Annotated in this window: 107 protein-coding genes, 1 pseudogene and 1 riboswitch (1 of these 109 running past the window's edge); of the genes and pseudogenes, 56 read left to right on the top strand and 52 right to left on the bottom strand. The window is 45.2% G+C overall.

What is annotated here, in order from left to right; translation table 11 throughout:
* Positions 1-129, top strand: a pseudogene (locus tag H6G17_RS10715) (photosystem II protein D2); the annotation flags it as partial.
* Positions 130-276: 147 nt separating this feature from the next.
* Here the strand turns inward: H6G17_RS10715 and H6G17_RS10720 are convergent.
* Entirely contained in the window at positions 277-540 is a 264-nt protein-coding gene (locus H6G17_RS10720; RefSeq protein ID WP_192156932.1) for a hypothetical protein, read from the bottom strand.
* A gap of 741 nt (positions 541-1281) precedes the next feature.
* Between H6G17_RS10720 and H6G17_RS10725 the strand changes: the two genes are divergently transcribed.
* Both H6G17_RS10725 and H6G17_RS10730 read left to right on the top strand, forming a co-directional pair.
* Positions 1282-1953: a HEAT repeat domain-containing protein gene (locus tag H6G17_RS10725; RefSeq protein ID WP_192156934.1), complete on the top strand. Its 672-nt coding sequence runs from the start codon at positions 1282-1284 to the stop codon at positions 1951-1953.
* A gap of 261 nt (positions 1954-2214) precedes the next feature.
* Complete coding sequence (locus H6G17_RS10730) at positions 2215-2775, top strand: phycobiliprotein lyase (protein WP_192156936.1); 561 nt, start codon at positions 2215-2217, stop codon at positions 2773-2775.
* Positions 2776-2900: 125 nt separating this feature from the next.
* On the opposite strand, the gene H6G17_RS10735 is transcribed toward H6G17_RS10730, so the two are convergent.
* Complete coding sequence (locus tag H6G17_RS10735) at positions 2901-3638, bottom strand: hypothetical protein (protein WP_192156938.1); 738 nt, start codon at positions 3636-3638, stop codon at positions 2901-2903.
* A gap of 203 nt (positions 3639-3841) precedes the next feature.
* Between H6G17_RS10735 and H6G17_RS34025 the strand changes: the two genes are divergently transcribed.
* The gene (locus H6G17_RS34025) at positions 3842-3970 is read left to right on the top strand and encodes a hypothetical protein (RefSeq protein ID WP_277875974.1); all 129 of its coding nucleotides are present in this window, start codon (positions 3842-3844) and stop codon (positions 3968-3970) included.
* A 35-nt stretch (positions 3971-4005) separates the two neighbouring features.
* Here the strand turns inward: H6G17_RS34025 and H6G17_RS10745 are convergent, their stop codons facing one another.
* The gene (locus tag H6G17_RS10745) at positions 4006-4374 is read right to left on the bottom strand and encodes an EamA family transporter (RefSeq protein ID WP_192156940.1); all 369 of its coding nucleotides are present in this window, start codon (positions 4372-4374) and stop codon (positions 4006-4008) included.
* Between the two features lie 111 nt (positions 4375-4485).
* Here H6G17_RS10745 and H6G17_RS10750 point away from each other — a divergent pair, with 111 nt between their 5' ends.
* From H6G17_RS10750 to H6G17_RS10770, 5 genes are all read left to right on the top strand, one after another.
* A complete protein-coding gene (locus H6G17_RS10750; protein WP_192156942.1) occupies positions 4486-5154 on the top strand; it encodes a Mo-dependent nitrogenase C-terminal domain-containing protein in 669 nt (222 codons plus the stop codon).
* A 57-nt stretch (positions 5155-5211) separates the two neighbouring features.
* Positions 5212-6216 (top strand): GTPase ObgE, encoded by a 1005-nt coding sequence (obgE, locus tag H6G17_RS10755; protein WP_192156944.1) that lies wholly within the window; start codon positions 5212-5214, stop codon positions 6214-6216.
* Between the two features lie 345 nt (positions 6217-6561).
* Entirely contained in the window at positions 6562-6996 is a 435-nt protein-coding gene (locus H6G17_RS10760) for a Fur family transcriptional regulator (protein ID WP_192156946.1), read from the top strand.
* 50 nt (positions 6997-7046) lie between these two features.
* Positions 7047-8819 carry a DUF3685 domain-containing protein gene (locus tag H6G17_RS10765; protein WP_199316643.1) on the top strand — a complete coding sequence of 591 codons (1773 nt, stop codon included), beginning with the start codon at positions 7047-7049 and terminating at the stop codon, positions 8817-8819.
* Positions 8820-8834: 15 nt separating this feature from the next.
* The gene (locus H6G17_RS10770; RefSeq protein ID WP_192156948.1) at positions 8835-9413 is read left to right on the top strand and encodes a Uma2 family endonuclease; all 579 of its coding nucleotides are present in this window, start codon (positions 8835-8837) and stop codon (positions 9411-9413) included.
* Between the two features lie 114 nt (positions 9414-9527).
* Here the strand turns inward: H6G17_RS10770 and H6G17_RS10775 are convergent, their stop codons facing one another.
* Complete coding sequence (locus H6G17_RS10775) at positions 9528-10415, bottom strand: 4-hydroxybenzoate solanesyltransferase (protein WP_192156950.1); 888 nt, start codon at positions 10413-10415, stop codon at positions 9528-9530.
* Positions 10416-10559: 144 nt separating this feature from the next.
* Here H6G17_RS10775 and H6G17_RS10780 point away from each other — a divergent pair, with 144 nt between their 5' ends.
* The 7 genes from H6G17_RS10780 (at position 10560) to H6G17_RS10810 (ending at position 20299) form a co-directional block, all read left to right on the top strand.
* Positions 10560-12209 (top strand): Ppx/GppA phosphatase family protein, encoded by a 1650-nt coding sequence (locus H6G17_RS10780; RefSeq protein ID WP_192156952.1) that lies wholly within the window; start codon positions 10560-10562, stop codon positions 12207-12209.
* A 455-nt stretch (positions 12210-12664) separates the two neighbouring features.
* Positions 12665-13627: an undecaprenyl-diphosphate phosphatase gene (locus H6G17_RS10785; RefSeq protein WP_192156954.1), complete on the top strand. Its 963-nt coding sequence runs from the start codon at positions 12665-12667 to the stop codon at positions 13625-13627.
* 198 nt (positions 13628-13825) lie between these two features.
* Positions 13826-15163 (top strand): TIGR03279 family radical SAM protein, encoded by a 1338-nt coding sequence (locus H6G17_RS10790; RefSeq protein ID WP_192156955.1) that lies wholly within the window; start codon positions 13826-13828, stop codon positions 15161-15163.
* Entirely contained in the window at positions 15163-17925 is a 2763-nt protein-coding gene (locus H6G17_RS10795) for a family 10 glycosylhydrolase (protein ID WP_192156956.1), read from the top strand. Before H6G17_RS10790 ends, H6G17_RS10795 begins: the two co-directional genes overlap by 1 nt.
* A gap of 45 nt (positions 17926-17970) precedes the next feature.
* Positions 17971-18120 (top strand): hypothetical protein, encoded by a 150-nt coding sequence (locus H6G17_RS10800; protein WP_192156957.1) that lies wholly within the window; start codon positions 17971-17973, stop codon positions 18118-18120.
* Positions 18121-18124: 4 nt separating this feature from the next.
* The gene (locus H6G17_RS10805; RefSeq protein WP_192156958.1) at positions 18125-20026 is read left to right on the top strand and encodes a cellulase family glycosylhydrolase; all 1902 of its coding nucleotides are present in this window, start codon (positions 18125-18127) and stop codon (positions 20024-20026) included.
* A gap of 87 nt (positions 20027-20113) precedes the next feature.
* Positions 20114-20299: a hypothetical protein gene (locus tag H6G17_RS10810; protein WP_039715908.1), complete on the top strand. Its 186-nt coding sequence runs from the start codon at positions 20114-20116 to the stop codon at positions 20297-20299.
* Positions 20300-20344: 45 nt separating this feature from the next.
* Here the strand turns inward: H6G17_RS10810 and H6G17_RS10815 are convergent, their stop codons facing one another.
* Positions 20345-20884: a YIP1 family protein gene (locus tag H6G17_RS10815; protein ID WP_192156959.1), complete on the bottom strand. Its 540-nt coding sequence runs from the start codon at positions 20882-20884 to the stop codon at positions 20345-20347.
* Between the two features lie 28 nt (positions 20885-20912).
* Between H6G17_RS10815 and H6G17_RS10820 the strand changes: the two genes are divergently transcribed.
* From H6G17_RS10820 to H6G17_RS10835, 4 genes are all read left to right on the top strand, one after another.
* Positions 20913-21983 carry a hypothetical protein gene (locus tag H6G17_RS10820; protein ID WP_192156961.1) on the top strand — a complete coding sequence of 357 codons (1071 nt, stop codon included), beginning with the start codon at positions 20913-20915 and terminating at the stop codon, positions 21981-21983.
* Entirely contained in the window at positions 21984-22418 is a 435-nt protein-coding gene (locus H6G17_RS10825; protein WP_192156963.1) for a DUF202 domain-containing protein, read from the top strand.
* A gap of 170 nt (positions 22419-22588) precedes the next feature.
* Complete coding sequence (locus tag H6G17_RS10830; protein WP_192156965.1) at positions 22589-23245, top strand: AzlC family ABC transporter permease; 657 nt, start codon at positions 22589-22591, stop codon at positions 23243-23245.
* Between the two features lie 104 nt (positions 23246-23349).
* Positions 23350-23640 (top strand): AzlD domain-containing protein, encoded by a 291-nt coding sequence (locus H6G17_RS10835; RefSeq protein ID WP_192156967.1) that lies wholly within the window; start codon positions 23350-23352, stop codon positions 23638-23640.
* Between the two features lie 114 nt (positions 23641-23754).
* Here the strand turns inward: H6G17_RS10835 and H6G17_RS10840 are convergent, their stop codons facing one another.
* Together H6G17_RS10840 and H6G17_RS10845 are read right to left on the bottom strand one after the other, a co-directional pair.
* Positions 23755-25407, bottom strand: coding sequence for an ABC transporter substrate-binding protein (locus tag H6G17_RS10840; RefSeq protein ID WP_192156969.1), 1653 nt, complete (start codon positions 25405-25407; stop codon positions 23755-23757).
* A gap of 89 nt (positions 25408-25496) precedes the next feature.
* Complete coding sequence (locus tag H6G17_RS10845) at positions 25497-26513, bottom strand: TOBE-like domain-containing protein (protein WP_192156971.1); 1017 nt, start codon at positions 26511-26513, stop codon at positions 25497-25499.
* 325 nt (positions 26514-26838) lie between these two features.
* Here H6G17_RS10845 and H6G17_RS10850 point away from each other — a divergent pair, with 325 nt between their 5' ends.
* The 4 genes from H6G17_RS10850 (at position 26839) to H6G17_RS10865 (ending at position 29333) form a co-directional block, all read left to right on the top strand.
* Positions 26839-27009, top strand: coding sequence for a ssl1498 family light-harvesting-like protein (locus H6G17_RS10850; RefSeq protein ID WP_192156973.1), 171 nt, complete (start codon positions 26839-26841; stop codon positions 27007-27009).
* Between the two features lie 111 nt (positions 27010-27120).
* Positions 27121-27267 carry a hypothetical protein gene (locus H6G17_RS10855; RefSeq protein WP_158265977.1) on the top strand — a complete coding sequence of 49 codons (147 nt, stop codon included), beginning with the start codon at positions 27121-27123 and terminating at the stop codon, positions 27265-27267.
* 9 nt (positions 27268-27276) lie between these two features.
* Positions 27277-28782 carry a thymidylate synthase gene (locus tag H6G17_RS34610; protein ID WP_192156975.1) on the top strand — a complete coding sequence of 502 codons (1506 nt, stop codon included), beginning with the start codon at positions 27277-27279 and terminating at the stop codon, positions 28780-28782.
* The gene (locus H6G17_RS10865) at positions 28779-29333 is read left to right on the top strand and encodes a dCMP deaminase family protein (protein WP_192156977.1); all 555 of its coding nucleotides are present in this window, start codon (positions 28779-28781) and stop codon (positions 29331-29333) included. The genes H6G17_RS34610 and H6G17_RS10865 overlap by 4 nt, the downstream gene beginning before the upstream one ends.
* 580 nt (positions 29334-29913) lie before the next feature.
* On the opposite strand, the gene H6G17_RS10870 is transcribed toward H6G17_RS10865, so the two are convergent.
* The gene (locus H6G17_RS10870) at positions 29914-31002 is read right to left on the bottom strand and encodes a tocopherol cyclase family protein (RefSeq protein WP_192156979.1); all 1089 of its coding nucleotides are present in this window, start codon (positions 31000-31002) and stop codon (positions 29914-29916) included.
* Between the two features lie 76 nt (positions 31003-31078).
* Between H6G17_RS10870 and H6G17_RS10875 the strand changes: the two genes are divergently transcribed.
* The gene (locus tag H6G17_RS10875) at positions 31079-32446 is read left to right on the top strand and encodes a DnaJ domain-containing protein (protein ID WP_192156981.1); all 1368 of its coding nucleotides are present in this window, start codon (positions 31079-31081) and stop codon (positions 32444-32446) included.
* A gap of 104 nt (positions 32447-32550) precedes the next feature.
* On the opposite strand, the gene H6G17_RS10880 is transcribed toward H6G17_RS10875, so the two are convergent.
* Positions 32551-33126 (bottom strand): Uma2 family endonuclease, encoded by a 576-nt coding sequence (locus H6G17_RS10880; RefSeq protein WP_192156983.1) that lies wholly within the window; start codon positions 33124-33126, stop codon positions 32551-32553.
* A 53-nt stretch (positions 33127-33179) separates the two neighbouring features.
* Complete coding sequence (locus H6G17_RS10885) at positions 33180-37169, bottom strand: magnesium chelatase subunit H (protein WP_192156985.1); 3990 nt, start codon at positions 37167-37169, stop codon at positions 33180-33182.
* 456 nt (positions 37170-37625) lie between these two features.
* Between H6G17_RS10885 and H6G17_RS10890 the strand changes: the two genes are divergently transcribed.
* On the top strand, positions 37626-38966 hold the full coding sequence (locus H6G17_RS10890; RefSeq protein WP_192156987.1) for a lipid-A-disaccharide synthase: 1341 nt from the start codon (positions 37626-37628) through the stop codon (positions 38964-38966).
* Between the two features lie 63 nt (positions 38967-39029).
* On the opposite strand, the gene H6G17_RS10895 is transcribed toward H6G17_RS10890, so the two are convergent.
* The gene (locus H6G17_RS10895; RefSeq protein ID WP_192156989.1) at positions 39030-39413 is read right to left on the bottom strand and encodes a hypothetical protein; all 384 of its coding nucleotides are present in this window, start codon (positions 39411-39413) and stop codon (positions 39030-39032) included.
* 445 nt (positions 39414-39858) lie between these two features.
* On the opposite strand from H6G17_RS10895, the gene H6G17_RS10900 reads away from it, so the two are divergent.
* Both H6G17_RS10900 and rpsF read left to right on the top strand, forming a co-directional pair.
* The gene (locus H6G17_RS10900; RefSeq protein ID WP_106168537.1) at positions 39859-40503 is read left to right on the top strand and encodes a M23 family metallopeptidase; all 645 of its coding nucleotides are present in this window, start codon (positions 39859-39861) and stop codon (positions 40501-40503) included.
* Positions 40504-40633: 130 nt separating this feature from the next.
* Positions 40634-40957: a 30S ribosomal protein S6 gene (gene rpsF, locus H6G17_RS10905; protein WP_015153705.1), complete on the top strand. Its 324-nt coding sequence runs from the start codon at positions 40634-40636 to the stop codon at positions 40955-40957.
* A gap of 85 nt (positions 40958-41042) precedes the next feature.
* On the opposite strand, the gene H6G17_RS10910 is transcribed toward rpsF, so the two are convergent.
* Positions 41043-41390 carry an STAS domain-containing protein gene (locus tag H6G17_RS10910; protein WP_192156991.1) on the bottom strand — a complete coding sequence of 116 codons (348 nt, stop codon included), beginning with the start codon at positions 41388-41390 and terminating at the stop codon, positions 41043-41045.
* A 685-nt stretch (positions 41391-42075) separates the two neighbouring features.
* Between H6G17_RS10910 and H6G17_RS10915 the strand changes: the two genes are divergently transcribed.
* The 8 genes from H6G17_RS10915 (at position 42076) to H6G17_RS10950 (ending at position 53943) form a co-directional block, all read left to right on the top strand.
* Entirely contained in the window at positions 42076-42708 is a 633-nt protein-coding gene (locus tag H6G17_RS10915) for a DedA family protein (protein WP_015153703.1), read from the top strand.
* An 85-nt stretch (positions 42709-42793) separates the two neighbouring features.
* Entirely contained in the window at positions 42794-43756 is a 963-nt protein-coding gene (locus H6G17_RS10920; RefSeq protein ID WP_192156993.1) for a glycosyltransferase family 2 protein, read from the top strand.
* Between the two features lie 179 nt (positions 43757-43935).
* Positions 43936-44739, top strand: a complete 804-nt coding sequence (gene rpsB / locus H6G17_RS10925) for a 30S ribosomal protein S2 (RefSeq protein ID WP_192156995.1) — start codon at positions 43936-43938, stop codon at positions 44737-44739.
* 92 nt (positions 44740-44831) lie between these two features.
* Positions 44832-45455: a translation elongation factor Ts gene (tsf, locus tag H6G17_RS10930; protein WP_192156997.1), complete on the top strand. Its 624-nt coding sequence runs from the start codon at positions 44832-44834 to the stop codon at positions 45453-45455.
* A gap of 225 nt (positions 45456-45680) precedes the next feature.
* Complete coding sequence (locus tag H6G17_RS10935; RefSeq protein ID WP_192156999.1) at positions 45681-46586, top strand: hypothetical protein; 906 nt, start codon at positions 45681-45683, stop codon at positions 46584-46586.
* 62 nt (positions 46587-46648) lie between these two features.
* Positions 46649-49222, top strand: a complete 2574-nt coding sequence (gene recG / locus H6G17_RS10940) for an ATP-dependent DNA helicase RecG (RefSeq protein ID WP_192157001.1) — start codon at positions 46649-46651, stop codon at positions 49220-49222.
* 433 nt (positions 49223-49655) lie between these two features.
* Entirely contained in the window at positions 49656-52109 is a 2454-nt protein-coding gene (ppsA, locus tag H6G17_RS10945; protein ID WP_192157003.1) for a phosphoenolpyruvate synthase, read from the top strand.
* Between the two features lie 667 nt (positions 52110-52776).
* A complete protein-coding gene (locus H6G17_RS10950; protein WP_192157005.1) occupies positions 52777-53943 on the top strand; it encodes a hypothetical protein in 1167 nt (388 codons plus the stop codon).
* A gap of 378 nt (positions 53944-54321) precedes the next feature.
* Here H6G17_RS10950 and H6G17_RS10955 read toward each other — a convergent pair whose 3' ends face one another.
* The 4 genes from H6G17_RS10955 to H6G17_RS34030 all read right to left on the bottom strand — a co-directional run bounded on the left by H6G17_RS10955 (position 54322) and on the right by H6G17_RS34030 (position 57074).
* On the bottom strand, positions 54322-54984 hold the full coding sequence (locus H6G17_RS10955; RefSeq protein ID WP_192157007.1) for an NAD(P)-dependent oxidoreductase: 663 nt from the start codon (positions 54982-54984) through the stop codon (positions 54322-54324).
* An 87-nt stretch (positions 54985-55071) separates the two neighbouring features.
* Positions 55072-56031: an alpha/beta hydrolase gene (locus H6G17_RS10960; protein ID WP_192157010.1), complete on the bottom strand. Its 960-nt coding sequence runs from the start codon at positions 56029-56031 to the stop codon at positions 55072-55074.
* 218 nt (positions 56032-56249) lie between these two features.
* On the bottom strand, positions 56250-56885 hold the full coding sequence (locus H6G17_RS34615) for an AraC family transcriptional regulator (RefSeq protein WP_192157012.1): 636 nt from the start codon (positions 56883-56885) through the stop codon (positions 56250-56252).
* Between the two features lie 66 nt (positions 56886-56951).
* Positions 56952-57074 (bottom strand): hypothetical protein, encoded by a 123-nt coding sequence (locus H6G17_RS34030; RefSeq protein WP_277875975.1) that lies wholly within the window; start codon positions 57072-57074, stop codon positions 56952-56954.
* A gap of 339 nt (positions 57075-57413) precedes the next feature.
* Here H6G17_RS34030 and H6G17_RS10970 point away from each other — a divergent pair, with 339 nt between their 5' ends.
* From H6G17_RS10970 to H6G17_RS10980, 3 genes are all read left to right on the top strand, one after another.
* Entirely contained in the window at positions 57414-57659 is a 246-nt protein-coding gene (locus H6G17_RS10970) for a hypothetical protein (RefSeq protein ID WP_192157013.1), read from the top strand.
* Positions 57660-57724: 65 nt separating this feature from the next.
* Positions 57725-57925: a hypothetical protein gene (locus H6G17_RS10975; RefSeq protein ID WP_192157015.1), complete on the top strand. Its 201-nt coding sequence runs from the start codon at positions 57725-57727 to the stop codon at positions 57923-57925.
* On the top strand, positions 57925-58140 hold the full coding sequence (locus tag H6G17_RS10980) for a hypothetical protein (RefSeq protein ID WP_192157017.1): 216 nt from the start codon (positions 57925-57927) through the stop codon (positions 58138-58140). Before H6G17_RS10975 ends, H6G17_RS10980 begins: the two co-directional genes overlap by 1 nt.
* A gap of 369 nt (positions 58141-58509) precedes the next feature.
* Here H6G17_RS10980 and trxB read toward each other — a convergent pair whose 3' ends face one another.
* The 5 genes from trxB to zds form a co-directional block, all read right to left on the bottom strand.
* Complete coding sequence (gene trxB, locus H6G17_RS10985; protein ID WP_192157019.1) at positions 58510-59877, bottom strand: thioredoxin-disulfide reductase; 1368 nt, start codon at positions 59875-59877, stop codon at positions 58510-58512.
* Between the two features lie 97 nt (positions 59878-59974).
* Positions 59975-60943, bottom strand: a complete 969-nt coding sequence (locus H6G17_RS10990; RefSeq protein ID WP_192157021.1) for an alpha/beta hydrolase — start codon at positions 60941-60943, stop codon at positions 59975-59977.
* Between the two features lie 19 nt (positions 60944-60962).
* On the bottom strand, positions 60963-61463 hold the full coding sequence (locus H6G17_RS10995) for a DUF4112 domain-containing protein (RefSeq protein ID WP_192157023.1): 501 nt from the start codon (positions 61461-61463) through the stop codon (positions 60963-60965).
* Positions 61464-61737: 274 nt separating this feature from the next.
* On the bottom strand, positions 61738-62199 hold the full coding sequence (locus H6G17_RS11000) for an SRPBCC family protein (RefSeq protein ID WP_192157025.1): 462 nt from the start codon (positions 62197-62199) through the stop codon (positions 61738-61740).
* Between the two features lie 66 nt (positions 62200-62265).
* On the bottom strand, positions 62266-63732 hold the full coding sequence (gene zds / locus H6G17_RS11005; protein ID WP_192157027.1) for a 9,9'-di-cis-zeta-carotene desaturase: 1467 nt from the start codon (positions 63730-63732) through the stop codon (positions 62266-62268).
* A gap of 314 nt (positions 63733-64046) precedes the next feature.
* On the opposite strand from zds, the gene H6G17_RS11010 reads away from it, so the two are divergent.
* Positions 64047-65411, top strand: coding sequence for an NAD(P)/FAD-dependent oxidoreductase (locus H6G17_RS11010; protein ID WP_192157029.1), 1365 nt, complete (start codon positions 64047-64049; stop codon positions 65409-65411).
* Positions 65412-65586: 175 nt separating this feature from the next.
* Here the strand turns inward: H6G17_RS11010 and H6G17_RS11015 are convergent, their stop codons facing one another.
* From H6G17_RS11015 to H6G17_RS11025, 3 genes are all read right to left on the bottom strand, one after another.
* Entirely contained in the window at positions 65587-65895 is a 309-nt protein-coding gene (locus H6G17_RS11015; protein ID WP_015153687.1) for a hypothetical protein, read from the bottom strand.
* 375 nt (positions 65896-66270) lie between these two features.
* The gene (locus H6G17_RS11020; protein WP_192157031.1) at positions 66271-68751 is read right to left on the bottom strand and encodes a bifunctional diguanylate cyclase/phosphodiesterase; all 2481 of its coding nucleotides are present in this window, start codon (positions 68749-68751) and stop codon (positions 66271-66273) included.
* A gap of 109 nt (positions 68752-68860) precedes the next feature.
* Positions 68861-70420, bottom strand: a complete 1560-nt coding sequence (locus H6G17_RS11025) for an NAD(P)H-hydrate dehydratase (RefSeq protein ID WP_192157033.1) — start codon at positions 70418-70420, stop codon at positions 68861-68863.
* Between the two features lie 206 nt (positions 70421-70626).
* Here H6G17_RS11025 and H6G17_RS11030 point away from each other — a divergent pair, with 206 nt between their 5' ends.
* From H6G17_RS11030 to H6G17_RS11040, 3 genes are all read left to right on the top strand, one after another.
* A complete protein-coding gene (locus H6G17_RS11030; RefSeq protein WP_192157035.1) occupies positions 70627-71043 on the top strand; it encodes an MAPEG family protein in 417 nt (138 codons plus the stop codon).
* A 180-nt stretch (positions 71044-71223) separates the two neighbouring features.
* On the top strand, positions 71224-71448 hold the full coding sequence (locus H6G17_RS11035) for a hypothetical protein (RefSeq protein ID WP_192157036.1): 225 nt from the start codon (positions 71224-71226) through the stop codon (positions 71446-71448).
* Entirely contained in the window at positions 71441-71815 is a 375-nt protein-coding gene (locus tag H6G17_RS11040; protein WP_192157038.1) for a type II toxin-antitoxin system PemK/MazF family toxin, read from the top strand. The genes H6G17_RS11035 and H6G17_RS11040 overlap by 8 nt, the downstream gene beginning before the upstream one ends.
* A gap of 59 nt (positions 71816-71874) precedes the next feature.
* Here the strand turns inward: H6G17_RS11040 and H6G17_RS11045 are convergent, their stop codons facing one another.
* From H6G17_RS11045 to H6G17_RS11075, 7 genes are all read right to left on the bottom strand, one after another.
* On the bottom strand, positions 71875-72654 hold the full coding sequence (locus H6G17_RS11045) for a hypothetical protein (RefSeq protein ID WP_192157040.1): 780 nt from the start codon (positions 72652-72654) through the stop codon (positions 71875-71877).
* Positions 72655-72986: 332 nt separating this feature from the next.
* On the bottom strand, positions 72987-74387 hold the full coding sequence (fumC, locus tag H6G17_RS11050; RefSeq protein WP_192157042.1) for a class II fumarate hydratase: 1401 nt from the start codon (positions 74385-74387) through the stop codon (positions 72987-72989).
* Positions 74388-74511: 124 nt separating this feature from the next.
* Positions 74512-75306 (bottom strand): SDR family oxidoreductase, encoded by a 795-nt coding sequence (locus H6G17_RS11055; protein ID WP_192157044.1) that lies wholly within the window; start codon positions 75304-75306, stop codon positions 74512-74514.
* Positions 75307-75324: 18 nt separating this feature from the next.
* Positions 75325-75816, bottom strand: coding sequence for a DinB family protein (locus H6G17_RS11060; RefSeq protein ID WP_192157046.1), 492 nt, complete (start codon positions 75814-75816; stop codon positions 75325-75327).
* Positions 75817-75912: 96 nt separating this feature from the next.
* Positions 75913-76923 (bottom strand): NAD(P)-dependent alcohol dehydrogenase, encoded by a 1011-nt coding sequence (locus tag H6G17_RS11065; protein WP_192157048.1) that lies wholly within the window; start codon positions 76921-76923, stop codon positions 75913-75915.
* Positions 76924-77221: 298 nt separating this feature from the next.
* A complete protein-coding gene (locus tag H6G17_RS11070; protein ID WP_192157050.1) occupies positions 77222-77791 on the bottom strand; it encodes a DUF4126 domain-containing protein in 570 nt (189 codons plus the stop codon).
* Between the two features lie 111 nt (positions 77792-77902).
* The gene (locus tag H6G17_RS11075) at positions 77903-78103 is read right to left on the bottom strand and encodes a hypothetical protein (protein WP_192157052.1); all 201 of its coding nucleotides are present in this window, start codon (positions 78101-78103) and stop codon (positions 77903-77905) included.
* Between the two features lie 217 nt (positions 78104-78320).
* Here H6G17_RS11075 and H6G17_RS11080 point away from each other — a divergent pair, with 217 nt between their 5' ends.
* Positions 78321-79025 carry a rhomboid family intramembrane serine protease gene (locus H6G17_RS11080; RefSeq protein WP_015153676.1) on the top strand — a complete coding sequence of 235 codons (705 nt, stop codon included), beginning with the start codon at positions 78321-78323 and terminating at the stop codon, positions 79023-79025.
* 37 nt (positions 79026-79062) lie between these two features.
* Here the strand turns inward: H6G17_RS11080 and H6G17_RS11085 are convergent, their stop codons facing one another.
* The 8 genes from H6G17_RS11085 to H6G17_RS11115 all read right to left on the bottom strand — a co-directional run bounded on the left by H6G17_RS11085 (position 79063) and on the right by H6G17_RS11115 (position 88540).
* A complete protein-coding gene (locus H6G17_RS11085) occupies positions 79063-80502 on the bottom strand; it encodes a cation:proton antiporter (protein ID WP_199316644.1) in 1440 nt (479 codons plus the stop codon).
* A gap of 127 nt (positions 80503-80629) precedes the next feature.
* Positions 80630-82477 carry a signal peptide peptidase SppA gene (gene sppA / locus H6G17_RS11090; RefSeq protein WP_192157054.1) on the bottom strand — a complete coding sequence of 616 codons (1848 nt, stop codon included), beginning with the start codon at positions 82475-82477 and terminating at the stop codon, positions 80630-80632.
* 198 nt (positions 82478-82675) lie between these two features.
* Positions 82676-83725, bottom strand: coding sequence for a type 2 isopentenyl-diphosphate Delta-isomerase (gene fni / locus H6G17_RS11095; protein WP_192157057.1), 1050 nt, complete (start codon positions 83723-83725; stop codon positions 82676-82678).
* Between the two features lie 70 nt (positions 83726-83795).
* Positions 83796-85124: a GGDEF domain-containing protein gene (locus H6G17_RS11100; protein WP_192157059.1), complete on the bottom strand. Its 1329-nt coding sequence runs from the start codon at positions 85122-85124 to the stop codon at positions 83796-83798.
* A 169-nt stretch (positions 85125-85293) separates the two neighbouring features.
* Positions 85294-85416 (bottom strand): hypothetical protein, encoded by a 123-nt coding sequence (locus H6G17_RS34035; RefSeq protein WP_277875976.1) that lies wholly within the window; start codon positions 85414-85416, stop codon positions 85294-85296.
* A gap of 4 nt (positions 85417-85420) precedes the next feature.
* The gene (locus H6G17_RS11105) at positions 85421-86947 is read right to left on the bottom strand and encodes an FAD-dependent oxidoreductase (RefSeq protein WP_192157061.1); all 1527 of its coding nucleotides are present in this window, start codon (positions 86945-86947) and stop codon (positions 85421-85423) included.
* Between the two features lie 52 nt (positions 86948-86999).
* Positions 87000-87221 carry a hypothetical protein gene (locus H6G17_RS11110; RefSeq protein WP_192157063.1) on the bottom strand — a complete coding sequence of 74 codons (222 nt, stop codon included), beginning with the start codon at positions 87219-87221 and terminating at the stop codon, positions 87000-87002.
* A 209-nt stretch (positions 87222-87430) separates the two neighbouring features.
* A complete protein-coding gene (locus H6G17_RS11115; protein ID WP_192157065.1) occupies positions 87431-88540 on the bottom strand; it encodes an S-(hydroxymethyl)glutathione dehydrogenase/class III alcohol dehydrogenase in 1110 nt (369 codons plus the stop codon).
* 306 nt (positions 88541-88846) lie between these two features.
* On the opposite strand from H6G17_RS11115, the gene H6G17_RS11120 reads away from it, so the two are divergent.
* The 9 genes from H6G17_RS11120 to H6G17_RS11160 all read left to right on the top strand — a co-directional run bounded on the left by H6G17_RS11120 (position 88847) and on the right by H6G17_RS11160 (position 97366).
* A complete protein-coding gene (locus H6G17_RS11120) occupies positions 88847-89059 on the top strand; it encodes a hypothetical protein (protein WP_015153668.1) in 213 nt (70 codons plus the stop codon).
* 318 nt (positions 89060-89377) lie between these two features.
* Positions 89378-90583 carry a formamidase gene (gene fmdA / locus H6G17_RS11125; protein ID WP_192157067.1) on the top strand — a complete coding sequence of 402 codons (1206 nt, stop codon included), beginning with the start codon at positions 89378-89380 and terminating at the stop codon, positions 90581-90583.
* Positions 90584-90676: 93 nt separating this feature from the next.
* Entirely contained in the window at positions 90677-90937 is a 261-nt protein-coding gene (locus H6G17_RS11130) for a zinc ribbon domain-containing protein (RefSeq protein WP_192157069.1), read from the top strand.
* Positions 90938-91000: 63 nt separating this feature from the next.
* Positions 91001-91315 carry a nucleotidyltransferase domain-containing protein gene (locus H6G17_RS11135; protein WP_192157184.1) on the top strand — a complete coding sequence of 105 codons (315 nt, stop codon included), beginning with the start codon at positions 91001-91003 and terminating at the stop codon, positions 91313-91315.
* 80 nt (positions 91316-91395) lie between these two features.
* Positions 91396-91635, top strand: coding sequence for a HepT-like ribonuclease domain-containing protein (locus H6G17_RS11140; protein WP_199316647.1), 240 nt, complete (start codon positions 91396-91398; stop codon positions 91633-91635).
* Between the two features lie 71 nt (positions 91636-91706).
* A complete protein-coding gene (locus H6G17_RS11145) occupies positions 91707-92339 on the top strand; it encodes a TenA family transcriptional regulator (RefSeq protein ID WP_192157071.1) in 633 nt (210 codons plus the stop codon).
* Between the two features lie 233 nt (positions 92340-92572).
* The gene (locus tag H6G17_RS11150; protein WP_192157073.1) at positions 92573-94999 is read left to right on the top strand and encodes a response regulator; all 2427 of its coding nucleotides are present in this window, start codon (positions 92573-92575) and stop codon (positions 94997-94999) included.
* A complete protein-coding gene (locus H6G17_RS11155; RefSeq protein WP_192157075.1) occupies positions 94996-95469 on the top strand; it encodes a response regulator in 474 nt (157 codons plus the stop codon). The genes H6G17_RS11150 and H6G17_RS11155 overlap by 4 nt, the downstream gene beginning before the upstream one ends.
* Entirely contained in the window at positions 95459-97366 is a 1908-nt protein-coding gene (locus H6G17_RS11160; RefSeq protein WP_192157077.1) for a response regulator, read from the top strand. Before H6G17_RS11155 ends, H6G17_RS11160 begins: the two co-directional genes overlap by 11 nt.
* A 39-nt stretch (positions 97367-97405) precedes the next feature.
* On the opposite strand, the gene H6G17_RS11165 is transcribed toward H6G17_RS11160, so the two are convergent.
* From H6G17_RS11165 to H6G17_RS11190, 6 genes are all read right to left on the bottom strand, one after another.
* Positions 97406-98179 (bottom strand): ABC transporter permease, encoded by a 774-nt coding sequence (locus H6G17_RS11165; RefSeq protein WP_192157079.1) that lies wholly within the window; start codon positions 98177-98179, stop codon positions 97406-97408.
* A complete protein-coding gene (locus tag H6G17_RS11170) occupies positions 98172-99101 on the bottom strand; it encodes an ABC transporter ATP-binding protein (protein ID WP_192157081.1) in 930 nt (309 codons plus the stop codon). Before H6G17_RS11170 ends, H6G17_RS11165 begins: the two co-directional genes overlap by 8 nt.
* Before the next feature lie 46 nt (positions 99102-99147).
* Positions 99148-100176, bottom strand: a complete 1029-nt coding sequence (locus tag H6G17_RS11175; protein ID WP_192157083.1) for an NAD-dependent epimerase/dehydratase family protein — start codon at positions 100174-100176, stop codon at positions 99148-99150.
* Positions 100177-100256: 80 nt separating this feature from the next.
* Positions 100257-100859, bottom strand: a complete 603-nt coding sequence (locus H6G17_RS11180; RefSeq protein ID WP_192157085.1) for an ATP-dependent Clp protease proteolytic subunit — start codon at positions 100857-100859, stop codon at positions 100257-100259.
* Between the two features lie 107 nt (positions 100860-100966).
* Complete coding sequence (locus H6G17_RS11185) at positions 100967-101587, bottom strand: SRPBCC domain-containing protein (RefSeq protein WP_192157087.1); 621 nt, start codon at positions 101585-101587, stop codon at positions 100967-100969.
* The gene (locus H6G17_RS11190; RefSeq protein WP_192157089.1) at positions 101572-101907 is read right to left on the bottom strand and encodes a metalloregulator ArsR/SmtB family transcription factor; all 336 of its coding nucleotides are present in this window, start codon (positions 101905-101907) and stop codon (positions 101572-101574) included. The genes H6G17_RS11185 and H6G17_RS11190 overlap by 16 nt, the downstream gene beginning before the upstream one ends.
* 442 nt (positions 101908-102349) lie before the next feature.
* On the opposite strand from H6G17_RS11190, the gene H6G17_RS11195 reads away from it, so the two are divergent.
* On the top strand, positions 102350-103594 hold the full coding sequence (locus tag H6G17_RS11195) for a sulfite oxidase (protein WP_192157091.1): 1245 nt from the start codon (positions 102350-102352) through the stop codon (positions 103592-103594).
* 56 nt (positions 103595-103650) lie between these two features.
* On the opposite strand, the gene H6G17_RS11200 is transcribed toward H6G17_RS11195, so the two are convergent.
* From H6G17_RS11200 to H6G17_RS11230, 7 genes are all read right to left on the bottom strand, one after another.
* Positions 103651-104832, bottom strand: coding sequence for a substrate-binding domain-containing protein (locus H6G17_RS11200; protein ID WP_192157093.1), 1182 nt, complete (start codon positions 104830-104832; stop codon positions 103651-103653).
* Positions 104833-104929: 97 nt separating this feature from the next.
* Positions 104930-105436: a hypothetical protein gene (locus H6G17_RS11205; protein ID WP_192157095.1), complete on the bottom strand. Its 507-nt coding sequence runs from the start codon at positions 105434-105436 to the stop codon at positions 104930-104932.
* A gap of 161 nt (positions 105437-105597) precedes the next feature.
* On the bottom strand, positions 105598-106755 hold the full coding sequence (locus tag H6G17_RS11210; RefSeq protein WP_192157097.1) for a substrate-binding domain-containing protein: 1158 nt from the start codon (positions 106753-106755) through the stop codon (positions 105598-105600).
* A gap of 70 nt (positions 106756-106825) precedes the next feature.
* Positions 106826-108604: an Nramp family divalent metal transporter gene (locus tag H6G17_RS11215; protein WP_192157099.1), complete on the bottom strand. Its 1779-nt coding sequence runs from the start codon at positions 108602-108604 to the stop codon at positions 106826-106828.
* A gap of 235 nt (positions 108605-108839) precedes the next feature.
* Positions 108840-110957, bottom strand: coding sequence for a magnesium chelatase subunit D family protein (locus H6G17_RS11220; RefSeq protein WP_192157101.1), 2118 nt, complete (start codon positions 110955-110957; stop codon positions 108840-108842).
* A gap of 144 nt (positions 110958-111101) precedes the next feature.
* Positions 111102-111686 (bottom strand): hypothetical protein, encoded by a 585-nt coding sequence (locus H6G17_RS11225; protein WP_192157103.1) that lies wholly within the window; start codon positions 111684-111686, stop codon positions 111102-111104.
* Between the two features lie 346 nt (positions 111687-112032).
* Positions 112033-113223 carry a sensor histidine kinase gene (locus H6G17_RS11230; protein ID WP_192157105.1) on the bottom strand — a complete coding sequence of 397 codons (1191 nt, stop codon included), beginning with the start codon at positions 113221-113223 and terminating at the stop codon, positions 112033-112035.
* A 26-nt stretch (positions 113224-113249) separates the two neighbouring features.
* Here H6G17_RS11230 and H6G17_RS11235 point away from each other — a divergent pair, with 26 nt between their 5' ends.
* Complete coding sequence (locus tag H6G17_RS11235; protein ID WP_192157107.1) at positions 113250-113435, top strand: hypothetical protein; 186 nt, start codon at positions 113250-113252, stop codon at positions 113433-113435.
* A 91-nt stretch (positions 113436-113526) separates the two neighbouring features.
* Positions 113527-113740, top strand: a riboswitch (cyclic di-AMP (ydaO/yuaA leader).
* Positions 113741-114112: 372 nt separating this feature from the next.
* Positions 114113-115343, top strand: partial view of an ArsB/NhaD family transporter gene (locus tag H6G17_RS11240; RefSeq protein WP_192157109.1) — the 5' portion only. The gene runs 107 nt beyond the window's last position; only the first 1231 of its 1338 coding nucleotides appear in the window; the start codon lies at positions 114113-114115; its stop codon lies off the right edge, out of view.

Consider the following 115343-nt stretch of genomic DNA (forward strand, 5'->3'; position numbering starts at 1 on the left):
TTCGAGACTTTCTACACCAAGAACATTCTGCTTAACGAGGGCATCCGTGCTTGGATGGCTCCTCAAGACCAACCCCACGAAAACTTCGAGTTCCCTGAGGAAGTACTACCTCGCGGTAACGCACTCTAATCTTGTCAAGAGAAATTTTTGCGAACCTCTCAACTTGATGCTCAGCAATCTATGGGTTGCGATAGGATGTTAATTTTCTTCTTTTTATAAACCACAGCCTCCACAACTTAGTGGAGGCTTTTTTGTGCTTTGCATTGATGAGATCGACTACACTTTGAATCTTTTATCTCGATGCTTCTGATTCTTGTCTGCTACGACTTCGACTCCCTCTACTAAGCTTCCTAGCAAAAAGCAAAACATTGCTGGAGGAAGACAAACTTTGAGGTTAAAAAATGCTGGTACAGCCAAGCTGAAGGCAATAAAAAATAGAAGGGTAGAAAGTTTAGGCTTGGGTTTTGCTGCCAGCATAATCAATAAGTCGTGCTTCGATTCTGCTGAAAGCATTCCCCTACGGATAATGAAAAGTATCATAAATTGCTCTGCTTAATCAAATCTTGTTTTGGCGATCGCTAAATTATGAAGAAGGTGAATAGTTGACGGTAAACGCTGCGCTACACTCCATGAAGACAGTTGACGATAACTGACAACTGTACGGGCGGGTTTTGACCAAAGATTATGGCTAAAGCCCGTGGATCTGCTGGCGCGCACCCGCCCCTACGACAACTGACAACTGATAACTGGATTTCACGCAAAACGCAAATCGTGTGTTATCGTAAGTAAAGCAAACGACGGCAGGGCTAAACGCTCTGACCTCTTGAGACTAAGACCGCTTAGGCAACAAGGAGGTGATGCCCATGATAGAAAGTAGTAAATGCATGGGTCATCAGGTTGAAGCTAGCCGGCTGCGCGCCGGAGCCGTTCTCTAAAGTTAGCCTTAGTCTTTTTGAGACTGAGATAACTCAAAGACCCAGGCTGGTTTGGAGTTCCTTCCGGCAGTCAGGTTTCAATTTGAAGACCCAACTAGACCGCTCTTACTTCGATCGCAAGATCCCTAGTAAGAGCGGATAGCTTTTTATAGGGGAATTTGACTGGTTTTGGTAATTGATTTTTTTATGTCGCGCAAAGACGCAGAGGCGCAAAGACAAACCAAGGTCGAGCCAACTACCTATTACCAATTACCATTTCAATTACTTCTATTGGAAGAATTTATTTATAGGCTCAAAGAATGATAATTCTAGACTAGAGAAGATTGTAAAAGGTGGTTCTAAATTCATGGCTCATCCTAGCACAGAGGAAATTTCTGCTCAGCTAGACAGCCCCAATAGTCGCGATCGCATGGTGGCTTTAGCCCAGCTGCGTCACGTCCCAGCTGTTGAAGCCGTTCCTTTGATTAAAAAAGTCCTCGACGATGAGATTTTGCAAATTCGTTCGATGGCTGTTTTTGCCTTGGGCATTAAGCATACAGACGAATGCTATCCAATTTTAGTGCGCTTGCTAGAAACCGATGCAGATTACGGCATTCGCGCTGATGCCGCTGGCGCGTTAGGATATTTAGGCGATCCGCGTGGAGTCGAACCATTAATTCGGGCTTTCTATGAAGATACAGAATGGCTAGTCCGCTTTAGTGCAGCAGTATCGCTGGGCAACCTTAAAGATTCTCGCGCTCGGCAAGTCTTGCTTCAAGCCCTGGATAGTGATGAAATCGTCATACAACAGGCAGCGATCGCGGCAATTGGGGAAATTAGAGACTTAGAAGCGATCGAGCCAATTCTGCGCTTTGCTCAAGCGGAAGATTGGCTGGTCAGACAGCGCCTAGCAGAAGCGTTAGGCAGCCTTCCCAGTCCTAAAAGTGTTTCCGCCCTCAAATATATGGAAAAAGACAATCATTTTCAAGTCGCTGAAGCTGCCAGAATTTCACTGCAACGCTTGGGCGAGTCTGTTTGATGGGCAAGGCAGCATAAGACAAGTCACAAGTCACAAGTCACAAGTGTTTCACGCACCACGACGCGGCACGCGGCTGCACGCAGCTTTAATGCGGGGGTTCCCCCCGCGTTCGCTTGCTTGGGAATACGATTCCCGCACCGCCCGCTTTCCAATGCGGAGGAAACCTCCGCTTCCGCCCGCTTCACCACTCACTGACAACTGACTCCTGTTAGTCTAAATTAAGAGAAATTTTAAGAACTGTTGCTTTAGGATTGTAGCTGCATGAATATTCAAGAGTTTTTTGAGCTGAGTGCTGGTAAATGGTTTTCCCATCGCACCAGTCACCACCTTGCCTTTAAACAAGCTGAGGATGGCAAATCGGATATTGTAATTGAAACGCTGGCGTTGGATTGCCCAGAGGTCATTAAACTTTGCGAACAATATGGAATCGAACCTGGCTTGGCAACGTGCGGGGCGCGAGTCAGCTGGAATGGGACGATGGAATGGGATGAAGAAAAACACACTGGCTCTACCGTGCTGGTTTCTGTCCCTGATGCCAATAACCCCAGCCAAGGTAAGCTGTTACGGGAAATGGGTTATGCTGAAAAAGCCCCTGTTGCCGGACGCTACATGATGGGCGGCGATAAAGCACTGACTCTAATTACTGAGTACGAAACCATGTTTTCCGAAGAGAGGCTGTGGTTTGCTAGCCCTAATTTACGGATGCGAGTTAGCGTCTTAAAGCGGTTTGGTGGTTTCAGCATGGCTTCCTTTACCTCTGAAATTCGCATGGGCGGAGTGCAGCCCTCTGCACAAGCAGTAGAAGCTTTTAATGCAAGCTAATTTTTGAGGGAACGGGAAAGAGAGCTGAGGGAGACAAGGGAGACAAGAAGAGGGCGGAGAAGTCTCCAAGTCAGAAGTTAAGAGCCATATTTCTTTCTCTACTCTCTGCTCCCTGCTCCCTGCCATTAGTGATACTGAGAAATTGCTTTGAGTTTAGTATAAAAATCAGAAGCTTTTGTAGTTCCTGGGTTAAATTGACGAATTGGTGGCTGGTGGAAACTACCGCTCGATTTAGGTGAAGCACTACTTGGTAAGGGATGATAGCGCTTTAGATCGGACTCGTGGCGATCGCGCTGACTCTCTCGATCTGATGCCTGACGTTTTTCAGCAGTTGCAGAAGTAGCATTAGGAGCAATTTCTACGACTGCAACCGCAGCCGATCGTTTATGGCTGGCGTTAGCTCTAATTTTATGAAGGTGACGAGCAACATCATTCAGTTGCCTGGGTTGAGTAGAAGTGGTATCCGTTATCGCTCCACTGGTTCGGCGAGCGCTACGATTCAGTGGTGTAACAGGTGCGATCGCGATTGGACGATAATGAACTTCGGGTAATAGCGGGTAGCTTGGCTGGGCGCTCAAGCGCGGTTGAATGTTGCCACAGACAAGTCGCTCAAACTCGCAATTGAAATGAGGTTGAATCTGACCTCGCCGCTGCCAGATACTTAAGATTTGCTCGACGGAGACTGCCTTGTAACGACCTTGGTAAAGAGCTTCGATTGCTGCCAAGCGCACCCAGTTTGCCGGATAAAATCTCAGCCAGCGTTCGACTAATTCGCGAGCATTATGACCACCCAGGTCGAAAATATAGTGTAGTAATAATGCGACTGCGCTATCAGCAGTTGAATTCCAAGCTTGTGTCAACATTAGCTAGCCTACACTTCTACAATAAAACATGCGATCGAATTTAGCCTAATTTTATTTATACGCACAATCCCCCCGTAAGGATATTAAGTTGCTCTTGCCTAACTGCACAACGAAATTTATATTGTTTTAATTTGGCAGCAGAGATCGGTGATTCAGTTGTCAGTGTACAGACGTTACATGTAACGTCTGTACGAAGTTATCAGTTGTCAGGATTTGTAGGGACGAGTATTTTGCAGCTCTCCGTGCGATCGCCAAGAATTCTGTGGTTACAACCTTTCCGTACAGCAGAGCAATGCGCGATCGCAGACATGAAACGAAAGACAAGAGGTTAATAATTTCGAATTCTCAATTCCGAATCCCTCAGCCTCTACTTTCGCCATACCAATAGTATGACTCCAGCAACAATAAATCCTAAAGCAATGATTTGATTTAGAGGAATTGACTCTCGAAAGACAAAATAACCCAATATGACTGAGAAAACATAGGACAGGGAAGCAGCGGGACCAGCAACACTTAGGTTTACTCTCGTCAATACCAGAATGTAGAAGAATGCTCCCATACCATAGCAAGCCAATCCTACCAGCAACTCTGGAGTGCTTAAGATTCCGAGCAAATGACTAAACATATTAGTGGCATTAACTTTTCCTAACTTTAATGCCCCTGTTTTGAGTAACCATTGCCCAGCTACACTCGCTAAGATCGAAATTAAGAACAATCCGAATTCTGGTAAAGTCACGCAACAATCCTTGTGGCAATTAATTCGGTTTACTAGTTTACGCTCTTCTTGAGCCTCGCTAACGCTAATATTGTTTCGGCATGTTTTGGCAAATTTGTAGGTAGAAACTTTATGACAAATCTGGCAATTTCTCCAAACACGCAAGAGCAAATTGAAGCTTGGCTGCGCGGTTTACTAGCAGTAGCCTGGGCAGATGGTGATTTTGAGGCACACGAACGAGAACTCATTCCGACTCTGGCACTAGGAGAATTAAAACTCGCAGACAAGCTAAGTGCCATGACACCAATTACAGTAGAGGAACTTGCTGCGGCACTGGGACAAAACCAAAACATGGCAGAAAACTTTTTACGCACAGCTGTCATGGTGGCGATCGCCGATGGTACTTACTCTACCCCCGAAGACGATCTGTTACATCAGTTCTGCCACGCCCTCGGTCTACAAGATAACGTACTTGTCTCCCTGCGTCATACTTTATGCGATCGCGGCGATCGCCCGCAAGATGAGTTAGGTTCTCATCCTCATATAGATGTACTCCACCCCGTGCGCGACTGGCTCGATGGGTTAGAAATCCACGATCCCAAAGTTGCCCATTTTTTATGTAAAATGATACCTCCCCAATGTCCTTTTGAACGAGATATCAAACTCTTCGGTCATAAAGTCGTCCACATTCCCCCTTTATGCAAGCTCAACCCACTATACGAACAACTAGTAGGCTTGCGCTTCCGTGCCTTGTCCTACTTGGCAGATGACTGTGGCGAAGATGTTTCAGAATATATTTAAGAGTCATTAGTCATTAGATGCGACAAATGACCAATGACCAATGACAAATAACCAATCATGCAATTTATCGATCGCGCGGAAATTGAAGTGCTAGCTGGTAAAGGTGGCGATGGAATCGTCGCCTTCCGGCGAGAAAAGTACGTACCTGCTGGCGGACCTGCGGGTGGAAATGGTGGTAAAGGCGGTTCTGTGTTCTTAGTAGCAATGGAAAATCTGCAAACTTTGCTAGATTTTCAGTACGCCCGCAGTTTTAAAGCCAAAAATGGCGAACGTGGTGGACCGAATAACTGCACGGGAGGCGCAGGCGAAGACCTATATCTTGAGGTTCCCTGCGGTACGGTTGTCTACGATAAGGAAACTGGAGAAATTATTGGCGATCTCGTCCTTTCAGGTCAAGTTTTGTGTGTGGCTGAAGGTGGTAAGGGAGGACTGGGAAATAAATATTTCTTAAGTAACCGTAACCGCGCTCCAGAGTATGCTCTACCAGGATTGCCTGGAGAACACAAACTATTGCGCTTAGAGTTAAAACTGTTGGCAGAAGTTGGCATTATTGGACTACCTAATGCCGGAAAATCAACTCTAATTTCTGCTTTATCTGCTGCTAAACCGAAAATCGCCGACTATCCTTTCACCACCCTAGTACCGAATTTAGGAGTCGTCCGTAAGCCAACGGGTGACGGAACTGTATTTGCTGATATTCCTGGGTTAATTGAGGGAGCGCATGAAGGAGCTGGGTTAGGACACGAATTTTTACGTCACATCGAACGCACTCGGTTATTACTCCATTTAGTTGACGTTAGTAGCGAGCAACCTTTGTCTGACTACCAAATTATCCAGCAAGAATTGATTGCCTACGATCGCGGACTAGCAGAACGTCCCCAAATCTTAGCTCTCAATAAAGTCGATGCAGTAGATGAAGCCACGGTAAAGGCGATCGTCCAACAGTTAGAAGATAAGACTGGAATGCAAGTCCTAACAATCTCAGCTGTCACCCGTCAAGGATTGGACGCACTGATGCAACAAGTCTGGTCTATGCTCGACGAGCTAAATGCTGTTAGGTAATTAGTAAGTCGTAAGTCGTAAGTCGTAAGTCGTAAGTCGTAAGTAACTGACAACTAATAACCGATAGACGTTTACATCCAAAATAGATTAAACTTGTAATGAGTTCATATAAGTAACTAAGAACTCGACAGTTAATTGTTAAGTCTCGTACAGTTTTATGCGGGTTGTAATTTTTACAAACAAAAGCGAAACGTCATTAGTAACGGTATGGGATTAAACGTATTAACCTGAAGCTCTTAGCACAAATTCAAAGCAGACTCAGTGTTTGAAACTAAATAGAAGATAAAACCATCACTCATTGACATGGGTAGTTAAGCTACATAAATTTAGATCAAAGATGCGGATATGCAACAAGAAGCGGCAGCAGTAAAACCAATTCGATCTCTAGAAGATGCTTTAGAACGGTGTCAGTACTTAGGTATGCGCGTCAGCCGCCAGCGTCGTTTTATACTAGAGTTACTTTGGCAGGCTAAAGAACACTTATCGGCAAGAGAAATTTACGATCGCCTCAACCAGCAAGGTAAAGACATCGGACACACCTCGGTGTACCAAAACTTAGAAGCGCTGTCATCCCAGAGTATTATAGAATGCATCGAGCGTGCTGACGGTCGCCTGTACGGTAATATCAGCGACTCTCACAGCCACATCAACTGTCTAGATACTGCTCAAATTCTTGATGTTGAGGTGGAATTGCCAGAAAGCTTGCTGCGGGAAGTTGAAGCCAGGACAGGTGTAAAAATTACTGACTATAGCATTAATTTTTACGGCTACAGGCAGTAACAAAAAACAACAATTTGCGGTACGCTCTGCATGGAAGCGCCAAATAACGCATGATGAGCGATCGCCATATTAACCTACTATTAATCGATCCAGACTCTATCTACCGCACGGGTTTGAGGGTCGTTTTAGAGCAAGATTCGCAGGTACGAGTAGCAGCAGAAGCAGCAGATAGTCAGGCTGTCTTGCAGAACATATCAGCACTAGGAATAGACGTAGCGATCGTAGAGCTGAGATTCCCTGACTCCTCTGTCATGGGATGGCAACTATGTCAGCAAATCAAAACTCAATATCCCAACCTGCCGATCCTCATACTGACTTGCCACCCCGAACCCAGTCAACTCGCCGCAGCAAGACAAGCGGGTGTAGAGGGATTTTGCCATAAAGGAATTACCGCAGAGGAAATAATTCATATAATTCGAGAATTGGTAGCAGGGCGATCGTATTGGAAATCGGAAATTGTAGGGGTAAGTTTATCAGATTTGTCTGGAAGCCGAGCGACAATACAGACGAACCCACCCTTCCAATGGTTTTTAATCGGAACCCGCGATCGTCTGCGACAATCGAGTTTGCAACAAATAGACGGTAATTTGGCGCAAGTCGCGACACGGTTGCAAGAACCTGGACTTCCTACACTCGATCGCGCCATGCTTGCAGGGCAAAGGCGAGAATTATTAGCAGCGCGGTGGATTGTCGATCGGTTGTTAGCGGTAGGGAATGAGGAAGGACAAGGGAGACAGGGGGGACAAGGGAGAGGGGGGAGACAAGGGAGCGGAAGAGCAGAGGAGCAGAGGAGCAGAGGAGAATTAACACGCACCACTCACCACTCACCACTCACCACTTTCTTACCCGACTCCCGACTCCCGGCTCCCCAACAACCAACAACAATATTTACTTCAACGCGGGAAAGATTAGAATTTAGTCTAGAGAATTTGACTTCTATTCCCTTAGAGATTGACATTTTTCGAGAAGATAAGAAACGGGAACTACTACACTTAATTCTCAAGAAAATAGAGGATATCTTAGCAGATTTACGCTTTTCCCAAGTCCAGAGCGATCGCCTTCCTGTAATGCAAGCCGCTATTTTACGAGATTTGTGGCAAGCAACAACTATAGATTTTTTTGGGAGATACTCTACTTTGTTAGTGGGGGGAATTACTGTAGATTTTGTCAATAGTTTGTTACAAGCTGAAATTGTCGTACAAACAGCAATTTTAGCTAAAATTCCTCTCGTCAGCGATTTATTTTCCTATCTACTATTTGCTACACCTTTAGTTATCGATAATACTTCCTTTGCGGCTGAAAGTCTGGAGGCGAAGGAACGAGCAGAAATAATTCTACAGAATTTGATAATTCAAGTTGCAAATGCTGTCGTACAGCCACTTTTGAATCAATTTGCCGAACTAGAAGTTATCAAACAAAATTATTACGATCGCCGTTTAATTTCCACAAGGGAGATAGAGCGATTCAGGAATAATTTATCGTGGAAATATCGGGCTAGAACATATTTTGAAGAACCTCGCCAGGTTTTTGAAAGCCGCTATGAATTGTTATTGCTAGCACCGCGTGGAATTGCCAAAATATCAATTTACGCACCTCGCGATCGCGAATTAACGCAACTTTCAGGAATTCCTTTAATCGTAACCTTAGCTCTCGAATTACGAGATGCGATCGCACCTCGCCTACAAGCAGTAGTATCGTTTGTAGGTAAAGGAGTAATTTTTGTTTTGACCCAAGTTGTAGGAAAAACAATTGGTTTAATTGGCAGGGGAGTTTTACAAGGTTTGGGTGGTTCTTGGCAGGAAAGTAAGAATAAAAGATTGTGATATGGAGATTAGATTATGATTGCCTCCCCTCAACAGTCCTACCTCACCCCCGACGAATACCTCCAACTGGAGGATGCGAGCAACATCAAGCACGAATATATTGACGGGCAAGCCTATGCTATGGCTGGAGCAAGCGATCCCCACGTTACCATTGCCGGAAACCTATTTGCGCTTCTTCGCACCCATGTTCGAGCTTCCAATTGCCGTGTCTATATTGCTGACATGAAAGCACGGATCGAATCGCTGAATCGATTCTACTATCCCGATGTCATGGTGACTTGCGATCCGCGCGATCGCGAAACATCCACTTATAAATGTTTTCCTAGTTTAATTGTCGAAGTCTTGTCCGATTCTACCGAAGCCTTCGATCGCGGTGACAAATTTGTTGATTATCAGGAACTAGAAAGCCTACGCGAATACGTATTAATTAGCACCAAACGGCAGCGAGTTGAGTGCTTTCGACGTAACGAGCAAGGGTTATGGGTATTGCAGTCTTACACGCCACAGCAGACTACATTTCGGCTCGATAGTATTGGTTTTGAGTCAGCTTTAGAAGCACTTTATGAAGATGTCACCTTCACCACAAGTCAATAATTTTTTGTTCCTCCCTTTTTCAAGGGGGGCTAGGGGGGATTCGTAAGTGGCGTAGTACTGCGATCCCCCAACTCCCTTAAAAAGGGGGCAGTAGAGCGGTTGCACATGGGGCGATCAAATCAAAATCCCCGCAATCATTCCCCCAAGTAACAGAAAACCCAACCAAACATTCTGACGAAACATTTCTCCGTAAGCAGGATTTGGTAACTGCGGCTCGCGTAACCGAGTATATTGCCAAATCCAGCCAGATGCAGCCAAGACTAGGGTAATCCAAAACGCTAGATGCAATTGCATTACCACACCCAGCCAACCGAGTAAAAATACAGTACCAGCAAAGAAAACCGCGATCGCTTCTGGGGCATATTTACCGAAAAATAAAGCACTGGAATTCACGCCAATGCGCTTGTCATCCTCGCGATCGCTCATCGCATAAACTGTATCAAATCCTAGCGTCCAGCAGAGAGTTGCTCCCCATAGCAACCAAGTTGCCCGATCTAAACTTCCCGTGACGGCACTCCAGCTAATTAATACGCCAAAACCCCAGGCAATAGATAACACCAACTGAGGGACGGGAAACACTCGCTTTGCCCCTGGATAAAGCAAAATAACGGGTACGGCGGCGACACACAGCCAAAAGGATAATTGGTTTAAATATAAAGACAAAATAAAAGCACAAACTAAAGCAATTAAACCAACTACAAAACCTACTCGGATAGATAAAGCGCGGGAAGCAAGAGGACGATTGCGAGTCCTTTCCACTTGCGGATCGATGTCTCGATCCCAAAGATCGTTCGCTACGCAGCCAGCAGCACTAGTGGCAAAAGTACCTAAGACGATGACTCCTACTAGTAGTAAGGGTGGAGTCGCTCTAGCTGCTAAAAACACCGCCCACAGAGCGGGAATCATTAAAATTAAACGTCCTTCTGGCTTATCCCAACGTAACAGCCGGATAATTTTCAACCAGGTTGGTTCGGAACTCTGTTGTGGTGCGATCGGATTCATGGAAAAATGGTAACTATAGGCAGATGTAATGGTTCGTATCTTTTTCCCTAACTAGAATAGCGTGAAGTTTGGGTAGAAAAAACTCAATAACTTCATCTCAATAATTGCCGTTCAGTCGTTGCCGTTAATTACCAGTAAATCTAGATGGTTGATTCTGTTTTCACTAGCTGGCACAGTATTCCCGCTCAAATTGTAGAGCAAGAACAGATCCTCGCGGCGATCGACATGGGGACAAACTCTTTGCATATGGTAGTAGTCACTATAGAGCCGAAACTGCCAGCTTTTACCATCATTACTAGAGAAAAAGAAACTGTCAGGTTAGGCGATCGCAACCCAGAAACGGGAGAATTGAAACCAGAGGTAATGACAAGGGCGATCGCGACGTTACGCCGTTTTCAAGATATTGCCAAGAGCTGCAACGCTCATTCTATTATTGCTGTAGCGACGAGCGCTGTTCGCGAAGCACCCAACGGACGCGAGTTTTTACATCAAGTCAAAGAAGAAATCGGCTTAAATGTTGACTTGATTTCTGGGTATGAAGAAGCACGTCGCATTTATCTCGGCGTACTGTCGGGGATGGAATTTAACAACCAACCCCATGCCATTATCGACATTGGTGGTGGTTCTACAGAAATAATTTTGGGAGACAGTCACGAACCGCGCTCTCTCAGCAGTACTAAAATTGGCGCTGTCAGAATAACATCAGAATTCATCACCACCGATCCGATTAGTAATAGCGAATATCAATACCTTCAAGCCTACGTGCGGGGAATGTTAGAACGCGCGGCGGAAGACTTGCAAGCACACTTACAACCAGGGGAAATTTTCCGCTTAGTGGGGACTTCTGGCACGATTGAAACCGTAGCAACAATTATTGCTAGAGAAAAAACGGGTACAGTACCATCTCCCTTGACTGGGTATGAATTTAGTTTGAGGGAATTACGGCAATTAGTCGATCGCCTGCGGAAGCTCAATTATAGCGAACGCGCAGCAATTCCAGGGATGAACGATCGCCGTTCGGAGATTATACTAGCAGGGGCGACAATCTTACAAGAGGCGATGACGCTGCTAGAAGCTGAGACATTGGTAGTGTGCGAACGATCGCTGCGAGAAGGCATCATTGTAGATTGGATGCTGACTCACGGTTTAATTGAAGATCGCTTGCGCTATCAAAGTTCGATCCGACAACGGAGTGTCATCAAAACAGCGCAGAAATATCAAGTTAACTTGGAAAATAGCGATCGCGTGGCTAATTTTGCCATGAGTTTGTTTAACCAAACCCAAGAAATTTTACACCAATGGGGTTTAGAAGAACAAGAATTGCTGTGGGCAGCGGCAATGTTACACAATTGCGGACACTTTATTAGTCATTCCTCTCATCACAAACACTCATACTACTTGATTCGACACGGTGAATTATTAGGATACACCGAAACAGAAATTGAAATTATTGCCAATATTGCCCGCTATCACCGGAAAAGTAACCCGAAGAAAAAGCACGATTCCTATCGGAATTTACCGAGCAAACGCGATCGGCAAATTATCAATCATTTAAGCGCTTTTCTCCGTTTAGCCGTGGCTTTAGATCGCCGTCAAATTGGTGCAGTGAAGCGTGTGCGTTGCGATCGCCATGCAGATTCAAAAGAATTTTACTTGTATCTAACTCCGTCTCAATCTAATGATGATTGTGCTTTAGAGTTGTGGAGTTTGGATTATAAAAAGGCGTTATTTGAAACAGAATTTGACGTGAAGTTAGTAGCCGCTTTAGAACCTGCAAAAGTATCAGTTCGTTGAGTTTTATTTAGGTAAGTAACCATTTTGCGAATAGTCTCTTTCTGCATTTTCATAGGCTTATCAATATATAAGTGAGAAATAGTTTTAGCAATTTGACGAGTCAGGAGAGCAAACTGGCAATAACCTAAGCACCTGCAATAATTTACTGAGAAATAGTTGTATTTAGAGTATTCCCCAAAGTCGAAGAAATTCACAACTTGATTTTTTTGCTCTGATTTTGAGTAAATCGCAAGTTAAAATACCATCTTGGATTTAGCGTGGATGCGATCGCGCTAAGTTCTAGTTACCCCTCCCCTCATTTGCAGTTTGCGGGTATGCTGTAGCGAGAAAATCAGTTAACAGTTGTCAGCTAAGCGCGTGGTGCGTAGCTGGTGGCTGGTGACTAGTGGCTGGAATTGCTCCCCCAGTTCCCCCTTGTCTACCTTGTCCTCCTACCCCTTAGCCCTTAAATTTCTATGGCTTTATTAAAACGTCAAATGCTTAAACTTCTGATGGTAGGTGTAGCTGCTTGTGCAGCAGTAATTGCTTTACCTATTAAGGTTCTCGGCGTGCAACCCAATACAGCCGTAGAGGAGTCTGGAATGACTGTATTGCAATCCTTCGTTCTGGGGATAGTCCAAGGATTGACAGAATTTCTACCAATCAGCAGTACGGCGCATTTGAAAGTTGTACCAGTCGTACTGGGATGGGGAGATCCTGGTATTGCCTATACTGCCGTGATTCAACTTGGTAGTATCGCCGCCGTGCTATGGTACTTCTGGAAAGACTTAGCGCAAATTGTCACCGGAACCATTAAATCGATCGCCAACTCAGATTATGGTTCTAGAGAATTTGGCACGGCACTGGGTATTTTCTTAGGTACGATACCCATCGTGTTTTTTGGATTGCTGATTAAAATCTTCTATCCTGGTTTTGATAAATCACCCTTACGCAGCCTAGCAGCGATCGCGGTGTATTCGATCGTCATGTCTTGTTTATTAGGACTAGCAGAGATTTTGGGCAATCGCAAGCGTAAATTTAACGAACCTATGGTTAAAGATGGCGTGTTAATGGGGTTAGCTCAGACACTCGCTTTATTTCCTGGAGTATCTCGTTCTGGTTCTACACTCACAGCCGGACTATTTTTAGGATTAGAACGAGCAAAAGCTGCCAGATTTTCTTTTTTACTGAGTATTCCCGCTATTACATTAGCAGGTCTAGTTGAATTGAAGGATGCTCTAGAAGTCGGAATTGGCAGCGATGGAATTCTAAATTTGATCGTTGGGGTAGTTTCATCTGGTATTTTTTCCTACCTCGCGATCGCATGGTTGTTGCGTTACCTACAGACTAAAGACACTTGGATCTTTGTCTGGTATCGACTCGCTTTTGGTGCGGCAATTTTAGCGGCGATTGGCTTTGGAGTGTTATCTAATGTTTAGTGAGTGGTGCATGGAGAGAATTCGGAATTCGGAATTGGTAATTTGGTAATGGGTACTGGATAATTGGTGGTTGTTGGTTGTTGCACACAAAGCTCACCTGCACACAAAGCTCACCTGCTCCTCTGCTCTCTGCTCCCTCATATAAGCGACAATTTTAGAGTAGCTAATAGCCAAACGGCGATCGCCCTCTCGCTAGTCATGAGTGACATCACTATTCGTCCTGCCCGCATTTCTAAAGTTTTGCCTGATTCCATCGCTGCTGAGATTGGCTTTGAACCAGGAGATGCGATCGTATCCATCAACGATACTCGTCCGCGTGACTTAATCGATTATCAGTTTTTGTGTGCTGATGAAGTGCTGCAACTGGATGTCTTAGATGCAGCAGGTAAAACTCATACGGTTGAAATTGAGAAAGACTACGACGAAGATTTAGGACTAGAGTTTGAGACAGCCCTGTTCGATGGGTTAATTCAGTGTAACAATCGCTGTCCGTTCTGTTTTATCGACCAGCAACCTCCAGGTAAGCGACAGAGTTTATATCTAAAGGATGATGACTATCGCCTTAGTTTTCTTTACGGCTCATACCTGACACTGACAAACCTCACCCAGAAGGAATGGCAGCGAATCGAACAAATGCGCCTGTCTCCTTTGTATGTCTCAGTCCACGCTACCGAACCTGAAGTTAGAGTGCGGCTGCTAAAAAATCCTAGAGCCGCTCAAATTTTAGAGCAGATTGAATGGTTTCGAGAACGAAGACTGCAAATTCACGCTCAAGTTGTTGTTTGTCCTGGGATTAACGATGGCGTGCATCTGGAAAGAACGTTGCTCGATTTAGCAAAATTTTATCTTGGCGATCCTGGGGAAGTGCCAGCAGTTACTTCTGTTGCTGTCGTACCCGTAGGCTTGACGCGGTTTCGTCCAGATGAAGATGAGTTAATCCCAGTGACTCCAGAAAAAGCAGCCGAAGTCATAGCCCAAGTCAAAGCTTTGCAGCAAAAATTCCGCCAGCAGTTAGGCACTAACTTTGCCTGGTTAGCAGACGAGTGGTTTTTGGTTGCAGGGGAGGATTTACCACCGCAATCTCATTATGAAGATTATCCTCAAATCGATAATGGTGTGGGTTCAATTCGCCTATTTTTAAAACATTTTGCTAGTGCAGCCAAACATCTTCCGCTGCAAGTCGAGCCATCGCGCCGATTTATCTGGGTTGTTGGTAATGCTGTAGAAAAAGCGTTTCAACCAATTTTACAACAGTTAAATCAAGTAAATGGGCTGCGGATAGATATGGTAGCTCTGTGTAGTCACTATTGGGGACAAAAAATTTCTGTCACCGGATTACTCACAGGACAAGATTTATTAGAAGGGTTATATGGTAAAGACTTAGGTAACGCGGTCATACTGCCTGCCGTGATGCTGAAGTATGGCGAAAACTGTTTTTTGGATGATATGACAGTAGAAGAGTTATCTCATAAATTAAATATCCCAATTCTTCCAGTCAGGGGAGTTGAGGAACTCATCGATACTTGTATTAAGTAATGTCTAAAAATTTTGATATTTTTGCTTTCTTACCAACCCTGGTAAGGGCTAGGTCTGTGAATTTTTTAGTAGAGACGCTAATAACGTCTCTACTTTTGCCTCTTGCCTTCCATTTACCTGCTACAGCCGCAGAAGAACCCGCAGTTTTAGCTGTAGTTAAAAGTGAGGATAATGCTGCTCAGTGGACGGAAATCTCTTCACGCATACAGGCAGCGGGAGTCAATTATTGCGTCGTCGATTTAGCTGCTGTCAAAAATGCTAGCGATTTGAGCGATCGCTCTGTTATCTTTTTGCCTAACGTAGAGAATATTGACTTTAACCAAGCACTTGCTTTAGAAGCATGGATGAGTCGGGGTGGTAAAGTCATAGCCAGCGGTGCTGTTGGAAGTACGAGTCAGCCAGGGGTACGCCAGCTCTTAAGTTCGCTTTTAGGCGCGTACTGGGGATTTCCTCTAGATGCTCCCAATAACTTACAAACCTTACAGGGTAATAGTAAAGATTGGCTGGAGCCAGCCGGAAATGATGGTTTGGTGCAGGGAGGAGTTGTGATTCCTACTGGTGTGAATAGTAGACCGATCGCGATTTGGCAGTCACAAATAAATCAAGCCGCAGTCGTCAAAAGCGATCGCGCCACGGTTTTAGGTTGGCGTTGGGGTTCGAGTCACGTATCACCAGGAGACTTCGATCGCGCTTGGTTGAGAGCGTCTTTAAGTCAGTATATTTCCTTGCCTGAGTCGGCTACGGTAGCGCCGCAGAATTGTAGTAGTGCGGTGGCAGAGAGCAGGGAGCAGGGTACAGAGAGCAGGGGGGAGAAGAGAGCTGAGGGAGCTGAGGGAGCTGAGGAAGCTGAGGGAGAAAAACAACCATCAACCATCAACCATCAACCATCAACCATCAACCATCAACCATCAACCATCAACCAACTCCCAGCCGATGAAGCCATTGAAAGAATTGCCCCACCAGGTTTAGATGGGGTACAGGCATTTGCGCTTAAACAAGAGTTAGATAATTTAATTGGTAGATTTGAAAGCGCTCAGTTAGCAGCTCGTGCTTTTAGTGGCAGCATAGCTAATGATAATGCAACGGCACAGCTGACTAACTCTGAAACAACCGCTGTGGCGACAACTGGCTCCTTTGTGGGTACGTTACCAGAATCGGCAGCTAGGGCAGTCGCAGAGGCGAAAGCAATTGCCAAAAATTTACCCCAGGCGATCGCCCAAAAGGACTTTGCGGGGGCGCGTCAGCAATGGCACAAAGCACAAGCATTGCTATGGCAAAACTACCCCGTCGAAGAGTACGCGGCTCAACCAGAAATTCGGGCGATGTGGCTAGACCGAGGGAGTATTATTCGTGCGGGTTCGGAGCAAGGATTGGCAAAGATTTTTGACCGTCTCGCCGCTGCTGGTATCAATACAATCTTTTTTGAAACCGTTAATGCTGGCTATCCAATCTATCCCAGTCAAGTTGCACCTCAACCCAACCCACTAGTTAGAGGCTGGGACCCATTAGCATCAGCGGTGAAGTTAGCCCACGATCGCAATATGGAGTTACATGCCTGGGTGTGGACTTTTGCCGTAGGCAACAAGCGTCATAATACGCTGATAAATTTACCCGCAGATTATCCAGGACCCGTCATTGCCGCTCATCCCGAGTGGGCGAGTTACGATAATCGCGGTAGTTTATTTCCGCCTGGTCAAGGTAAGCCATTTTTAGACCCAGCCAACCCCGCCGCCAGACAATATTTATTCCGGCTTTACGAAGAAATTGTCAGCCGCTACAACGTGGATGGTTTGCAACTAGACTACATCCGCTATCCTTTCCAAGACCCCAGCGCCGACCGGACTTATGGTTATGGAATTGCGGCAAGGCAGCAGTTTCAACAACTGACGGGCGTAGACCCAACGACAATTAAACCAAGCGATCGCGATTTATGGCAAAGGTGGACGCAGTTTCGCACGCAACAAATCGATGGTTTTGTCGCTCAAGCTTCCCGCTACTTGAAGCAAAAGCGCCCTAACTTGGTGATGTCTGTGGCTGTCTTTCCTCTATCAGAACACGATCGCACCCATAAGTTGCAGCAGCATTGGGAAGTCTGGGCAAATCGCGGCGATGTAGATTTGATCGTGCCGATGACCTATGCTCTGGATTCCTACCGTTTTCAGCGCCTCGCCCAACCCTGGATTACCTCTAGCAAACTCGGTTCGGCTTTGCTGTTGCCAGGAATTCGCTTGCTGAACTTACCAACTATGGGTGCATTCGACCAAATTCAGCTCGTTAGAGACTTACCCGGGAGCGGTTACGCCCTTTTTGCTGTAGAAAACCTCAACGATGACCTCCAGCAAGTTTTTCACAACACCCAAGGCACAAAAGTCAAAGTGACTGCACCAGTCCCTTATCGTCAGCCTTTCCACACAGCAGCGGCGCGTTACGTTAATTTGCGCCAAGAGTGGCAATTCTTGCTGGCAAACGATCGGCTTTGGTTGAAGGGGACGGAACTGAGTGAGTTTAATACTCGATCGCAAAACTTAGAGACTGCTTTGGCTCGCTTAGCTCAAACTCCTTCTGTCAGTAACTTAGCAGCAGCTAGAACAGCTTTAAATAGCTTCCAGTCTCAGTTTAAAAATTGGATGCGATCGCAAGCGTTAGAAAATTCTTACCAAGTCAACGTGTGGTCAAATCGCCTGACTACTCTTGAAAGGCTGTTAAATTACGGCGAACGAGTTGTGCTGAAATCATCGTCACCTTTGGCTAGGCAGCGCTAGAATGGCAACTGTTTGTTAATCTCGCGCAAAGACAAGGACACTTGCGTGCGGGGGTGTCCCCCGTTGAGGAGCGACTGCGGTGCGGGGGTTCCCCCCGTTAAAGCACGTCGCGTCAAAGTGTCCGTGCAAAGACGCAAAAGATTAGCCTTAGCGCCTTCGCGTCTTTGCGCGATCGCTTTTCCAGAGGATAGGTAACGCCATGAGAAAAATTTCTTTTACACTTATATCTGTTTTGGCGTTCCTCTGCATAGTTTTTATCGGATTTTCTCCAGCAGCAAGTGCAAAAGAATTTACTGTTAGAGGTACGAAAATTTTTGCTCCTAACGGACAACCGTTTGTGATGAAGGGAGCAAATATTGGCATTTGGACAGATCAATCGAGTGCCAAAGATGTAAAATACATCAAAAATATTTGGAAGTTTAATACCGTCAGACTATCATTAGTACTGAAACCAGGTAGCGATCCGAATTGGTTTGTCACCGATAAGCTAATAGATAAATACATCAAAGCCTATGCTGACAGTAATCCCAGAACAGTAATTATGCTTGAATGTCACGACCATTCAGGTAGTTTTTATACTGAAGATTCCAATCCATCCTTACAAGATTTACGTAATTTTTGGCGCAAAATTGCCACTCGTTATAAAAATAATCCTTATGTCTGGTTCAACATTATGAACGAACCAGGGGGAACAAATAAAGTTGAAAAATATTGGTATGACATGCACAAACTGCTAATCCAAGATATACGCAAAGCAGGTGCAAATAATATTATTGTAGTTGATGGTTATAACTTTGGTTCTGAAGATGGGAACGGCACGACCAAAGCTAACTATATTAAAGACTCTACCAGTGCGTTTTTAACTTACGGACAACAACTTTTAAAAACCGATCCGAGAAGAAGAGTTGTCTTTAGCCTACATACTTATGTCAATTGGAATTGGAATCTAGATAAACTCGATAATTTTGTCGATCGCGTCCAGAAAAAAGGATTGGCAATGATTATTGGCGAGTATGCTGCCACTACAGGCAATTCACAAGCAGACTTAGACGTAACGGAAGCCGCCCGTATATCTTTAGCAGTGGCAAAAAAGCGTGGCATTGGCAGACTCGTATGGCATTACTGGGCATGGGATTGGAACGCACTCGCAACGTCCGATACAGGTGGGGTGAGTGGCGATAGTGTTAATAAAACAAATGGCAGTCGCCCGACAAATTTAACTTGGTTGGGCGAACAAGTGTGGGATGATTCTCATAATCTTGCCGAACCGAAACTAGGGATTTCGCTCAATCGTTTTGCCTGGAAAGCAAGTAGTTCGGAAGGAAATGCCGCAGCCGCAATTGACAATGACTTTCGGACACAATTTGCGATCGCCAATGCTAGTTCTAGTAATTGGTTTGCTGTCGATCTCGGTTCGTCGCAGTCGTTCAATAGAATCGTGATGGATTCTCGCAAAGCCGCTAGTAGTTTTTTACGAGGCTATCAAGTGTATGTCTCTAACACGGCTAAGTCAAAAGGAAAGTTGGTTGCCAGTGTCAAGGGAAACGCCATGGCACGAACGCAAGTGTCTTTTCCGACGCAAAAAGCTAGGTATATCAGAATTGTCCCGCAAAAATTTGCGAAAAAGTCAAAGCCTGATTGGTCATTTGCCGAATTTTTAGTTTATCGTGCTGGAACTGAAAGAACGGTTGTGGGCAAAAATGAATTAAATCCGCGTAACTGGCAAGCCTCAGCCAGCCGCAAAGGTACGTGGGATCGAGAAGCGCCAGATATGGCAATCGATCGCAACTCAGATACGCGCTATACCAGTGGTGCAGCAATTGTGAATGGCGATTGGTTTCAAGTCGATATGCGATCGCCCCAAACAGTTAGAGCGATCGTCATGAATGCAGGTTCCTCAGCCGACGATTCCCCGACGAGATTTGAGGTGTACATAGGTAACAATCCCAACCAATTTGGCAAACCCGTTTACCAAGGTCTAGGTTCTCCCGTGACGAGGATCGGCTTAAATTCTCCTGTGAGAGGTCGCTATATTCGCATCGTCAACAAACAAGAGAAAAAAGCTTGGTGGTCGATTCACGATTTTCGGGTGCAAGCGTAAGCTTTATGGCTTTCTATTGAAATTGCGATCGCGCTTGAGAGACAAACTCGATACAATTTTTGAAAAGGCGAGTTCAAGTTAGGAATTATGTACTCAGATGCAGACCGTCCAGCAAACAACGATGCTTCTAATGAGGAAATTCCCATTTTGCGGCGACAGTCAATCCACCCAGACAGTCTCAAGTTCATGGATATGGCAAAAGAGTTACTCGACAGCCCAGAAATTAAACAAGCAATCTCCGACGAACGACAGGAAAAACCCCAGGAACAGTGAGCAGGGAAAATGACTTCTGACTTTTGACTTTTGACTTTTGACTTCTCAAGCGATCGCTCTAACTAGACCGATTGTCATTTGAAGCGGTATCCAACCGATTAAACAGATCGCGATCGCCCAACCAGGGGAAATATCTAGACCTTGGCGGACTGCTACAATTGCCGCTAGCAAACTCCACACGGCTAAAACTCGCTCAATTGGTTGACCCAATAGAGGAATCAGAGTTAAAAAGTTGAGAGCTTGAGGGGCGTAAGCCAAGCCTAGAGGAATCATCAGCGCTCGATAAGTTACGCGATCTCGTTTAAACCACCCACCAATTTTCCAAATTGTCAACGTCCAAAAGTAGTAGCCGATGACGACACCGATCCCACTGCCCAAGAGCCTCAAAATTAACAACGGTAGGGGAATTCGGTTGATTAAAAAAATCACAGCACTACCAAGAGAGTAGGAGATGGCTGCAAGAACAACCACTATTTGGGCGAAGCGGCGATTTTTCGCGTTGATAGGAATATGTTCGTAAAAATTAGGGTCTAAAGTTAGTGCTTCCCGTAGTAAACTCCAAAGATTGCTATTTCGATCGCGCACTTTAAATTCCTTGAAAAGTGAGTAGTGAATGGTGAGGTTTGTCAATTGGCTGCGGAGCGGAAGCTTAAGACTGCTAGTTCTAGCGGGAATTATACTTTTGATTTGGGGCATGTTCTCACCCGTGGGAACTTTAGTTTGGTGGCTATCTCAAGAAGTGGAGAGTTTGGGGCTCAAACCAAAGCCAGATAAGCAATTGCGATTGAGTGGCAGTTCAAATTCTCAGGCGCAGTCGGCAAATATAAATTGTTACATTGTCTTTTTAACAGGTGTGGGAGATTTTTCTGCTAACCAGCTATTACCTGGGGAAGAAGTCTTTCTCAACCGTCTCGAACAAGCGCATCCTAACTGCGTTACCGTACGCGATGTCTTTCCCTATTCAGCCGCAAATGAAAGTTTGGGTGGAGAGCGCTTTTTAGCTCCCTTGTGGCGTTTTGCAGACGAGGCTAAAGGTTGGTATGGTGTGGCGGATGTATTAATAAAAATTCGCAACCTCTGGCGTTTTGCGATTTCTGCCGACGATCGCTATGGAAAAGTCTATAACTTGGGGATTGCTAACGCAATCGTTGACCGGATGCAAGCAGCTCACCCCTTATCTCAAACCTCTCAGCAACCAATTAAGATTCTATTGATGGGGACGAGTGGTGGCGCTCAAGTTGCCCTTGCTGCAACTCCATATCTCGATCGATGGCTGCCAAACACTCAAATTGTCGTTGTCTCGATTGGAGGTGTATTTGCTGGTACGGATGGTTTTAACACGGCTGAGCAGATTTATCATTTACAAGGTCAACGAGACTGGGTAGAGGATATTGGCAGAATTATTTTTCCCTCTCGCTGGATTTGGACGGTAGGTTCGCCGTTTAATCAGGCTGTCAGGCAGGGTCGTTATATGGTACATTCGAGCGGACCGCACGAACATGATGGTGCAGAAGGCTATTTTGGTATGGAGATAGTTGGCGAGAAAGGCATGAAATATGTAGATTTAACGCTACAAAAGGTGAATCAGTTGCCGATTTGGTCGCAAGAGAAAAGCAGTGTTGAATATATCTCGGTCAGAAGTTACGCAGTCGATTTCCCAACTCCCCTTCAATTGGGAATCTGAATGAAAAATAGCACGAACAGAAAATCGGAAATCGATCGCCAACGGGAACATCAAGCCAACGAGCGGACTTTCTTAGCTTGGTTGCGGACTGCGATCGCTTTAATTGGTTTTGGGTTTGCGATCGCTCGATTTGGTCTATTTCTGCGCCAACTTCAAACAGCCGTGACTCAACAACCTACGGTTGCCGATCGCAATTTAGTTAGCTCCGAGAATTTGGGGGTTAGCCTAGTTATAGTTGGCATCTTTACGATTGCCTTAGCAGCTTGGCGATATAACCGAGTTTTTGGGCAAATTGAAAGCGGTAACTATCGCCCCAACCGTTTAGTGATTTGGCTTTTGGCAGTCATTATGATGGCTCTGGGAACTATGAGTATTCCGCTAATTCTGGGTCGTTCTGCACCATCTCCACCTACATCCGATCGCGATCGAAATTGATTTGCAGTCGATCGAGAAGACACAATCGAGCTTCTAATAATTGCTTTATTTTCTGCATCTGTCAGAATAAAGAAGTTTTAGTTTTCTTTATAAATCTAGGGCAAGATCGTTCAAGACTGAATTTGCCCCCACTAACTAAACTAATGCTGTAGCGGATTCGAGAACGGTCAATGCATGAGTTTTTGAAAGGCATTCATCGCGCCTTGGGCGTGGGAGTTGGCTATTTCCCTGTAGCGATGAGTTTTGGGGCGCTGGCAACTGGGGTAGGTGTGTCTACATCAGCTGCGGTTACTATGTCTATTTGGGTTTATGCTGGTGCTGCCCAATTTGCCGCTTTAGAAGGAGTCAAGCAAGATTTATTCTGGGTAAGTATCGTGCTGACGATGCTGTTGATTAATTTGCGGCATATTCCGATGAGTCTGGCTAGCGATCGCATTTTTAACCGCTTTGGGCTAGGACAGCGATTATTCCTGGCTCACGGGCTTACAGATGAGGCTTTTGCTCTAGATATTACTAGCAAACTGCGATCGCATTTCTACTATTTCGGCATTCATATTCTATGTTGGTTGAGTTGGATCTCTGGAACTTGGTTGGGATGTCAAATCGGGGCAAAGTTACCCGTACAGTGGCTGAGTTTTGCTTTGCCGAGTTTGTTTATCTGCCTTTTGGTTGATAGTCTTGGCGATCGCCTCGGTAGAGAGTGGATTGTAGTAGCGATCGGTGTTGGTTTGGTGCTGGTAACTCAAAGTTGGGGAACGTGGGGTTTTTTACTGTCGATTGTAGGGGTGACTTGTTTGGCTGTGGTGTTACCTAAAATTTATCGGTAGTTGCAAAAATTCTTTTTTATGTCGCGCAAAGACGCAAAGGCGCAAAGCGACTTCTCGTAAGAGTAGACGCAAAGTTAAGAACCCTAAGAAAGGGTGAAGTTTAGATGCATATTTGGTGGATTATATTATTGGCTGGTTTGGGTACTTTCTTGATGCGGAGTGTGGGCGTTTGGGTACGGACACGGTTGCAAGCGAATTGGTTGGATAAAATTGGTTTTGCGGTAATTTTGGTGATGGCTACTAGTAGCGTGGCAGATTTGGGACAGTCAACTATAGAAATTTGGGGGGCGATCGCAGCGAGTATAGTTGTTGTAGTTGCAAGTATTTATAAGCTACCGTTTCTCCTACGTATCGCCTTTGGTTGTCTTGTCTTTGGCGCGATCGCCAGCCTATAATTCAGCTGATGCACTGTACGGACAGGTTTACCAAGCAACTCCGATTTTGACAAATATTTTCGGTGAACCTGCCCCTACAAATTTTTGACTTTTAACTTTTGACTTTTGACTTTTTCAGCCTTTCTTCATCTGCCACAAAGGAAGTTTCAAAATCGGGTCGATTTGTACGCCTTGAAGTCCTTTTTGGGCAAAAACGTAGTCTTTATTTTGAACTAGAGGAATAATTGGTACGTCTTGGGCAATTAAATCTTGAATTTCGCCAAAGATTTTTGCCCGCGCTTGCGGATCTTGTGCTTGGCGCTGCTGAGAGATTAATTTGTTCATGCGATCGCTGTAGTAGAACGAACCTTGGCTTTGACTGGCACCATTCTCGCAACCGCTAGCGTCGCCTTTGGGACAGCTCAAAAATGGTTGAATGTAGTTATCGGGATCGCCAAAGTCGGGATACCAATCTTGTAAAATTGCCTGATATGCTCCTTTGGCTTGGTTGGCGAAAAAGGTAGCTGATTCTTCTGGCTGCGGCTGGATTTGAATTATCCCTTCGAGTTTCTGCGCTGCGTATCCCCTCAAAGTGCCTGCAATTTGTTCTCGAATCAGGGAATACCCAGGATAAACGACTTGTAATTTCAACGGGTTCTCTTTGGTGTATCCTGCTTTGGCTAGTAAGGCTTTTGCCTTCTCCACATTGCCATTGCCATAAGCCGATTGAAACACGGGTTTATAACTGTCGAAAGTATCGGGCAGCATACTGTAGAGTGGTTGCGCCTGATTTTGATAAACTCGTTGTATCAGTAGGGGACGATCTATCATTGAAGCGATCGCCTGTCTGACTTCCAACTGGTCTAAAGGCTTTTGCTTGACGTTCAAAATCATGTGGGTGACAGTATTGCTTTTTTCTTCAATTGCCTGCCATCCTTTTGATGTTGCTTGCTGTTTTAAACTCTCTACTTGCTGCGGATCGAAGGTTTGATAGGCAATATCTACCGCACCCGTGCGGAAAGAATTGTATAAATTTGCCGCATTGGAAAGAATTTGAAAGTCAATGCCTTGATTTGTCGGTTTTGCGCCCCAATATTTATCAAATGCATCCATCCGTACCAAATTTGGTGTAAACTGCCTTAACTGATACGGTCCCGTGCCAACAAATTTTGTCGGTAAAAATTTGCCGCTACCAATTTGATAGGCTTTGGGAGAGACAGCGCACATCCCAGGAAAAGCTAAGACTGAAGGGAATGCCGCAAAAGAGTTTTTTAATTTAATCGTTATCTGGTCATTTCCTGTTGCCGCTACAGAACTCACCACATCTGACAACAGCGCGCTTGGTTTCCCGCCATTTTTGATAAACCGATTTAGGGAAAACGCCATCGCCTCGGCGTTGAATGGCGTTCCGTCATGAAAAACAACTCCTGTACGGATGGGAATCGTATAAGTTAACCCATCTTGACTGACTTTAGGTAAAGCTGTGGCTAGCTGGGGTTCTAGTTCTCCCGTACCTAATTTGTAAGTGTAGAGGCGATCGCACAAACTAGTAGTAATATTAGTGCCTGCCAATTCGTAATTATCTGCGGGATCGATCGTTCTCGGTCTTAGCGTCGTCCCCACAGTAATGCGACTGTTACCCCCACCACCGCCAGTAGCAGGCGTTGTTGTTTGTGCTGGCGGACGCGAATTATTACAACTGACGATCAGCAAGCAGCATAGACTCAGCAGACTCAGAAACTTTCCCCACGACCAAAATTGCCGGCGCGATAAACCAAACCAGTTCATATTTTTTCTTTTTGATTTAGCCAATTACCAGGGAGCAGGGAGTAGAGGAGAAGCAACTACCAACTACCAACTACCAACTACCAACGGCATTAAATCGAATAGTATAACGGAAAAGATTTCGCTTCTCTGGGTTTGACATAAACCTTTTGCTGGGGTTCGAGTTGCAGTTGGTCGAAGCGATCGCGTGTTAAGTGTGCCATCACTACTTGTCCGTCGTCTAAAGTTAACTCTGCCTGAATTTCCCAGCCCAGATGAATAATCCGACTGACTCTTGCAGGGACACTCGTGGCGTTAGGTTCTGTCTCGATCGCCACATCCTGGGGACGTAGGAAGATTTCTGGATGGGCAGAATCAAACCCGCTACCCTGAAATATTTTCGCCGTACTCGGTAACACGTTCACAGGACCAATGAAACTCATCACGAATGCTGTAGCGGGACGATCGTAAACTTGGGCTGGCGTTCCTACCTGTTCGACTTTACCTTTATTCATCACGACAATTTCGTCGGCAACTTCCATCGCCTCTTCTTGGTCGTGGGTGACAAATACTGTCGTAACGTGAACCTCATCGTGGAGGCGGCGCAACCAAGCGCGTAAATCTTTCCGCACTTTGGCATCTAACGCCCCGAAGGGTTCGTCTAGTAACAAAACTTTTGGTTCTACCGCTAGCGCCCGCGCCAAGGCGACTCTTTGTCTCTGTCCGCCTGAAAGTTGCGAAGGATAGCGATCGCCCAATCCTTTTAATTGTACTAACTCTAGTAATTCTTCTACCCGCCCTTTAACTTTCCCTTTGGTAGCTTTGCGAATTTCCATCCCAAAGGCGACGTTTTGGCGTACCGTCATATGTTTGAACAAAGCGTAGTGCTGAAATACAAACCCAATATTCCGATCCTGTACGCTCTGATTGGTCGCATCTTTACCCGTCAGCAAGATTTTACCGCTATCCGGCATCTCTAACCCCGCAATCAGACGTAAAAGCGTAGACTTCCCCGATCCTGACGGACCCAACAAAGCGACTAATGAACCACTTTCAATCTCTAAACTGACGTTTTCGACAGCGGTAAAACTGCCAAACTGTTTCGTGACGTTTTCTACAACAATACCCATTTTGATTGAGGTAGGGGCTAGGGGCTGGAGGCTAAGGAATCAATTGCCAGCATTCGACAATAACTTATCCCTCTAATTTCCAGTTTATCGGTGGGATTACAGTAGATATATACCATACATTAGCAGCTCTTGTCTGCCGAAACTGAGTTAGTCAATACATTACAACAATTTTCCTGCCTGTTGTAATTACCGATCGCTCGTCGAGCGCTGATAGATAAGCAATACTTCTCATCACTATTTATTTTTATTTGTCAAGTCATCTTGCTTTTTCGTAACATTTTTGTTACATTAGTTTACAAGAGTTAATAAATAGGAAGTAAACACTATGTACACGACTACCAACGAAGAAGGCATTCTGAATAACTACGCTACCGAGCCACAAATGTACTATTCCGAGTATCCATCCCCAGAACAACAGAGTCGCTATGCTTTTCAAGGCGCGATCGCTGGTTTATTCATCATGGCTATGGTAATTGTCGCCCTATTTGCTAGCTAAAATGGTGTGATTTTCGACAACAGTAGCTCTCATCGACATTTAATTCCTCCTCTTGCACCTCGGCTTTTGAGTCGAGGTTTTTTGTTGCCCAGCAGCTTTATTTGTGAAGTTGTGCTAGCTACTCGCGTAGATATGGATGTAGGTTATTTTGCTACACAGAGCAAATTGGTAGCGATCGCCGATGACGAATGTAAAAAGATACGAGTAACTGGCAATTTTGTTTCAGGTTTAGGTATTCTACAAGAGTTACTTTTGTGATGTAAGCCTGTGACAGTCACCGATTCTACAAAACAGTACCATTACAGACCTTCGCATAAACCAAACCAGCTATTATATGGCACTGGACAAGTTGCAGTCGTGACTGGTTGGACTGTCAAACAGGCGATCGCCAAGCATTTGCAACAGAGCGAATATGCAGTCATCGGACAGTTATACTCGCCAACGCGGGGAATTAACTTGCTGATCCGCAATTTACTCGCCAATCCTCACGTTCGTTTTTTAGTCGTTCTCAACGCTACTAAAGAAGATAGAAACTCAGGGGGTACGAAGTGCTTGTTAGATTTTTTCGAGCATGGCTTTACAGCAGGGTCAAGCGATACGGGAAAGCACTGCTGGATGATTCGTTCCTCCATTTCTGGGTATATCGATCTGGAAGTCGATGCTTTTGCATTGGAACAGTTGCGGCAAAATCTTGTAGTTAAGGAAGTGTTTTCGATTACTGAAGCAGTTGAGCAGACGCGCAATTTTGTTGTTGTTACTCAACAACAAGAAATACAGCCTTGGGGTGTACCTTTAGAATTTCCTATAGGGAATGTAGTTCCTACAGTTTTACCTGGAACTCGTTACGGACATCGAATTGAAGGAAAAACAATTGCTGAAACTTGGGTGAAAATTATTCACCGAATCAAAACAACAGGAACAATTCGACCTACTGGTTACGATGGGCAATGGCAGGAACTGATCGATTTGATGGCAATTGTCACTGACGAACCAGAGGGTTTCTATTTTCCCGAACCAAATTATCTACCATGCGATCGCGCTTTTATTCAAGAATATCTTTCGCAGATTTTAGACGACCAGCCCTATAGAGAAGGGGTGAAATATACTTACGGTCAAAGATTGCGATCGCATTTTGGTCGGGATCAAGTCGAGCAGGTGATTCAAAAGCTGATCGGAGAGATCGATGCTGCTAGTGCCGTCATGACACTGTGGGATGTGAAAGACCATGAAAAAGGTGGTAGCCCATGTTTAAATCATATTTGGGTGAGAGTTGTCGAGCAAGAGATATCATTAACAGCGACGTTACGCAGTAACGATATGTTTTCTGCATGGGCTGCAAACGCTATGGGATTGAGAGCATTACAACAGCATATTCGAGATGAAATTGCCGCTCGTTCTAGTTACGATTTACGCATGGGACCGCTGATTACAATGAGCCAATCAGCCCACATATATGACGATACTTGGGAAAACGTAGATCGACTGATTAAGCAGCAGTATGCGGTAATTTCTAAACAATTAGACTACAACGATCCATGTGGAAACTTCCTAATTGAAGTTACAGATTGTGAGATAGTTGTTACCCAAACAACACCTGGTAGCGGTGAGGTTGTTGCCTGCTATTCTGGGAAAAATCCCTTAAAGCTATTAAGAGAAATTTGCGCTGCTTCTCCTTCTATTCGTCCAGATCACTCTGGATATTTAGGAATGGAGTTGCAAAAGGCATCTGAGTGTTTGAAAACAGGAAAGTTATATAACCAGGACGGAAAATGACAGCTAGCGATGACCAAAGACCAACATGGAATGAGTACTTTTTAATGTTGGCTAAACTAGCAGCTACTCGTTCAACTTGCCTTGCTTTTCCAGTTGGCGCTGTAATTGTTAAAAACAAGCAGGTTGTAGCAACAGGTTATAACGGTTCGCCGTCTGGTTCGGCTCATTGTACGGCTCAAGGATACTGCTATCCAGGGTTGAGCAGTTGTGACGCTAGTAAGAGCCTACCATCGCGAGCTGTACATGCTGAAGCAAACGCGATCGCCCAAGCTGCCAAACACGGTACATCTACTGATGGGGCGAGTATTTATGTCACCCTAGAACCTTGTCTGTCTTGTTTAAAGTTAATTATTTCAGCTGGGATTAAAGAAGTGTTTTATGAAACTTCCTTTAATGGTGGAGAAAATGCTGTAGTGAGAGATTCTTTTGTCACGGAAGGATTAGTTACTTTGGCACAAATTCATTTATCTGAAGCAACACAGGAAAGAGCTGCTTTATTCCTGCTCAATCCTACATCTATTGCTAGGTATGAAAATACTTATATTAGCTAGTTTTGTAAATTATGGCACTTTGAACAATTCGCGATTACTAGCGTCGAGCGTTTGTCATTCAGGCAAACAGCTTTCCCTGCTGATATAGCTGTAAGGCTTGAATTTTGACGGGACTGGCGCGTCTCGAACGCGCGACCTAGCGCTTCAGATTTGTGTGAGTTTCCCCACTCTCTGGACTATACCTTCACCATAGGCTTTTAGCCCGTAGGTGGCGACCACCTAGTCTCTACACCTTCCAAAGTCTTCCTGAATTTTAAGTTTTAAGTTCTAATAGATACTCAAACCTCGCTATTCACTTAACTTTGGCTTGGCTCGGTATTCCCATGAAATGCAAACATTGCGGTCAGTCTGCTAACTTTTTAGGGTTCACCGACTTCGATCGCATTCATACATAGAGTTTCCTCTATGATGCCCGATAGTTCAGGAGGCGCTCGCTCTATCCAACTGAGCTACAGCCCCAATCCTTTGCGATCATAGCATCAGAAGTTCAGAAGTCAAAAGTCAAAAGTCGGGTGAGTGACTGGTGGCGAATTACCCCCTTGTCCCCCTTGTCTCCCTTGTCCCCCTCACTCCTCACTCCTCACTTCTGCCACGCACTATCCCACGGGTTGCCACCGATTTCTAAGCCACAGACTGAACTTGTAGCCTCCAATATCAGTTTCTTGCCACCACGACAAGAATAGAGTTGTAAACTCACTTGCCCGCGCATCGTATCCTTACAGCAGAAAACTAGCCCGTTTTGGGTAGGCGCACGTAGGGGAGTGCCAGGTAAATCTGTCGTCCCCGTTAAAACAACTTCATAGTCAGCATTTCTCGCCTGCATTTGCCAGCAACCCCAGGGCTGGATGTTCCACGTTACCTCGGAGTTCCAAGGGACGAATTCGTAAAATTTACCCCGATAATGCAAGCCTACCATTGCTACAGATTCCATCCACCACAACACCCCACGCCTACCACCGCCAGCAGTTAAAGCTAAGTCGGGTTCGTTGTCAAAACTATTGCAATTCAGCCAAAACCATCTTTGGGGAAAAGCACCGCCCCAATTCTTTTCGCTATAGGCTGGGGCGTTGGTAAACTCGTAGCGCTTGCCGTACCAATCAATCCAACCCGTTGCTAAACCGTGCGCCATCAAGATTTGCCAGCCAGGTTCAAATATTTGTAACGAAGACAGCCAACCAGCCGTAGATTGCTGTATTCTACCGCGATCGCCCCATCCATAAATCGGTTGGATCTCGTACTGCCAGCGGCAATCACCATTATTGGCGGGATCGCGGATAATGCCTTGGTTCCAAGTCGCAGTTGCTTGATAACCCTGTTGGATGTGGCGATCGAATTCGTCAGGAGAAAGCCATTTTGCTTGAGTCTCTAAGTCTGTTTGTCCCCAATGTCCTAAAGCAAGTTGAGTCGGACTCGCCCAAAAGCGCTTGACATCGGGATAAGTCCGCCATAAATATTTATCGTCGGAACCGAGAATCTGGGCTGCGCCTCCACTATGGGGTTTACCACCGATAGGGTCTTCGATGGAGTACATGAAAGCAAAAGTGTCGCCAGCAGGTAACGTGACGCGGTAATACCAGCCTTCAAAAAAACGGCGATCGCTACCATCCCAGTGATAACCACTATGAGGAGTTTGTGTTGAAAACGAACAATTTTTGGGAATACTAACCATGACCGGATTTGTAAGTCCTATTCCAGTATGAGCGATCGCCTCATGCTATTGACGCAAGAAAGTTATCGCCATTGAGATGAGTCAAGTCGAAACCTATTACCAAATACTAGGACTAAAACCTGGTGCAACTGCTGCTGAGGTGAAGCACGCCTATCGTACCTTGGCAAAAACTTGGCATCCCGATTTATTTCCCGATCGCTCCCAATTAAAGCAGCAAGCCGAAGAAGAAATCAAAAAAATTAACGAGGCGTACCAGCAACTCAAATGGCAACAGCCACACGCGAGTAGAGTAGCTGCGGCTACAGGGACTTACTCAACCTACAAATCTTGCGCCGAGACTTATTTTAAGCGAGGAATGGAGAACGCGAGACGAGGTAGATATATTGTGGCGATCGAGGATTTTACGCAAGCGATTCGCCTCCAACCTAACTTTGCAGCTGCTTATAAATATCGCGGACTCGCCTGCGCCCGACTGGGATACAAACATCGGGCAGACTCTGATTTTAAAATTGCCCTAGAACTGGAACCAAAACTCAAAACACCTAAGCCATCGCCTCACACTCGCTGGAAATGTGCCAACACCCTCATCGGACATACGAACTGGGTATTTGCCGTGGCGATTAGTCCAGGCGGACAAACTCTAGTTAGTGCTAGTGCGGATACAACAATTAAAATTTGGGATTTAGCGACAGGAAAATTACTCAAAACTCTAATCGGACATACAGCATGGGTACGATCTATTGCAATTACTCCCAATGGCAAATGGTTAATTAGTGGTAGCGACGATCGCACGATTAAGATTTGGCGGCTAGATACGGGAGAATTACTGCATACATTAATCGGACATGTCGATCCAGTTTGGTCAGTCGCGATCGCGCCTGATGGGACAAAGCTGGCTAGTCATGGCAAAAATAAGACAATTCACTTTTGGGATTTAACCACAGGACAAAGATTAGATACTCGCGTCGGTCAAGCAAACTCAGCCTATTCTGTTGCTTTCAGTCCTGACGGTCAAACTTTAGCGATCGGCAGTTGTAATAAAACCATTGAAATTTGGCATTTAGGCATGGAACAACTGCTGCACGTTCTAAAAGGACATTCGAGTTGGGTGAATTCGATTTCCTACAGTCCTGACGGGCAGTTTTTAACCAGTGCTAGCTATGACAAGACAATTAAATTATGGCGATTGGGTACGGCTAAACCTTTTTCTGCTGTGACGTGGCATCACAGTTATGTAGGATTTGTGGTATTCAGTCCCGATGGGCAGACTTTAGCGAGCCGAGGAGATAATACGATTAAGTTATGGTATCCCACAACGGGAAAACAATTATGTTCGCTTCAGGGACATACTGACTGGGTGAATGGGGTTGCTTTCAATCCGCAAGGGAACGTACTTGCTAGTTGCAGTCGAGATATGACGATTAAGATTTGGCAATTGGATTGATAATAAACGCTTTGTCTTCTTTACTCCAATAGAGAGTAATTTCATAGTGAAGTGTAATCTGCATTAAAATCAAAGTAGAATCATCAAATTATTTGCTGTCACTATCACCATATAAACTCAAGATTTAGAATAAATTTAGGTAAAACATTTTCCCCTGACAAAGTAGCAGGATTTTCTAATACTTCAACTTCTCTATTTTGTCGATAAATTTCTACTTGCCGAGACTTACGATTGATTAACCAACCTAAACAAACGCCATTGTCTCGGTATTCTTTCATTTTATCTTGAGCTACTTTTAAGCTATCACTTGGCGAAAGTAACTCAATAACAAGATCGGGACAAATAGGAGGAAATTTTTCTTTTTGCTGTTGGGTTAGTGCATTCCAACGCTCTAATTTTATCCATGCAGCATCAGGGGAACGATCTGCACCATTGGGTAACTTGAATCCACCAGAGGAATCAAAAGCTATCCCAGTTCCATCTGTGTCAGCCCAATTAAATAACTGCTGGTTTATTCTGCCATTACGGTTGCTGCTTTCTCCCCCTACAGGTGTCATTACAATCAGTTCTCCAGTCGCGTTGCGCTCAAATCTCAAATTTTCGTTTGCTTGACATAGCTGAAAAAATTGCTCGTCTGTCAACTTAATTACAGGATTCAGGTTGAGCGTAAGGGCAGTCATAGAAGAATTTGAGGTTTATGATTTGGGCAGGTATTTTACCTGCCCTACTATAACTATTCTATGCCTTCGATCCGGTCTTCTACCTCCTGATACAACTCGCGTAGCAGATCCAAATTGTTCTCATCAGTATCCCAATAACCGCGCCCATTTGCTTCTAACAAAGTAGAAACCATTTTGCGGAAGGAATGCGGATTTAAATTCAACAACCGCTGACGCATGGCATCATCTTTGATGAACGTATCGTTAGCATCTTCATAGATCCAATTATCGACAGCACCAGCAGTCGCACTCCAACCCATCGTATTAACTAATCGCTTGGAGAGTTCCCGCACGCCTTCATAACCATGAGACAACATTCCTTCATACCACTTGGGATTTAATAATTTGGTACGGGAATCTAAACGCACGGTTTCTGATAAAGTACGGACTTGCGCGTTAGCTGTAGTTGTATCTGCCATGTAGGAAGCAGGTACTTTACCATCATTCCGCAAACTTGCCACAACTTTTGTCGGATCTGAGTCGTAGTAGTGCGATACGTCCGTCAAACTGATCTCGGAAGAATCGAGATTTTGGAATGTCACCTCAGCAGTTTTGAGGGTAGTTTCAAAAATCTGCCGCGACTGTTCCATCGTCCCTGGATTATCGGCACTGAAAGCAAAGGATTTGCGCTTGAGGTACATTTCCTGTAACTCAGCTTCACTGTCCCAAGTGCTGTTTTCCACTGCCAAATTAATATTGGACGAGTAGGAACCGGAAGCATTAGAAAATACGCGAGTCGCAGCTTGGCGCAAGTTAATCCCCATATCTTCAGCTTGCTTCAAGGCGTGTTTGCGGACAAAATTCATTTCTACAGGTTCGTCTGCTTCCGCTGCCATTTTCACCGCTTGATCCAGCAGGTTCATTTGGTTGATGAACAAGTCGCGGAAAACCCCGGAACAGTTAATGACAACATCGATTCTGGGTCGTCCCAACTCTTCTAAAGGAATCAACTCCAATTTGTTCACCCGTCCCAAGGCATCGGGAACCGGACGCACGCCGACCATCCACATAATTTGCGCTAGGGATTCACCATAAGTTTTGATATTATCGGTTCCCCAGAGAACGCAGGCAATGGTTTCAGGAAATTTTCCACCATTTTCTGCCTTATTACGGTCTAACAAGCGGTCTACGACGATTTTCGCCGATCGCACAGCTGCCATTGTCGGAATCGCTTGCGGATCGAGGGCATGAATATTCTTCCCTGTAGGCAAAACATCGGGGTTGCGGATCGGGTCGCCCCCTGGACCAGGTAAGATGTATTCGCCTTCCAATCCCCGTAATAAAGCCCCCAGTTCGTTATCAGCGCAAACTTGTTGCAGGCAAAATTCTAGATATTCAAACAGGGGTTTGAGGGCATTCGGATCGACTTTGGCGTAACCTGCTTGGTGCAAAGCTTCTACCCAAGGTTCCTTTTTACCCATGTTGAAGAAATTGAGTTTGGAAACTAGGGAAACTCTGCCTTCTGCGTCGGTTTGTGCTTGAACCAAAGCGCTAACGGCGGCGCGGGAGGCAAGGGTGATGTCTTGTAATAATTGCACGTCTTCCAAAACACCGCGATCGCTATTTTGATAAATTTCGTCAATATCCCGCCCGACGCTATTGGCAATAATCCGAGGTAAACTCTGGATCTCTTCTTCAGCCCGATCCAACCCAGCAATATTAACTAAAGTTGCGATCGCTTCTTCTGCTGAAGGCGGTTTACCAATGACGTGCAACCCGCAAGGCAACAACCGCGACTCAATTTCCATCAACTTGCGATACACCAAGCCAACAATATTATCCCGCTCCTCGGCAGTCATGTCTTTGGCATCTTGCTCTGGCAAGTTAATATCTTGGTCTAAATTCACCATCCGGCACTTATCCATGATGGTGTTGACAATGGGAATACCGCGACCGGAATCTTTTAAAGTTTGATAAGAACCGATTAGTTCGCTTAATTCCTTTAAACCCTTGTACAGTCCAGCATTTTCGGCTGGCGGTGTCAGGTAAGAAATCGTTTCGGCATAACTGCGGCGTTTGGCAATTGTGGCTTCACTGGGGTTATTTGCTGCGTAATAGTACAAGTTGGGAATCATGCCAATTAGATTATCTGGGTAGCAGTCACCCGACATCCCCATTTGCTTTCCTGGCATGAATTCTAAGGAACCATGAGTTCCAAAGTGTAGGACGGCATCAGCTTGCCAAATTTGCTCTAAATAGGTGTAGTAAGCCGCAAAACCGTGGTGGGGGCTAGCAGAACGGGAGAATAACAACCGCATCGGGTCGCCTTCATAGCCGAATGTCGGCTGTACGCCAATAAAAACATTACCGAATTGCTTGCCGTATACCAAAAGGTTTTGCCCGTCGCTGTTGAGATGTCCTGGTGGTGGTCCCCAGTTTTCCTCTAATTTTTGCGAATAGGGAGTCAGTGCTTCGTACTCCGGTACGGACATCTTGTAGGCAACGTTGAGTTCGGGGCTGCTGTACTGCGCTTGGGCATCGTGGATCACCTGTTCCATCAACTCTTTGGGCGACTCTGGCAAATCCTGCACATCGTAGCCGTTATTTCGCAGGGCTTGCATCACCTCGTAAATGGAACCGAATACATCTAAGTAGGCGGCTGTCCCCACGTTACCCTTATCGGGTGGGAAACTGAAAACGGTGATTGCTACTTTTTTATCAAGTTTTGGCTTGCGGCGCAGGTTAGCCCACTTCATCGCCCGTTGGGCGACGGCTTCAACGCGGTCTTGCAGGGCGATCGCTTTACCTGTTGCACCGTCTCGACCTGATAGTATAATCGGCTCGATCGCCCCATCCAATTCTGGAATGGCAATTTGTAGTGCCACTTGGATCGGGTGCAAGCCTAGATCGCTATCTTGCCACTCCTCCGTCGTCTGAAACACTAAAGGCAGGGCAACCATGTAAGGGCGGTTCAGCCGTTTCAGTGCTTCAATTGCTTTGGGATGATCCTGTCGTGCAGGTCCTCCTACCAAGGCAAAACCCGTTAGGGAGATTGCCGTATCTACGATCGGATTTTTGCTAACAGGGTCGTAGAAATAAGCATCGACGGGCTTAGAAAAGTCCAAGCCGCCCGCAAATACAGGAACCACCCGCGCCCCCATTGCTTCGAGTTCCTGCACGATTGCTACGTAATGGGCATCATCCCCCGTTACTAGGTGGGTGCGTTGCAGTACGAGTCCCACGCAAGGCGCAAGCGGGTCTTTTAGGTCGCTAGAGATATCTTGGCGGCTGTTGTGCCAGTTGAGATATTCCTTGATATCCTCAAACATAGTGGTTGACAAAGGATGCCAGATACCCATGTCGGGATAAACTACAGGTTCCCGGTATTGTAGGGGCGCACAGCCGTGCGCCCCTACAGACGATTTGATGACGTATTTATCCGCCAACATCAGCAAGAAATTTTCCAGGTTTTCTGGCGACCCCCCCAACCAATACTGAAAACTCAGCATGAAGTTACGCGCATCTTGGGCTTTATCGATGGGTAAATACTTCAGTACCTTGGGCAAGGTTTGGAGTAGCTTCAGCATCCCGTCTTGGAAAGAAGACCCAGATTTTTCTTTACGCTTGCGCATGAATTGGGCGATCGCGCTTTTGGATTGTCCCAACTGCGCCATTGAGAAGCTACCCATTTTATTGAGGCGCATCACCTCTGGCATTGAGGGGAAGACAACAGCCACATCCAAGCGATCGCGATATGGTTCTACTGCCGCTACCACCTTTTGCGCCAAGTCTTCAATAAAAATCAGTGAGGCGATGAAGATGTCGGCACTTTGGATATCGCGCTTAAACTCCTCGTAGTTCTCAGGATCTCGGAGTTCTTCGATCAGATAGCCGCTAATTTCGATCGCCAAATTCGGATTGCTTTGGTTAATTTGGCGTACCGCTTGCGATAAGGCACTCTGATACTGGGACTCTAGCACGACATAGACCACCTTGATTAAAGCACGTTCTGCCAGGTTGTCGGGCGTAATGTGTCGGATGGTGGACTTGACGTGTGTGAACATTCGGTAAGGCTCCTTTGATGCGTGTTCTTCTGTCTGTAGGGATCTCTGGCAATGAACGTAGGACACCAGATACACACTTTCCTAATGTCCCACTTGTACCTCTACGCAGTAAGTTCGGCGATCTCTACAGATTGTGAACTGGTCGCGTTACAGTTGAAAAACCGAACTGCGATTGGCGTAGAAAATACACGGTACATGAGTTTTTTTTATCAGAAAGTGCCTACCAAAAGTTAGATTCAGGCTGTAACTGACACAATTTGATAAAAATTTCGTAACTTTTCGTTACGTTTGTTAATTTTGCCTGAAGTGGCTAATCATTAGGATTTGGACTAATCTTTGCAAAAATTTAATAAATAAAATTTAACTTTATGCTATTAAATCTTCATTTTATGATAGGCATGAAAGTCTAAAAAATTAAAAACAAGAATATGAAAAGGTACAAATAACCAATGACAAATGACAAATAACATCGATATCTTGGTTTTGTCTAATGGTCCTGGGGAAGTCACAACCTGGGTGCGTCCCGTCGTGCAAGCTTTGCGCCAGAAACTAGGAGACGATCGCTCTCAGGTGAGAATTTCGGTGGTGCTTTCTCCTTGTCCGAATGCTAGTGGTAAAGAAGCCGCGATCGCCCAATCTTACCCAGAAGTCGATCGAGTGCAAGCAGCGAAGCATTTCTGGCAATTTTTGCTCTGGGGCAAAACCGCAGACAACTGGGATTGGAGAACTCGCGGTGTTGTGGTGTTTTTAGGTGGAGATCAATTATTTTCTGCGATCGTCGGCAAGCGTCTCGGTTATCGTACCGTAATTTATGCCGAGTGGGAGACGCGCTGGCATAGTTGGATCGATCGCTTTGCCGTCATGAAACCAGACTTAATCGATAGCGCTCCATCAAAACATACCCACAAGTTTACGGTAGTAGGGGATTTGATGGCAGAAGCCTCTGGAGGAGTGAGGAATGAGAAGCGAGGAGTGAGGAGCGAGCAGGGGAGCAGGGGAGCAGGGGAAGCAGGGGAGAATAACTACCAACTACCAACTACCAACTACCAATTACCAATTACCCATGACCAATCCAAAATTGAATTAATCGGTTTATTACCAGGCTCTAAAGCTGCGAAACTGTCACAGGGAGTACCGTTGATGCTGGCGATCGCCGAATACATTCATACACAACGACCGCAGACGCGCTTTATCATTCCCGTCGCACCTACTTTAGACGTGCAAGCCTTGGCTGAGTTTGCCAACCGTGAAAAAAATCCAATTATTCCTTTAGTAGAAGGTTCCACAGCCGAACTGATCCCTCACCCCTCACCCCTACTAAAAACAGCTAGCGGCTTAGTAGTAGAATTGTGGACGCGATCGCCGGCTTACGACCTGTTATCTCAATGTTGTTTGTGCTTGACAACCGTAGGCGCAAATACAGCCGAACTAGGCTCTCTAGGCGTGCCAATGATTGTTTTGTTACCGACTCAGCAACTAGACGCGATGCGGGCTTGGGATGGTATCCCAGGGGTACTCGTAAACTTACCTTTAATAGGAACGAGTATGGCAAAAGTAATAAACTGGTTAGTATTGCAGCGATTGGGCTTGCGATCGTGGCCCAATATCTGGGCAAAATCGGAAATTGTCCCAGAACTGGTTGGTAAACTCCAACCTCAAACTGTAGCAGAACTCGTACTCGACTATCTACAGCATCCAGAAAAACTAGAAGAAATGCGCTCCAAATTACGCAGCGTGCGCGGACAATCGGGAGCCGCCGCTAAAATTGCTCAAATTGTTTATGAAGAACTTAAGTAAACTAGGGGAACCAGCGAGAAGTCGTAAGTCGTAAGTCGTAATTAACTGGTAACAGGTCACTGGTCACTGTTCCCTACCATCTCGTCGTCCTAACTCGTAGACTCCGCAGCTAACGCAGGCAAGTATACCCATACTAATTGCCCAACTCCGACCTAAGCTCAGTTCGATGCCGTAATTACACAAACTGCCAAAAATCAAAAAAGGCACAATGCTGAATAACGAAGCGTAAAAAGCATTCTGAGATTCTCTCGCGATGCGGGTTTTTTCAAATTCTGCTCGATTTATGTAAAGCGATCGCTCGGCAAAATTAAACCAGCGTTGGAGTTGCTGTATTATCCAGTCGCCTATGCCTGAAAAAGCTAAATATAACGCCAGCGACCACAAACTAGCTCCAGCGATCGCAGTAGCATCTAAATTGAGAGTAAACGGCAACATTTCTGTCAGCATGAGGTAAGAGCGTCTGGCGATCGAGATTTAATTCATTAATTTAAAAATTCTAACGATAAATTTACACATTCGCGAGTGGTTCTGCACAGTTCGCCGATCGCTAACTCAGAGAAGATGCGTCCTTCCGTAGATTTACCCTTGCTATGGCGAGATAAATCGTGTTAAGTTTTTGCAGGATTTTCAGCAAATTGTGAAAAATCTGATTATTCACATTGTTAGCAAACCTAAATCTATAGCGAACTTAAATATAAATTTCAGATAGAGGCAACACCTGTTCGACCTCAACAGTCTACTAAAACTAATCAGTCAGTAATATTCGGAATTTTTCCTTCTTTGCTAGTCAGTTGCCAGTATTTTATTTAAGTTATATGAATCAAGTTGCGATCGCTCGAATTCTGCTAATGCCCGTGGTGTCAAACCAGTACCCAGATCTAGGAGTCAAAGCATGAAGCAATTCCAACTCCTGAGGTCTCAAAGACTGGGTTTTACTGTTTCCAAAAAAAGTTTGCTGCTGGTTGCACTCAGTCTCGCCAGCTTACCCCTACTAGCATGGCATCAAAAAAAGGTGACAGCAGAGGAAGTAGCGCAAAACAAAATTGCCACTGGTAATCTTTGGCGCAAAGCATCCTTTCCGGTCGAAAATTTCCAATACTATAGTTCGCCTTTCGGCTACCGTCGCTCTCCTACTGGCGGTTCGGGCTTAGAATTTCACAGTGGTTTAGATTTAGTAGCACCTCAAGGTAGTTATGTCCGCAGTTGGTGGACTGGCACAATAGTCAAGGTTGCCGATCGCGATGCCTGCGGTACGCACGTTATTATTCGTTCTGGAGCTTGGGATCACATTTACTGTCACATGCAAGGGCAGGTCGGTACTCAAGGCAAAAACCGCTACATGATCGATCGCGAAGGCGGAATTGTCCTTTGGGAAGGACAAACAATACCCGCTGGAGCTAGAATCGGTCGTGTCGGTATGACAGGACGCACCACAGGACCTCACCTACATTGGGGTTTGAAATACGCTAACAATTACATCGACCCCGCTTTAGTCCTGCGGGTCATGTATGCTCAGCAAAAAGATGGGCAGTCTTAATAGTCATTTGCTAGCATCTGCCGACCAATTACCAATTACCACTCATCAACTGATATAATGATGAATCCTTGCTGCTCGTCAAAAAACTGAGAGCAGCCTTTTTGTCCAAAAGGAGATTACTGAGCGTATCATGCCATCAGCCTACGAAACAATGTACATTTTGCGTCCCGACCTGGGAGAGGAACAGATCGAACAGGCGATCGCTAAATATGAAAACTTCCTCAAAGACCAGGGAGCTACTAACCTACAAATTCAGCTGCGCGGTAAGCGCCGTCTTGCCTACGAGATTGGCAGACAGCGCGAAGGCGTTTACGTTCAAATGAACTATGAAGCACCAGGGACAGCTATAGCTCCGATGGAAAGGGCAATGCGCTTGAGCGAAGAGGTCATTCGCTACCTGACGCTTAAGTCAGAGGAACCAACAGCCACTCCTGAAGCCGCAGCAGTGGAATAAAGCTATCGTAAAATTAAAACAAGTAGGGTGGGCAATGCCCACCCTTTTTCATTTTTCAAAACTCTCAATTTCAGGCGATCGCTAACTAACGCATTAGAGCAGGTGAATTAACAGTTGTTAGCACCTCATCATAGCTATCAAAAATTTCAAATACAGAATCCAGTTGTGTTAGTTCTAATACTAGCCTTACGGAAGCTTGCACATTACATAGGACTAGACGGCAACCGATTTGTCTTGCAGATTTCAACCCACTAACCAAGGAAACTAAGCCAGCACTATCCATGAAATCAACTTGGGCTAGATCGATTACCCAGAGAGCTTGCTTTTGAGGCATTAGCCTAGCCAATTGAGTTTCTAAGGCACTACCACCATTTTCGTCTAGGCGTTCTGGTGGCTGAAGCAAAATTAGTTGAAATTCTTGTGTACTCATCATTATTGCCGATTTATCAGTGCATACAATAGGGATTTAGACAAGCCAGTTATTGTGAATTTATATATAAACCCGAATCAACTGGCGCAAATTGTCAATTGTCTGAAGCTTCTCCATTCAAGAGATTTTGAAATTTAGTTACTCAAAAATCAGTGGGAATTTCAACCTATAAAAATTTGTCCTTAAGTTTAATGAATTCATAAATATTTAAATAAAAAATGACTGAATTAATCGCTTTTATTTACGTAAACTTGACTCCTATTTTAGGCTAACGATTTTTAGTGCATATATCCAACCGTAAAATCACTGCTGTTTCTGTTGTAGTTCATAGAGTTAATTCAATCGATCTCAGTAGATTCACGCGCGGACACTGCTGCCTCAATCGCTACATTTTAGGTTTAATACCAAAACAATTAGGAAAGTATTCGAGCGGCTGCTTCAGATGAATCGATCTAAGCATGGAAACCTTCAAGTTTCAGTAAAATCAACAGTTTTTACCGAATCTTTATTACAAATCGAGTTTTTTATAAAGATTACGTAAAGTAAGTAATGTAATATTTCTTAACTTTCAGTAGTTTTTCGTAATATTCGACTGGTGCGAGGATAAGCGGCAGCATAACTTGGATTGACACATTTTCCAGGCTCGCGCCAAGATGGAAGAAAAGTAAAACTTTGTAAAGGCGGCTGGATGTCACTAGAGTTTTTATCGTTGGAAAGAATTCAGGAAATTGCCCACCAGTACGGCTATTGGGCAGTTTTTCTCGGAATTTTATTAGAAAACCTCGGTATTCCCGTCCCAGGTGAAACCGTAACCATAGTAGGAGGGTTTCTTGCAGGTAGTGACGAGTTAAATTACTGGCTCGTTTTAGGTGATGCGATCGCGGGAGCTGCGATTGGTGGAACTTGCGGCTATTTAATCGGCAGAAAATTCGGTTGGTCGTTCATGTTGCAAGTCGGTCGAATTTTCCGCATCTCAGAAGACCGACTCTTAGAAATGAAAGAGCAGTTTAGTAACAACGCCACCAAAGCCGTATTTTTTGGCAGATTTATTGCTTTATTACGTATTTTTGCTGGTCCACTGGCTGGTGTTGCCCAAATGCCCTACGCCAAATTCTTTATTTATAATTTAGCGGGAGCTGCTGCTTGGGCATCAGTCATGGTGACGCTGGCTTTCTTCGTCGGTAAAATTGTTTCTCTAGAAGAATTAGTTGCTCTCACAGCTAAGTTTGGCATCGTAGCACTAGCGATCGCTTTCGCTGTCATTTTTGTTCCCCTGTGGCTGGAAGCACGTAAAGCGGGAGTCGGAACCAGTGACCAGTGACCAAGTACAAGCACCAAGCACCGCATCGCATCACGCACCACTCAACTACCGACTACCGACTACCAATTACCAATTACCCTTATAGATGGTATTAAGGGGAAAAACCGTGTTTTTCAGTATTGTCATTCCTACATACAATCGCCTGCCAATTTTAGCGAAGTGCTTGCGATCGCTAGAACGCCAAAACCATGACGATGTGGCTATAGAAGGCTATGAGGTAGTTTTAGTCGATGATGGCTCTACAGATGGCACTTTGGCATGGCTAGAGGCAAATGCAGCTGAATTTCCCCACGTGCGATCGCTCCTGCAAAACCACCAGGGACCAGCTGCGGCTCGCAATCTAGGAGTAGAACAGGCAAAAGGCGATACGATCGTGTTCATCGATAGCGATTTGGTCGTGACTGAGAATTTCTTGCAGGCGCACGCTCAAGGGTTGCAGCAGGGACGAGAAATGTATAGGAGCGATCGCATTTTCACCTATGGCAGAGTAATTAATACATGTAATTTTGACGATCCTACAGCCGAGCCTTACAAAATTACCGATTTTTCTGCCGCTTATTTTGCCACGGGAAATGTGGCTATTCCTCGCCATTGGCTAGAAAAAGCTGGGTTATTCGACACGCGCTTTCAACTCTACGGTTGGGAAGATTTAGAATTAGGCGTGCGATTGAAACAGTTGGGATTAAAGTTAGTGAAATGCCCCGATGCAGTCGGCTATCACTGGCATCCAGCCTTTAATTTAGAGCAAATTCCTAATTTAATTGACAAAGAAATTCAACGCGGTCGCATGGGAGTCTTGTTCTACCAAAAGCACCCAACATGGGAAGTGCGGATGATGATCCAAATGACCTGGATACACCGCTGGCTGTGGGGGATTCTTTCACTCGGCGGACAACTCAACGAGCATACCCTAGCCCCAGTTTTAAGGTGGTTGATTAACCAAGGTAAGCCTCAATTAGCCGAACAGGTCGCCCGCATTTTTCTCAATTGGTACAACGTCCAAGGCGTTTATGAAGAGTACGCTTTGATGAAGCCTAGAACCGAGTAGAGACGTTCTGTTATGGGAGAGAAACCCGTATAGACTTTTCGTAAGTGCCGAAACGTTTTAGTTTGAAACCATATTATACTAGAAAAGTTGTCTACAAATCGCACATCCAGCGTTTTCGGGTGTTTCCTGGGAGACGCAGCTGGGTGGAGGATTAACCCGAATCAGGAGTTAAAGAAGATATGCCAGTCGTTTCATTGGCTCAAATGATGGAGTCTGGGGTTCACTTTGGGCATCAAACCCGTAGGTGGAATCCGAAAATGTCGCAGTACATCTACACTGCTCGTAATGGCGTTCATATCATTGACTTGGTGCAGACAGCTCAGTTAATGGATGAAGCTTACAATTACGTCAGACAATCTGCCGAGCAAGGGAAAAAGTTTCTCTTCGTTGGTACGAAGCGTCAAGCAGCGGGGATTGTAGCTCAAGAAGCCTTGCGTTGTGGCGCTAGCTATGTCAACCAGCGATGGTTAGGCGGAATGCTGACTAACTGGACGACGATTAAAACTCGCGCCGAACGATTGAAAGAGTTAGAACGTCGTGAGGAAAGCGGAGCGCTGGATTTACTACCCAAAAAAGAAGCATCGGTACTGCGCCGAGAGCTAGCTAAACTCCAAAAATACCTGGGTGGGATCAAGAACATGCGCAAAGTTCCTGATGTGGTCATAATTGTAGACCAGCGGCGGGAATACAACGCAGTATTAGAATGCCAGAAGCTAAACATTGAAATTGTATCTATGTTGGATACAAACTGCGATCCCGATCTCGTTGACGTTCCCATTCCTGCTAACGATGATGCCATCCGTTCGATCAAATTGATTGTAGGCAAATTAGCTGATGCAATTTATGAAGGACGACACGGACAATTGGATGCGGAAGAGGATTACGAAGATTTCGAGGGTGCAGAAGAAGATTTCGATTATGATGAAAGCGAAAGTGAATACACTGATGCGGTGATTCCTACCGAAGAAGAGGAAGAAGGATAGGTTAATGGTTAATGGTTAATGGTTGATAGTGACAAACAATTAACCATTGACTAACAAACAATTAACAAATAATAAATAGGAATTGAGGGAAGATGGCGGAAATATCTGCAAAGGCTGTTAAAGAGCTACGCGAGAGAACAAACGCTGGCATGATGGATTGCAAAAAAGCACTCCAAGAGACTGATGGCGATATGGAAAAAGCCATTGAATGGCTGCGGCAGAAAGGACTTGCCTCTGCTGGAAAGAAAGCTGGACGTGTAGCAGCAGAAGGACTAGTAGATAGTTACATCCATACTGGCGGGCGAATTGGCGTGCTAGTGGAAGTGAACTGCGAAACTGACTTCGTAGCGCGCAACCAAGCATTTAGTGAATTAGTGCGAAATATTGCCATGCAAATCGCTGCTTGTCCTAACGTAGAGTACGTTAGAGTCAGCGATATTCCCCCTGCAGTTGTCGAAAAGGAAAAGGCAATTGAAATGGGGAAAGACGATCTAGCAGGAAAACCAGAGAATATTCGCGAAAAGATCGTTGTTGGGCGTATTGAAAAGCGTTTGAAAGAGATGTCCTTAGTGGATCAAGCATACATCAAGGATCAAAACAAATCAGTAGAAGATTTGGTTAAAGAAGCGATCGCCCAGTTAGGCGAAAATATTCAAATCCGTCGCTTCTCCCGCTACGTCTTAGGTGAAGGCATCGAAAAGTCATCCGAAGAATAGAGCCAAATCATCGAGCTATTGATTAGCTCCCTTCAATTTACCAGACGGGTTAAAATGGTGCGACGCACCTACCCGTCCTTTTTTTTAGGGAGCAGGGAATAGGGAGACAAGGGAGACAAGGGAGATAAGGGAGAGTCGCGGAGAAAAAACACTACACCCTACACCCCACACCCGCTATCGATCGCACCACGTACCATTGATAACTGATAACTGATAACTGAAAAGATGGCAAGAGCAATCGAACAAATTGAGCGAGACATGCAAGCTTTGGAAAAGTCGGCAAATAAGTTATTTGCCGAACTCAACAGCGCCTACACGAGTTATTGTCAAGCTTTAGGACAAGCTACACGCCAGCAGCTGATCTTAGCAAGTTATCAAGTCTGCACTCAGGCGTATCCCAAGCAATTTTTGAGTCTGTCGATGAATCAAAGACAGCAATTGCAGCGATCGCTTCGTCAGTTAGGGCAAACAGCAGCCGAACGATTGCTAGAACTGTTGAACAACCCAATGGAAATGGCGCGGGAGTTAGCATATAGTATTCAGCTAGATAGAGAAAGTGCGATCGCTGAAATAGAACAGGACTCGATCGAGGAACAGGAACAGATAATTCCGAATTCCGAATTCCGTTCGCGCAGTGTAGCGTCAGCGTCTATTCCGAATTCTGAGTCTCCTGCTACGCCTTCTAACCCTTTAGAACTAGTACAATGGCAGCAAATTTTAGAAAGAGCGATCGCCCAAGTCCTCAAAACCTTATCCTTAGATGCGAATCAATTACTGCAAAAATCTGGCATTCTACCTCAAAAACTACCTGCTCCTTTACTAGAAGCTGCTACCGCAGTATCGGAAACTACGGGCGAAATGACAGCAGGACCACCCAATGTCATGAATTTATTAATTGAAACTGAAAATCCGCAGGATTTGCAAGAAGGTGGCGTGACGCAATTAATTGCAATTCAGTTGCGGTTGTCAGAAGTTGAGTTTGCAGATACTAATGTCAGGACTGCCCGCAACCAAGTACGGCAACTAGAATCAAATTTAGTTTCTTTAGGGCGAGAATATCAGAAGAGGCAGCGGGAGCGAACGATCGCTGAAGCAGAAGCTGCATGGCGTGCGAGTTGGTTTGATGAATAGTAAGCGATCGGTTATCAGTTATCAGTTAACAACCTTCACTAGATACAAATGACCAATGACTAATGACTAATGACGATATAGACTGGTTGCGATTGCAAAAAGCCTTAGCTGTGGAGGCAGAAAAAGGCTTTGTAGACTTGGTAGGGAAACAATATCGCTTCAGCGAGTTTCTCTGTTTGAGTTTTGGCAAACCTCCTGTCACTCTATCTGTAGAAGAAAGACGTAGGTGGCAGGAAATGGCAATGCAATTTGCCGAATACCATCAGATGACGCAGGAAGAGAGACAAAGCGTAGTTGCAGCAGCACGTAGATGCTTGCACCTTTCCCAGCAAGTATCGGAACAGCAGCATTTCTATGAGTTAGGTGACGAATTAAGTCAAAAGTCCAAAGTTAAAAGTCAAAACATTACTCCCGACTCCCGTACGGGCGGGTTTCTAAACCCGCCCCTACCGACTCCCGACTCCCGCATCGTTCAACCCAAAACATCAACGCTCGTTTCTACTCAATCTTCAGAAATCAACCAACGCCTTGCGCCCAGCCTAGACCAACCTTTGACGAGGTTGCCGGAGATTGGTGCGAGAAGAGGTGAGATTTTAGCCAAGTTGGGACTGTATACCGTCAGAGATGTCTTACTCTACTATCCCCGCGATCATATTAACTACGCACGGCAGGTCAAGATTTGCGATTTAGAGGCGGGGGAAACAGCAACGCTAGTAGGAACGGTAAAAAAGTGCCAGTGTTTTACCAGTCCCCGTAATGCTAAATTATCCATTCTGGAAATTGTTCTGAAAGATAATACGGGTCAAATTCGCATCAACTACTTTTTCGCTGGCGGACGTTATTCTCATCGTGGCTGGCAAGAACAACAAAAGCGCAAATATCCACCTGGCGCAGTCGTCGCAGCGTCGGGATTGGTGAAAGAGAGTAAATACGGTCTGACGCTGGACAAACCAGCTCTGGAGGTGCTGGCACACCCAGGAGATACAATTGATTCATTAACTGTGGGTCGAGTTGTGCCAATTTACCCCTTGACGGAAGGTGTCGGGGCAGATGTGGTGCGCAAGGCTGTCACTACCGCACTTCCATCTCTAGTTCATCTCAAAGATCCGCTACCAAAAGCTTTACGCGATTATTACGGATTTGTTGAGGTAAGGGAAGCGATCGCTAATATCCATTTTCCGGCTGATACTGACGCTTTAGAACTTGCCCGTCGTCGGCTGGTATTTGACGAGTTTTTCTATTTACAACTAGGTTTGCTGCAACGCCAATATAAAGCACGGCAAATTGCTAATAGTGCCGTTCTCTCGCCAAGCGGTCAATTGGTGGAAAAGTTTTATCAACTTTTACCTTTTAAACTCACTGGTGCGCAGCAAAGGGTGATTAATGACATTCTCAATGATTTAAAAAAATCCGTACCGATGAATCGCCTGGTTCAGGGAGACGTGGGTTCGGGGAAAACGGTTGTTGCAGTGGTAGCAATTCTCGCCGCGATTCAATCAGGCTACCAGGGGGCGTTGATGGCTCCCACAGAGGTATTAGCAGAACAGCATTATCGCAAGTTAGTTGGTTGGTTTAACTTATTGCATTTACCTGTAGAATTGCTGACGGGTTCGACTCCAGCGGCGAAACGAAGGCAAATTCACGCCCAATTAGAAACAGGAGAGTTACCCCTGTTAGTGGGGACTCATGCCTTAATTCAAGATAAAGTCATTTTTCAACGTTTAGGATTAGTTGTAATTGACGAACAACACCGATTTGGTGTCGGACAACGGGCGCGTTTGCAACAAAAGGGCGAGTCTCCCCACGTTTTGACGATGACAGCTACGCCGATTCCCCGCACTCTGGCATTGACGTTACACGGGGATTTGGATGTGAGCCAAATTGATGAATTGCCCCCAGGTAGACAGAAGATTCATACAACTGTGTTATCTAGTAAAGAGCGATCGCACGCTTACGAATTGATTCTGCGTGAAGTTGCCCAAGGCAGACAAGCTTACATTGTCTTGCCCTTGGTGGAAGAATCGGAAAAGCTGGATTTAAAAGCAGCAGTCGATGAGTTTCAAAAGTTGCAAGAAAGCATTTTTCCCCAGTTTCAAGTCGGATTGCTCCACGGTCGCATGTCGTCAGCCGATAAAGATGAGGCGATTAGTTTATTTCGCGACAACCAAACGCAAATTCTCGTCTCTACCACTGTAATTGAAGTTGGTGTAGACGTTCCCAACGCTACGGTAATGCTAATTGAAAATGCCGAGCGATTTGGTTTATCTCAGTTGCACCAGTTGCGGGGACGTGTCGGACGTGGTGCGGCGCAATCTTTTTGTCTGTTAATGGGTAATCCTAAAAATGAAACTGCTCGTCAACGCCTAAAAGTATTAGAAGAATCTCAAGATGGATTTTTTATTGCTGAAGCAGATATGCGATTTCGCGGTCCTGGGGAAGTTTTGGGAATGCGTCAAGCTGGACTACCAGATTTTACTTTGGCAAGTTTAATTGACGACCAGGCAGTTTTAGAAATTGCGCGAGAAGCCGCTGAGAAGGTGATGGAAAAGGATCCAACTCTGCAACGCTGGAGTTTAATGCAAGCAGAATTAACCTATAGATATCAAAAATTGATGGGTGGGACAATTTTAACGTGATTGAGTGCATTCGCCAGTTATCCTTAACTCAGTTGGAAATTTGGCTGAAGCTCTATTGGAGTTTTCTAGTTCAGAAGATTTAGGGTTAAATAATTTAGCAAACTAAGAATTTATACATATTCTCGCCTACTGCTACACAATTGATGTTTTTTTCGATTTTTACTAGTTGCAGTAGGTTATACAACAAGTCTTCGCAAAAATTGTTAGATTAGTCAATATTAAGATTTCGCATAATTCAATTTTAGATTTTTTACTATAAATTTCTAAATAGTACTCTTTGTAGAATGGGTGAAAAACCACGAATATGTAGGTTCGTTTAGATTTGATGTCAAAAGGCTTTGATCCCCAATAGATTAGAAAAGAACATACTAAATTTACTTCTTGATGTAAATTGACTCGATCGCAGTAGCAATCACTAGAGAGGAAAATAGCTATGGTAACGGCGGTGACAGAAACGACCTCCCCAGCAGCAAAAGAGCGATCGCTGATTCTCTGGTTTGAAGAGGTAGGAATTCACGATCTGGCTTTGGTAGGCGGGAAAAACGCCTCTTTAGGCGAAATGATCCAACAACTCACACCCCAAGGTATTAACGTTCCCAACGGCTTTGCAATTACTGCTTATGCCTATCGCTATTACATTCAGCAAACTGGTTTAGATGCCAAATTGCGATCGCTGTTTGCCGATTTGGATGTGGAAGATCTGAATAACTTACGCCAACGCGGTAAACAAGCAAGATCGATGCTGCGGTACACGCCTTTCCCGAAAGACTTAAAAGAGGCGATCGCATCTGCCTACGAAAAGTTATGTGAAAATTACGGGATTGACACTGATGTTGCCGTTCGTTCTAGCGCCACAGCCGAAGACCTACCAGATGCTAGTTTTGCCGGACAGCAAGAATCCTACCTCAACATCAACGGCGCTGAAGGCGTATTAGTTGCCTGTCATCGCTGCTTTGCTTCTCTATTTACCGATCGCGCCATCTCCTATCGTCACAGCCGAGGTTTCGACCATTTCAGCGTTGCCCTCTCGATTGGCGTACAAAAAATGGTACGTTCTGACTTGGCGGCTTCTGGGGTGATGTTCTCTATTGATACGGAGACTGGATTTAAAAATGCTGCCTTGATTACAGCCGCCTATGGTTTGGGCGAAAATATCGTCCAAGGGGCAATCAACCCAGATGAATACTACGTCTTCAAACCTACACTGAAAGCAGGTTTTCGCCCGATTTTAGGCAAAAGATTGGGTTCTAAAGAATTCAAAATGGTCTACGATACAGGCGGATCGAAAGTTACCAGAAACGTTCCCGTCGTACCTAGCGATCGCGGCAAATATGCCCTCAACGATGACGAGATATTGCAATTAGCGCGTTGGGCTTGCATTATTGAAGACCATTACTCTAAAGTGCGCGGTACTTATACCCCGATGGATATTGAGTGGGCAAAAGACGGCGTAACAGAAGAACTATTTGTCGTTCAAGCCCGCCCCGAAACCGTACAATCGCAAAAAAGTCTCAACGTTTTACGGAGTTATCACTTAGTCGGGGCTAACGGCGATACACCTATAATTACAGGTCGCAGTGTCGGCGAGGCGATTGGTCAGGGGAAAGTTAAAGTCATTACAGACGTGCATAGACTCGACCATTTCCACACTGGAGATGTGTTAGTTACTGATAAAACAGACCCAGATTGGGAACCAATTTTAAAAAAAGCCAGCGCGATCGTGACAAATCAAGGTGGTAGAACTTGTCACGCCGCAATTATCGCTAGAGAAATTGGAATTCCGGCGATCGTCGGTTGTGGCGATGCTACTAGCGTGTTGCATTCTGGGCAAGAAGTTACGGTTTCCTGTGCTGAAGGCGATGAGGGAAAGGTTTACCAAGGATTATTACCTTTTGAAGTTCGAGAAGTTCCCTTAGATAACCTGCCTCGCACTCGTACCAAAATTATGATGAACGTAGGCAATCCTGCGGAAGCTTTCAGCCTCTCGGCAATTCCTAATGATGGTGTGGGATTGGCACGGCTAGAGTTTATTATTGCCAACTATATCAAAATTCATCCTTTGGCACTGCTGCATTTCGATCGCTTAGAGGACGAAGCGGAAAAAGCCAAAATTGCTGAAATGACGGCATTCTTTGCCGAGAAGCCCCAGTATTTTATCGAGAAACTAGCCCAAGGTGCAGCGACGCTGGCAGCTGCTTTTTACCCTAATCCAGTTGTCGTGCGGATGAGTGACTTTAAGTCGAATGAATATGCCAATTTACTCGGTGGAAAGCAGTTTGAACCCAAGGAAGAAAACCCGATGCTAGGGTGGCGGGGGGCGGCGCGTTACTACGATCCGCGTTACCGCGATGCTTTTGCTTTGGAGTGTCATGCCATCAAGCAGGTACGAAAAGAGATGGGGTTAACCAATTTAATTCCGATGATTCCTTTTTGCCGCACTCCCGAAGAAGGGCGTAAAGTCTTGGCAGAAATGGCAAAGCACGGTTTAGAACGAGGTAAAGACGGGTTAGAAATTTACGTCATGTGCGAGTTGCCCAACAACGTTTTGATGGCGGAGGAATTCAGCGAAGTCTTTGATGGGTTTTCGATTGGTTCTAACGATTTAACTCAGCTGACAATTGGATTAGACCGAGATTCAGCTTTAGTGGCGGGTTTGTTTGACGAACGCACTCCAGGAGTTAAGCGATTAGTGCAAATGGCGATCGCTACTGCTAAAGCTAAGGGTCGTAAAATTGGGATCTGCGGTCAAGCCCCCAGCGATTACCCAGAATTCGCTCAGTTTTTAGTAGAACAGGGAATAGATTCTATGAGTCTCAACCCCGATTCGGTACTAAAAACTCTGTTGATGGTAGCAGAAGTAGAAGAGAAGCTGGGTCGCGGGTGCTAAGAGTTTGTGGGGTGGGTTATACCCGCCCTATTTTTTGAAATCTTGCACTGGGCGATTGAAATCGCTGTTACACATGCAAAACCTGCTTATTCTGCGCGAATGTAGGTTCAACCCTTAACTTGCCATGAATCCGCGCGGGCTAGTTTACCGTAGGCAAACTGCTTTACGTCTATATTTATTTAGCCGCGAATTATATTCGCTGGGGCTTAGTGCTGTACTAATTATTTTTATGGATCTCAAATATAGGTATAAATTTATGTATTTCTACGATAGATACTATATTAATTTGCTAACTCATAAGTAAAACGCATAGTAGCCAGCAATCGTCCTCAAGCGCAGGTATATCGCTTAGCAAACATCTCCAAACACCGTATATCGATCGAGTTAATGCTTGCAGATCGGCAATTTTACTGTAATTTAACTTCAGTAGAATTGCCCTTGGTCGATCTGAAAAATACATATTAACTTGATTTTGTGATGGTTATATAAATTTAACTTAAACCAAGCGCGATCGCTCTGAGTTTCACGGTCGAGATATTTCACTCTATTTCCTTAAGTGTCTAGATATATGCGATCGCATTTTTCAAGTTTCTTCTATCCCTCAACTCAAATTCAACTAGCAGCAACCTCTATCTTGCTCGCACTCACTAAATATATACAGTAGATCATGCGTAAGTTTCAAGCTCAGCAAATTGCACTAGCAGCTAGTGTTGTTCTTAGTATTACTATCGGTAGCTGTCATACAACGACTGCAAATAATGAAGGGAAATCTGACAATCTGTCGGCTCAAAAGCCAAGCCAAGATTTTCTCATTAGTCAGCAAGTGACTTCTGGCATTCTAGCTCAAGACCCCAAATCGCGAGACAAATGGTTGTGGCCCTTTTCCTCTACTTCAATTTGGAATATGCCAATTGGAGCTACTGCAACATATGTACCAGCAAATCTTCCAAAAGCAGGCTTTTTTGGTGCAGATCGGGAGTACTTCTACAAGCTCAAAGCTGGCGATCCGATGCGACAAGTTGTATCACCGGGAAGTTTCGGTCCCGGACGCTGTACGGGTAAGCAATCAATGGGTCTTTCTCTCCCAGTCCCCGACAATTTAATCGTCCCAGACGCAACCAGTCAACCATACTCTACCCCTAATAATGCCGCAGCTTTTTTGATGCCAGATGGAAGAACGATCGAGCAACTCGAACCCCTGGCTCGTTGTACCGCAGGTGGCAACATCCACGGCTGGCGTAACCCGTGGGGGGGTGTTGACATTTACGGCGACGGGATTAAAGGCACTCATTTCGGGTCTGGGATGTCGGCGATTGGCGGTTCTATTCGCCGAGGCGAACTAACAGGTGACGAACCAATTCGCCACGCGATCAAAATCTTGATTTGGGGCAAAAAATATCTTCATTATTCTAAATCTATGCCCGGTTATCGCTGGCCCGCCGACCGCGCCGACCGATATGCCGAGAGTGAATATAAGGGGACTAATTCTAAACTCGTACAAGGTAGTTTATTGGCAATCCCGCCTCACGTGAAGATAGACAGTTTAGGATTAAAGACTCCTGCGGGGCAGAAGATTTTCAAGGCATTACAAAATTATGGTGCATACATAGTCGATGATGCTTATTGGGACGCTTACTATCTTGCTGTAGAACAAGGAGTTCCAGAGGAATTTCGCAATCGCTACGGCTATAGTTTTGAAGGTCGGAGTGGTGCTTTTTATGACGACATGATAAAGCTAATTTCAGCACTAAACATCATTGACAATAACAGACCTGATAACATCGGTGGTGGTGGTAGATTGAGAGCGCCGCTCGCACCACCAATCGAGAATTAATTTAGGAGAGCGGGCAATGCCCGCTCTACTCACTGAAAAGTCCTTACTTACGTGCAAAATCAGGTGAATATACGGAATATTTCCATTCATAATCCAGAAAAGGATAATAGCTAGAAAATTTCTAGATATCTACCCCAAACAAGGTAGTTATACAGACAAATTCGGTATCTGTCGTGGATATTGGCAATATACAGAAAAATTCTTGATCTTCCGATCGAAATGTCTGTAATCCTTTCTCTAGCTGAATTGCCGAATGTAATATACGGACAGTTTCCGTATGATAAATAGTTGGGCTGCTTTTAGTTATTGGTTGGGGCAATATTGCAAGCTTGTCTGTAAGTGTTCAATATTTGTTGCTATGTATCGAAAAGCTGTTACTTAGTAGGCAACAGTCATACGACGGCGAAGAAAATGGGAGCGTTCAACTTCGTCAAGTAGCGCGAGCGCGTAATCTTCTGCTGAGATTTGACTTTTGCCCGTTGCGTCTACAAGTAACTGGTCTGTGCCAATGCGATATTTACCTGTCCGTTCTCCTGGCTCAAAAAATGCGGCTGGGCTAATAAACGTCCAGTCCAAATCGCAAGTTTTGTAGATATCGAGTGCTTCACAATGAGCAAGTGAAGCTGGGCGATAAATCTCTGGAAAGTCGGGAGTATCTACAAGTCGAAGACCAGATTCTACTTCAAGGCTACCTGCACCTCCAACAACGACCAAGCGACGAACTGTTGCACGAGTCAACCCTTCAATGAGTGAATGAGTAGCCTTGATTACATCCTGTGCCAGTATCGGATCGCTTGCCTTGTCAGCACCCGGTCCTATTGTGCTGATGACCGCATCATGTCCCTGAACCAACTCTGCGACATTTGTAGGATCAAGAACATTACCAACAACAATATTTGCAGTAAATGGGGTTTGGCGAGCAGATGGAGAGAAGCGCGACAGGTCACGAACGATCGCTGTTAAATCATGACCACACATTAACGCTTCAGTCGCAATTCGACTACCAGCCATGCCGTTTGCTCCAAACAATGCAAGTTTCATTAATGTTCTCCTGACTGCTTTTTAGTATTTGTTCCGAAGGCTCCCATTTGACTGAGCGCAGTTGCCCAGTCCTCCACATGCCAAAATTCAAGCGCGATCGCGGAACCAACCTGCGATCGTATGAACAGAACGATCGATCGTGACCGGATCTTCATAAAATTGAAATTGAACCTGATTGCCTAACCATACTAATTCCTTGTCTTTTGCAGGAATCCCCTTGAATAACTGTTTTGGAATGTCTGCACTGCTTGCAGCACGATCCGAATGAATCATCAATATAGGTGTGTTCAAGTTTCTTACCGTTTCATCAACCCGATATCCCCAAAGTTCAGCTTCACTCATTGCTGCGATACGATTTTCCCAAAGTCCATGAAACCTCCATACCTCTCCTCGGTCTGCCCATCGGACGTACCACTGATAAATGGGTTTAGGTAATAAGAGTGCATTCGGATCATCTTCACTCACGATAGGGATGTAATCAACTTGTCTAGTTCGCTCAAATTTTTCTCTTGCACGGGTTGCTCTTGCGATTCTCTCCTGTACCTTGTCTGTACTACCCAGATACTTCTCTGCAGTTTCCAGGATTAAGTAATGACCCGCAACAATTGACAATGCTTTGATTCGTTGATCCTGAGTTGCAGCTTCAATTATCCAGTTCACGCCTTGACAGACACCAAGCGCAAAGATGCGATTAGAATTCACGGTTTCTTGTGTTGCAAGAAAATCGATCGCTGCCCGAATATCTTGAACTTTTGCTTTTCCGCTTTCATATCTACGAGGTTCTCCACCACTTTCACCATGAGTGCGCGGATCAAAAATCAATGTAATAAACCCCTCACTAGCTAGGCGAGTCGCATACTGCAATGGTGACTGCTCTTTCACAAATGCAACAGGTCCAAGGATGGGAATCGCAGGAGCTTTTTTCCCTTGCAAGTCTTCCGGAGCAAACAAACAACCGACAAGTTCTACACCTTGGCTGTTGAATTTGATTTTCTGAACCACGTAACTTCTATTCCTAGCTGCTGAATTTTGTGCCTGTGCAGTCATCTGCCGCACTCTAGATAGACCGAGACTTAATAAAAAAAAGCCGATTGCTCCAGCTACACTAGTTTGTACAAACATTCTCCGTGATTTCTCAAGCATCCCCAAACATACCTCTTGCATCAGCGAGACTGGGGATAGCTTATAGCAGTGATGATTGCCAAATCTTGTAAGCTCCGATCAAAATTTGGGAAATCTGGTGATAAGAAACAACTCAACTTGCTTTAAAGTCGGTTGCGGTATTGGCGAGGTGTTAGGTTTGTATGACGACGGAAGACATTTGTAAAATGACTTTGATCGTAGAAACCAACTGTCTGAGCAATTTCAGCTATTAAGAGTTGTGTATTGACCAAAAGTTCTTTAGCTCGTTCAATACGACATTTCAAAACATACTGATGTAAAGGATCTCCCATACTTTGCTTGAAGAGTTTGCCAAAGTGGTGAACACTTAGCTGAGTCATCTCTGCAAATTCTTCTAACCCCATGTTCTGCTCTAGGTTGACCTGGATGTAGTCGATGACCTGCTGCAATTTGATCCCAGATAATTTTCCTGCTGTAGGAGTATCTAGAACCTCTGTCGAGCAGTGATGCCGCAATAGATGAACTGCCACTAAGTTTTGTAAGGATTCTAAGTAGAGCCGATTGTTCAGGTGGCTGTGCGTCAGTTCCGTATAAAGGGTAAGAGCAAGTTGCTCTAGAAGCGGGTCGCTCATTGCAAAGCGAGCGATTAACTCAATGGGTTGAGGAGTGCGATCGCAATTTTCAATTGCAATTCTTTCCAAAAATGTAGCAGGTAAATATAAATCTAATATTTCAACCTCTGATTCCCATAGCCATTCTGGTTCTCGAAAAGCAGGCACAAAGGTAAATGTACCGGGAAATGTTGCACGACCGATCGGTTTTTCGCCGTCAAGTCGTCGCTCTAATTACCGCTCCAAGTTGCCTGGATTCGCAATGTGAAGGCTGATGCAATGGTCAGGTATGCTAGGATCGACGATGCGGTTTGGTGGTGGTGCATAGGTTGTGCAGTTTGCACGTATTCTACTCATAAAAGTTAGCTCTCAGAGAAGTTTTTCGGAGATAGCGTTAAAGCCATTATCCTCTGCTCCTTAATTTCTTGCAGTGCAGCGGACGACATCGAGATCTTAGCGGCGATGCAAGTGTTACTCGCCGCCGCTGACTAGGAACGTTATGCCGCTTCGGTGTTTGGGAAAGACTCTTCAAGATGGTTGGTGAGGCGATCGCTCAATGAGAGAGTTGCGTTTCAAGTGTTATATAATGCACCGTGCAGGCGGAATCTGGACGCACGGAACGCTGAAAGATTTACTACTTGAGATGCCTTTCGCGTACACTGGTTTATTCCACCTTTTCATGTCTTGAGTTACTTGTTGAAACATGGTGTACCAAACGATTTTTTCCCTAGTGGGCTTTTACCAGATGGAAATGTTCAATATGATGCTGGAATGAGTGGAGGCTGTTCCTGGAAACCTTTTGAGATTACCCAACAGGAGTACGAGGAATTAGTTTTAGATCTACTTACTGCTCCGGGAACGCAGTTTAAGATCTTAGATGCACCACAAGAAATTCAAACTTACAGCCAGTGGGCAGAGTGGAAACTAGAACACTTGAGATAAAGAGAGAAGCGATTTTTACACTCAAGCTATAATCTGAATCAAAGCCAAAGATTTAGAAACCGAGTATGTCAAATCTTGAGCAAATTGAAGCCGCTATCCTTACACTTCCATCAGACGAGTTTCAGCGGCTCAGACAGTGGTTCTTTGACATAGATTACCAGCGTTGGGATAAGCAACTAGAACAAGACATAGCAGACGGTAAATTAGAGGCATTTGCTCGGGAAGCGATCGCTGAGTTTGAAGCGGGTCATTGCCGAGAAATTTGATGCACTATACAACCCAGAAGTTTTGGCAATACTACGACGCATTACCCGAAAGCGTTCAACGAACGGCAGATGAGTGTTACGAGTTGCTTAAAGTTGACCCAGCTCATCCATCCTTGCATTTCAAGAAGTTGGGCAAGAAGTATTGGTCAGTTCGTGCAGGGTTAAGTTATCGAGCTTTGGGTGTTGAAGTCGAGAATGGTATTTCCTGGTTCTGAATTGGAACACATGCAGAATATGACAAGTTGATTGGCAAGTTATAGCACGGCATAATAATCCGGTTGGTTGGAGCGGACTGGCAAAGTTTGTCGGTGTTGTTGCACAGGCTACTTGCAGCCGTTTACTTTAGCCGTTATGTCGCTTCGTTTAATCATGTTGGTAGTCGTTTGAAGAGCGGCTAGCGTTCGAGGATTGAATACTGTGAAGGCGATCGCCAGACGATTAGTTTAATACAGAGGATAGTTCTGCTCGTTTTTGTCGCAATCGAAACGTAAATTGTATGATAACAATTGCATAAAATAATGAGTTGTAAAAACGCAATTTACGTCTCTACAACCCACTGAATTTTCTATCACCAGCGGCAAAAATTAATTCAGATAGCTTTCAATCAACTGGCGATATTGACTCTTTTGCTTCACGCCTTTGGTTTCACTCAGCAACTCTTTATCTTTAAAGAATTGAATCGTTGGCGTTCCCGTGACTTGAGCGTTTTCGGCAATATCGGGATCTGCTTGAATGTCGATTTCGACAAAGTGAATTTTGCCGTCAAACTCATCAACAACTTTATTCAAAATCGGTTTGAGCGTGTGGCAAGGACCGCATCCAGGCGAGACATATTTCACCATCAGCAGGCGATCGCTATCATGAAATAGTTTGCGTAAAGCATAACCACCATAATGCCGCGTCTGAGCTAGATCGAATTCTTCTGGGGTGGCGGCTTGCTTGGCTTGATGTTCTAATTCGTTATTGGGAGTTTCCGGCTTTTGATGGAATTCTTGGATCGATCCATTTGCAGACAGCCACCGCTCTGCTAGCATTGCTCCCATACAACCGCTACCAGCAGCCGTAATCGCTTGGCGATATTCGTGGTCTTGCACGTCTCCAGCCGCGAATACTCCTTCGACACTGGTTTCTACAGAACCATGCTTGGTGACGATGTATCCTACATCATCTAATTCCAGTTGACCTTTAAATAAAGATGTGTTGGGATTGTGACCGATCGCGTAGAATAAACCCCGCACGTCTAGCTTACTTTCTTCGCCTGTTTTGTTATTACGGATCAGCAAGCCTTCCATGTGCTTGTCATTACCAAACACATCTACGACTTCCGTATTCCAATGAACAGTAATTTTGGGATTATTCAAAACGCGGTCTTGCATCGCTTTACTAGCACGCATTTTGTCACCCCGCACTAACATATTTACCTCATCGCCATATTTGGTCAGGTAGATCGATTCTTCGGCGGCGGAGTCACCAGCACCAATCACGGCTAATTTTGCTCTGTGAAAGATTGGAGTAGCGCCATCACAGATCGCACAAGCTGATATACCTCGGCTCCAAAACTGGTGTTCGCAAGGCAGTCCCAAACGCTTAGCTGTGGCTCCAGTAGCGATGACGATGCTATTCGTCTTAAATTCTCGCTCCTCAGAACGGACGGTAAACGGACGCTGCGACAAGTCAACTGCAATTACGTCCTCAGTGTATAACTCTGCTCCCCAGCGTTCTGCCTGAGCCTTCATCCGATCCATTAGTTCCGGTCCTGTAATTCCTTCTGGAAAACCAGGAAAGTTTTCTACTTCTGTCGTCGTCATCAGCTGCCCACCAGGTAAGCCCCCTGCTTGGAAGCCTTCAAAGACAACAGGTTTGAGGTTTGCCCGCGCCGCATAGATTGCTGCGGTGTATCCAGCGGGTCCAGAGCCAATAATCACTAAGTTCTCAACAGCAGGATTGGTCATAGGGGTATATATGAACTCATAACGACTACGCTTTTATTATTATAGCAAGAGTCGTAGGGAAGTCAAAAGTCAAAAGTCAAAACCTAGAAATCAGGAGTCATAATTTTTCTCCCTCAGCTCCCCCAGCTCTCTTCCCCGACTCCCAACTCCCCCTCAGAAACTCTAATACTGCTGCATTCACTGCTTGATTCGCACCGGCTGAGGCATCATGTCCGCAATTGGGAAGAATTTTTAATTGAGCGTTGGGAATGCGCGATCGCAATTTCTCACCATCGCTACACGGAAACCAGCTATCTTGTTTTCCCCATAAAATTAGGGTTGGACATTTAATTTTGTGCAAATGATTTTGAATCTTAGTAATTAAACTGGGTTTTTTTGCTTGCAAGTGTTCGATTTCTGCTGCCGCAATTTGTAAGTCTTCTGCAACTTTGGCGATCGTCCCAGGAAATTCTACAAACGGATAGGTAAGCCAATAGACATCTTCGTCCGTCAAAGTTGAGGGGTCGAATAGTACAGATCGCCGCTCTAATCGCATCAATTCCCGCATGACGGGGGCAAAAAAATATGGAAACCGAGTTGAGTCGATCGCTTTGACGATTTCTGTTGGTAATTGCGACAGCAACCACATACCCCAATGCGGTAAGCGTTCGGGAAAAATTGGAACATTGACAACGATCAACTTTTCGATCAGTTGAGGATAAGCAAGCGCAAGCCCCAAACTCACTAATGCACCTAGCGATTCTGCAACGATGATGGCTGGTTCGTTGCACAAGCCGCTCACAATCCGCGATAGCTCGATCAATTGGTGATCGTGCCTTTCTCTGCGTATAGGCTTTTCCGAAAACCCGTAACCTTTGGCATCGAAACAAATCACGCGAAAGTATTTTGATAAGGGTTCGACGCTATAACGCCAGTTGTAACTCCAACTGCCAATTCCATGTATTAAAAATAGTGGCTTACCCGTGCCTTTCTCTCCGTAAGATATAGACACTGGGTAGCCATTCGCATCAATAATTTTTAATGTTTGTCTCCCCTGGGGAAATGTCGCCTGCCACCAGTCCTTCATTCCTGTCTTAAAACCTCAATTAGCTAGTCACTGCATTTAAGAGCAGTTTAAAAACTAGCACACTAAAGGTTACTAAACCTATACCAATAATTAAGAACCCTACCACCAGTAAAAACATCAACCAGCGATTTGCAGGCTTGCTGATATTTGTTACCCCTAAATGTGTTTCTATTAGCTCCAAGTTCTTAACGTTGGCTTTCCAGGCAAAATCAAACCAATCACCCACAATTGGGACAGTACCAACTACGCTTTCTAACAGAATATTACTCACCATTTTTCCCAATGTCTCTTTGGGGAGTCCCAAGCGCACGGCTTCCAGTACGATATATGCAGAAAGCGCCGTGCCGATAAAATCTCCCGCTCCTGGTAGCAATCCTAAAATGGGGTCTAAACCGATGCGAAACTTCGTCCCTGGAATTGCGATCGCATTATCCATTAGGTGTGTTAGTTTACGCAAGCGTTGAATAATAGCAAGTCGGGGATGATTTGTCACAACAGGAATTGGCGAAGTCCGAGACATAATGAGGGGTGAGGAGTTAGGGGCTAGGGGCTAGGGAAAATAACTCGATTATTGACTGCAAATTGAACTTTGGCACAAAGGCTATTACTGTCAATCTAAACATAGCTGAATACACTATGGGTTGTACCTATAGCCATATTTACCTAGCAATAGGGTGTGAAATGTGGGTATTGTCACTTACTACTGCTGTACGGGCGAGTTTACCTGAAATCTCGGTTACAAACAAAGTTTTTTGGTGAACCCGCCCCTACAACCATCAACTAATAACTAACAACTAACAACTAACCCCTTGCTTTTGGGCTTGAGCTTGGAGGGCATAATCGCGAAATCTTTCCATATTAGCTTGCAGCGTAGATTCAACTGCACGACCTAAAAATAGGCTATCCATAATTTTGCCTAAAATACCAGGAAAGGCATAGGCGACGCTGAGCTTAACAATAGTACTAGTGTGGCGATCGTAAAACCGAATTGCGCCTTGATTGGGCAGACCATCCACAGATTCCCATTGAATAATTTGATTTGGTACTTTCTTCAAAATGCGCGAATGCCAGTCGAACTGCAGTCCCCCCGTATTTAAATGCCAGCGTGACAAATCAGGGTTATCCTCCAGCACTTTTACCGACTCAATCCACTTCATCCAACGCGGCATCTGCTCTAGATCTGACCACAATTCCCATACTTGGTCAACGGGAACTGGCACTTCAACCTGTACGCTATGCTCTAACCACTCTGGCATTGACTGTTCCTCTGCGTTGTTTAGTGTCTGTGCGGTATCGCTGGAAGCTACTACCGCGCCTGCGTTCTATACAGCTGACAACTCACCTTGGCTGGCTAGTTTTTCACTTGCCAGAATTGCTTTCGCTGCCAATCGTCCCGAAAGTGTTGCCCCTTCCATACTATCGATGTAGTCTTGCTGGGTGTAGCTCCCCGCTAGGAAGAAATTTGCTACTGGCGTAGTTTGATAGGGACGATACGGTTCCATCCCTGGTGCTTCGCGATAGAGAGACTGCGCTAACTTGACGACGCTATGCCAAGTCATATTTAACTCCCGCGACGAGGGGAATAGTTCGTGGACTTGCTTGAGGACGTGTTGAGCGATCGCCTCGTTACTTTCTTTAATAAAAGGATCGCCTGGTGTCAGTACCAGTTGCAATAAAGAACCCTGTCCCTCGCGGTAATAATCTGTCGGGCTAGTTAAAGCCAAGTCGGCAAAACAAGAAAAGTCGGCATCCGGCGTATACAGTAAATTATCGATGCCTGCGGCTTGCTGCAATTGCTGGCGTTTTTGTGCGTCTTGCAGTTCTGTCACCCAACCATCAAACCGCAATTGTACCGTTGCAACTGGTACTGCTTCTAACTTATAAATGTTGTCAAATTGCGACCATTGCCGCCATGCAGCAGGTAAGAGCCGTTGAATTCCCGGGACATCGCAAGCACAGACATAGGCATCGGCGGTAATTGTTTCTTCTGTCTCGCCACTAGCAACGACTATGCCCGTAACGCGGGTTTCTCCTCTGTCTTCGGCAAACTGAATTTCTCTGACTCGCCGCCGCGTGAAAATTTTGACCTGCCTATCCTCTAAATATTTCACAATTGGTTTGTGCAAGAATTCATCTGGCGAACCTTCCAACATCCGCAACACCGAAGCCTCGCTTCTAGCAGCAAACATTTGAAAAATTGTCAACATGCAACGAGCAGAAATATGTTCGCAGTCGATAAAACCCAAAGCATAGGCAATTGGGTTCCACATCCGTTTGATACTGCCATTACTGCCACCCTGACGGCGGAACCAGTCAGCAAAACTGATGTTGTCGAGGCTGCGGATTATTTTCATTGCCCCCTCGAAGTCGATTAAACCCCTTACTATAGGGCTAGTACCGAGGGCGATCGCATTTTGCACTTTATCTTGTAGTGACAGTTGGGAAGTCGTGAAAAAGGCTTTTAATCCATTAAATGGCGCACCTGTAATAAAGCGAAAATCTAACGCTCCGGTGCGTCCGCCTTTATTAATAAAATTATGGACGTGTTCTTTTCGCAGTAAGTGTTCAAATGCCCCTACTTGCTTCATTAATTCAAATAGCTGGTAATAATTGCCAAAAAAGACGTGCAACCCCATCTCAACATGGTTGCCATCGGGATCTATCCAACTCCCGACTTTTCCACCTACAAAAGGGCGAGACTCATAAATCTCTACTTCCCAGCCAGCATCCGCCAACGTGACGGCAGTTGCTAGCCCAGCCAGCCCCGCACCGACAATCACAACCCGCATGTGTTATATTTCCCGCTCAGTTTCTTTACGTATATTAACAGGGAGCAGGGAGCAGGGAGTAGGAGGGATAAGGGGAGAAGGGGGACAAGGCGGACAAGGAGAAGTTAATATCTTCTTCCCCTGCTCTCTGCTCCCTGCTCCCTGCTCCCTAATAACTGACAACTGGTAACTGTCGCTACGTTCGGATAGTGGCAATCGCAGTAATCTGGGATTAAAATCTGTGAAGCAAGTATTGGCAAAGGTACAGATCTTTGCTTAATGACGCTACAAAGCTCTGTAGGTAGTAAAAGTAGAGAAAATTTAGCATCTAACTTATGGTAGAACCTATGAAAACTCCTCATAAAGTTGTCATCGTTGGTGGCGGCTTTGCTGGGCTGTATGCAGCCAAAGCATTAGGGAAAAGTGGTTTCGATGTCACTTTAGTGGATAAGCGGAATTTTCATCTGTTTCAACCCCTGCTCTATCAAGTTGCTACGGGGAGTCTATCCCCAGCCGATATTTCGTCGCCGTTGCGGGCGATTTTGAATCGACAAAAAAACACTAGAGTGCTGATGGGCGAAGTCATCGATCTCGATCCTCAACAGCAAAAAATTATTTTGCGGAATGGAGAATTAGCCTACGATAGCCTGATTGTCGCGACTGGGGTAAGTCACCATTATTTCGGTAACGATAACTGGGCAGAAGTTGCACCAGGACTCAAAACTGTAGAAGATGCTTTAGAAATGCGGCGGCGAATCTTTCTAGCTTTTGAAGCAGCGGAAAAGGAAACCGATCCAGAAAAACGTCGTGCTTGGTTGACTTTTGCGATCGCGGGCGGGGGACCAACTGGAGTAGAATTAGCTGGGGCGATCGCGGAGCTTGCTTACAGTACTTTAAAGCGCGATTTCCGCAATATTGACACCAAAGAAACCCGAATCTTGCTGATAGAGGGTATGGATCGCATCCTACCACCCTACGATCCAAAGTTATCGGCTCAAGCGGCGCACTCTTTAGAGCGATTGGGCGTAACGATCAAAACCAAGACTTTAGTTACGAACGTCACCGAGGATGCTGTGACGATTCGTCAAGGCGATCGTGTCGAATCTATTCCCACTCGCACAGTTTTATGGGCAGCGGGTGTGAAAGCTTCATCAATGGGAGAAGCGATCGCCCAACGCACGGGGGCGCAACTCGATCGGGCAGGACGAGTTATAGTCGAACCCGATTTGAGTCTACCTAACTATTCAAATATCTTCATCATCGGCGATTTAGCCAATTATTCGCACCAAGATGACAAATCTCTGCCAGGAGTCGCACCCGTAGCCATGCAAGAAGGGCATTACGTAGCAGAACTGATCCAACGCAGGCTTCAGGGACAAGCTGTTACTCCTTTCCGCTACGTTGATATCGCTAGCCTAGCCGTGATCGGACGCAATGCCGCAGTGGTAGATTTACGTTTCGTCAAGTTTTCAGGAATTTTTGCTTGGTTAATTTGGCTGTTCGTGCATATTTACTACCTCATTGAATTTGACAATAAGTTGGTAGTAATTTTCCAGTGGGGCTGGAACTATTTCACCCGCAAGCGAGGAGCGAGGTTAATTACTGGCGAAGAATCATTACTCCAGTTAGGAATTGATGAAAATGGTAATTATTACGCGCCATCAGGCGATCGCGCGAACGTAGTTACTACTCACACCTAGTTACGTTGTCGGCTTGATGGTTTGTCATTAGTCATTCGTCATTTGTCATTGGTACGCACAAAGGACTATTGACAACTGACTAATGATTCATTGGTTATTGGTAAGTCTACAAATGATAAGCGAGAAGTCGTAAGTCGTAACTAAGAATGCTAATCATTCACAAATGACGAATGACTCAATTATTAGCAAGATTGCTGGCAACGCAGCCAAACATAAACTTCTTGACTTCTTTGGGAATTTTGCCAGTTGCTCTGTACTTTTTTTCTAGTTTAGAGAACTGTTCGAGATCGTAGTCGTCTTGAATGCGATCGAGGACGCAAGCACAGACTTGTTTTTTACCGCTTTTTTCCGTGCATTCCTGCATAAAACTTTGTACGACTTCTGCCGGGTATGCATTGGTATTTGCTTCAGCCCGAACCAATGTAGGAAAGAAAAATGTGGCAGTAGAGAGAAGTGTGTATGTGAGTTGCTTTCCAGTCAGCATTTTCCGTTTAAGTTCAAAAAAATTTCATGAAGCAGACAAATCAAACATAATTTATCCGCACATTTTCTGGGTCAGAAAAATTACTGAAATTAAGATATTCTTAATTGGAAATCAGCGATCGTTAAGTATTAATAGGGAAGTGTCAACAAATAATACAAGTTAAAAACATTGATAAAAATCTCGCAATTGGCGATCGCCTGTGTCAGGATGAAAAGTTACAGATTTATCAGTTATCAGTTATCAGTAAGAGCGTGAAGAAAGGGTGTAGGGTGTGGCGCGCGGGGAATTAGTAGTTGGTAATTGGTTATTGTTCTTCCTTGTCTTCCTTGTCCCCCTTGTCTTCCTTGTCCCCTTCAGCTCCCTCAGCTCTTCTTCCTACCATTGCAGATTTTGACTCAGTAAGGCTGTTGCTGCTTCCCCATCTACAGCAGGAGAGAAAAAATAGCCTTGTGCGTATTCGGACTGTAAAGCTCGCAGTCGGGTAAGTTGTGTTGCGGTTTCTACTCCTTCGGCTGTCACCTCTAGTTCGAGTTGGCGAGCGAGAGTGAGGATAGTTTTCACAAGGGGAACGTTGTCAGCACTTTCAATTTGTGCCACAAAGGAGCGATCGACCTTTAAACCGTGAATCGGAAAGTGGTAGAGCCGCCCTAGAGATGAGTATCCCGTGCCAAAGTCATCGATCCATAATTGCACACCTAAATTTCGTAACTGCCAGAGGAGATCGGTTGCGGCTCCGGCTCCATCCATAATTGCGCCTTCAGTAATCTCTAGGTGCAAGCATTCGGCACTTAATTCTGTATCCTGTAAAGCTTGCTGTACTTGCTGGCTGAGCTGGGGTTGACTGAACTGCTTGCCAGAAATATTTACACTCATCGTTAAAGGTGCGATCGCGGGAAATTGCCTTTGCCACTGAGCTAATTGAGCGCAAGCCTTGTAGAGTACCCACTGACACATGCGGTTAATCAGTCCCGCCTCCTCTGCGGCGTGGATAAATTGGCTGGGGTTTTGCAAACCGTATTGGGGATGTTGCCAGCGAATCAAAGCCTCAAAACCGACAATTCTACCTGTAGCTAGCGAGATAATTGGTTGATAGTACAGGCGAAACTCTTGTCGTTCCACAGCATTTCTTAGATCTGTTTCCAATTGCAACAGTGCTACTGCCCTAGCGTGCATGTCAGGGTTAAATATCTGATAGCCTGACGTTCCCTGACTTTTGGCGCGATACATGGCAAGATCGGCATCTCGCAGTACGTCTTCGGAGTTTTCATAACCAGTGCTACTCAAGGCAATACCAATACTGGCAGCGGTGAAAACTTCCTGTCTGTCTAAGTTAAATGGCAAGGCGAGAGCAGTATTGACTCGTTCGGCAACGCGAATCGCATCGCTCACATCGGTAATATCCTCGATCAGAATTGTAAATTCGTCTCCCCCGAGCCGCGCTATAGTATCTACGGGACGCAAACATTCTTTGAGACGCTCGCCGAGCGCTATGAGTAAGCGATCGCCCAGTAAATGCCCTAAGCTATCGTTAATCACCTTGAAGCGGTCTAAATCTAGAAACAAAACGGCGAAAAAATCTTCTGAATGCCTTTTGTGATGCTCGATCGCTAATTGCAAGCGATCCATAAACAGCACGCGATTGGGTAAACCCGTGAGCGGATCGTGAAATGCATTCTGCCGCAATTGTGCTTCTGCTTGTTTCAATTGAGTAATGTCGCGGCAAATCATATTCAGTTCTACAGGTGTTCCCGTTGCATCTAAAATTAATTTGCTGCGTTCGCGAATCCAAATTACAGAACCATCTTTACGCACTTTCCGCAGTTCGGTTTCGCTTGTCATCACTCTGTCAAGAAAAATGCTCTCCATCCACTGCCGTACCCAAGGAAGATCGGCTTCGTAAATTATCATCCAAGTCGAACTACCGATCAGTTCTTCTTGGCTATAGCCTAAATGTTCAGCACTGAACTGATTTGCCGATTTAATTATGCCATCAGGAGTAATGGACAAGTAAACATCGGGAGCTAGATCGAACAGCTCTTGATATCGCTTTTCACTTTCTCGTAATGCTTCAGCTCTAGCATTTTCGGCGCTGATGTGTTGACCGAAATAAGAAGCCAAGCCGCCTAAAAATAGAATAGCCAAAGTTGCAGCACCAATTGTAATTGCCAGCACGTAGTTATTAGTGCCAGCAGGTATCTGACTTAATTTTTTAACACTGGGATAGAAATTGACTGCCGCCATCGCCAGATAGTGCATTCCATTAATCCCAGTTCCTGCTAATATGGCACTTCCTAGCTTGCGACAACTCTCAGCTGGAACCAGATGTTTAGCAGTCGGATGGAATGTCAGCCATAAGCCACAGAAAGATAGACCAACCGCACATAGATTGGAAAGAGTAACGAACCGCAGATCGTAGACTGGTTCTGCTGCTACCAGCATCGCGTGCATAGCAGTGTAGTGCATACCGATCGTGGCAAGTCCGACAAAAAAACTACCAGATAACAGCGATAGCCACTTCAACGGCAACTGACTAACGAGAAATAGCCCCAATCCAGCAGTAGCGATCGCTACTACCATTGAAAGTAAAACGATTCCAAAGTTGTAAGAGATGGGAATTGGTAGTTGATAGGCAAGCATAGCAACAAAATGCATTGCCCAGACACTAATTCCTAAAGCGATCGCGCCGCCAACCGTCCAACACCTCCACGCATTTCCCCGCGCATAAATGACTTGTCCAGCCAAATCTAGCGCCGTGTAAGCGCCAAAAATCGCGATCGCCAGCGAAAGGAAAACCACCCGTAAATCGTAGGTGGCGCTTAAAGCTCTACTTATCTGAATGACTTCCCGGTCTACCATACTTGCTGCTGAGGTTTTGGCAGCAGAAAACTCTGCCGTATGCTACTTCCTTTCAGCTTGCCATTCGAGTAAGTGATTGTCCTCCCTCAAAAAGTATGATTTTTAACGACTATCCTACAGATTGATGCAGAACTGGAATCAAAAACTGCGTCAATGTAAATGCATCGACTCCGATTTGAGTTCTTTCTCGTTCTGCTAAAATGCCAGCTTGGGAGTGCCACCATGCCGCACACGCCGCGATCGCATCTACTGAGATATGTTGTGCGGTTGCCTGGGCGAGCAGTCCCCCCAGTAATCCAGTTAAAACATCGCCACTTCCACCCCGTGCTAATGCAGGCGTACTCTCAGGATTAATCCAGACTTGACCTGATGGATTGGCGATCGCCGTCCTCGCTCCCTTAAGTAATACCACTGCTTTGCTCGTCTGTGCTGCTTCTCGTACAGCACTAATGCGGTCTTGCATCGGGCTAGGAGCATCGGGAAATAACCGCTTAAACTCTCCTGCATGAGGTGTGAGGACGGTTGGAGACGATCGCCGCGATAACTTTTGCGTCCCCAAAATGGCAAGAATATTCAAACCGTCTGCATCCAGAACTAGGGGGCAATCGTTGTTCAATACTCCCTGGATAATCGGCGTGGCTTCTAAAGTCAGACCGGGACCGCAGGCAATAGCTTGAAATGTTTCTAAATCGGTTCCTTCTGGTAAATCGAGCTGGGCGATCGCGCCATTATCAGTTTCGGGACAACCTACAACTAATGCTTCAGGGAGTTGCGCGTTCAGCAGGGGTTTGATCGATTCAGGCACGGCGATTGACAGCATTCCGACACCACTTGCTCTAGCACCTAAAGCTGTCAGTAATGCGCCACCAGCATAGCGTCGCGAACCGCAAATGAGTAACAAATGCCCTTGTTTGTACTTGTGAGTGACTGGCGGACGAGTCAGGGGAAGAGTGGCGATCGCCAAGTCACTCGTCACGCGCTTGACTTTAGGTGCTTCCAAAACAGCGTGTATATCTGCTGCGGGAATGTCAAAATCGATCAGTTCTGCCGTACCGATATACTCTAATGCTCGATCTTGTAATAATCCTTGCTTCCACAATCCCAAACAAAAAGTTCGCGTTGCTTTAACTGCTTTTCCTAGCACTTCTCCTGTATCTGTATGCAACCCAGAAGGGAGATCGATGCTGAGAATAGGCATAGACCAGCGGTCGAGTTGGTGAATATCTGAGGCGATTGGCTCGGTGATTTGGCGTTCCATGCCAAACCCAAATAAGCCATCAATTAACAAGTCACAATCTTGCAAGGGAGCGATCGCCTCAAAATGTGGAATGCCCAAACTCTTAACATACTGTGCGTGTCGATCGGTTAATTCTTTTAATTTGGCGATCGGACGGTAGATGAGAACTTCATACCCTTGGAAATGTAGCTCTCGCGCCACCACTAAAGCATCACCACCATTATGTCCTGGTCCTACCAGCACGCCGACCCGCCGTATCTGCGGATAGGGATACAATGTCTGCACTCGTCGGGCGATCGCGCCCCCTACTTTTTCCATCAAAGCTGCTACTGGCATTCCCGCAGCAAATATCCGCGCCTCAATCTGGCGCATCTGCTCAGCCGTAACTACGACTTGCTCAATTTGTTTGCGTCTAGATCGTTCTGGTAGCAAAGCTCAAATCCAAAGCTTACTTTATCTAGACTACCAGCCTTATCGAGCTACAGCTTAACGCTTGAGTCATAAAGCTTGAGGCGATCGGTTTTTCGGGTCGTGCTGCGATCGCATATCAGCAGCAACTATATGCACTCCAGGATGATTGAAAGCAATTTCGTGAAGAACGCTATAGTAGCAGCAGTCTCTTTACCAGGACAGATTGTATGTATTCAGTCATGCGTACTGTAGATATGACGTTTCCTCTCTGGGGTTTAGTAATTTTCATCGGATGGACGATCGCTGTCGTTGTCTCTTTGATTGTTGTGAGAATTCGACATCTCTCTGCTGGTGGCTCTGCTAAAGATTTCGCCACACCAAATGATGAAAGCTTGCTCTGGCGGTTATATCGCGTACAAGCTAACTTGGTGGAGAACCTACCTTTATATTTAGGAGTTGTGTTTTTACTGACAGTTCGAGGCGTATCTGGAACAGCGGTAGATTCACTTGTTGTCGCATACATCGTATTTCGGCTAGCACACTCACTGATTCACATAGCTGGCTTAAATCCGTTGTATCGAGTTTTCTGTTTAGGCATTCAGTTTGTTTGCTTGGTCGCCTTAATTTGTTTAGCAGTTTTCTAAGTTCCCGTCACCTCACCCACCATTAGCTCTAGACCTTGGCTATGCCAATTGTAGTGACACTGCCCACCCTACTTTTTTGATGCTGCTTGCAAACCGTCTAAGGTTAGCCTTGATAATATGATGTAAGATTCAATAGTATGATAATTTAATCCTACTCAAACATAGTAGACAGATAGAATTGTGAGCAAGAAAGTTAGTATTACTTTAGACGATGACATTCTACATTTTGTAGATAGCATAGCTAGCAATCGTAGTAGCTTCATAAATGATGTTCTCTGGAAAGAAAAAAGGAGAATTTTTATGCAAGAGCTAGCGGATGCTTACAAAGATCAGGCTAATGACCCAGAGTTTCAGGCAGAGAGTTCTGTTTGGGATATCACTATGGAAGACGGTCTCAATGCCTAATGGAACGTTAACTTATAAGCGAGGAGAGATCTGGTGGGTTAATCTAAAACCTGTAGTTGGCAGTGAAACCGATAAAGAGCGTCCTTGTCTCATTTTGCAAAATGATATTGGCAATCAAAACGGGGCAACGACAATCGTTGCTCCTTTATTGCCAGGAACAAAGGCATATCCATTTGTTGTTAATGTTGTTCCAACCTTGCAAAACGGACTAGATCGAGAGCGATACGTTAACTTAAGTCAAATGAGAGCCGTAGACGCTCAGAGATTTAAGCGTAAACAGGGTGTTTTAGAGGAGATTTATTGGGAAAAAATTGAGAGAGCCATATGCATTGAACTTGGCTTTGGTTCAGCGTTCAAATCTATATAGCTTGCCAAACAAATGTTTTACTAAATAGTAGGATCGCCTCACCAATCACCTCAAAATACTCACTGTCCGTAATAAACTCGCGCCCTTCTCAGTCCTGAAGCTCGTAAATAGCGCCGCCAATTTTCGGCTTGTTCTTTTGCCAAAAATGGTCCCACTCTTACGTGAGTGCGCGGTTCTTGGCGCTGACTAATTCTGACTGGCATTCCCATTCTCAACTGTTGTATTCGCTGCTCGATCGCACCTAATTTGTCTTGTTTAGCAGGAATGACAACAAAATAAAATTTACCAGTAAAATCTGTATCTTCTCCAGTTGCCAGATTGACAATTCGCGCATCAATGCCTTGAGATTCTAGGGCGATCGCTAGTTTTTGGGCATTAGCAGTTTGTTGAAATATTCCTGCCTGAATCACGTTTCTTTGTTGATACTGGCGCACGAATGCCGATGGCTCAAACTGTTTGATTCGTTGTAGCATCAATGCATTCGGATTATTCACGTAAACTAAGTAATTCGTAGTGCGAGGAGTAGGTACGGGATTTATGGGTACGGGTTTAACTAGTGAGGGATTAACTGGCACAGACGAAGGTGCTTGGAAGTCAAGTTCGCGGGGAGTGAAATTAGAATTAGAAATTCGGAGTACTCGCCCTTCAGGCGAGAAGCGAGCTACGTAATTCGGAATTGTTTTTTTGTTTTCAGCTACGGGTTGCATTTCAGTGGCGTTAGCAACTACTGTCAACCATGTTCCTACTAATAAAGTTACGGCTGGGGCGATCGCCAGGTTCCACCTTATATCTAAATTAAAAAGTTTGGCTACTATTGGAGATTGATTGTGCCGCTTCATCGTAGCTAGCCTTGTGCTTCAAGTCGAGTAGTTATTGAATATAAAACAATTTTTGTTGCATTCCCACCCACTGAGCTGAAAAATAGCTTTTGAGCTGTGTGCGAGCAACAAAAATATAAAGAAAAAATTAACCTACCCTCACTCTTACCCCCAGAGCATTTCTGCGGAAACTTTTTCTAGATCGATACTGCGCCGATTGAACATTCAGTAGATACACGGGAAGAAATGGTAATTGGTAATTGGTAGTTGGTAATGGGTAGTTGCTCCCTTGTCCCCCTTGTCCCCCTTGTCCCCCTTGTCCCCCTTGTCCCTCTCTACTCCCTACTCCCTGATTAAATCATTTTCTCCGGGCGGACGAGGCGATCGAATTCGGCTTCGGTGAGGAAACCCAATTCGACACAGGCTTGGCGTAGCGTCGTGCGATCGCTATATGCTTTTTTCGCAACAGCAGCAGCGCGATCGTAACCAATATGCGGGTTGAGTGCTGTGACTAGCATCAGGGAATTGGTGAGGAAATGCTGAATTTGTTCTCGATTTGGCTCAATACCAACCACTAAATGTTTGGTAAAAGACGAGCAAGCATCGGCTAATAATCGGATGGAGTGCAATAGATTATGAATCATGACAGGCTTGAACACGTTTAGCTCGAAGTTACCTTGAGATCCGGCAACTGCGATCGCGGTGTCGTTTCCCATCACTTGCACGCATACCATCGTCATCGCTTCGCACTGAGTGGGATTGACTTTTCCTGGCATAATTGACGATCCAGGTTCGTTTGCAGGCAAGATCAGCTCTCCTAAGCCACAACGGGGACCAGAACCCAACCAGCGCAAATCGTTAGCAATTTTCATTAACGAAGTTGCTAGGGTTTTCAGCGTCCCGCTAGCAGCGACGATCGCATCGTGAGCCGCTAAAGCGGCAAATTTATTTGAGGCAGAGATAAATGGTAATTGGGTGCGATCGCTAATTTTTGCCGCCACGCGATCGGCAAATTTTGGATGTGTATTTAATCCCGTACCTACTGCTGTACCACCAATTGCTAATTCATATAAATCTGGTAATGCAGCTTGAATGCGAATTAAATCTTTTTCTAATTGAGCGATATAGCCAGAAAATTCTTGTCCTAAAGTCAAAGGTACGGCATCCATCAAGTGAGTGCGACCGATTTTGACAATTTCCTGAAATTCCTCCGATTTAGCCGCTAATGCATCTCGCAATTGCTTGACCATTGGCAGCAATCGATGGTAAATCTCTTCTGCTGCGGCAATGTGCATTGCTGTCGGAAACGTATCGTTGGAAGATTGAGACATATTTACGTGGTCGTTGGGATGAATTGGCTGTTTACTGCCCAAAACTCCCCCAGCTAGTTCGATCGCTCGATTGGCAATAACTTCATTTGTATTCATGTTGGTCTGAGTGCCGCTGCCCGTCTGCCAAATTCGTAACGGAAAATGGTCGTCTAGCTTGCCAGAAATTACCTCTTCTGCGGCTTGCACGATTAAACTCGCTTTATCTTCCGGTAGTTGTCCCAACTCTTGATTGACAACCGCCGCCGCTTGTTTCAAAATTCCGATCGCTCGAATCATTTCCCGTGGCATGATATCGTTGCCAATGGCGAAGTAAATTAGCGATCGCTGGGTTTGTGCGCCCCAGTAGCGATCGCTCGGTACTTCAATCGTCCCCATACTATCGGTTTCAGTCCGAGTGCCGATTTGAGTAGTCATGGGTTCCATTAGCATTTGTTCCTTAATTCACCACATCCTACATCCTATGGCACTCCAATTCGCAATTGTATAAACCATACGAACATTGTTTGTACAATATCTGGAGGGGCGCACGACTGTGCGTCCCTACTACTCAAACAATCGATCGCACCACTCCCCCCTCAACCCGCAAGGCTGCGCCGTTGATGGCTGAAGCGAGGGGACTAGCTACGAAAGCAACTAAAGCCGCAACTTCCTCCGGCGTGGCGAAGCGTTTAATTAGGGAAGAAGGGCGAGTCTTCTCGAAAAACTCTTTTTCTACTTGGCTTGGATCGATATTGCCAGACTGCGCCATGTCTTGCACGAAAGTTTCTACCCCTTCTGACTTGGTGGGACCTGCCAGAATAGAATTAACTGTAACGTTACTACCAACTGTAGTTTCTGCCATGCCTCGCGCCAAGGCAAGTTGAGCGGTTTTGGTTACGCCATAATGGATCATTTCAGCAGGTATATTTAAAGCTGATTCGCTGGAGATAAAAATTATCCGTCCCCAGTTTTGTTGCAGCATTAGCGGTAAGTAATGCCGCGATAACCGCACGCCACTCATGACGTTAGTTTCGATAATTTCCATCCAATCTACATCTGTGATTTCGCCAAATTCCTTGGCTTGATAAATTCCCAGATTATTCACCACAATGTCTACGATTGGTACTTGCTGAAACGTTAACTCAGCACCGACAGCAGTAGATAAATCTGCTGTTACGCCTTGTAATTTTGCTTCTGGATAAATCTGCCTAATTTTATCCATAGCACTACCAACTCGCTCTGGTTTCCTGCCATTAATCGCTACTGTTGCCCCCTCTTGAGCTAAAATCGTCGCGATCGCCAAGCCAATTCCAGCGGTAGAACCACTAATGAGGGCGATTTTGTCCGTTAGTTGAAGATCCATTCGATCGCTCCTGACGAATTAAGGTCTAATTAAGCGATGCATATCTAAAGATGGTGGTGAAATTGTAGTCTGTGTCACCATGTCGTGAATCTGTCCTCGGTGGTGAGTTTGATGGTTAAACAAGTGAGCGACTAATAAATTAACCGGATCTGCACAAGTTTTTCCAGTATTGTTGACGTACTCAATTGTCCCGTGCAAAAATTCCGCAGTTAGATTGGCAACAAAGGCTTCAATTCGCTCATCTTCTGCTTTACGTGCCGTCCACAATTCCTCATAATCTTCGTAAAGAATTGCGTCAAGCATAGTTGATGGTATTTGTTTGCCTGCAAATCTTGTTAGCCAAATGCGATCTCCTACTAAAAGATGATTGAGCGTGCCATGAATGCTCTTAAAAAATGCAGGTCGATTTTGCTTGCGTTCTGTATCGCTTAACTGAGAACAAGCTTGATACAATTGGTGATTTGCCAAACTATTGTAGCGGGCAAGCATTTGAAAGTGTTCGATGAGCATATTAATTTTGAAGGGAGCAGGGGAATTGTCGGGGCGGGTTGAGCGAGCGACTTTACTACTAACAGAGATTTCCAGTGAACCCGCCCGTACAGGAATTTAGAGTTGGATACAAATTTTGCCGAAGTGAGAGCCACTTTCCATATATTTCAAGGCTTCTCGTGCTTCGGAAAAAGGAAAGACGCGATCTACAATCGGTTTAATTTGGTGTAGCGTAATTGCTTGATTCATGGCTTCAAACATCTCTCGCGAACCAACATAAATTCCCTGCACGCACACGCTTTTCATTAACATCGATACCGTGCTAATCTCGCCACTACCACCGCTAAGAACGCCAATTAAACTAATTTGTCCGCCTATACGTACAGCCCGTAAAGATTCGTTTAAAGTTCCCGATCCGCCAACTTCTACAACTAAATCGACACCCTCACCAGCAGCTAATTCTCTGGCGTTTTTGCCCCATTGAGGAGCTTGTTTGTAATTAATTATTTCTGAAGCCCCTAATTGCTTGACTTTTTCCAACTTTTCATCGCTGCTGGAGGTAGCAATAACCCGCGCCCCTGCAATCTTGGCAAACTGAAGGGCAAAAATCGAAACTCCACCCGTACCTTGTACGAGGATTGTCTCGCCTGCTTTGAGGTTACCGGAGTGAAATAGGGCATTCCAAGCGGTGACGGCGGCGCAGGGTAGAGTAGCTGCTTCTGCGTCTGTGAGGTGGGCTGGAACGTGTACTAAACCATCTTCATGCAATACGACGTATTCTGCTAGCATTCCATCTATAGCTCCACCTAAAGCGGAGTTAGTTTTTGCTGCGGTTAGTTTTCCGGCGATCCAATCTTGGAAGAAAATACCCGCCACGCGATCGCCCACTTTTACCCGCGTCACTCCTTCCCCGACTGCTACAACTTCTCCCGCGCCGTCAGAGAAGGGAATTAAAGGTAAAGGTATGTTGGGATTGTACAGTCCTTTAACCACCATCAGATCGCGGTAATTCAGGGATACTGCCCGGATTTTGATTAATACTTGTCCGTAACTGGGGCTAGGATCTGGACGTTCTGCAATGTTGAGAGAGTCTAAACCGAAGGAATTCTGAATTTCATATACCTTCATGCTAATTCTCCATCTGTTTTTGGCTGTAGAGACGTTACATGTAACGTCTCTACATATAGGACTCATATTGGATTTTTGAAATATACATAGGGTGCGTTACGCGGCGCGATAACACACCCTACTGTACTTAAATTTTTTCATGAATCAAATAGGACTACTATAGTAAAAAAAATTGGTTGCAGATGTAGTATTAGCTAGGATGGAAAAAATAGATAGCTGGTTTGATTGCTTATATTGTCAAATTTGAAACAGTGGCGATCGCGATTTTTTTAATTGTCATGCAATTGGTAATTGATAATTATTCAACTTGCTTTTTAATATAAAAGACTTGAATTATTTTACTCAAGCTAACTACAATTAAAACCACGGCTAAGCTAACAGCTAAGAAAGGTAATACGATCGCCAAGATTGACAAAATAAACGCGCCGAAAGATTCAATTGTCGCTACGACTGAATTACCGAGTCCAATTGTCAAAGCAGTAGAAGATATACGAGCGATTCCCGTTAAGCCTTGAATTGTACCAGCTGTACCACCACCTGCGATCGCGGCTAAAGTCCATTTAAGTAAAGGATCGGTATCGGGTAGAAAAGCAGCGGTGATAGCAGTACCAATTGCGATCGCGGTTGGGGTAGCAATAGTATCTAGCAAGTGGTCTACTAAAGGAATATAGTAAGCCCCCATTTCTACCGCCGTCGCCACAGCAAAAGCTATCAGTGCCGGATAAGTCGCCATCCAAGCAAAACCTGAAGCCAGGGGTAAATGACCGAAAACAGCTGCAATACTCATGACTAACGGTGGAATAAAAATCCGAAAGCCACAAGCAGCACTTAAAGCAATACCGATACTAATGCCTTCTATAGTGTCCATCTTTGAGGGAACAAGAGAATAGGGGGACAAGGGGGACAAGGGGGACAAGGGAGAAATTTTAGTCACTAGTCACCAGCCACCAGTTACTCTCTACTGATAACTGAATAAATGCTAGCGCTTTTCAGTGCCTTGATTGCCACCACCTTCAGCCATTTGATCGCTGCTGCCAGATTCCGGTACAGCAGAAGGCTTAGCATCTGTTTGAGCCGCATTACCAGTTTTGCGAATGTCTTCCTCAACGGGGGTTTGATAGCCGCCGGAAGCTGATGACGTATTTTTTTCTTCTTCTGACATAATCTTTTTCAAATTCATGCTAATTTAGCATCATTCTATACAGCAAGAAAATGCACTCTCCTCTCTCTTACATGTGGTTTGGTGTAATTTTTACTCTACCTTTAGGAGTAATTTTTTTGAAGTGAGTTCTGAGAAAAGTTTTGACTTCTGACTTTTGACTTTTGACTTCCTCTGTTGTGGTAAAAAATACTTAAGCTAAAATTTTACAAGCAGTTTCACGATAAGGAAAAATGCCGTGTTCCCTTTGCGCGATGATGTTCCTACATCAATTACGCCTTATATTACCTATGGATTAATCGGTGCAAATATTGGTATTTTTCTTTACCAATTAACTCTGAACCAACAACAATTACAAGAATTTTTCTATTCCGCTGCTGTCGTGCCTTGCCAATTGTCAGGAAATATAGTGGGTAGATGTCCCATCCCAACACCGCAGCAATTACCAGAATGGATGACATTAATTTCATCTCAATTTTTGCATGGCGGCTTCTTACACATAGCCGGAAATATGCTGTTTCTCTGGATTTTTGGTAATAACGTAGAAGACCGTTTGGGACATGTAAAATTTTTAATTTTTTACCTTACTTGTGGAGTTTTAGCGGCGTTATCTCAGTGGTTTTTCTCACCAAATTCAACTATTCCCTCATTGGGTGCAAGTGGGGCGATCGCAGGCGTGATGGGTGCGTACATTTTGCGCTATCCCCAAGCAAGGGTATTGACTTTAGTATTTCTGGGATTCTTCGTGACTACCTTGCAAATTCCAGCAATTTTTTTCTTAGGATTGTGGTTTGTTCAACAAGCTTTATATGGTATCGCTAGTTTACAAGTCCCTAGCAATATTGGGATGGAAAGTGGCGGTGTCGCTTATTGGGCGCACGCCGGAGGATTTGTATTTGGGGCAATTCTTGCCCCAATGTTTGGACTATTGAAACGCGATTAATTGAGACGAAATGTAGAGACGTTGATGTAACGTCTCTTTATCGGGACTCTGGTGATGATGCGATCGCTTCTGGTTGCGGTAAATTCTGTTCTGGCGATCGCTGAAACACAATTTGCAATAGTGGTGGGGCGATAAATGTGGTGACGATAACCATGACAATAATGGCTGCATCTAAGGCAGGAGGTAACGCCCCAGTAGCAGAACCAATGCCAGCAAAGACAAGTCCCACTTCACCTCTAGGAATCATACCCACGCCGATCGCTAAACGATTGACTTTTTCTTGCCCGAAGACGGTAAAGCCAGTGACAACTTTACCCAAAATTGCCACGACAATCAGAAAGCTTGCCATAATCAGCCCTTCCCGATTTGCTGGAACGGCTGGGTTTAAAACACCGATGTCTGTTTTGGCACTAACAACCACAAAGAAAATCGGTACGAGAATATCTGCGATCGGTACGACCTGATTTTTCAATTCGCGACATTTTTGCGTTTCTGCTAATACTAACCCAGCAGTAAAAGCTCCTAAAATTGCCTCTAATTTGATGACAGTGGCGATGTATGATAAGACAAAAGCAAAAATGAGCGCTGGAATTAATAATTGACCGCGAGTTTTGAGTGCATCGACTAACTGAACGAAGTAGGGATTTAACCAGCGTCCGATTAAAATTGCTCCTACTAAAAACACGACTGAACTGATAATCAAATAGAGAATATTTGTCAGTTCGACTTCTCCAGTTTTGGCAAGACTAGCAACCACTGCTAGGACGATGATACCTAAAACATCATCTAGCACCGCTGCCCCGATAATAATTTGTCCTTCCGAACGATTGAGATAGTTGAGTTCTGCCAAAACTTTAGCCGTAATACCGATGCTAGTTGCCGTCAAAGCTGCCCCTGCAAAGACCGCTGGTACGGTGGAGATGTGGAATAAGGCAATTAAGCCCAAAGTACCGAAGAGAAATGGTGTTACAACTCCCACAATCGCGACGATTGTAGCTTGAGTCCCGACGCGCAATAATTCTTGTAAATTGGACTCTAGCCCAATTTCAAACAGCAAAATCACCACACCAATTTCCGACAGAACAGAAATGACTTCGCTATCTATCTGAAAAGTTGTCGTCACTCCATCTACACTCAATCCCGCCGTAGCTTCCAGAAAACGCATTAACAGCGAATTAGAACTGTCACCGCCACCTTCAGGAAATACCAACAGATGTAAAGCCGAGATTCCTACCACCAAGCCGCCGATAAGCTGCCCTAAAACTGGTGGTAAATTCAGCCGCGCGCAAACTTCCCCGCCAATGGTACTGGCTAAGTAAATCACAACCAGACTAGCTAGGATGCCAGCGAAAATGAAGGGGGCATTATCTGCTGTTGACGCACTGGCAAGTAAAGAAGTGCTACCGATGCGAATCGGATCGAACCAGGCGATCGCGTCAAATACTGGTGCTGCGGAAATCAGTCCACCAAAATTCATGCTTTAACCTCAAGTCACTTTTCTCATTGTGCCGTTAATTAGGGAGTTGGGAGTCGGGAGTCGGGACAAGGGAGACAAGGGGGACAAGGAAGACAAGGGAGAATAAATACAAATGACCAATGACCAATCATTCAATCGTCAGATTGAAAGGCAAACGGGCATAAACTCCTAAAGGATCGTTCATGACTTGCAGAATGGCAAGCTCGTCGCGCATTTTAGCAACTTCAGATGCGATCGGGGCTGGCAGTGCGAGTTGGTTTGCAGCAGTATTGCGACCCAACGCGGTTCTGACTCCATCAGAGACTTGCCCAAACAAGCGTTCTTCTAAAGAACGGGTTTCGGGATATTCTGCTACTTCCCAGTCATCGCCTAACTTGGCTTGCTTTGTGGCGTAGTCAATTGCTGCGTCTAACCCACCAATTTCATCGACTAACCCAATTTGTTTGGCACTGACACCCGACCAAACTCGACCTTGGGCAATTTCCTCGACTTTCTGTTGCGGTAAATCCCGTCCCTCCACAACTTTTGATAAGAATGTACTGTAGATGCGATCGACCGCGCGTTGATAGACTGCTAATTCTGCGGGAGATTTAGGGCGAGAAACAGTTTGACTGTCGGCATATTTTCCAGTTTTCACCACATCCCAGGTCACACCGTTGTTATTTGCCAGCTTTTGGAAATTTGGCAGCAGTCCAAATACGCCGATAGAACCCGTAATCGTATTAGGTTCGGCAAAAATCCGGTTGGCATCAGTGACAATCCAGTAACCGCCGGAAGCTGCAACATCGCCCATAGAGACAACTACTGGTTTTTTGGATTCCCGCGTCAGGCGAATCTCGCGTTGAATGATTTCTGAAGCTGTGGCGCTTCCACCAGGACTATTTACCCGCAAGACAACAGCTTTGACATTAGGATTCTGTCGCAATTGGCGGAAAATACGAGCAAAGCGATCGCCTCCTACTTGTCCCGCCTCTCCTTGACCGTCCACAATATCACCTTCTGCGTAGACGATCGCCACTTTGTTCTCTGAGTTACGTTCTACGCCCAAAGCCTTACCAGAAACCCCAGCATATGCACTCAAGCTAATTTGGCGGAAGGTTTTATTTTCTTTTTCCTCACCAGTTAGCTGCTTTAACTGCGCCAAAACGCGATCGAAATAATCTACTTTGTCCACTAAGCCTTGTTTTTGGGCTGTTTCTGCCAGCAAGAAACCTTGACCGTCTGCGATCGCTTGTAACTGGTTGGGGCTAATTTTCCGGCTTTGACCTACTGCTGTGCGCCACTCTCCCCACACATCATTTAATAATTTCTGTGTCTGTTGCCGATTTTCTGGACTGAGATTTTGACGAATTAATGGTTCTACGGCAGCTTTAAACTTACCTACCCGAATCACTTGCACCCCAACACCGAATTTCTCTAATGCCCCAGTTAAAAATGGAGTTGAAGCACCCAAACCATTAATCTCCATTGCACCAAGAGGGTTCAGCACTATGGTATCCGCCACGGAACTGAGATAATATTCTTTCTCTCCCCAACTTGAGCTGTAAGCAATAATTTTTTTGCCAGCAGCACGGAATTTTTCCAAGGCTCCACGCACCTCTTTCAATTTGGCGTAGCCACTGCTGCCATCCTCTGCACCATTGCTGCCATCGAGATAAATTCCAATAATTTTAGGGTCGCGTCTTGCCTTTTCCAAGGTATCTAGCACCGTGCGCAGGGCGATCGTGCGGTTACTTTCTCCTGAAAGAGCATTCTGAATCAAAGCGCTGGTACTAGAGTTACGCGGGGCATCGGTGATATTGAGAGATAGATCGTAAACTAAGACCGATCTATCCTTAACTTGCGGTTCGTTATCTTGAGCAGCCAATGCCACTAAAATGACAAGCATTCCAGATATACTCAGACCAAAAAATAGTAGCAGTCCGAGCAAGGTTCCAATGGCACTAGCAAAAGTTTGTTTGAGGAAGTTACGCATTTAACTAGGGAGTAGGGAGTAGGGAAGGAGGCAAGGGAGCAGGGAGCAGGGAGCAGGGGAGACAAGGGAGACAAGGGGGACAAGGGGGACAAGGGGGACAAGGAAGTAGAGGAGCAGAGGGAGCATTCTAGCCACCAGCCACTAGCCACTAGTCACTTTATAACTGACAACTGATTTAATTTTTCCCACAACGATCGCTCATGCTACACGCTGCAAAGTTTGAGATTGTTTGAGTTGTTGTAAGTTAGCGTTACCAGTACAAAAGAGGACGGTGGTAATTTCAGCAATTAAGACTTCTGCAAGGGCGTGTAGGGTCGATTCGGAGTCGGCAGCGGCTCTGAGAAAAGGCATGGCAAGACCTGCAAGATCTGCTCCCAGGGCGATCGCTTTGGCAACTTCTAAGCCGTGTCTCAACCCGCCAGAAGCAATTAAAGGAATATTGGGGGCAACCTGCCGCACGTTGATGATGCATTCTGCTGTGGGAATACCCCAATCAGCAAAAGTGAGTCCGAGGCGGCGTTGCATGGCTGTTTCCGCTCGTTCGCTTTCTACTTTTGCCCAGGACGTACCACCTGCACCTGCTACGTCAATGGCTGCAATTCCAGCATTGATAAGTTTTTGCGCCATCTCACCTGAAATTCCATTACCGACTTCTTTAGCGATCGCCGGGACAGGTAGCCTCATACACAGTTTTTCAATTTTGTCAAGTAAACCGCAGAAGTTGACATCACCTCTGGGTTGAATGCACTCTTGTAGGGGATTGAGATGCAAAATCAAGGCATCGGCTTCGAGGATGTCTACTACCCGCAAGCATTGTTCTAAGCCATATTCGTAGTTGAGTTGTACCGCACCCAAGTTAGCGAATAAGGGAATATCGGGAGCGAGCGATCGCACGGCGAATGTATCGGCAACTTGCGGTTTTTCCACTGCCACCCGTTGAGAACCTACGCCCATCGCGATTTTATAGTGTTGGGCAACCTCAGCTAAGCGTCGATTGATGATGCCTGCTTGCTCTGTACCCCCAGTCATGGAAGAAATGAGTAGGGGTGCGCCTAGCCTCTTACCTAGAAAGGTAGTGGTTAAGTCAATGTCACCGCGATTTAGTTCGGGTAAACAGGTATGAGTAAAGCGATAGCGTTCCAATCCATTTGTCACAGACTGGCATTGGACATCTTGTTCGATGCAAATTCGCAGGTGATCTGCTTTACGAGATTCGGTAGCTGCTGGCAAATTGGTAGGAAGGTTCACAGGTGGATTCAAATCGAAGCATCATTTACTACCATTTTCTCAGTCTTGGGTAGAAGATGCAGGTAAGTTTTCATCCGGCTTGTTCTACTGTTTGCTGCAAGCTATTGTAACTCACGACTCGGTTACGACCGGAATGTTTAGCAGCATATAAGGCTTTGTCAGCAGCACCGAGTAATTTTTCCTCTAAAATTGCATCTATGGGAAAAGTTGCATGACCGACGCTGATAGTGACGTGAATCGAGAGTTCGAGAGAAATAGCGATCGCTTCAGCAGCCACGGCATGTCGCAATCGTTCTGCGACAATCGCCGCACTATCGTTGAAAGTTTCAGGTAGAATCACGGCAAACTCTTCGCCGCCATAACGCGCCACTACGTCCACGGGGCGAATTTCGCGTTTGACGATCTCAGCAACGACTTTGAGTGCTTCGTCTCCCCCCTGGTGTCCGTGGGTATCGTTCAGCTTTTTGAAATAGTCGATATCTAACATAATTAAAGAGCAAGGATGCATGTAGCGATGCGATCGCTCAATCTCGATTTTGAGTTTTTGGTTGAACTCGCGACGGTTAAAAACTCCGGTTAATCCATCTAAAGTCGCTAAATTTCTCAAAGCTGTCTGACTCTGTTCGAGTTTTTCTGCCATTTGATTAAACATCATTGCCAGTTGCCCCAATTCATCTTGATTCGTTAGGACAATTCGGTAAGAGAGATCTTCCTCAGCTAGATGTTTAACTCCCTCTGCTAAAATCTGCACTGGTATTAGTACAGAACGCGCGAGGGTTAAACTCGCGATCGCTGCTACTCCCAATCCTAAGCCAAACACAACAACTACAATCGCCTTTACCCAAAGTTTGGTGTTTCGCGCTTGAGCGACGTTATCAGATATTTGCAAATGAGTGAGGAGTTCTTGCAATCGATCTAGAGCTTCTGTAGCCTGTTCGAGCTGTACGTCCAAACGCTTCTTTTCTTGGGCAGTAAACTTAGTTCTAGCTGGATGGGAATTCGTAAAAATCGCCTCGCTGCTAGTTTTGGCTTGTTGCCATGCTTTTTGAGCTACGAACAACAAGGCTGTTTTTTCTGGCGTATCGGTCGAGGTATTTAGAATTGTCACAAAAGCTTTATCTACTTCACCACTGATCCGCTCAAAGCGATCGCGAGCATCTGGCGTACCGTAGCTGAGATAATCATCAGCAGAAGTTGATGCCATGACAATCAGTGATTCTAACTCGGTAACGGGAAATAGTTCCTCTAAAGTTGCGTTTTCATTTTTCTCAAACCGACTTAACGCTCCTTCTACCAAGATAAAAGTCCCACAACCAAGCAAAATCAACGGCAGCAGCATAGCTCCCATACCAAAGGCGAAGCGATTGCGGATGGAGGTACTCGAACCCCAGATTTTCATCAGGTTTGGCAGCTGCTAGCTTAGTTGCATTTAGTTTGCCCGCAGCCACCTCAACTGTTTACTGTAATTACGCGCAGCAACATGTAATTTTTATATGAAATTGGTATAAGTAAAAACACGACTCAGGAGAAGCTAAAAGTCAAAAGCTAAAAGTCAAAAGTAATTCTCCCTACTCCCTACTCCCTGCTTCCTCCCTTTCTCCACTGATAACTGTACGGGCGGGTTTAGCAGATAGATTGACAACCAAAGCTATAAATTTTTGGTCAAAACCCGCCCCTACGATCGCTGACAACTACTCACTGAATTTCCCGCAATAACTGCAAATGCTGAGATAATGGCGCAAGGGTGTTTGCCGCGATCGCACCACTGGCGGCGACGGCTGGTAATCCAATCCCGGGAAAGGTAGAATCACCGCAACACAACAACCCTGGAATTGGTGTAGTTGCGCCAGGAAACAAACCTTTCCCCGCAGCGATGGCGGGACCGTAGGAACCTCGATGACGGCGTAAGTAACGAGCGTGAGTTAGGGGCGTACCTACCAAAGTTACCTCACAGCGGTTGTCCATATCGGGAATAATCCGTTTTAAAGCTTGCCACATGACTTCTGCCCGTGCTTGTTTTTGACGGGCATACTCTTCACTTTTACGATCCATTCCCTGCCATATACCGTAAGGTTCGCTACCAGGAGTGTAAGCATGAATGACGTGCTTTCCCGGTGGTGCTAGGAACGGATCTAAAACTGATGGAATCGATATCAGTACGACATTTTGCGGTGCTGTGACTCCCCTTTCCCAATCGTTTACCACAATATAGTGACATGCCAAATCTGCCCGAATATGTGTGGCATCAATTCCCAAATGCAAATGCATGAAACTGTCACACTCTGGAGTTGCCTGTCTTGCTTGCAAAGATTTGGGGATGGCATTCTGGGGAAGTAATTTCAGCGTGTCCCAGATAGAAGCATTCGAGACGACGGCTTGTCTTGCGTGTAATTCTTCACCACCACGCAATCGAACACCTTGAGCGCGTCCCGCTACTAAAATCTTCTCAACATGGGCATTTAGCATCAATTTTCCCCCATGTTTTTCTAATCCCCGTACTAAGGCATTAACTAATGCCCCACTACCACCTAAAGGGTAATCTAACATCACTCCAGGTTTGTACCAGTCGGCAAACATAAATGCCATTTCTGCCGCACTCGTGCCGCTTGCAGGTAGCCCAGAGAGGAGAAAACACAACAGATCCAACCAGTTACGCACAAACGGATCGGTGACGACACCATCCATAATCTGACTGAATGCCCCCGCCAGTTTAAAAGTACTACCAACATGAGGTAGCATCGCAGGCAGATATTGCCCTAGAGACACTATTGCACCCAAGTCAAAACGTAAAGCAGTAGGAGGAATTGCCGTAGCAGCCTTGGCTAAAGGTTCTATGACTCGTTGAAGTTCGCGCCACTCGGCTACAGCTTTATCTCCTCGCAATCTTGCCAACACATCACAAAATTGGTCTGCACCTACCGTCGTATCGAAGTCACCTTCAGGCAAACAGCAACCCCAGGTATCGTAATTGACACAAGGTAAATCTTCACCAATTGCATCTAAAACTTGTCTGAGTGGGTTAGGTGAAGGGCTGTAAGATAAACCGGAGTAGAGGGAAGGTCCAGAATCAAATTTAAACCCGTTGCGTTCAAAACTGTGCGCCGCACCCCCAGGAGTTGAGTAGCTTTCGCAGACAACAACATCAAATCCATACCGTGCCAAAATTGCCGCGCAGCTCAAACCACCAATACCGCTACCGATGACAATGACATCTATTTCCACTGCTTCAGATTTCCTTGCGTGACTCCCTGGTTACGTAAAAGATTTCTCTAGCTTACTTATCGGAATTATCTTTTTGCTGCTGACGATGTTTTTCTAACAATTGAGGAAAATGTTTCAAATCGTCAATGGATTTTGGTGCTGGGTATACCTCCGTAGGCGGTTCAGCAGTAATTCTATCCATATAAACTCGAAAGGCTTGTTCATCCTCTCGATGTTCGAGTATATAAGCTCGTAACTCTTTGCGACTCATTGCTTCAAAGTTAGGTTGCGTCATAAAAATATCCATGTACCATCGCGACTAATTAAAACTTCTGTTTCTTCTCCAGCTAAAAAGAAGATGCCTTCCGTAGGCTCATCTATACGAACCAAGTAGATAGGTAAGTACATTTTCGTCGCCCAATAGCTAAGAATGAAGCAAGTCGAAATTTGTGCTGCTGTAGGAATAACCGCTACTCCTTTGTACTCCTCACACCTGGATTATACCTAAAACGTCAGCACGGTACGAATTGATTCCCCTTTGTGCATCAACTCGAAGGCATCATTAATTTTTTCTATTGGCATTGTGTGAGTAATCAAATCGTCAATGTTAATTTTGCCTTCCATATACCAATCGACAATTCTAGGTACGTCTGTACGTCCTCTCGCACTACCAAAAGCCGAGCCTTTCCAAACTCTTCCTGTTACTAATTGAAATGGACGAGTACGAATTTCTTCACCCGCAGCAGCAACGCCAATAATAATACTTTCACCCCAACCTTTATGGCAGCATTCTAATGCTTGACGCATGATATTTACGTTACCAATACATTCAAAACTGTAGTCAGCTCCACCTTTTGTTAACTCTACTAAATAAGGAACTAAATCGCCTTCTACTTCTTTTGGATTGACAAAATGCGTCATACCAAACTTTTCGGCGATCGCCCGTTTACTAGGATTAACATCTACACCAACAATCATCTCTGCGCCTACCATTCGCGCTCCTTGGATGACGTTTAAACCAATCCCCCCCAAACCAAAAACGACAACCTTTGAGCCTGGTTCGACTTTTGCTGTATAAACAACTGCACCAATACCCGTAGTTACGCCACAACCGATGTAACAAACTTTGTCAAAAGGTGCATCTTCACGGATCTTGGCAACAGCAATTTCTGGTAGTACTGTATAGTTAGCAAAAGTGGATGTTCCCATGTAGTGGTGGAGCTTCGTGCTATTTAGAGAAAACCGACTCGTACCATCGGGCATCAACCCTTTGCCTTGAGTGAGGCGAATCGCTTGACAGAGATTTGTTTTACGACTTAGACAATATTCGCACTGACGGCATTCGGGAGTGTAAAGAGGAATGACGCGATCGCCCGCTTTAACACTCTTGACTCCCTCCCCTACTTCCACAACAACCCCAGCCCCTTCATGCCCTAAAATTGCCGGAAATAAGCCCTCTGGGTCTTTACCAGAAAGAGTATAAGCATCGGTATGACAAACCCCAGTCGCTTTGATTTCGACTAAAACTTCCCCTGCTTTTGGTCCTTCTAGCTGTACTGTTTCCAACTGCAATGGTTTTCCAGGTTCGTAGGCAACAGCTGCTCTGACATCCATAATTCATCCTCGCGATCGCTATGACTAGCTTACAGTTATCAGGGAGCAGGGAGTAGGGAGCAGGGAGTAGGGAGCAGGGAGTAGGGGAGCAGAGGGGCTTCAGGGGCAGAGGGAGCAACTACCAATTACCTATTACCACTTATGACTAATCTGTCTAAAGAAAGAGGAGAACGGGCGGCTATTTTGTCATTTTGAGTACAGATTGAATACAGATATTTCCAGCGTTCAATTGCGTAGCATCACCAACTGCCAATCGTTAAAGTTTACCAATTTTAGATCTGCATTTATGCAGAGGGGGCTGCTAGGATGTCTATTACGAAGCGAGAATCTGGAAGTGCGATCGTCTTTGAAGCTCACAATGGTGGTGTGGTGGCATTCTGCCGTCAAGGAGCTTGTTATGTAAATCCTCTGTGTACGTCGGGTGTTAAGAGTAGTGTTTTATCTCTGATGCCGAAAGATGTAGTCTTAGAGGAGTTGCAAACAACATCTGAGTTCTTGGAATTGCTGGCAAAGAAGTAGAATAAAGGTTTTGTCGTTCTAGGTTAGTGGGGTGTGTTACGTAAGCGCGTAACGCACCAGGAACTGAGAGTGATGCGTTACGCCCAAGACTAACGCATCCTACGTAGATTTCAAAAATTAAATATGAGTCCTACATTACGCCTCAGTTGTTAAATTTTTCTTCATTTTTTGTTAAATAAAACACAATTTTGACTCCAAGAGATTTGGTGTTATGTAACGTTGATTATTTTTGACAATTATTGGTTATTTTTGATACAAATTTTCCTGCGTTCTAATCCTTATGATGCGCTATGTCCGCGCAGCTTTAGGGAGATTTGAATGCCGAAAACACTTTTCAAAGTCGATCTAACTAAGCCAATGGATCGACAGGAACTACCTGGACACAACCGCTGGCATCCTGATATTCCTGCCGTGGTTTCGGTGAACCCAGGTGATGTCTTCCGCATTGAGTGTAAAGATTGGACGGACGGACAGATTAAAAATAACGATAATCCTGACGATATCCGCGATGTCGATTTAACGGTCGTCCACGTGTTGAGCGGTCCCATCTGGGTCAACGGCGCTCAACCAGGAGACATATTAGTTGTCGATTTGCTCGATGTTGGCGCTTTGCAGGGCGATGAGTGGGGCTTTACGGGCATTTTTGCCAAAGACAACGGCGGTGGCTTTCTGACCGACCACTACCCCAATCATGCTAAGGCAATTTGGGATCTGGAGGGAATTTATACCAGTTCCCGTCACATCCCAGGCGTACGCTTTGCTGGTATTACTCACCCTGGTTTGATTGGTTGCGCTCCCTCACACGACTTACTATCAACATGGAATAAGCGGGAAGCAGAGTTAGTTTCAACAGCTCCTGATTTACGGACATATGGAGCGGGATTAGCGGCGAATATGCCTGTCTATGCGGCTCTACCGAACCCCAAAAATGCCATTTTAGGACAGGTAGCACCAGGGGACTTCGATCGCATTGCGGCTGAAGGTGCGCGTACCGTCCCCCCTCGCGAACACGGTGGTAACTGCGATATCAAAAACCTTTCCAAAGGGACGCGAATTTATTTCCCCGTTTACGTGGAAGGTGCAAAGCTATCGATGGGAGATATTCATTTCTCGCAAGGGGACGGGGAAATCTCGTTCTGTGGGGCAATTGAGATGTCCGGTTACATCGATCTTCACGTAGACATCATCAAGGGTGGCGTAGAAAAATACGGCATGGTCAACCCAATTTTTAAACCAGGTCCCGTAGAGCCTCATTATTCAGAATATCTCGTATTTGAAGGGATTTCCGTAGACGAATATACAGGCAAACAATACTTCATGGACGTGCATATTGCCTACCGTCGTGCTTGTTTAAATGCGATCGAATATCTGAAGAAATTCGGTTTTACAGGCGAACAAGCGTATTTATTGCTCAGTTGTGCGCCAGTAGAAGGACGAGTTAGTGGTATCGTTGATATTCCCAATGCTTGTTGTACGCTAGCAATTCCGACGGAGATTTTCGACAAGAATATTTTGCCTGTTTAGTCATTGGTCATTAGTCATTGGTCATTTGTTATTTGTAGTTACTAAATTTTGACTTTTGACTTTTGACTTACCCCTAGCCCCTAGCCCCTAGTTATGCCTTTATACGAATTTCGTTGCAATGATTGTGGTGTATTTGATGAATGGCGATCGCTGGCAGAATGTAACAATCCTGCTAGTTGCCCAACTTGTGAAGAACCTGCCAAAAAAGTGTTTGCACCACCGATGTTGTTGTCTGGTTCGATGCGACTGAAACAAGAAAATTCAGAACCAAAATTAGTTAAGCGCGATCGCGAACCCGAACAACCCCGTTTGAGAAGTCATAATAGCGGTCGTCCTTGGATGATTAACCATTAATGCTGTCTGTGAGTCCATAAGGTTGTGATAGACTCAGCATCAGATGAGTAGCCTATGCCAGCAATGCCTGTACAAACAAAAGCTGAAGTGCTGTCTCTCCTCCAAAAATATCAACAGGAGCTACACCGCTTTGGAGTTAGACGTTGTGGTGTTTTTGGCTCATTTGTGCGTGACACCGCGATCCACGCTCGAAGTGATGTCGATATTTTGGTTGCTTTTGAGCCAGACCAGAAAACATTTGATAACTTTATACACCTTTCTTTTTTTCTAGAAGATCTTTTTGGCAGACCTGTCGATCTTATTACTATCGAGTCATTAAGCCCTTACATTGGTCCGCAGATTTTGGATGAGGTCGAGTATGTCTCCGTCGGCTTGTGAGTATTTACAGCACATTCTTGATGAAACGACCTACATCATGACGAGTTCTCAGAATTTAGACAAGGCAGCATTTGTGCAAGATGAAACAACGCGCTTACGTTCGGAGTATTGAAGTCATTGGGGAAGCAGTTAAACAGCTACCGGATGGGTTGCGTCAAAAATACAATACCATTGAGTGGCGGGCTATGGCAGGGATGCGCGATCGATTAATTCACAACTACTTCGGCGTTGATTATGACATTGTTTGGGATGTTGTAGTCAATAAATTTCCTGTATTGGACGCTGAAATTAGGCTAATTCTTGAGCAAGAATATCTGTAAATTAAGGCTGTTAAAGTTAAGGTAACAGTTATATTTAGTCTTTCGCGGCATTATCTGCAACGTCTATTTTTATGAGCCTAACTTGTCAACAATTACTACAAAAATATACTCAAGCATGGCAGGAAGCTACGATCCATCCTTTCCTACAAGAATGCCAACAAGGGACGATTCAGCCGCAACAGTTTAATACTTGGTTGGTACAAGACTATTTATTTGTGATAGATTTTACCCGTTTTCTCGCGAGAATTTTGGCGATCGCACCCCCGCACAATTTCGATATTCTTTTGGCGGGATTGAGCGCCCTTAAAGACGAACTCAACTGGTTTCAAACCAAAGCCGCCGAACGCCAACTGCAACTCAATACTGATAAACAGCCTACCTGCATTGAGTATTGCGACTATATGCAAAGCTTATCTGCAACGCCCTATGCCGTACAAGCTACGGCACTTTGGGCGATCGAACTAGCCTACAATCAAGGCTGGCAATTACCTGGAGCCATGCCCCCACCCTACACTGAATTTGCCGATCGCTGGGGCAATCCCGATTTTACAACTTACGTAGACTTCCTAGAACAGCAAGCAGATGCAGCTTTAAGTAACGCCTCAGAGGAGGTGCAGCAACAAGCCACAACAGCTTTTTTAAATGTTGCTAGATTGGAAAAAGATTTCTGGCAAATGGCGTACACAGTGACCAGTGACCAGTGACCAGTTTATTCTGACTTACGACTTAGCAATTACCAACTACCAACTACCGATGACTAATTGACATTTCATCTTTTTCATGCAGTGTAGCATTTATAACCACCTTCAAAAGGAAATCATCAGTCTTAGGGTAGATGTTTCATTGGAGATCGCGCAAACGTGATGAATTTAATATTTAATAGAGTATAAATAGCTCTGTTAACAGAACGCCAAAAAATTTAGTCTAAGCGTAAGCTATGGACAACGCTCCCATTCTCGATGCTACTACGATTCTGGTTGTAGACGACGATAAACTCATGCGGCAGCACATGCGTCGAGTGATGGAACAGGCTGGATATCAGGTTGTAGAGGCACAGAATGGCGAACAGGCAATAGCGGCTTACACTCAGTTTCGTCCCAGTCTCGTATTGCTAGATGCCGTTATGCCCGTGATGGATGGGTTCGCCTGCTGTCGGCACTTGCGTAGTTTTCCTAATGGCGATAGCGTGCCAATATTAATCGTTACAAGGCTAGATGATGCAGAATCGCTCCAACTCGCTTTTGATGCAGGTGCAACTGATTTTATTACCAAACCAATTAACGACATAGTTTTACGGCAGCGAGTACGGCATTTGTTACAAGCTAGTCGGACGATGGCAGAATTACGCGCCTCTACGGACGCAGCCCAAGCATCGCGCCAACAAGTTACCAATATTTTAGAAAGTATCAGCGATGGCTTTTTTGCCTTAGATAATGAGTGGCGATTTACCTACATCAATCAACACGCCCAAGTATTTCTACAAAAAACGAGATCGGAGTTAATTGGTAAAAATATTTGGGATGAATTTCCCGAAGCAGTGGGGTCTACTTTTGACCAAGAATATCGCCAAGTCAGAGCGCAACAAATTGCAGTTGCTTTTGAAGAGTTCTATCCTCCGCTCAATACTTGGTTTGCCGTTCATGCCTATCCATCTCAAGATGGTATATCAGTATATTTTCAAAATATTAACGAGCGCAAACGTTTAGAAGCGATCGCCCGCACGCGAGAACGAGAACTGGCTGATTTTCTGGAAAATGCCAGCGTCGGCATACACTGGGTAGGAGCAGATGGAATTGTTGTCTGGGCAAACCAAGCTGAATTAAATCTGCTCGGTTACACTCGCGAAGAGTACATCGGACAACACATTGCCAAATTTCACGCCGATCGAGAAGTTATCGACGATATTCTGCAACGTCTTAACGCTGGCGAGACACTGTGCGACTACGAGGCGCGGTTGCTATGCAAAGATGGTTCTATCCGAGATGTATCGATCGGCTCTAACGTTTTTTGGAAAGACAAGCAATTTATCCACACGCGCTGCTTTACACGCGATATCACCGATCGCAAACGAGCCGAAGCCGAACTACAACGCCAAAATTTGCGATCGCAATTATTTGCCGAAATTACCCTGAAAATTCGTCAATCGCTTCAACTGGAATCGATCCTCCAAACTACCGTCAACGAAATTCAAAAGTTTCTCCGAGCAGATCGGGTGATTATTTTTCGCCTATGGTTGGATGGTTCTGGAAATGTCGTGCGAGAAGCTGTGGTCAACGACCATCCAGCGATTTTCGGACAACATATCTACGATCCTTGCTTTAGGGAGGAATACATTCAGAAATATCGACAAGGACGCATCAGCGCGATTCACGATATCGAGCAAGCAGAAATACACGCTTGCCACAAAGAACTTCTGCAACAATATGGAGTCAAAGCTAATCTCGTCGTGCCGATTTTCCTCAAGCGAGAACTCTGGGGTTTGCTGATTGCCCATCAATGTAGTAGTCCCCGCGTTTGGAGCAGTTTTGAAACCGAATTATTGCGTCAACTGAGCGACCAAATCGGTATTGCTCTCGCCCAAGCCCAAATGCTAGCCGAAGAAACCCGCTACGCGCAAGAACTTGCCCGTTCTAACGCAGAACTGCAACAGTTTGCCTCGGTTGCTTCCCACGACTTGCAAGAGCCACTACGGAAAATTCAAGCCTTTGGCAACCGCTTGAAAGCCAGTTGTGGGGATGTTCTCAACGAGCAAGGACTGGATTCCCTAGAACGAATGCAGAATGCAGCCGGACGGATGCAAACTCTGATTGACGATCTCTTAATGCTGTCCCGCGTCACGACTAAAGCGCAACCTTTTGTAACTGTCGATCTCAATCGAGTCGTAAAAGAAGTATTATCCGATCTAGAGGTGAGGATACAGCAGACTGGGGGTAAGGTGGAAGTTAGTTCCCTTCCTAAAATTGATGCCGACCCGGTACAGATGCAGCAGTTATTACAAAATCTTTTGAGTAATGCACTGAAGTTTCACAAACAAGATACGCCTCCAGTGGTTAAGCTTTTCAGCCAACTATTTGATTCCCAACACCAACCAGTTACAGATGGGGCGATCGCCACATCATGTCAAATTATGGTAGAGGATAATGGTATTGGTTTTGAGCAAAAGTATCTCGATCGGATCTTCAATGTCTTTCAACGCCTGCACAGTCGTAGTCAGTACGAGGGTACAGGCATAGGACTAGCGATTTGCCGTAAAATTGTCGAGCGACATCAGGGCAGTATTACAGCTCAAAGTAGTCCAGGGCAAGGAGCTAAATTTACGATCGCTCTGCCAATGAAACAACTCGTAGGAGATAACTCAGAGTGAAAGGGCGACGCACCACTGTCACAATTCTCATGGCTGACGATGACGAAGACGATTGCATGTTAGCAAGAGAAGCGCTGGCAGAAAGTCGCTTGGCTAACGATCTCTATCTCGTGCGCGATGGCGAGGAATTAATGGATTACTTACATCAGCGCGGTCAATATACTGACCTGAAGCTTGCCCCTCGCCCAGGGTTGATTTTACTCGATCTCAATATGCCCAAGAAAGACGGACGCGAGGCACTACGGGAAATTAAGGCAAACCCGCAGTTAAAACATATACCAGTAGTGGTATTGACAACTTCCAAAGCTGAGGAAGATATTTATCGTAGTTATGAATTAGGCGCTAACTCTTATATCACTAAACCAGTCACCTTTGCTTCCTTAGTAGAGGTCATGAGGACTATTGGCAAATACTGGTTTGAAATTGTAGAACTACCACTGCAATCGGTGGGAAACGGACATGGACACTGAGCGAGTCAAAGTACTTTTAGTTGATGACGACGAGGATGATTATGTCTTGACGCGGGACTGGTTGGCAGCAGCTCAAGGCACAACATTCGATTTAGACTGGGTAGATTCTTATGATGAGGCAATAGCGACGATCGCGCAGTGTCAACACGATATTTACTTGCTCGACTACCGCTTGGGCGATCGCAATGGTTTAGAATTGCTTCAAGCTGCCGTAGCTGAAGGTTGTGCCGCACCCATAATTTTACTCACGGGCAAAGGCGATCGCGAAATCGATATCGAGGCGATGAAGGCAGGAGCAGCCGACTATCTAGAAAAAACTCAGTTGAGCGCCCCTTTACTAGAACGTTCTATTCGCTACGCCCTCGAACGCCAGCACACTCAGCAACAAATCCGCGCCCAAGCCGAATTACTCGATGTCGCCACCGATGCCATTATTGTTAGATCGCTAGATGACAAAGTTTTATATTGGAACAAGGGAGCAGAACGTCTCTATGGTTGGCAAGCACAAGAGGCGATCGGGCAAAATCCTAACTTGTTAATCTACAACGAGAGTCTTGTCGATCAGCTGCTAGAGATTCACACAGCCTTAAAGCAAACAGACACTTGGCAAGGCGAGTTACATCAAGTCACTAAAAACGAGAAACCAATTGTCGTCTACAGTCGTTGGACGTTAGTACGCAATCGCCACGCTCAGCCTAAGTCGATTCTTGTCGTCAATACTGATATTACTGAGAAAAAACTTTTAGAAGCTCAATTTTTACGCGCTCAACGTTTGGAAAGTATCGGTACTCTTGCCAGTGGCATTGCTCATGATTTGAACAATGTCCTAGCTCCAATTCTGATGACGGCTCAGTTATTGGAATCTCAGATGCACGACGAGCGCAGTCAGCGACTTTTGCCAATCGTGATTACCAATGCCAAACGGGGTGCGGCTCTGGTCAAACAGGTACTCTCTTTTGCACGGGGTTTGGAGGGAACGTATACAAACTTACAAATCAAGCACTTAATATCAGAAATTCGCCAAGTTGCCAAACAAACCTTTCCAAAATCGATCGAGATTCAAACGAATATTGCCTCTAATTTGTGGTCTGTCTCTGGGGATGCGACTCAACTGCATCAAGTTTTAATGAATCTCTGCGTCAACGCTCGCGATGCCATGCCCAATGGTGGAATGTTAACAATTTCTGCCGAAAACTTTACAGCAGACGAACACTACGCCAGGATGAACTTGGAGGCAAAAGCTGGCTCCTACATCGTCGTTACCGTCAGAGATACAGGTCAGGGAATGTCGCTGGAAACCCAGGAAAGAATTTTTGAGCCATTTTTCACAACCAAAGAACTCGGTAAAGGCACGGGACTGGGACTATCCACTGTCATGGGTATTGTCAAAGGTCACAACGGATTTATTCAAGTTTGGAGCGAACTCGGTAGAGGCACAGAATTTCAAATCTACCTACCAGCAGTGGCAGTTGTAGAATATTATCGGCAGATAGAACAAGACACGCCCTATGGGAACGGCGAGTTGATTTTGGTTGTGGATGATGAAGCTGGCGTGCGCGAGGCAACAAAAACTTCTCTAGAGACTTTTAACTATAAAGTTGTCACTGCTAGTGACGGGATTGAGGCGATCGCCACCTACGCCGAACACCGCGATCGGATAGATTTAATCTTAATTGATATGTTAATGCCTGCAATGGACGGTATTACCACAATTCGTACTATCCAAAAACTCAATCCCCAAACTAAAATTATTGCCACTAGTGGTTTAGCCGCTCAAGACAAATTCCACGGAATCACGGACGTAGAAGTAAAAGCTTTTTTAGCCAAACCCTACACCGCCCAAGAATTATTGCAAACGATGAAGCAAGCTCTGTGTTCGCAACCAGTTGGTTGTTAGTTGTTGATGAGTGGCTAGTGGCTAGTGGCTAGCCACTGATTAATATCCGCCTAAAATTCCGCGTTTCTTTGCTTGGCGTTCTGCTAGTTGGAATAGTCCTATCCCTAGAGCAAAATATACGACTCCATTGATGAAAGCGATCGCTATGTGAGTTAAATTTAGACTTTCTCCGCGTGCCATCAAAGCTCGTAATATTCCTGCACTGGGAGTAATTGGTAATAGACTTACTAAAATTCGGGCAAATCCCGTCGATGCTTCTATGGGAGTAGATAGGAGAAATAATAAGCCAAATTGAAATATTACTTGTAATTGGCTTACCTGCTTAAATAATAAAGCTAAAGCTCCAATTATAAAAGCAATCCCATTCGCTCCCATCAATACAGTTATGAGAGGTAAAATCAAAACTGGAGGAAAATCGAGACGGCTACCAGTTAAGAGCATTATAGTTAATAAAATGCTCAAAACAAAAGCTAATTGTAACGTTATTGCTGCTAGCGAGCGAATTAAAAATACTTTGACAGCCCCGAATTGAGATAGAAAAAGTTGTTCGAGCGTGCCAGTTTGAGCTTCGTACTGAATTCTATTAGCAACGTTGCCCATAACAAATACAACTAAGCTCCAAAGCACGTAGCCAATAACTATTGAATCGAGGCGATCGCCTAATTGAAAACTCGCCCCAGCAACATAGCGAGCGCTCAAAAACAATCCGTAAAAAATTGAAACAGTAACTATAATAATACCAACAACTTCGATTGGATAGCGACGTTGTAAAATCCAAGTTCGTTTCAATTCAGCAAAAAATAACTCAATCATTAATATTATTACCTTGTTTCACAATCTGTAAAAATACTTCTGTTAAATTAGCTTGTTTTTTGACCACAGATTGAATTGGCAAAGGCTGGAGAATAGCAAAAACTTTATAGAGCAATTCCGGGCGATCGATGTAAATAAATTTTCTGGTTTCAATCTCTAAACCAATTGTTTCTAATTCTATCATTCTTGTTTCATCTAAAGCGGCTTCCATTTCAATTTTGTAAGCTGTACCAGAAAATTGTTGAATCAATTTTTGTGTGGGTGCTTCTGCCAAAATCTCGCCTTTTTGAATAATGGCAATTCGGTCTGATAAAATTTCTGCGATTTGTAATTGGTGAGTTGTCAGTAAGATAGCACAACCAGTGGCAGCAATTTCGCGGACGAGAATTTTTACATCCTCAGTTGCTTCTACATCTAATCCTAAAGTTGGTTCATCTAATAATAAAAGTTTGGGACGATGAACTAAAGCTACAGCAAATGCTAATTTCTGTTGCATTCCGCGTGAAAGTTGCTCTACAGGAGTATGTCGCTTGGCTGACAAGTCAAATCTTTCTAAAAGATCTCTTCCGGCAAAACGTGCTTCGCGTCGAGTTAGTCCTTTTAATACGCCAAAATATTCTAAATTTTCTTCTGGAGTCAATCGCCAGTAAAGGTTGCGATTTCCTTCTAAAACTGCACCCAGGTTTTGTAACGCTGAAGCATTGCTTTGAGGATCTTTACCTACAATTCTCACCGAACCAGAATCAGGCTGAATTAAACCCGCCATCATTTTGATACTAGTTGTTTTACCTGCACCATTGGGACCAAGAAAAGCTAAGATCTCTCCTGGGTAGATGGTTAAGGAAACATCCTTCACTGCTGGTACATTTTGTTTGTTCCGGCGGAAAGTTTTTTTGAGATTATACGCTTCTAAGGCTTTCATAAAAAATTAGTGTGTAGGGTGGGCATTGCCCACCTTACAATTGATATTAAAAACTTTTCAAAATTCGATCTTCAGTAGCATAGTCGAGTAATTCTTTTCCAGTCCACGGAGAAATTTCTGTTGGTGGATGCGATCGCTGCCAGTCAATTGTTGTTTCTAGTGCCTGCTCTAGCGTGACGACTTCGCTATAACCGAGTTCCTGCCGAATGCGGCTGGTATCTACCAGCCAGTGCTGAGCCGTGTTGTATGGTAGGTTCCAGTCTGTCGGTAAAGATTCTGTGGCAACAGTTACGATTTTGCCTTGCCAGCCTGCGACTTGTCCAACTCTGCTCAGTCGTTCTGCCTCAGTTAAAACTTCTGCATCTGCAACATGATAAATACGTCCCTTGGCACGTTCGTTTGTGGCTGCCAAAGCGATCGCGTAAGCAACATTCTCTACATACCCGTAGGAACCGCGCCATTGAGCTATACTTTCTGGCAAGGCGATCGCCGGACGGTCTTCATCCATTCGCTTTAAGTAGGGGAATAGACGGTTGAGAGGATCTTGCATCCCGTAAACCATTGGCAACCGTACAATTGTACCAGTTAAATCGGCAGAATTCATCACTACCCGTTCGACCAAAATCTTTTCATAATCTGCCGGAGCGTTCAGCGGTCTTTCAGCCATTTCCCGAAATAAGTGTAGTTGCTGGCGCAAGGCTGAATTTTCAGTTAGGGGAACCGACTCAACTGGAGTCGATTCAATTTGTAGAAACACCGCATAAGCGCGATAGACATCCATACTACTAATAGCAACAACGCGCTCTGCGATACCCTGAAATATATTCATCAACGCGATCGCATCTGCCTCAGTATAGGGAAACATATCGACGACAACTTGAGGCGAAAGACGCTCGAATTCGCTTTTCATCTGGGTAAGCTCGGAGCGATCGCCTAGTAAATGTCGTATACCGTTGGGTAACTCTGCTACTGTTTTTCCTCGATGGAAAACAGTGACTTCATGTCCCATTGCGGACAATTGCCTGACTACAGAAGGACCAATAAAATTTGTTCCTCCAACAACTAAAATTTTCATATTTACTCCTTGACGGGAAAGTCAAAAGTTAAAAGGCAAAATAAATTATTACCAATGACCAATGACCAATGACCAATCAATTACGCAGTCAACTTTTGAATAATATTGTCAATCAATCCATACTCTTTTGCTGCTTCAGCGTTGAGATAAAATTCTCGTTCTGTATCGAGTTTAATTTGTTCTATTGAACGAGTAGTATTAGTAGCAAGTATACTATCAACTGTTTCTCTTAAACGGACAATTTCTCTAGCTGCAACTTCAATATCGCTTATTTTTCCTTGAGCGTTACCTAATGGCTGTGCGATCGCAATTCGGGCATTTGGTAAAGCCGATCTTTTTCCTTTTGTGCCGGAAGAAAGTAATAATGCAGCCATTCCCTTTGCTGTGCCAATACAGACGGTACAAATATCCGCCTGAATTTGAGTCATTGTATCGTAAACAGTCAATGCAGCCGTAACTGAACCACCTAAACTATTGATATATAGAAAAATATCCCGTCCTGAATCTTCCGTATCGAGAAATAGCATCTGTACCACAATTGAATTAGCTATTTCTTCTGTAATGTCACCTCTCAAAAAGATAACTCTTCTAGCTAACAAGCCAGAGTAAATATCAAAATAGCTCTCTCCATATCCTGAAGTTTGAGGAATAAAAGGAATGCTTGACTGTTCGGAAAAACTCATCTTTATAGCCTCCTAATTCAAACTAAAACCTTGCGCCAAGGCATATAGTTATAACTCCACATTTATAATTTTTTGAGCGAGGATGAGAGTAAAAAAGTAGAATTTAGTTACTCCTTACTATCAAAAAAGCTCGCCAAAACATTTGGTAGTCGATCGAGCTTGTCATTCCAACCACCGTTCAGCAAAGAATGGAGAATAACGCTTTCTAAAATTTGAACAACACCAGTATGCGTAGGTAAAAATGGAGAACTTGGAGCGATCGCCTCTACAGCTTGAGTCACTGCATCGAAATCCCTCAACCCCCTTGAGAAGGGGGCATCTGTCCCCCCCTTGTTAATGGGATCTAGGGAAGATCGAGATCTCTGGTTGCAAGTGCGTACCTCCTGTAACTGAGGTGTTGCGTAATTTAACTCACGGTGTTCTAGCTGAAGTTGCGTCCCGCCATCAACAGGTGTCAGCGTCCAAGTCACAATCGAAGGCTGACTCATGTAACTGTCCTGCCAAGTGTAAGAAAGTCGTTTTGGTGGATCGATTTCTAAAACTTCGCAGCAGATAACACCATCTAAACCTGGGAGGGAATGAGTGCGAAATTGAAATTTGTGACCGATATGCGGCTCAAAATCATTATCCATTAACCATGTGGCAAGCGATCGCCTCTCGGTGAGTCCCCGCCAGACTTGCTGGGGTGAGTAAGGATAGAAAACTTTAGTTTTTAATCCTCTGAGCATGGGTTATCCTCCAAATATGCACCGAGAGCGGCTAATTTCTCTTGCCAAAACTGTTCGTAATGCGACACCCACTCCGACACTTGTTTTAAAGGTGTAGGATTTAACTGATAGAGGCGCTGCCGTCCTTCCCGCCGTTGGGTAACTAAGCCAACTTCACACAACACCTGCAAATGCTGAGAAATGGCTGGTAGAGACATGGCAAAAGGTTCAGCCAGTTGTTTGACTGGTTGTTCGCCGTCACGCAACCGATCCAGCAATGCTCGTCGCGTTGGATCGGCGATCGCCTGAAAAATATCTTCCCCCGCAGCGGGTCTACTCATACATAATTAAGCAAAAGCTTAAATATAGAATATATAAGCTTTTGCTTAAATGTCAAGGCGATGGCAGTGCAGAATTTTGTGTCTGGCGATTGCAAGTTGTGACTAAACAGACAAAACCCATCTGCACGGGTGAAAGGTAAAACCAAGACTTTGAATTGCTGATGCTTGCTGCTTTAGTTCGCAAGCCTTGACTTTATCTAAGTAAAAATTCGGATAAATCAGGTAATTTAAAAAGGAAAGAAAAGGAAAAGAACAACACGTTTTTCTTCCTTTTACCTGCTGCATTTTCATACCAGCCTCTTATTTAACTCAAAAACTATATTTAAATTTTTAATGGTTTTTAATGGCTTTCATCTACTCTTTTTAAACAATTGTTTACCTGAGAATTTTGAAATAAGCCTTATATTGTTCTTATTTGTTTGCTCGGCTGGAGATATAAAGCATGAAAGAAGACGATCTGCTAGTCGAAAAAATTTACCAGCAAGCTAGAGCCGATGAATTTGTCTGGCAGAAAGCGAAAACTTTAGGTATGTCGCGCAAGAAATTCCTGCAATTTATGACTGTCGGTGCGGGAATAGCAATTGGTAGCGGTTTACCACGCTTACGCTTAGAAGAACCCGCTCTGGCTGCTGGGGAGGTAGCGAAACCAGTTCCTCCAGAACTTTTTTACGATTACAAAGGCATTCAACAAGAAATGCGTTGGGAAGCCATGTACGACCGAGGCTATCTAGTTCCCAACGAGCTGTTCTACGTCCGCAACCACACGGCTACACCTAAAATCGATCGAAAAACATGGCGCTTGCGGGTTGAGGGATCTGGGGTTTCTCGTCCGAGAGAGTTTACTTACGACGAACTCCTTTCTCTGCCGTCAATCTCGGTAATTCGAGCGCTAGAGTGCGCTGGTAACGGTCGCAGCTTTTTTGAATCCGTCCAGGGAAAAAAAGCCGACGGAGCGCCGTGGAAACTGGGCGCGATCGGTGTAGCCGAATGGACAGGCGTACCTCTGCGGGAGGTTCTGCAACTTGCAGGAGTCAAACGCACTGCAAAAGACGTAATGCCAGAAGGATTAGACGAAAAGAAAGTTCGCCGTCCGATGTCCCTGGCGAAGGCATTAGAGGAAGATACATTGCTCGTCTATGCGATGAACGGGCAAACTCTACCAGCCGACCACGGTTTCCCCATCCGTGCCTTCGTTCCAGGCTGGCTGGGTGCGGCTAGCATCAAATGGGTAGGGCGGATTGAAGTTTCAGAAAAACCTCTGTTTTCCACTTGGAACACGGAAAGTTATGTCTTAATCGGCTCCGACTATCAACCCAATCCCCCTGCTAAAGGCACGATTATCACGGCGCAAAATATCAAAAGTGCTTTCGAGCTAGCGTGGGATGCCAAGATGTCTGCAGGAGAACATTTATTGCGAGGGCGTTCTTGGTCTGCTGGTGGTAAAATTGCCAAAGTTGAAGTAAGCCTTGACGGTGGCAAGACCTGGCAAGCGGCACGACTCCGAGAACCTAACCTTGATGGAGCTTGGGTGAGATGGGATGTAGATTGGAATGCTCGTCCTGGCAAATATCAGCTTCAAGCAAAGGCTACAGATACTAAAGGCAATGCCCAACCTACTTCAGTGCCTTTCAATGCCAAAGGCTACTTGTACAATGCGGTTGTCAGCCATCCCGTGACTGTGAGTTGAGGAGAGAATATTTGCAAGTCGCATGCCGACTTGCAAATATGTTTTGCAAAAAAGTTTTAATGAATTGCTGCAAATCCAGCTTTTTCTACAATTTGCTGTCCTTCGTGGGAAAGTAACAAGTTGGTGTAAGCAACTCCTGCTTGTTCGTCAGGAGTGCGGTCGCGGCGAATGACGATAAATAGACGGCGAGTAATAGGATAAGAGCCATCGCGCAAGGCAGCAACATTAACGAGATTGCCTGCAACAGGGGAGACGTAATTTTTAGAACTACCTCTAGCTACGCCCAACAGATGAATCGATCGCTGTCCGACAGCAATAGAAGCCGAACTGTAAGAGATCGCCCCCGGGGTAGCAGCAACTCTTCGCATGGCTGTGGTGTAGTCGCGCACGATCTTGACATTACGACCCAAATTGTTGACGCGATCGCTCAGCAGTAATTTGAGCGAAGCGTGAACCTTGGGGTCTTGAGAAATAGGCGCGATCGCGCGATCGGGTCCCCCTAGCTGTTTCCAGTTAGTCACTTTGCCCAGGAAAATATCTTGAAGTTGTTTCACCGACAGTCCAGGTAAGGGAATATTGCGGTGGGTAAAAAATACAATGCCATCAATTGCCACTGGCACTTGTTGCAGAGTAAAGTTACGTTCTTTGGCTTTGCGATACTCTGCATCTGATACAGAGCGACCATTTTGAGCAAAACTGAGTTCGCCATCAAGCAACATACCGATCCCCGTACTACAACCTGGCGGAACGTTAACGGGTGGTTCGGTGTAGCGTAAATGGAACTTTGGATACCCTTTGGCAATACTGGAGTGCATTCCGTGGGCAGTCATAGCAGCAAAACAGGTTGCGCCGCCATAATTAAACACACCTGTAGGAACGTTAGGAACATCCTGCATCGACGCATAGGTTTGAATATCCGCCGTATTGGATGCTGTTGCTGGAGGCTGTTTTGTTAGAGGTTGTTGTGTGGGCGTAACAACTGCACTCGGTTTATCTTTCAAAGTAGCAGTTGTATGACTTCTGTAGAACCAATACATCCCACCCGTTCCCAACAATAACGCAATCAGTGGTATGACCGACCAGGGAAAAGCAGACGAGTTTTTAGTTTGAGAATTTTTGGCGGACTCGGTAAAACTGCGGTTGAGAGTGGAGTGGCAACGCTGACAGCGATCGGCATTACTAGGATTATTATCGTAACCGCAGATAGGGCAAATGATTTTAGTTTGATGAACTTTCATAAGAAAGGTGGTGCGTGGTTCACAAGTCACAAGTTACTGACAACTTTGAAGAGACGTTACATGTAACGTCTCTACACTGATAACTGATAACTGACTTCTAGTGGCGAATTCTTTCTCGTTCTCCCGACTCTAAACCGTTGTTACTGCGTCGCTTGCGACCGAGTACGCTTAAGGAAATTAAACGGTAGAGCAAAATTGTACCTAAACCCCAAATGCCATTGAGAATTAAAGCTGTAGCAATACCGTTGGGTTGCCAGCCACCACCGACGGGTTCCCCTCTTAGGGGCATGGCAATGAACCAGCTGACAAGACTAGGGGCGATCGCGCCAAACAGCAGTGCTGTCCCCCAAATTCCCAACCCTTGCCGAAAGAAAGAAACAAATAAAACCAATACAATTCCCCAAACTCCACCCCAAAAGGCGAGAGACCAGACGCGGGGAATGCCGAAAGGTTGTGTTGCTTTAATTGTATAAGCTGTTAATTTAGCAGGTGCAAAACCAATACTATGTAGCAACAAGAGCGCCAGTTGATGAAATAGTAAAACTGATACAAATCCAGCTACAAAAGCGAGAATCAAACGGGGTAAAGGATGATTTTGCGACATAATGCACCTAATTTTATTTATGTAAATTTTATAGGAAGCAGGGAGCAGGGAGTAGGGAGCAGTGACCAGTAATTTCTCCTCAGCTCTCTTTGCCCCACACCCCACACCCTATTTACTACTAGCCACCAGCCACCAGCCACTAGTCACTCACTCCTCATTCCTCACCGAATCGGTACATAACCCGCTCGATCGACGAGTTTTTGACCTTCTGTGGATAGCAGCAGTTTAGCGTAGGCTCTTCCAGCCACTTCATCTAAACTGCCATCCTCGCGATAAACTACGAAGATCCGGCGAATCAGTGGATAGGAACCGTCAAGCAGGGCTTGCTGGTTCACCGTACCATCGGGAGCGACAGCAGGAATATAGTTATGCGATCGCCCCTTTGCCAAGCCGAGTGGTTCGATTGTCTGTTGACCGACTACTAAAGCCTGAGCGCCGTAGCCGATGCCTCCTGGCATTGCAGCAACTTTGCGAATTGCACTAGTAGTATCGCGGACGATTTGTACATTTTTACCAAACCGCCGTTGGGAACTCGGCATTCCTTGCAACAGAAAACTCGTAGACGCTTTCGCATCGGGGTCTTGACTGACAGGAACAATTGGTAGATTCGATCCTCCCAGTTGTCGCCAATTCTTGATTTTGCCACTGTAAATCTCTTGGATTTGACCCAAGGATATACCAGATAACTTCACCCCAGGATGGCTGTAGAAGGCAATACCTCCTAGCGCTACGGGAACCTGTTTGAGAGTGTAACCGCGCGATCGCACTATATTGTATTCCGATTGCTGAATGGGTCGAAAGGATTCGGAGAAACTAATTTCTCCATTAGCCGTCATTTCAATACCCTTGCCAGAGTCGGGCGGGACGTTGAGCGGATCGGTATACAGTAGGCGAAATTTTGGATGGGCGCGGGTAATTTCACTTTGTATGTTCTTGGCACGCAACGCGGCTGAAGCCATAGCGCCGCCATAGAGAAAAACTCCTTCAGGAACATCAGGGACATCCTGTAAGGAGTTATAAAGCTGCCATTCTTTCGGAAAATTAGCTTGAGATGCTAGTGGTTGAGATGAGGGAGGCGTTGGCGGTTGACTGTTCCGCCAGAGAACAAATAACCCTAGTGTGACTAATAGCAGTCCTGCTAAAGGTATGACTGACCAGGAAATGCTATTACGCCTCGATGGAGAATCGCGATCGCCTCCATCAGCAGATTGACTACGGAGGCGAGAGTTACAATTCAGACAGTGAGTAGCTGTAAAAGGGTTATCGTCGTAACCACATTGAGGACAGACAACCCGACGATTAGAACTGATTTGATTCATGACGTTTCCCAATTTGTGAGGGATCGATCTTAATAGAGTAGACGACAACTACTTAGTTAAGAAAGATACATTATCCTCCTTGGGTAAACTGTCCGATAATACTCGGTAAGGCTTGGCAGAAGAAAAAACCGAAAAACACGACTGAGAGTAAAACGATCGCCTCTCGCCATAGCGGCGATCGCAATTCGGCAGGGAGAAATTTGCGATTGACATAGAGAGCGTGCAAACCTAAAAAGACAAAATTTAAGCCTGCAATGTTCGCACTCAGGAGAATTAAGAAAAAAGGCTCGATCCCTGATAAGAGAATAAAAACTCCCCACAGAGTAAACAAAGAGAGGATGCTGTAGTAAACAAAACGAATATCTCCCCCTCGCCAAGCGCGAATGTGGCTGCTGCCCGACCACACCATATCTGTCACCATACGGGCAAAAACATCAGTGATGCCAAGTTGGGTACTGTAGAGAATCCAAAAGCCTACCAACAGAGTAATAAACCACATAATGCTGGTAGTATCTTCCCGCGATAGGTATTGAGCTTGATAGACCGCGATCGCAAATTGGTTGTCAAAGCGAGTTCCAGGCGGAATAAACTGCAAAGTCAACAAGGCTGGTAGTCCCATTCCTAAGAAACATCCCAGCACCCACACACCATATTGGTCGGTAATGGCATACTTCCACCATTCACGCCAACGCTTCTTGTTTTCGGTGGTTAAGGGAAAGACTTTACCCGTGGGAGTCAGAGACATACGGCGACCGCCAATCAGTGCCGGAATGTATCCCACTACGCCCCCCATGCCCAATCCCTTATCGCGAAACCAGTTACTCAGCGTTCCATTTAAGACTCCTCCCGCACCAGCAAAAGCCGCAAAGCCTCCCACTTTCAGCCAATCAACATTAGGCGGAATCGTGCCGAAGCGGAGAAAACCCGTTGCCGCTCGACCCCAAGTCTCGGGTGTAGTAAAACCCAGGGCAATGACAATTAAGAACAGGAGGATTGCCCCAACAAAAAACCATTGCACGACTTCCATCGTCCGCTCAATTTTGGCTCCAAAAGCAACGATCGCCACTGTAGATAGGAACCAGAATAAACCAAATGCTTTAATCGTTTCTGCGTGTTCCGGTCCAGGAATATCGCCGACAAACATCGCAGTCAGAGCCGTAGCCGCCGAAGAAGCCCACCCAGGCCATCCTAGTTGCAAAAACGCCAGGACAGAATAAAAAATTGCCCAGAAGCGGGGTCCTGGTTTAGTCCGCATGAAACCCGTATAGATCGGTTCGCCCGTATACAGGGTGTAGCGGATAAACTCCATGTTCATGAGGACTTGGAGAATAATCGAAGTCGTGGCAATCCACAACATAAAACCACCATACTGAGCCGTCACCGCTGGACCCAGTAGCCATTCGCCGCTTCCAATCGAAGTCCCCAAGAGAATGGCTCCAGGTCCAATCAGAGCGATCGCATTATTAAAACTAAATGGCGGCGGTGCGGGGAGATCGGCAACTTCCCAGGGTGGAAGTTCGCCCGCCGAGATTTTAGAACGAGTGGCGATCGCCTCAGTTCCTCTTTCAGTTGCGGTTGGATCGATCGCTCTATAAATAACTCCTGGGGTATCCACTACATTTGGCTCCACCTCCTCCGAAGAGCGCCATCCTAAAATTCGTAGTCCCAGATAAACTAAATAGCCAACAACGATCCCAGCAGCCAACCAGCCATACAAACCCAACCAGAAAGTGACATCAGCAAGAATTTGTATTCCGTTGCGAACGAGCGTAATGATAAAACCCAGTACCAAGACTGCCGTAGCTACATATATGGCATACTTGGTAGCTGGGTCGCGTACTTTATACATAAGCAGCCACAAATAGCTACACAATCCTCTTAATATATCTGGATTGCTAGCAGATAGAAGTTAAATCTAGTTAAAAGTGTGTGGAGAGAATTCGGAATTGGTGATTTGGTAATGGGTAATGGGTAATGGGTAGTTGGTAAAATTCTTCTTTCTTGTTCCCCTTGTCCCCCTTGTCCCGACTCCCTCCGGTCGCGGGGAAGAGCGAGTTCTTCCTTGTCCCCCTTGTCCCGACTCCCTAACCCCTAATCGCATTAATTGCACTTTTAGCAACACCAGCGATCGCGGAGTCAGTAGCTTTTGGTAGGTGGTAGTATTTTCCTCCCGCAGTTTGAGCTAGTTCTTTAGCAAAACCTGTAGAGATAAATTTATTTTCAGTATCGATGACTAACAGCTGTATTCCCAATCCGCGAATTCTAGCGGCGATTTCCAGTAGTTCTTTCTTGATATCGGGCTTTTCTCCCTCTGGTAAAGGTTCGCCTAGCGATCGCGCCAGAGAAATATTCCCCCGTCCATCGGTAATTGCGACAATGACCACTTGTCCGATATCTCCCGCCATTTGAGCATTCATACCCACCCGTACCGCTTGTGTTAAACCATGCGCTAGGGGCGAACCGCCACCACAAGGCAACAACTCCAATCGTTTCCGCGCCAAAGCGATCGAACGGGTAGGAGGCAACAACACCTCTGCCTGTTCGCCCCGAAACGGGATCAACGCCACTTGGTCGCGATTTTCATACGCTTCTGTCAAGAGTTGAAAAACTGCCCCCTTAGCTGATTGCATTCGATTCAACGCCATCGAGCCAGAAGCATCAACCACAAACACGATCAACGCTCCCGCTTTGCGGACGAGCCGCTTCGATCGAATATCTCCCTGCTCGACGAAAACTCTTTTTTGTGGGGAATTGGTAGTTGGTTGTTGGTAGTTGGTAGTTGGTAGTTGGTTGTTGGTTGTCGCTCCCTCAGCTCCCTTAGCTCTCTTCCCCCTGCTCCCTGCTCCCTGGCGTTCGCGCCTCGCCTTCTGATAGGGTGCAGCTGCTCTTAACGTGGCATCTACTGCAATTCGTCGCACGGGACCTTTGGGTAACATCGGTTTGACGTATCGTCCCCGATCTTCGGAGAAAATTAAACTGCGACTGCCGGACTTCCCCCGCCGCTGTGCCATCTGTGCGAAGTAAAGCACGCTGTCGTCGAGAATTACACCTTCGGCATCAAAGACAAATTCTTCAGGAATGTTGGGCGGTGTTTGCTCGTTTTCAGGTTCTTCCTGTTCGTCCTTCTCTTCCTGCTCCTCCTGTTCCTGGTTAGACTCATCTTCGGTTTCGTCTTGGTTTTGGGGTGGTGGAGGTGGCGGGGGTGGTGCTTCGGGTGGAGTTTGTACGACTGTTGCTCTCGGGACGATGACTAATTCTACGGCGCGACGCAAATCTTCGGCTGTAACTGTGGTTCTGCCTTCTAAAGCGGCGGCGGCTTTGGCGACTCGCACGGCGTAGAGTTCGGCGCGGTGTCCCTGGACTCTAGCGCGTACCGCTTCATCGACTAAATAGGCAATTTGCTCGTGGGTAATTTGTACGTCTTTGAGCCATTCTCGCGCCAAGATAATTTGAGTTTTGAGATTGTCGAGATCTTCGGCGTATTGCTGGAGAAACTGCTGCGGTGAGGTGGTGTAAGCGATCGCCTGTTCTACTGCTTGGACTCGTTCGTCTAGACCTAGCACGCTATCCGCAGAAAGAGCGATCGCGATGCGATCGAGCAGGTGTTCCCGTAACGCTCCTTCTTCTGGGTTATACGTAGCGATAAATAAAGGCTGACAGGGATGCCCAACACTAATTCCTTCCCGTTCGATTTGGTTGCGTCCCTCGGTTAAAACCATCAGCAGTTGGTTGCTAATACTGTCGTCGAGTAGGTTAATTTCATCGACATACAACACGCCACGATGGGCAAGCGCCAGTAGTCCTGGTTGAAATACGGTTTCTCCCTGTTTGACCGATTGTTCTACATCCACCGAACCTAAAAGTCGGTCTTCTGTCACGCCTAAAGGAATTTGTACGAATGGTGCGGGAATCACTTCTGTAGGGGCGCACAGCTGTGCGCCCCTACTTAGTTCGTCGTCCCATTCTTCAGGGCGATTGGGATCGCAGTTACAAAAAGAACCTTTAACAACTTCAATCGGCGGTAAAAGGGTATGAATTGCCCGCGCCATGACTGATTTTGCCGTACCGCGACGACCTGCGATCGCGACTCCTCCCAAACCAGGATCGACGGCTGCTAGCAGCAGGGCTATTTTAATGGCTTCTTGTCCCACAACAGCAGTTAAGGGAAAACTGGTAACGGTTGCAGTAGACGACGCAGGCATGGTTTCAATCTTTGAGCTTCCAGCCTTCTAGCATATCAATTCTTTGTCCCTTACTGAAAATATGACAGTTGACAGTTAACGGTTCAAATTTCTTATAGCTGGTAGAGTGCGTTAATTAACGCACTCTACGAATCTGCTACTTTCTTATAGCGTGCGACTGGCTGTCTCGACTACCGTGTCATAATCTACGTAAGCTTCTACCAACGTGCCTGGTTTTACGGTGATATTTTTGCCTTTAATAAATACGCCAAATACGCTGACAAGTGCTGCCACAGCTACCATAGTTGCACCCCGACCTTTACCATTTTTCTCCACGGTCGATCGCAACGGAATTTTAGTACCATCCACTGCTTCAATTTCTTCCACAGTAAAGTTTAATTGTCCTTTTTTACCAAACATGCGAGCGCGTTTTGCTTCAGTCACTTTCCCAGTCGCCCGCGCTCCTTTTTTAATCAAAATTTCTTTAGTTGGTGAGAGGACATTTGTTGCTGCATAGTAAACAACAATATCTCCCTCTTGGGCTGTCTTTGAGCTAAGTTCTTCAGCTAGTTCTAATTGCAGTTTAGTTCCTGACGCTAATGTTAGCTTTTTCGCCATGAGCATTTGCGATCGCTCTAATTTTAGCTCTGAGTTCCGCAGTTTTAGTGGTTCCGAGCCTGCTGGAGCTAGCCAGATTGTTTGCAATAGTAAGATAAGTCCAAAAGATAAATAACGACGGTTAGGTTTCATTTTTTGAGTTCCTCATGCTTTTTTATAGCAACCTAGTCAATTAAAATATGCTCTATACTTAAGCGATTAGAGCATACTTTAATAGCTACACCCATAATTAAATAACGGCTCGCTTTAACTATGTAGCTTCATTTCTTCTGTAGTTACACTCAGAACGGCATAAATACTTTTGCCTATTTCTGCTAAGCGATCGCAATTATTAATTTAGAAAATTCTGAGGAAAATTGGCTTAACCATAGAAAGTTTTAGCAATTGTCTAATATTTCTTAATTAAGAATAATTAAAATAAGATGATTTCAGCTTAATAGTCAAAAATAATAAATGACAAATAGCCGAGCGCGGAATATTATTTTGTTTTAACTTTGAGCGGAAAAGTCACTGTAAATGTCGAGCCAACTCCAACCTCAGAGACTAATTCAATCTTTCCCTGCAACAGCTTGACTAAGCGCGAAACGATCGCCAGCCCCAAACCCGTGCTGTTGGGTGTGGCGATCGTTCCGGCTTGAAAATAGGGTTCAAACACGCGCTGCTGTGCTTCTGGCGCAATTCCCACGCCTGTATCGGTGACTGCGATCGCCCATCGTTCGCGATCGATCGTCCAACATTTCACCGAAATCTTTCCATCTAGCGTGTAGCGAATCGCATTACTAATCAGATTTGTCACAATTTGCTGCAATCGTAACGAATCCGTGACAACTTCTTTGGGGGCTGAATCTAAATCGAGGATCAATTTGAGTTCCTTCGCTTGTGCCGCAGGTTGCATCATAGCAACAAGCTCGCTTACTAACCCGCGAATCTCGACTGTTGCAGGCTGGAGTTGCATTTGCCCTGCTTCATATCGCGAGATTTCTAAAGCATCGTTAATCAGGTGTAATAAATGCCTACCACCGCTCAACACCCGTTCGATATGATCTATATTGGCGTAGCTATCTTTTACCTCAACTCTGTCTTTCCGCTGTAGGCGCAAAAATAAATCGGCATAGCCAATGATTGAAGTCAAAGGGGTTTTCAGTTCGTGGGCGAGATGAGAGAGATTTTCGCGATTTGCCCGCACCAGCCGCGTTAATTCTTGATTGTTGAGTGTCAGTTGACTTTGTAGCTGTTGTAGTTCTGTCAATCGTTGTTCGGTGTAGCTTTTAAAGCAGCGGGCGATCGCTTCATCAATGACAGTATCAATTAACCGAAAAGCACGAATCACCTCTAACGCTGAGCTTGTCTGTAAGCTTGTCTCAATGGTAGAGAAGATAACATGACGCAGAATTCGATACTCTCGGGCAATTTCCCCAGCCTCAAATCCTTGTTCTGCCCTGATGACACCGTGTTCTAAACTCACCTCTACTAGTGTCTTCAAATCGCTATCTTGTGATTGAGAAAGCACTGTTGCCATTGCTTGAATCACGCGCGGTATGCTATCTTGCAAAGACTTGTACGGCAGTTCGTTAGCTGTTTCAATTTGGTTATCTGCACGAATGGCAGCAATCCAGTCCTTCAAAATCGTATCGCTTTTATCGAGCAGCAGTTGACTGAAATCTTGCATCACTTCAAGCACGCATAAAGATAGGCATGGCAATCTTCAGTTTATCGGAACTTGCCAGATGGTGGAAACACTCTATTGTTCGATACTTCAGCAAGCGATGCTATGGTGCGAGTTCGCAAGTGGTTCGTCCGCATTTCTGCCCCGTAGAGATAGCTGAAAAGCTTTTCGACACCAATAGCGGCTCGATTCATCTACTGAAGATTTTGGCATGATGCTGTTGTAATTGTCTGCAAAAATTGAACGCTATCCGAAATAATTTGACGAATTTGAGTAAGAATGTTAAATTTCTCTTCAATAGTTTGAAAACAGTTAGCCTAATCCAGTGGTGTTTGTGTTGAGGAGTTCAAAACTTTAGTAAAACTGGAGCGGAGGAACCAAAATCTGGGGCTTATCTGGTTCAAAGATGAATTAGCAAGAACGAGTATCGAGTTCAGAGCTTCATACTTCATCCTTGACAAGAAGAACATCTCTCAGTTCTAGCCCGTCAGCTAACTCCGTAGGCGTTGAGAGGAGACTGAAATAAGCAACATTATCAATAATGTTCTGCTTGGTTCAGCTTCCAAGGCTCGTACTGTTAAGCCTGTTGTACCTGCACTTGAAGAGACTGAAAAATAGCAGATGAAAATCCCACAAAGATCGCTGGTAAAAATAAAGCAATTCGCCTTGAAGAATTGTCAGGCGCGCAATGCCCACTCTACTACGCTTGAATTTCAAGCATCAAATAGAACTGCTATAGTTTCGGAATCACAAATAGATGCGATCGCTTCATTACCTTAGCCGTATGTAGCTAGCTACCAATAAATATCAAGCGCATTAGTAGGGTTTTGCATGGATGTAAAGCTCTACAACTTTGGCTAAAATAATTAATAATCAAACTAGTAGTAATCATATGGAAAACTGGCAGGCGATCGCTAGCACTATTACTTTCCTTAGTGTCATCTTTTTCGTGATGACAGAATGGATACACTTGACTATCGCGGCATTTTTAGGAGCATTAATTCTTGTTTTTACAAATGTGCTAACGCTAAATGAAGCAATTGGCTATATTGGTAATAGCTACTCTACTATTGCTTTGTTTTTTGGCGTAATGGTGTTGGTAAGAGCATTTGAACCTACAAAAGTTTTTGAATACTTAGCCACCCAAATTGTAATTTTAGCTAAAGGACAAGGCAAGCGCTTGCTACTGGGAATTGTGGCAATTACAACTCCAATTTGCGCTTTTTTGCCCAATGCTACAACAGTTATGTTACTAGCACCGCTGATTCCTCCGATTGCTGAGGAAGTAGGGGTAAACTTTGTACCGCTACTCATTTTAATGGTATTCGTAGCCAACAGTGCCGGATTACTAACATTGGTAGGAGATCCAGCTACATTTATTGTCGGAGATGCCGTAAACGTCAGCTTTATTGATTACCTCTCGCGCCTCAGTTTAGGTGGAGTTATTGCAGTTATTACTGTGATTGCAATGCTACCATTTCTATTTCGTAAAATTTGGCATAAAGATTTAGAAGATTTAGAACATCTCCCCCATCCAAAAATCAATCATCCTCAAGTTTTAACATTAGGAATTGTTTTGATTGCTGGTGTTTTGATATTCTTTGTTATTGGGGAAATGTTACCAATTCCAATTTCTCCTGCTGCGGTAGCTTTATTAGGTGCAGCTTTAGCCTTGTTACTGTCGCATCATAGCAAAATTGATACAGTTAATAATATTTTGCGAGATGTCGATTGGAGTACGTTAATATTTTTTATGTCCATTTTTGTCTTAATTGGTGGACTAGAGAAAACTGGAGTCGTGACTAGCCTTTCTGGTGTTTTAGCAGTCATTTTAGGGAAAAATATTGCTTTAGGTTCGCTAGCGTTACTCTTCTTTGTTGGTATAGTCTCAAGCGTCGTGCCAAACATTCCTTTGGTTGTGGCAATGGTTCCGTTACTCAAACAGTATGTAGTCAATATTGGTTTAGCATCACCAGCGATCTTAGATAAAAGTTTTACAGGAGATTTACCAGCAGAAGTCTTACCTCTGTTTTACGCCATGATGTTTGGTGCAACGTTAGGTGGAAATGGAACTTTAGTGGGGGCTTCTTCTAATATAGTTGCTGCCGGAATTGCCGAACAAC

Origin of the sequence: Chroococcidiopsis sp. [FACHB-1243] (genome assembly GCF_014696895.1) — a bacterium.
GTDB lineage: Bacteria > Cyanobacteriota > Cyanobacteriia > Cyanobacteriales > Chroococcidiopsidaceae > Chroococcidiopsis.

Bases quoted from the DNA above. Each gene is read 5' to 3' on its own strand.
- H6G17_RS10720 (WP_192156932.1), bottom strand. From the start codon at position 540: ATGATACTTTTCATTATCCGTAGGGGAATGCTTTCAGCAGAATCGAAG.
- H6G17_RS10725 (WP_192156934.1), top strand. From the start codon at position 1,282: ATGGCTCATCCTAGCACAGAGGAAATTTCTGCTCAGCTAGACAGCCCC.
- H6G17_RS10730 (WP_192156936.1), top strand. From the start codon at position 2,215: ATGAATATTCAAGAGTTTTTTGAGCTGAGTGCTGGTAAATGGTTTTCC.
- H6G17_RS10735 (WP_192156938.1), bottom strand. From the start codon at position 3,638: ATGTTGACACAAGCTTGGAATTCAACTGCTGATAGCGCAGTCGCATTA.
- H6G17_RS10750 (WP_192156942.1), top strand. From the start codon at position 4,486: ATGACAAATCTGGCAATTTCTCCAAACACGCAAGAGCAAATTGAAGCT.
- obgE (WP_192156944.1), top strand. From the start codon at position 5,212: ATGCAATTTATCGATCGCGCGGAAATTGAAGTGCTAGCTGGTAAAGGT.
- H6G17_RS10760 (WP_192156946.1), top strand. From the start codon at position 6,562: ATGCAACAAGAAGCGGCAGCAGTAAAACCAATTCGATCTCTAGAAGAT.
- H6G17_RS10765 (WP_199316643.1), top strand. From the start codon at position 7,047: ATGATGAGCGATCGCCATATTAACCTACTATTAATCGATCCAGACTCT.
- H6G17_RS10770 (WP_192156948.1), top strand. From the start codon at position 8,835: ATGATTGCCTCCCCTCAACAGTCCTACCTCACCCCCGACGAATACCTC.
- H6G17_RS10775 (WP_192156950.1), bottom strand. From the start codon at position 10,415: ATGAATCCGATCGCACCACAACAGAGTTCCGAACCAACCTGGTTGAAA.
- H6G17_RS10780 (WP_192156952.1), top strand. From the start codon at position 10,560: ATGGTTGATTCTGTTTTCACTAGCTGGCACAGTATTCCCGCTCAAATT.
- H6G17_RS10785 (WP_192156954.1), top strand. From the start codon at position 12,665: ATGGCTTTATTAAAACGTCAAATGCTTAAACTTCTGATGGTAGGTGTA.
- H6G17_RS10790 (WP_192156955.1), top strand. From the start codon at position 13,826: ATGAGTGACATCACTATTCGTCCTGCCCGCATTTCTAAAGTTTTGCCT.
- H6G17_RS10795 (WP_192156956.1), top strand. From the start codon at position 15,163: ATGTCTAAAAATTTTGATATTTTTGCTTTCTTACCAACCCTGGTAAGG.
- H6G17_RS10805 (WP_192156958.1), top strand. From the start codon at position 18,125: ATGAGAAAAATTTCTTTTACACTTATATCTGTTTTGGCGTTCCTCTGC.
- H6G17_RS10810 (WP_039715908.1), top strand. From the start codon at position 20,114: ATGTACTCAGATGCAGACCGTCCAGCAAACAACGATGCTTCTAATGAG.
- H6G17_RS10820 (WP_192156961.1), top strand. From the start codon at position 20,913: ATGGTGAGGTTTGTCAATTGGCTGCGGAGCGGAAGCTTAAGACTGCTA.
- H6G17_RS10825 (WP_192156963.1), top strand. From the start codon at position 21,984: ATGAAAAATAGCACGAACAGAAAATCGGAAATCGATCGCCAACGGGAA.
- H6G17_RS10830 (WP_192156965.1), top strand. From the start codon at position 22,589: ATGCATGAGTTTTTGAAAGGCATTCATCGCGCCTTGGGCGTGGGAGTT.
- H6G17_RS10835 (WP_192156967.1), top strand. From the start codon at position 23,350: ATGCATATTTGGTGGATTATATTATTGGCTGGTTTGGGTACTTTCTTG.
- H6G17_RS10840 (WP_192156969.1), bottom strand. From the start codon at position 25,407: ATGAACTGGTTTGGTTTATCGCGCCGGCAATTTTGGTCGTGGGGAAAG.
- H6G17_RS10845 (WP_192156971.1), bottom strand. From the start codon at position 26,513: ATGGGTATTGTTGTAGAAAACGTCACGAAACAGTTTGGCAGTTTTACC.
- H6G17_RS10850 (WP_192156973.1), top strand. From the start codon at position 26,839: ATGTACACGACTACCAACGAAGAAGGCATTCTGAATAACTACGCTACC.
- H6G17_RS10865 (WP_192156977.1), top strand. From the start codon at position 28,779: ATGACAGCTAGCGATGACCAAAGACCAACATGGAATGAGTACTTTTTA.
- H6G17_RS10870 (WP_192156979.1), bottom strand. From the start codon at position 31,002: ATGGTTAGTATTCCCAAAAATTGTTCGTTTTCAACACAAACTCCTCAT.
- H6G17_RS10875 (WP_192156981.1), top strand. From the start codon at position 31,079: ATGAGTCAAGTCGAAACCTATTACCAAATACTAGGACTAAAACCTGGT.
- H6G17_RS10880 (WP_192156983.1), bottom strand. From the start codon at position 33,126: ATGACTGCCCTTACGCTCAACCTGAATCCTGTAATTAAGTTGACAGAC.
- H6G17_RS10885 (WP_192156985.1), bottom strand. From the start codon at position 37,169: ATGTTCACACACGTCAAGTCCACCATCCGACACATTACGCCCGACAAC.
- H6G17_RS10890 (WP_192156987.1), top strand. From the start codon at position 37,626: ATGACAAATAACATCGATATCTTGGTTTTGTCTAATGGTCCTGGGGAA.
- H6G17_RS10895 (WP_192156989.1), bottom strand. From the start codon at position 39,413: ATGCTGACAGAAATGTTGCCGTTTACTCTCAATTTAGATGCTACTGCG.
- H6G17_RS10900 (WP_106168537.1), top strand. From the start codon at position 39,859: ATGAAGCAATTCCAACTCCTGAGGTCTCAAAGACTGGGTTTTACTGTT.
- rpsF (WP_015153705.1), top strand. From the start codon at position 40,634: ATGCCATCAGCCTACGAAACAATGTACATTTTGCGTCCCGACCTGGGA.
- H6G17_RS10910 (WP_192156991.1), bottom strand. From the start codon at position 41,390: ATGATGAGTACACAAGAATTTCAACTAATTTTGCTTCAGCCACCAGAA.
- H6G17_RS10915 (WP_015153703.1), top strand. From the start codon at position 42,076: ATGTCACTAGAGTTTTTATCGTTGGAAAGAATTCAGGAAATTGCCCAC.
- H6G17_RS10920 (WP_192156993.1), top strand. From the start codon at position 42,794: ATGGTATTAAGGGGAAAAACCGTGTTTTTCAGTATTGTCATTCCTACA.
- rpsB (WP_192156995.1), top strand. From the start codon at position 43,936: ATGCCAGTCGTTTCATTGGCTCAAATGATGGAGTCTGGGGTTCACTTT.
- tsf (WP_192156997.1), top strand. From the start codon at position 44,832: ATGGCGGAAATATCTGCAAAGGCTGTTAAAGAGCTACGCGAGAGAACA.
- H6G17_RS10935 (WP_192156999.1), top strand. From the start codon at position 45,681: ATGGCAAGAGCAATCGAACAAATTGAGCGAGACATGCAAGCTTTGGAA.
- recG (WP_192157001.1), top strand. From the start codon at position 46,649: ATGACTAATGACGATATAGACTGGTTGCGATTGCAAAAAGCCTTAGCT.
- ppsA (WP_192157003.1), top strand. From the start codon at position 49,656: ATGGTAACGGCGGTGACAGAAACGACCTCCCCAGCAGCAAAAGAGCGA.
- H6G17_RS10950 (WP_192157005.1), top strand. From the start codon at position 52,777: ATGCGTAAGTTTCAAGCTCAGCAAATTGCACTAGCAGCTAGTGTTGTT.
- H6G17_RS10955 (WP_192157007.1), bottom strand. From the start codon at position 54,984: ATGAAACTTGCATTGTTTGGAGCAAACGGCATGGCTGGTAGTCGAATT.
- H6G17_RS10960 (WP_192157010.1), bottom strand. From the start codon at position 56,031: ATGACTGCACAGGCACAAAATTCAGCAGCTAGGAATAGAAGTTACGTG.
- H6G17_RS34030 (WP_277875975.1), bottom strand. From the start codon at position 57,074: ATGAGTAGAATACGTGCAAACTGCACAACCTATGCACCACCACCAAAC.
- H6G17_RS10975 (WP_192157015.1), top strand. From the start codon at position 57,725: ATGTCAAATCTTGAGCAAATTGAAGCCGCTATCCTTACACTTCCATCA.
- H6G17_RS10980 (WP_192157017.1), top strand. From the start codon at position 57,925: ATGCACTATACAACCCAGAAGTTTTGGCAATACTACGACGCATTACCC.
- trxB (WP_192157019.1), bottom strand. From the start codon at position 59,877: ATGACCAATCCTGCTGTTGAGAACTTAGTGATTATTGGCTCTGGACCC.
- H6G17_RS10990 (WP_192157021.1), bottom strand. From the start codon at position 60,943: ATGAAGGACTGGTGGCAGGCGACATTTCCCCAGGGGAGACAAACATTA.
- H6G17_RS10995 (WP_192157023.1), bottom strand. From the start codon at position 61,463: ATGTCTCGGACTTCGCCAATTCCTGTTGTGACAAATCATCCCCGACTT.
- H6G17_RS11000 (WP_192157025.1), bottom strand. From the start codon at position 62,199: ATGCCAGAGTGGTTAGAGCATAGCGTACAGGTTGAAGTGCCAGTTCCC.
- zds (WP_192157027.1), bottom strand. From the start codon at position 63,732: ATGCGGGTTGTGATTGTCGGTGCGGGGCTGGCTGGGCTAGCAACTGCC.
- H6G17_RS11010 (WP_192157029.1), top strand. From the start codon at position 64,047: ATGGTAGAACCTATGAAAACTCCTCATAAAGTTGTCATCGTTGGTGGC.
- H6G17_RS11015 (WP_015153687.1), bottom strand. From the start codon at position 65,895: ATGCTGACTGGAAAGCAACTCACATACACACTTCTCTCTACTGCCACA.
- H6G17_RS11020 (WP_192157031.1), bottom strand. From the start codon at position 68,751: ATGGTAGACCGGGAAGTCATTCAGATAAGTAGAGCTTTAAGCGCCACC.
- H6G17_RS11030 (WP_192157035.1), top strand. From the start codon at position 70,627: ATGTATTCAGTCATGCGTACTGTAGATATGACGTTTCCTCTCTGGGGT.
- H6G17_RS11040 (WP_192157038.1), top strand. From the start codon at position 71,441: ATGCCTAATGGAACGTTAACTTATAAGCGAGGAGAGATCTGGTGGGTT.
- H6G17_RS11045 (WP_192157040.1), bottom strand. From the start codon at position 72,654: ATGAAGCGGCACAATCAATCTCCAATAGTAGCCAAACTTTTTAATTTA.
- fumC (WP_192157042.1), bottom strand. From the start codon at position 74,387: ATGGAACCCATGACTACTCAAATCGGCACTCGGACTGAAACCGATAGT.
- H6G17_RS11055 (WP_192157044.1), bottom strand. From the start codon at position 75,306: ATGGATCTTCAACTAACGGACAAAATCGCCCTCATTAGTGGTTCTACC.
- H6G17_RS11060 (WP_192157046.1), bottom strand. From the start codon at position 75,816: ATGCTCATCGAACACTTTCAAATGCTTGCCCGCTACAATAGTTTGGCA.
- H6G17_RS11065 (WP_192157048.1), bottom strand. From the start codon at position 76,923: ATGAAGGTATATGAAATTCAGAATTCCTTCGGTTTAGACTCTCTCAAC.
- H6G17_RS11070 (WP_192157050.1), bottom strand. From the start codon at position 77,791: ATGGACACTATAGAAGGCATTAGTATCGGTATTGCTTTAAGTGCTGCT.
- H6G17_RS11075 (WP_192157052.1), bottom strand. From the start codon at position 78,103: ATGAATTTGAAAAAGATTATGTCAGAAGAAGAAAAAAATACGTCATCA.
- H6G17_RS11085 (WP_199316644.1), bottom strand. From the start codon at position 80,502: ATGAATTTTGGTGGACTGATTTCCGCAGCACCAGTATTTGACGCGATC.
- sppA (WP_192157054.1), bottom strand. From the start codon at position 82,477: ATGCGTAACTTCCTCAAACAAACTTTTGCTAGTGCCATTGGAACCTTG.
- H6G17_RS11100 (WP_192157059.1), bottom strand. From the start codon at position 85,124: ATGAAAATCTGGGGTTCGAGTACCTCCATCCGCAATCGCTTCGCCTTT.
- H6G17_RS11110 (WP_192157063.1), bottom strand. From the start codon at position 87,221: ATGACGCAACCTAACTTTGAAGCAATGAGTCGCAAAGAGTTACGAGCT.
- H6G17_RS11115 (WP_192157065.1), bottom strand. From the start codon at position 88,540: ATGGATGTCAGAGCAGCTGTTGCCTACGAACCTGGAAAACCATTGCAG.
- H6G17_RS11120 (WP_015153668.1), top strand. From the start codon at position 88,847: ATGTCTATTACGAAGCGAGAATCTGGAAGTGCGATCGTCTTTGAAGCT.
- fmdA (WP_192157067.1), top strand. From the start codon at position 89,378: ATGCCGAAAACACTTTTCAAAGTCGATCTAACTAAGCCAATGGATCGA.
- H6G17_RS11130 (WP_192157069.1), top strand. From the start codon at position 90,677: ATGCCTTTATACGAATTTCGTTGCAATGATTGTGGTGTATTTGATGAA.
- H6G17_RS11135 (WP_192157184.1), top strand. From the start codon at position 91,001: ATGCCTGTACAAACAAAAGCTGAAGTGCTGTCTCTCCTCCAAAAATAT.
- H6G17_RS11140 (WP_199316647.1), top strand. From the start codon at position 91,396: ATGAAACAACGCGCTTACGTTCGGAGTATTGAAGTCATTGGGGAAGCA.
- H6G17_RS11145 (WP_192157071.1), top strand. From the start codon at position 91,707: ATGAGCCTAACTTGTCAACAATTACTACAAAAATATACTCAAGCATGG.
- H6G17_RS11150 (WP_192157073.1), top strand. From the start codon at position 92,573: ATGGACAACGCTCCCATTCTCGATGCTACTACGATTCTGGTTGTAGAC.
- H6G17_RS11160 (WP_192157077.1), top strand. From the start codon at position 95,459: ATGGACACTGAGCGAGTCAAAGTACTTTTAGTTGATGACGACGAGGAT.
- H6G17_RS11165 (WP_192157079.1), bottom strand. From the start codon at position 98,179: ATGATTGAGTTATTTTTTGCTGAATTGAAACGAACTTGGATTTTACAA.
- H6G17_RS11170 (WP_192157081.1), bottom strand. From the start codon at position 99,101: ATGAAAGCCTTAGAAGCGTATAATCTCAAAAAAACTTTCCGCCGGAAC.
- H6G17_RS11175 (WP_192157083.1), bottom strand. From the start codon at position 100,176: ATGAAAATTTTAGTTGTTGGAGGAACAAATTTTATTGGTCCTTCTGTA.
- H6G17_RS11180 (WP_192157085.1), bottom strand. From the start codon at position 100,859: ATGAGTTTTTCCGAACAGTCAAGCATTCCTTTTATTCCTCAAACTTCA.
- H6G17_RS11185 (WP_192157087.1), bottom strand. From the start codon at position 101,587: ATGCTCAGAGGATTAAAAACTAAAGTTTTCTATCCTTACTCACCCCAG.
- H6G17_RS11190 (WP_192157089.1), bottom strand. From the start codon at position 101,907: ATGAGTAGACCCGCTGCGGGGGAAGATATTTTTCAGGCGATCGCCGAT.
- H6G17_RS11195 (WP_192157091.1), top strand. From the start codon at position 102,350: ATGAAAGAAGACGATCTGCTAGTCGAAAAAATTTACCAGCAAGCTAGA.
- H6G17_RS11200 (WP_192157093.1), bottom strand. From the start codon at position 104,832: ATGAAAGTTCATCAAACTAAAATCATTTGCCCTATCTGCGGTTACGAT.
- H6G17_RS11205 (WP_192157095.1), bottom strand. From the start codon at position 105,436: ATGTCGCAAAATCATCCTTTACCCCGTTTGATTCTCGCTTTTGTAGCT.
- H6G17_RS11210 (WP_192157097.1), bottom strand. From the start codon at position 106,755: ATGAATCAAATCAGTTCTAATCGTCGGGTTGTCTGTCCTCAATGTGGT.
- H6G17_RS11215 (WP_192157099.1), bottom strand. From the start codon at position 108,604: ATGTATAAAGTACGCGACCCAGCTACCAAGTATGCCATATATGTAGCT.
- H6G17_RS11220 (WP_192157101.1), bottom strand. From the start codon at position 110,957: ATGCCTGCGTCGTCTACTGCAACCGTTACCAGTTTTCCCTTAACTGCT.
- H6G17_RS11225 (WP_192157103.1), bottom strand. From the start codon at position 111,686: ATGAAACCTAACCGTCGTTATTTATCTTTTGGACTTATCTTACTATTG.
- H6G17_RS11230 (WP_192157105.1), bottom strand. From the start codon at position 113,223: ATGCAAGATTTCAGTCAACTGCTGCTCGATAAAAGCGATACGATTTTG.
- H6G17_RS11235 (WP_192157107.1), top strand. From the start codon at position 113,250: ATGGCAATCTTCAGTTTATCGGAACTTGCCAGATGGTGGAAACACTCT.